Consider the following 112,986-nt stretch of genomic DNA (forward strand, 5'->3'; position numbering starts at 1 on the left):
CTCTGTCCTGCCGGACATCTCCCACACGAGGGGGGAGATTGGCAGTTTGGGCGCTCCGCTCACGAACTGCGATGTTGGAGATTGGCGAAAGCCGGCGTGACGTCCGATCTCCCCCCATGTGGGGGGAGATGTCCGGCAGGACAGAGAGGGGCGCTGTCCCGCCGACGTCAAAGTTTCTGCGATGCACCTACCCCGCCCCATACAGCATCTCGTCCTGCAGCCGGCGCAAGGCGAACAGCCTGGTCGTCGGGTCGGGCGCGGCATTGTCGGCGGTGAGCAATTCGCCTTTCCTCACCGGTTTCAGCACCTTGCCGCCTTCGAGCAGACCGACCGGCACGGCGCGATGCGCGCGGGTCTGTTCGACCGTCATGGTCCAGGAGCGGTAGCAGGTCTCGCCGATCGCGTCGAAGATCTCGCCTGCCGCCAGATCGCGCTTGGCCACGGCGCAGACCTCGGCCACCGGCCGCGGCAGCGGCACCATGTCGGGCTTGCCGTAGAGCGCGATGCGAGCGGCCGTCAGCGGCACTTCAAGCGAGGTCAGATGGTAGGGCCTGAAGAAGCTGTAATAGGGGCCATGACCGATATGCAGATCGTCCATGCGCTCGATGATGCGCGGATGCGTCGCCTCGACGATGACGAAGACGCCGGGCGCCACGCCCTTGCCGACGGTGTAGTCGACGACGCCCTTCTTCAACAGGATGCCGCCATGCTCGCGCGGGATGAGCACCTTGACCAGCTCGTCACGGTCGGCCTTGGGGCCGTGCATGCCGGGAACGTCCGGTACCAGCCCGGTGGCGTTTGCGATGGCGCACATCTCGACCATGGTCTTGGAGCCGTCGACGAACTCGACCAGCATGCGCGGATTCATGTTGCGGCGCAGCGCTTCCGAGCGGTAGTCGTCGGGAACGGCGTCGTGGTTGAGCGGGTTGTTCTTGCCCTTGCCGGCGGAGATGATGGTGTAGCCGAGCGCCGAGGCGAACTCGATCAGCTCCATGCAGCTCGACGGTTCGTCGCCGGCGCCGACCGAATAGACGACGCCGAGCCGGTCCGCCTGCTGCTTCAGATAGCAGCCGATGGTGACATCGGCCTCGACATTCATCATCACCAGATGCTTGCCGTGCTGCATCGCCATCAGGTCGAAATCGGCGGCGACGCCGGGCTTGCCGGTGGCGTCGATGACGACATCGATGAGCGGATTGGTGACCAGCATTTCGTTCGAGGTGATGGCGATCTTGCCACTTTCGATCGCCTGGCTGACCTTCGTAGCGCTGTCCGCTTCGGCTGCCATCGCCTCGTCGCCATAAGCAATGCGGATAGCGTCACGCGCCGTATGCGGGCGGCGGGTCGAGATCGCGCAAATCGAAATGCCCGGCATCAGCATGCCTTGCGTCACCAGGTCGGTGCCCATCTCGCCCGAACCGATAACGCCGATGCGCACCGGGCGGCCTTCCGCGGCACGCTTGGCAAGATCGCGGGCAAGCCCGGTCAATGCGACATTGGTCATACTGGAAACGTCCACTGCTTTTTGATTTGAAGCGGGAATAGCAGGGAACGGCAACCCATTGCCAATCGAAACCGGCCGCGGCGGTCTTTTCTTGCGCGTGACCCCGGAAACCAGAATTGTTCCTATGAAGACATGCACCCGGCCGAAGGACTAACGAGGGTCCTGTGGCGCCAAAGGCTCGCGTTGAAGCGGCGGAACGGACCGTTAAGCCCGGATGGACCGCAGCCAAGAAATGTACGGAAATTCTTAGTCATTCTTTTATGCAATCCTGCTTTAATAGGAAAATGGACTGGCGTGCCCGCATTTTTAGGTGTTTTTTCCGCGCTATGCGACCGATCGGCGAGAGCGGCAACGTTGCTACTATTTTTGCTCTGTCTTTGCCGATTGTCGTCGGCGGTGCGGGCCTCGGTATCGAGACTTCCTATTGGTATTACAGCAGCCTGAAGCTACAAGCGGTGGCGGATGCGGCGGCCTATGCTGGCGCTTTGGAAAAGGTTTCGGGATCCGACACGCCAAAGATTGTCTCCGCAGCGACAGCGTCAGCGACCACGAACGGCTGGGGACCGTCAGTAGGTACAATAGAGGTCTTCTCGCCTCCGTCAGCCGGTCCAAATGTCGGAAAAAAGGCGGTTGAGGTAGTCGTTCATCAGAACCTCGATCGGTTCTTTACGTCGATATTCACGCAAAACGCAGTTGGCGCACAAGCAAGGGCGGTGGCTCTTATTACGGATGCTTCAAAAGCCTGCATCTTGACGGTCGATCCTTCCGCTTCGAAAGCGGTGCTCTTTTCCGGCAGTTCGACCACAAAACTGACAGGCTGCTCTGTCATGTCGAATTCGATAGCTCCGGACGCCATCAAACTTCAGGGATCGGCAAGCCTTGATGTCGATTGCCTGATATCGGCAGGCGGTGTTTCGTTGAGCAACGTCGTGAAGACCGTTTGCGCCAGCCTGATAACTCAGGCGCTGCCCGCTGCTGATCCTTTTGCCGACCTGCCGGCGCCGCCGGCCATGAACCCTTGTCAAAACGGCAATCAGTCAACCTTGCAACCTGGAACATACTGCAAGGGGCTCAGCTTGAGCGGCAATGTAACCCTCTCGCCCGGCATATACGTCATTGAGGGAGGCGATTTCAAAGCGAGCTCGAATGCAAATATTTCCGGCGAGGATGTCGTCATTTATCTGGCCGGTACCTCCGGCGTTAGCATGAACGGCACGGCGACCGTCAAGCTCAGCGCACCGACGTCGGGCACCTATTCGGGTGTGCTGTTCTATGGCGACAGAGCCAACCTGGCGGGATCCAACACGTTTAATGGCACGGCGGATTCGCTATTGACCGGCGCTCTGTATTTTCCAACACAGGACGTCAATTATCTCGGCAATTTCTCGGGCAAAGGTGGTTGCACACAGGTCGTCGCCAATACCGTGCAATGGTCCGGCAACGCAAACATCATTCAGGATTGCACGAGCCTTGGAATGCGAGACATTCCGGCCACGCAAACCCTTCAGCTTGTCGAGTAGTTTTCATGGATCGGCTACAAGTCCGGATGTTCCGGAGTGATTCGGGTGTTGCCGCGGTAGAGTTTGCGCTGGTTCTGCCCATCCTTTGCCTGGTACTTCTTGGCATCATCGACGGCTGGTCTTTTGTCTCGAGCGCATTGTCGATGCGTGCAGGCGTCAAAACCGCGGCAAACCTCGTGATGCAAGGAGCAGTCGAGGATACGACTATCCAAGCTGTCGCTCTTTCGAGCTGGGAAAACCATCCTGATGGCGCGCAGGTGGCAGTGAGCCGGAAATACATGTGCGGGAACATCGTGGCCGATCCATCGATCCTGTGCGACACTTTGAAAGCCCCCTCGGTCTTCCTCGTAATACAGGCGACAGCCACCTGGTCACCGCCCTTCAGTTTTGGCGCGTTTTCCTTCTCGCGCGAACTCAGTCATCAACAGGTGATTCGTGTCCGCTAAGTCGAGAGCTTTCACGGGGGATGCATCAGGCGGAGCTGCGTTAGAGTTCGCGCTGATCGCGCCTTTTCTGATAATGCTTTTGATCGGCATCTTTGCATTCGGCTGGGCTCTGAATGCTATGTCGAGTGTTCGGTACACGCTGGAAACGTCGTCACGTGCGCTGCAAATGAAGAACTCGCTGACGCAGGCCCAGATCCAAGCCATTGCCACGGAAAAATTACTGGATTTGGGATTGAAAGACGTCGAGGTGACAATAGCAATCGACGCCCCCAGCGGCGGCTTTCGCATGGCACATCTGACCGCCCAATATGCGTTCGTAATCGAGTTCCCGTATTTCGACCGATATCCGATAAATTATCAGACAACCGTCACAGTTCCCCTGATTGCATCGTGAGCACGTCCTGGCCAGTCGAGCGGCACCTTTCGATGTTCGCTGCGCGTCGCCTTTATAGGCGATCGCCTTGTACAGCGTGCCGTTGCCGGCTTTGTTCCGGCCGAGCCCCCACCCCTCGCCCAGCGCTGCGCCGCCGCTACTTGTTAGTGACAGGCATGCGAGGCCCACATGTGGATTTTGGCAGCAGAGGGCTGGAGGCTTCTCAAGCAGAGCGTCCTCAGCTTCATCGAAGACAATGCGCTGAGCCATGGGGCGGCGATAGCGTTTTATGCCACGACCTCGCTTGCGCCGATCCTGCTCATCGTTGTCGCTATCGCCGGCATGGCCTTCGGGCACGAGGCGGCGCAACTCGCGCTTTCGGCACAGATCGCCGGCCTGATGGGGCCACAAAGTGCCGAGCTGCTGCAGGCGACGATCGAAAACGCTTCGCAGAAGGAAGCGGGAACCCTTGCCAGCATTCTGGGGCTGGTCACGCTGTTCGTTGCCGCATCCGGCGTGTTCGGCGAAATGCAGCTGGCGCTGAACGAAATCTGGAAAGTCAAACCGAGCGGGGCAACGATTTCACGGCTGGTGCGGGCACGCATTGCAAGCCTGGGCCTGGTCGCCGCCCTCGGCTTTCTGCTGTTGGTGTCGCTGGTTGTGAGCGCCGCGATTTCGGCGCTCGGAGACGTCATCAACGCCTATCTGCCGTTCGGCACCATCATCCTGAGCGCCATCAACGGGATCGTCTCGTTTGCCCTGATCGCGCTGCTGTTTGCCGCGATCTACAAGGTGCTGCCCGACCGCAGCCTGCAATGGCGCGATGTCGGCCTCGGTGCGGTGGTCACCGGGTTTCTGTTCACCATCGGCAAGTCGCTGATTGGCTGGTATATCGGAACCAGCGCCATCTCGTCGTCATACGGCGCGGCCGGCGCCCTGCTCGTCGTGCTGTTATGGGTCTATTATTCGGCCGAGATATTTCTGCTGGGCGCCGAATTCACGCGAGCCTATTCGGTTCGACACGGCAGCCGGCCCGATTTGAAGAACAAGGTGGAATTGCATGACAAATGAGTTCACGCCGAAATTCGACCTGGCCGGCGAGGTGGTGCTGGTCACCGGCGCCTCGCGCGGCAGCGGCGGCGCCTGCGCACTCGCCTGCATGTGCTGGCCACATCCCGCACGGCCGCATCGGCGACCCGATCGACGTCGCGGGCACCGTGGTGTTCCTCGCCTCGCCGGCGGCGTCACTAATCACTGGCGCGAGTATATTGGTGGATGGCGGTTGGTCGGTAGCGTGATAGGGCTCTTTGGCTGGCAGTGCGACACCACCTCGCGAGTGCCGTCTCCCCACACCGGGAAGAAGCGCGCGGACTTCGCAAGGTTAGTCCAAGAGGTCTTTTATGAGCGAAAAATCTCAATCGAACGGTGAATTCGACGAACCGCGGAATGAGCCACTCTTCACGGCTATCTCGCAGACAGACCCCGCCTTCCTAGCAGCTTACGATCGCGCGCTTGCGAGTGTGCCGACATTTGTCGAACATATCGAGGGAAATGCAGATGCCTTCTGTTCCGCGAAGCTTCGGTTTCGCGATCCCGACGAGTCCGAACGTCTTGGGGAGGACCACTTTGTTTTCCTTTGGCTTGCCGCAGTGCATTATCATGCTGAGGAGCGGCTATTTTCGGGTACGTTTTTCGAGGTGCCGCCCGAGCTTCAGAAATGGCATCAGGTTGGACAGCGGCTTGCATTTGAAGGCGACGATATTTTCGATTGGATGGTTCTCGACGCGGGGCACTTGCAGGGGGGATTCACATTGCGCGTAACCCGAGACAAGCTTCCTGAGAAAGATCGTGGCTCATACGATCGATACATCGGGGTTTCGGTCTATGAGCCACTGCCGTCCTGATTCAACGCATGCTTGATGGCCTGGTCTTTCCTTGGAGGATTGGGCAACCGCACTGGTCAAACCAGCTTTCTCATTCATTGCCGGCGAGCCAACGGACCATGTTCCCCATCAGTCTTCCGTAGAACGGCCATCCGAGGAAATCCTGCGAGAGCCAATGCGGGCCGATATCGGTTGCCCAGGCAATCGTGCGGCCACGGCCGTGGCTGCCGACGGCAAGGAGGGGCCAGTCGGTGCCGCGATGGTGGCAGGTCGCCAGAAGCCAAGACGGGCCGTCGTGCCTGAATTCCAGCTTGTTCATGCCGAGGATGGGCGGCAATGGCCCCTCCACCCCGGAAAAAATCGGATGTGACGACTGCAGGATGGAGGCCTGCAGGCCTTGCGGCACCTCCATGCCGTCGCAGTAGGGTAGGCAACGGACCGGCAGAACGTCCTCGACCGGAGTGTCGTGGAACCGCGCCGTCCCGAACATGCCCTGAAAGCCCATGTAACCGCCGGCCAGCATCAGCCCGCCGCCAGCTTCGACATAGGCCTTGAGCACATCGAGGCGGTTGACGCCGACACGCCCGGCGCGGGCATCCGGCGTCACCAGCAATGTCAGGGCGCCGACGTCGGAGATCACCACCGCCTGATATTGGGCGAGCGCATCGAGGTCATAGGGAAACTCCGCGCCGCAACGCTCGCCGCCGATCTGCGTGACCGCGATGCCCTCATCGGCCATCGCGGCGTTGAAGGCCGTCGCGCCATTTGTCGAGGTCGCACTTGTAAGCACATCGCTACCGATGGCGACCGAGGTCGTCGCCGCAAAGGTTTCGCCTGCAAGCAATATCTTCATTGCCGCCCCGCACTGTTTTAATTCGAGAGGTTTTAGGAAGGGCGCCGGATGGACGGCGCCCCCTAGAACTCAAGCTCTATAGGATCAGAATTTGAACTCGGCCAGATTTTCGGGGGTCACGATCTTGGCCGGACCAAGGATCAGTTCGCCGCCGGCGCCAATCGTGTATTCGCCGAGCCTGCCGGCCGTGAACTTCTCACCCTCCTTGCCGGTGATCTTGCACTGCGCAAGCGCCTGGGCCGTCTGGTAGGTAAGATAGCCAAGATCGGTGACGTTCCACCAGATATCCTGAGCCGCCCCGTCCTTGATGTATTTCGAGATCAGAGTGGCCGGCGCGAGGCCGGTCAGCTTGACCTTGCCGATCATGCCCGCCTCCTCGAGTGCACGCGCGGCCGCTGGAAGGCCGATGCCTGCCGGGACGATGATCACCTTGAGATCGGGAAAAGCCTGGACCAGCGCCAATGCCTGCTGCTGGTTGATCTGTTCGCTTTCTTCGCCATAAGCCACCTGCACCAGCTTCATCTTGGAGAACTTCGGCTCGGCCGCCATCTTCGCCTTCATGAAGTCGATCCAGGCGTTCTGGTTGGTCGCCGTCGGCGTCGACGACAGGATCGCGAATTCGCCTTCACCGCCGCTGAGGGCGAATGCACTTTCCAGCATCATTTCTGCCAGACTGTCGCCCTTGACCTGATTGACAAACACCGCGCGGGCATCGGCGGCCACATCGGAGTCATACGAAATCACCCTGACGCCCTGCTGAACGGCGCGCTTCAGCGCCGGCGCGACGGCATTGGCGTCGTTGCCGGCAATTGCGATGACCCCGACCTTCTGCGACACGAGGCTGTTGATGAATTCGATCTGCGCCTCGGCGGTCGCCTGCGATGGGGCGACCTGGGTAGCGGTGCCGCCAATTTCCTTGGCCGCCTCTTGTGCGCCTCCGAAGGCCACTTTGAAGTAGGGGTCTGTGTCGAGCTTGGGCAGGAAACCGACCGTTACGGGTTCCTTGGCGCACTCCTGGCTGAAGGCCAGCGACGTTGGCGCAAGCAGAACCGCGGATGCGAGCAGGGCTAATCTAAACGCTTTCATTGTGACTCCTCCGTCAAAATTCGGGCTTGAAGGAAGGGGCCCGAGATCACCCCTTTGTCTCGCGCATTGCGCGGGATCTGCTGAGCATCTCCAGTGTGGAGCGCCAGTAATTGCCGACCAGCAGCGAACCGATCAGAAGCAGGCCGATGATCATGCCCTGCGCGTCGCCACCGATCTGGCTCAGCGCCAGCACGTTGCGGATGATGGCGATCAGGACCAGCGCCAGCATGACGCCGGTCAGGCGGCCCTTGCCGCCAAAGACGCTGACGCCGCCGAGCAGCACGATGGTGATGACATCGAGCTCCATGCCGAGCGCATTGTTGGCGCGGGCATTGGAAAGGCGCGCGGTATAGACGATGCCGGCTATCGCCGCGACGACGCCCGAGACGACGAACAGGTTCAGCACCATCCGGCGCGTGTTTATGCCGGAATAGCGCGCCACTTCGGGGCTGCCGCCGAGCGCGTAGATGCGCTTGCCGGTCGGCGTCTTCTGCAGCACGATCGCAAACACCGGCGCCAGCACCAGGAAGGGGACGATGTCCACGGTATCTCGGTGCCAGGCAGGTTGTTGATGCCGAAATCCACGACCGCGGGCGGCAGGATGTTGACCGAGCCGGTGCCGAGCAGGATATAGCCAATACCTCGATAGAGCGCCATGGTGCCGAGCGTCACAACCAACGACTGCAGTCCAAGGCCCGAGACCAGATAGCCGTTGAAGGCGCCGAGCAGTCCGCCGACGACGAGCGTCAGCGGGATTGCGGCAAGCGTCGGCACACCGGCCTGGACCAGCAAGCCAAAGACGACCGAGGTCAGCGCCAGTAGCGAGGCGATCGACAGGTCGATCTCGCGGGTAATGATGAGCAGCGTCATCGGCAGGATCAGCAATGCCTTTTCCGAGGCGCTGGCGGCCAGTTGCGAGAGATTGAAGCCGGAAACGAAATTCGGCACGAAGATAGCCGCATAGAGGAAGATGGCCACGCAAGAGGCCGCCAGCAGCAGATCCCAGAAGTCGATCGAACGGAGGAACTTTTTCATCTCGCCCTCGCCTGTCTTGCCTGCTCGGCGCGCCGCACGATGAAGGTGTCGATGCCGATGGCGACCAGGATAACCAGTCCGTAGACGCCCTGCAGCCACAGCGGGTCGACGCGCACCAGCGTCAGCCCGTTCTTGATGACGAGCAGCGTGAGGGCTCCGAGGATGATACCGAGCAATGTGCCCGAACCACCGCGGATGGCGACGCCGCCGACCACCGCCGACGCGATCACGGTGAGTTCGAAGCCGAGCGCGACGCGGGCGTCGATGGTCGCATAGCGGGATGCCCACAGCGCGCCGCACAGGCCGCCGAGCAGGCCGGCCATGCCAAAGGCCAGCAGAATGCGCCGGTCGACGGGGATGCCGATCAGACGCGCGCCGTCCGGATTGGAGCCGGCGGCGAACAGTTCGCGCCCGATGGCCGTGCGATAGAGCAGCACGTAACCCAGGCACAGGGTGACGACCGCGATGACGACGATCAGCGGCACGCCGGCGATCTTCAGGCCGGTCATGTCGAGCCAGGCTTGCGTGACTTCGTCGGCGCTGATCTGGTCGCCGGCTGCCCAGATCGAGTTGAAGCCGCGGAAGATAGACATCGAGGCCAGCGTGACTACGATCGCCGGGATCTTTCCCCTGGTGACGACGAGGCCGTTGATCAGGCCGGCGACACCACCGACGGCGCATGCGGTCATCAGGCCGATGCCGATGTCGAGCCCCGGATAGGCTTGAACCATGCTGGCCGCCATGTAAGCCGACAGGCCGATCACCGCGGCGATCGAAAGGTCGATGTTGCGGGTGATCAGCACCAGCATCTGCGCGAGTGCTGCAACCACGAGCAGGGCGGCATCCATCGACACGGCGGTCAGGTTTGCGGCGCTCACCATGCGCGGGTTGATGATGGTGACCGGGATGGCGACCGCCAGCATCGCGGCGAGCAGGCCGAACTCCCGCCGCTTCAGTATGCCGAGCGGTCCTTTTCTTGTCACCTCGCCGGCGGCGCGTTCCGCCTGTGCTGCCCGGTCTGTGCTTTCGCCGGCCTTGGTCGCTGCTTCCAGCACCTTTTCCTGGGTGGCTTCGCCCCTGGCAAATTCGGCCGTCCGATGGCCTTCGCGCAGGACGATGATGCGGTCGCACATGCCGATGAGCTCGGGCATTTCGGAGGAGATCAGGATGATGGCCATGCCCTGCGCGGCAAGGTCGGCGATCATCGCATGCACTTCCGCCTTGGTGCCGACGTCGATGCCTTGCGTCGGCTCGTCGAGGATGAGGACGCGCGGTTCGGTGCGCAGCCATTTGGCCAACACCACCTTCTGCTGGTTACCGCCGGACAGTTCCTTCACCGGCTGCGCGTAGCCGGAAAAGCGAAGCTTCATGCGCTTCAGCCAGTCCGAAACCAGATTGATCGCGCGGTCCGTTCCGTAGAAGCCGGAGCGGGCTGCCTTGTCGAGGACTGGCAGCACCGCGTTGTCGAGGATGGAAAAATCCATCACCAGGCTCTGGCCCATGCGATCTTCAGAGACATAGGCGATGCGCGCATCCATGGCGTCGCGTGCCGATGCGAAGCGCACGGCTTCGCCGTCGATCAGGATTTCGCCGGCATCGGGCTGGTCGATTCCGAACAGCACGCGCGCGATCTCGGTCCGCCCGCTGCCGACCAGGCCGCCGAGCCCGAGCACCTCTCCGGCGTGGAGCTTGAGGTCGATATTGGAAAAGCCGCCGGCATGCGAAAGCCCCTTCGCCTCCAACACCAGCGCACCGGTGGCGTGGTTTCGTTGCGGATAGAGGTCGGTCACCTCGCGGCCGACCATCATGCCGATGGCGGCGGCGCGGCCAAGCTCGGCCTTCGGCTTGACGCCGATGAGGCGCCCGTCGCGCAGCACCGCGATGCGGTCGGCGATGCGGAAAATCTCGTCCATGCGGTGGCCGACGAACATCATCGCCACGCCGTGCAGCCGCAGGTCGGCGACGACGGTGAACAGCCGCTCGACCTCGCGCTGCGACAGGGCGGCCGTCGGCTCGTCCATGATCAGCACCCGCGCGTCGAGCGACAGGGCGCGGGCGATCTCGACCAGTTGCTGTTCGGAGGTGCGCAACGTTCCGAGCCGGGTTTCGGCCGGCACGTCGAGGCCAACTGTCGCCAGCACCCTGCGTGCGCCGGCAAGCATGGCGGCGTTGTCGATGCCGCCGAAGCGGTCGCGCGGCATATGGCCGAGATAGATGTTTTCCGCCACCGAAAGATCCGGGAAAAGACCGGGATGCTGGTGCATGACCGAGATGCCGGCAGCCTGGGCGTCGTGCGGCGAATGGAAGACCACAGGCTTGCCGTCGACTTCGACATGGCCGCCGGTCGGGAGATACACGCCGGCCAGCAGCTTTACGCAGGTGCTCTTGCCGGCGCCGTTTTCGCCAAGCAGAGCCAGCACCTCGCCTGAGCGCAATTCGAAGGAGGCGTCCTTGAGGGCAATCGTGCCGCCGAAGGCCTTTGTCGCCTGAACCAAGGCAACTGGGACAGCGGCGTCGCTCTTCACCACGGCATCGGCTTCGCCTAATGCGCCCAAGTGCAGCACCCTTCCTCCCTGGTCCTGTTTTTTCAATTTGCTATATTAAATGGTTTAGCGCCGCAACTGGAAAATTGACTTCCATGGCCCCGAAGGGCACTGTCGCGCCGCGCACGGGTTCGATTGGAGTGCTCGACCCCGTGGCAGCTGCAAGGCTGCAGGCGGCTGGAGTGGCTCTGCGGGAATGAATGGGGAGGCGCGGATTTTGTCCGGAAAAGGTAGCAATTCGGTCAAAGTGCGGCATTACAACGAGCGCTTCGTGCTTGATGCCATTCGCCGCCTGAAGGAGGCATCCAAGTCCGATCTGGCGCGCGCCGCAAATCTGACGCCGGCCGCGGTCGCCACCATTGTCGACGGGCTGGAATCGTCCGGATTCGTAAAGCAAGTGGGGAAAAGGTTCGGCCAACGCGGATCGCCATCCACTCTCTACCGACTTGCACCTGAGCGTATCTACAGCGTCGGCATCAAGATCGGCCGGCGCGCGCTGGACGCCGTGCTCGTCGATTTTGCCGGCGAGGTCCGCTCTCGCGAGTCGCACGAATATCGCTTTCCGGATCCCGACATGGTGCTCAAGGCCGGCAACATGTCGCTGGCCAATTTCGACAAGCTGGTCGAGAGGCTTGGCGATGCCAGCATCGTCGGCGTCGGCATCGCCTCGCCATATTTCCTCGGCGGCTGGAGCGAAGAGCTCGGCTTTCCCGACGACCTCGGCAGCCGCTGGGAGGCAATCGATCTGACGACTTTCTTCGCCACAAAGCCGAAGACCCCGGTCTTCGTGGAAAACGACGCGTCGTCGGCCGCACTCGCCGAACTCATCCAGGGGACCGGCGCGCGGTTCCGCGACTTCATGCATATCTCGATCGACACCTTTGTCGGCGGTGGACTGGTGCAAGGCGGCAAGGTCCATACCGGGCCGCACGGCAACAGCGCCGCGCTCGGTCCTTTGCCGGTCTCGCCTTCAAGCCTCGATTCGGTGGCGGCCAAGCCGGCGCGCTACCAGAGCCTGCTGCATCGCGCTTCGATCTATGTGCTGGTCAATCATCTCAAATCGCGCGGCATCGAGATCAACCGCGTGCGCGAACTCGACCCCTTGCCGCCGGGCGCGCGCGAGCCGCTGTCCGAATGGATCGACGATTGCGCCAATGCGCTGGTCGAGGCGATCATCGCCATCACCTCCGTCATCGACATCGAGGCGATCGTTCTCGACAGCATCCTGCCGCGGCCGATCCATCTCGAGCTGCTGGCAAAGGTGCAGACCCAGTTCAACAGGATCAGCGCCATCGGCATCGTGGCCCCGGAAATCGTATCGGGACAATTCGGCCCCGAGGCTTCGCCGATCGGCGCGGCGATGCTGCCGTTCTCGGCACTGTTGGCGCCCGACAGCGGCGTGCTGATGATCGGTAAGGACAGAACAATGCTGCCGGGCAGCCTTTCGAGGCTCGCCAGCCAAAGCCAGCCAGCAAGAAGCTCGGCGACTTCAACGGGATAGGATGGCGCTGCAAGAGAGCATCAAGCTCCGGGCATCATCAATGTCAGCTCGCAGTCCGGCACGGGCACGGCGGGCTTTTTGCGCCGGCACCGGAACTTTTAGCGGCTGCTAATCTTCATTCGTAACAACATTGAAATGCCGATCGGTCCGCGCTCCGCTTCAGTACGGGCCCAGGAAGCAAGGAGGAACATATGAACTGGGATCAAATCAAGGGAAAATCGACGCAGTTCAAAGGCAAGGCGAAAGAGCAGTGGGGTGACCTCACCGACGATGATCTTGATCGCATCGAGGGCAACCGAGACCAGCTCTTGGGACGTATCCAGGAGCGATATGGCATCGCCAAGGAAGAGGCAGAGCGCCAGGTTGATAACTGGTCCAGAAGCATCAGCTGAGCCTTGGACGCAACGCCGCCTGCTACCCCACCACCGGGGTGAAACTCTGCGTCGCCTGCCGTGCCGCTGGTGCGGCGGGCGCTTTCGACCAGCGAGGCCCGCCAGGAACCTTTAGCCGCATCTAATGTTCTACTTGCGTGGTGGGCTTCGCCTCGGCGTGTGCACAGCCCGGAGACGAAGGAGTGCAATCATGAACAACATTATCTGGCTGGTCGGCGCCATTGTATCGTAATCGCCATTTTGAGCTTTTTGGGTCTTCGATAGCCTCTTAACCCTCTCCTCGACCTCTTCGATTCGGCAACGGCTCCCCTCTCGGCGCGGCCTCACTGCCCGTTGCGCTCAAGCAGGTCAGACTTAGGTCCCAAGCAAAATACTCGAGGATTGGACCGAAGCCCCGGCTGAGGAACGTAGCCCGCCGGCGCACGTTGTGGTGAGCTTTGGCGCGACGAAGATGCGTCCGGGCGGAAGAGTTCAAGCCAGGGAGGAGAGGCCCGACGCTCCGAACGAGCGTCGGGCCTGGGCGTAAATGCAAACCATCAGCAGACTGTTCAATTCCCATGCCCAGGCAGCACGTGCCGTTGCCAGGCTTCAGGCTGCCGGGATTCGTCGCCGGCAAATTAGCGTCGTCGGATCTTACAATGACAACGACGAACCGATCAGCGTTGCTGGATATTACGACGATGAGGTGAGCGTCCTCTGGCGGGGTGCGATTGCTGGTGCCGCACTTGGCGCGACGGCTGGTCTGTTGGCCGGTTTTAGCGCTTTTGGAGCTCAAGGCGTTGATCCTGCGGGGATGACCGGCATGGCCCTGGTCGGTGCGGCGTGGGGCGGCTTTGCCGGCGTGCTTCTCGGAACTTTTGCCAATTTTGCCCAGAAGCCGCGCAAGCCGAAGATCGCAGAGGGTGTCGTGCTAGTGATGGCCCGCATCGATGAAAAGCAGGCCGGCGCCGCGCATACGGTGCTTCGGAATTCCGCGGAGATGCCTGCCGGGCCGATGAAGAGGAGCGCTTTGCCAAATTCAAGCCGGCTCCGCGTCCGATCTGGTGCCCGATGAAGTTTGTTTCGCGAAACGGGAATTCAAACCGGGGGCGCCCGACGAAAGCTTGGCAAACCAACACTTTGGAAGCATGCGGGCTGCTTGCCGTCGTGCTGTCCTTTATTCTTACCGTTCTGTTGGCTGGTCTCATCCTTGGCTGAACCCATGCCCTTGCAACCGGCGACACGATGCCCGGCAACTGGCGAAGGTGTGGCCAGTTCGAAGGATTAAACCATTCGTGCTAAGCGTTAATAGCTTGTAGCCATGGGAGAGGACGCCAACGTGGACAAACGGGCTGAAGGAGACGCGGAGAAATTCGCTCGAGGCGAGTTCGAGCTCAAAGCCGAACGATATGGCGTGAACGCCTTTCTTCTCGTTGTCGAACTTGTAAATCTGCTGGAAAAGCGCGGAACGATCAGCAGCGACGACGTCGCGAAAATAGCCGAGGCCGCAGCACTTGCCGTTGCCGCATCCAGTCAACCCGACATGAACAGCATCAATCTGTTGCAGGCCATCGCTGCCGCACGCCGGCCCAAATAGGCTTATATCAAATCCGCCAGCAATCGGCGCGAACCGATAAACGCTATGTTGAACTGATCTCGGTCGAGCGTACGGAGCCCTTTCATGTGCAATGACTACGAGCAGCACATCGCCTGGGCCGAATACTGCCGGATGATGGAATCGCTGGCGCTCAATATCCCCAGCCATCAAACCGAACCGGATCTGCCGCAGGCGGATGACATCCACATCAACGACCCCGCGCCGGTAATGCGGGCTGCCGGCGATACAATCGAACTGGCGTCGATGACGTTCGGCTTTCCTCCGGCCGGGCCAAAAGGCGGACCTGTATTCAACTTTCGCTCCGAGGGCCGGCAGTTCGGCAACAGCAAGCGCTGTCTCGTTCCGGCCTCGGCATTCTTCGAATTCACGGGAACGAAGTATCCAAAAACCAAGCACAGGTTCACGCTGGATGGCCATTCGTTCATGGCGATTGCTGGGCTGTGGCGCGAGGGTGTCGGCAACAAGCCGCCGACGTTCACGATGCTGACGACCGATCCAGGCCCGGATGTCGCGCCATATCACAACCGGCAAGTGGTTGTGCTCCCACCATCGAACTGGGCGGCCTGGATCCATCTGACGAAGTCCGAGGCTGAACTCTTGCGACCGCTGCCGGAGGGGTCGCTCAGTGTGGAAACAGCTCGGGCAGGTTCGGAGTAGGAACCATCGGATAATTGCGCGCTGCGGCCGCGCCGCATAGTCACGGCGACGCGTGCCATGCTCAGAACGAATGCCCGCACGATATAAGCGCTTCAGCCCCGCTTGACGTAGCCGGCGGTGACCTCGTCTTTGTGGGCGGCGAAAGCTTCCAAGACTTCGGTTTTCTCAGGCTTCGGAATTTTGAAATGATCCAAGGTCCGCCCGAGTTCCGCTGCGACCTCATCGAATTCTGCGGGGGAAATCCGCAGGTCGCGATGCGCCTCCTCGAGGCCGAGCGGCGTCGTGCCGGGCTTGGTGGCGACGAACTTGAAGGGCCCGCCAGAAACGTCGCAAACCCACAGCGTGCGCATGAACTTGAGGCCGGGCAACCTTTCAAGGTTCTTGGTGTGCCATTTGCGCAATTGTGGGTTCTTGGACTTCTTGCCGACGATGGGGTTCTTCACGACGGCGTCGCTGAAATGATCGATCACCGCCGCGATGGCGAACACACCCCCCAGCCGCTCATATAGAGTTTTCTCAGATGTGGTTTTCTTGGCCTGGGCGAGCGCGTTGTCGGCAGGCAACACCGCCGTCGATGCGGCGGCCAGCGCCAGCCCGGCGACAACACTTCGTCTTGTCAAAGAGGTCGAAATTTTCATCCCTGGTTCCCTTCGAGGTTAGGCCAGAGCAAGCCGCAGCCTGTCTGGCGGGCTTCATGAAATGACATTCGGACACTTTGCCATATTTTAGCATCGTCTAAGGAACTAACGAGCCCTTCGCCCGAATTATTCCGATGGACGGCATTGTCCTGGTCAACATGCGTAAAGGCCGCGCGGATGAGGAAGGCTTAAGCACGCGTCGCTGCACGCGGCAGAGGTCGCGAAGCCACTTCGGCCGCATCGGCGGCCCGATCGATGTTGCGGGCACCGTAGTGTTCCTGGCCTCGCTGGCGGCGGCCGCCTGCGGCCAATAGCCTGTGCTTTTCGAAGATCGCTAGCTTCTGTGGATAGGTGATCCGCACCTTCGCGTTGCACCCGTCGCATTTGAAGTGCGCGATCGTCCTTAGTGCAGAGCCCTTTCTTACCGCCGGATGCGAGCAATCCGGACATTCGAATGTGAGCGCGACATCCGATAGGTCTTCGGCTAAGGCCATTTTCATCCCCTTCGCAAGCTCGGTGGCTACACTCTGGCGAGTCTCAATGAGCAATTCAGATGCCAGACGGCTGTGCCAAAGCGGGACTAGACCAATTCGCCTCGGAACGCCGCCAAGCTAGTGCGCCTTCTCTGTGCCTTTTGAGCGACGAAGAGACCTAACTTCCTCCAGCAGTTCGCGCTCATTGGTAGTCAGGTTTCGGAAGATTGCGACAATCATCACCGCCAAGGCTTCGGCATCCAGGCTTAGAGGGTCAATGTGTTCATCTGTGCAAACCTGATCAAACACGCGTTCACAAATAGCCAAATCGTGAGGGCTGAGGCGAGTGCGATTGAAACGCTGGCGCGACATTTGCGAGCCTTCGAGGCCCGCTGCCGTGCACAAAAATGCGCGCCCTAACAAGAAACGCGAGTCGTTGAGTGATTGTTCCCGACTGCAGCTTTGTTAAGCCGCCTGCAGCAGGAGCAGACCAGAATGCTTTCCCCACGCGCATCATGGCGCATGCATCGATCGCTTCAGTGTGGTTCGAATGATGCTGGAGTCTGCCCGGGGTACTAGCGACCAGTTGGCGCTGACAGGTGCATGCTGAATTTGCTGGTGCTGCGAGAGAGGATTGAACTCTCGACCTCTCCCTTACCAAGGGAGTGCTCTACCACTGAGCTACCGCAGCCGCCGATGGCGGGGCTTCTGCCATATCGAACCGGCAAGCGCAAGGCCAAGACAAAGACGGGTTGAAAGGCCGCACCAGGCGATTGTTGCGGACATGGCCGTGCCACAATGTTGGCTATCCCTTGATCCGCACCGGCGGGTTGCCGGCCGGGGACGGAACGATGAACGACAAGACAGTTTCTCCGAACAAGGATGGGCCACCGAAGAAGGATGGTTCAGCGAAAAAGGCCGGAGCGGGCCGCAAGGACCGGCTGGCTGAGCAGCTGCGCGCCAATCTGCAGAAGCGCAAGGCGCAATCGCGGTCGCGACGGACCGGCGACGCCGACAAGCGGCCGGACGGGCTGCAGGCGGTGATGAAAGAAGATTAACGCGAATCGGCTATGTTGGTCGCCGGTATTTTGGCCAAGTCAGCGTGGGCCAAAGTGGGGAATAGCCTGTTTCTTGAACCAAGCCGGCCAATGGTCTAGATGGGCCGCAACAGACTCAACCGATTTAAACCGGCCTTTCGGCCGAGGGGACGCTCTTCATGGATCGCATCAGAATTGTCGGCGGCAACAAGCTTGCCGGAAGCATCCCGATCTCGGGCGCGAAAAACGCCGCGCTGCCGCTGATGATCGCCTCGTTGCTGACAGACGACACGCTGACGCTGGAAAACGTGCCGCATCTGGCCGATGTCGAGCAGCTGATCCGCATCCTCGGCAATCACGGCGTCGACTATTCGGTCAATGGCCGCCGCGAAAAGCAGCAGGAAGGCTATTCGCGCACCATCACTTTCTCCGCCCGCAACATTGTCGACACGACGGCGCCTTACGAGCTGGTGTCGAAGATGCGGGCCTCGTTCTGGGTGATCGGGCCGCTGCTGGCCCGCATGGGCGAGGCCAAGGTGTCGCTGCCCGGCGGCTGCGCCATTGGCACGCGCCCGGTCGACCTGTTCCTCGAAGGCCTGCAGGCGCTGGGCGCCGATATCGACGTCGACACCGGCTATGTCATCGCCAAGACCAGGAACGGCCGGCTTGTCGGCAACCGCTATATGTTCCCGAAAGTCTCGGTCGGCGCCACCCATGTGCTGATGATGGCGGCCTCGCTGGCCAAGGGCGAGACGGTGCTCGAAAACGCCGCGCGCGAGCCCGAGATCGTCAACCTCGCCGAATGCCTCAACGCTATGGGCGCGAAGATCTCCGGCGCCGGCACGGCGACCATCACCATCGACGGCGTCGAGGCGCTGTCAGGCGCCCGCGTCAGGGTGATTCCCGACCGTATCGAGACCGGCACCTATGCGATGGCGGTGGCGATGACCGGCGGCGACGTCGTGCTGGAAGGCGCGCGGCCCGACCTGTTGCAGACGGCGCTGGACATCATTTCGCAGACGGGCGCCGAGATCACGCAGACCAATTCCGGCATTCGCGTCAGGCGCAACGGCGCCGGCATTTCGCCGGTCGACGTGACGACGGCGCCCTTCCCGGCTTTCCCGACCGATCTGCAGGCGCAGTTCATGGGCCTGATGACGATGGCCAAGGGTAAGTCGCGCATCACCGAGACGATTTTCGAAAACCGCTTCATGCACGTCCAGGAGCTCGCCCGGCTCGGCGCCCACATCACGCTGTCCGGCCAGACGGCGATCGTCGACGGGGTGGCGAAGCTGAAGGGCGCGCCGGTCATGGCGACCGACCTTCGCGCCTCGGTGTCGCTGGTCATCGCCGGCCTTGCGGCCGAAGGCGAAACCACGGTCAACCGCGTCTACCATCTCGACCGCGGCTTCGAGCGGCTGGAGGAAAAGCTGTCCGGCTGCGGCGCGGAGATCGAGCGCATTTCGGGCTAGAGCCTTTCCGCAAGGCTTGCGGTCCGGTTGCGCGGATCGCCAAGACCGCCTAACAGAAGGCCAAATGTAAACCTTCGCAGGTGCGAATTCCGCATGAATGGCCTCAAGCTTGTCGCGCTCGACGATCAGGATCTGAGCATCATCTCGGCGCATGTCCAGGATGCCGCCATGAAGGTCAGCGATCTCGAATACCTGCCTTCGGTAAAGCGCTTCGTGCTGACCATGAACCGCTTCGTGTGGGAGGCGAAATCCGGCTTCTTGCGCCAGCACAATGAGCGGCGGCAGGCCGTGCTGCATTTCGACCGGGTGCTCGGCGCCAAGGCCAGCGGCATTGCCCGTGACAAGCCCGACGAAGTGCTGTCGCTGCTGGCGATCAGCTTTCTCGCGCTCGACAAGCCGGCCGGCATCGTCGAGCTGATCTTTTCGGGCGGCGGCGCGATCATGCTCGATGTCGAATGCATCGAGGCACGGCTTGCCGATGTCGGCGGCGCCTGGGAAGCGACGTCGCGCCCGGTCCACAGGGTTTGAGCCGATGGCCGTCATGCTTCGCCAGTCCGACGCCGATTTCGAGCAGCGCTTTGCCGCATTCCTGCTGACTAAGCGGGAAGTCTCGGCCGATGTCGACGCCGTGGTGCGCGAGATCATCGCCAAGGTGCGCGCCGAGGGCGACGCGGCGCTTATCGGGTACACGCAGAAATTCGGCGGCGGCGACCTGGCCGAGCTCGGCATCGCCGTCTCTAGGGACGACATTGCCAAGGCTTACGATGCAGCCGATCCGCAGACGGTCGAGGCGCTGAATTTCGCGCGCGAGCGCATCCGCGCCCATCACCAGCGGCAGCTGCCGCAGGACGACCGCTACACCGATGCCGCCGGCGTCGAGCTCGGCTCGCGCTGGACGGCGATCGAGGCCGTCGGGCTCTATGTGCCGGGCGGCACGGCGAGCTATCCAAGCTCGGTGCTGATGAATGCCGTGCCGGCTAAGGTCGCCGGCGTCGAGCGCATCGCCATGGTGGTGCCGGCCTCCGGCGGCGAGGTGCCGCCGCTGGTGCTGGTGGCAGCCGACCTTGCCGGTGTCTCCGAAATCTACCGCGTCGGCGGCGCCCAGGCGATCGCAGCCCTTGCCTATGGCACCGAGACGATAAAGCCGGTCGCCAAGATCGTCGGCCCCGGCAATGCCTATGTCGCGGCGGCCAAGCGCCAGGTGTTCGGCACGGTCGGCATCGACATGATCGCCGGGCCGTCGGAAGTGCTGGTCGTGGCCGACGGCAGCAACGATCCGGACTGGATCGCCGCCGACCTGCTCGCCCAGGCCGAACACGACGTGTCGGCGCAGTCGATCCTGATCACCGACGACCGCGCGTTTGGCGCGGCGGTCGAACAGGCGGTCGAACGCCAGTTGCAGAACCTGCCGCGCGGAGAAACGGCGGCGGCGAGCTGGCGCGATTTCGGCGCCGTGATCCTGGTGCCGACGATCGAGGCAGCACTGCCGCTGGTCGACCGCATCGCGGCCGAACATGTCGAGCTTGCAATCGACGACCCCGAGGCTTTCCTGGCGCGGATGCGCAATGCCGGTGCGGTGTTTCTCGGCCGCCACACGCCGGAGGCCATCGGCGACTATGTCGCCGGCTCCAACCACGTGCTGCCGACGGCGCGCTCGGCGCGTTTTTCGTCCGGGCTTTCGGTGCTCGATTTCGTCAAGCGCACCTCGGTCCTGAAGCTCGGGCCGGAGCAATTACGGGCGCTGGCGCCGGCGGCGATCACGCTGGCCAAGGCGGAAGGGCTCGATGCGCATGGTCGCTCCGTCGGCATCCGGCTGAACATGTAGAAATGTCCGACTACGACCAAACCCGCGCCAGGCTGATCGATGTCGAGCTCGACGAGACGATCGGCCGTTCGACGCCCGATGTCGAACATGAGCGGGCGGTGGCGATCTTCGACCTGATCGAGGAGAACCGTTTCCAGCCGGTCAATGACGACGGTGCCGGGCCGTACCGGCTGAAACTGTCGCTGGCCGAGTCCCGGCTGGTGTTTGCGGTGGCGCGCGAGGACGGCGCAGCCGTGGTCACCCACATCCTGTCGCTGACGCCGCTTAGGCGCATCGTCAAGGATTACTACATGATCTGCGAAAGCTATTACGATGCCATCCGCACCGCGACGCCCAGCCACATCGAGGCGATCGACATGGGCCGGCGCGGCCTGCACAATGAAGGCTCGCAGACGCTGATGGACCGGCTTGCCGGCAAGATCGAGATTGACTTCGACACGGCGCGCCGGCTGTTCACGCTGGTTTGCGTGCTGCACTGGCGAGGCTGAACTGGCCGCCCCGCTGCCCCGCCCGATCCTGCCCCGCTCGATCCTGTTTGTCTGCGGCATGAACGCAGTGCGCTCGCCGATGGCCGAATTGCTGGCGCGCAAGGTGCTTCCGCCCACCACCTTCGTCGCCTCGGCCGGGGTGCGCGGCGGCGAACGCGATCCGTTCGTCGATGCCGTGCTGGCCGAAGAAGGGCTGTCGCTGGGCGAACGGCACCCGAGAACGATGGACGACCTCGAGGACGATTATTTCGACCTGATCGTCACGCTGGCGCCGGAAGCCCACCACACCGCGCTCGAGCTCACCCGCTCGCTGGCCGTCGAGGTCGAGTATTGGCCGATGCCCGACCCGACCGGCGTTAGCGGCACGCGCGAGCAGATCATGGCCGCCTACCGCGACGTGCGCGAGCGGCTGAAGGCGCGGATCGGCCGCCGTTTTCTCGGCAACGGGGCTGAAAACGCCGCGGATTAAGCATGTTCACAAGCGGACGTTTATCATATAGGTTCCGCGCAACTTTCCGGCCGGGGCGCTGGAAGTACCCATCCAAGCAAAGGTATCGAATGCCGAAGGAAGAAGTCCTCGAGTTTCCGGGTGTCGTGACGGAACTGCTGCCCAACGCGATGTTCAGGGTCAAGCTCGAAAACGAACATGAAATCATCGCCCATACGGCCGGCCGCATGCGCAAGAACCGCATCCGCGTTTTAACCGGCGACAAGGTCCTGGTCGAGATGACGCCCTACGACCTGACCAAGGGCCGCATCACCTACCGCTTCAAGTAAGTTCAAGGACCCGGCCGGGATCGCGATGGGCATTTTGCAGAAGCTCGTGCTTGCCTCGGGTTCGCCGCGCCGGATCGAGCTGCTGCAGCAGGCCGGCATCGAGCCGGACCGCGTGCTGCCGGCCGATGTCGACGAGACGCCGCTGCGCGCCGAACACCCGCGCTCGCTGGCCAAGCGGCTGGCGACGCAGAAGGCCGAGAAAGCGCTGGCCTCGCTGAAAACCGAGACGGACTACCTGCCGAGCTTCGTGCTGGCCGCCGACACGGTGGTTGCCGTCGGGCGACGCATCCTGCCCAAGGCCGAGACGCTCGACGACGCCGCCAACTGTCTCGGGCTTTTGTCCGGCCGTTCGCACCGCGTCTATTCCAGCATCTGCCTGATCACGCCGGGCGGCAAGCAGCGCTTGCGGCTGGTCGAGACCAGGGTGCGGTTCAAGCGGCTGCCGCGCGAGGAGATCGAGGCCTACATCGCGTCGGGAGAATGGCGCGGCAAGGCCGGCGGCTATGCCGTCCAGGGCCTTGCCGGCGCCTTCGTCGTCAAGCTTGTCGGCTCCTACACCAACGTCGTCGGCCTGCCGCTCTACGAGACGGTGGCGCTTTTGAGCGGCGAAGGGTTCAAGGTGCACGCCAACTGGCTGTCGGGTACGCGGCTATGAGCCCGGACGACAAGGTCACGCCGCTGCGGCCCAAGCGGCCCTGCCCCGAATGCGGCAAGCCATCGGCGCGCGAAACCTACCCGTTCTGCTCGAAGCGCTGCAAGGACATCGACCTCAACCGCTGGCTGAAAGGGGTCTACGTCATCCCGGGTCGCGACGAGGACGACAGCGACGACCAGAAATAGAGCCGTCCGCCTGCGGTTTTCCACAAGCTTGGGGCGGCTTGCCCGCCCTGACCGCGGCCGGTGAACTGGCCCGCATTGAGGGCCAATCGTTTCTGCCTGAAATCAATGTCCAGCCTGTTCCACCCGGATAGAATCGGATGGAACAGGTTCTGGCTTTTTGTTTGAGCATTATCTTTTCCGAAAACCGGATTCCACTTTTCGGGATCATGCTCTAAGCGCTGGACAGGCCGAATTCCCGTGCTATAACCCACGCGCTTTCAAGGGGTGCCGACGGCGCTTTCATGAACCCGGTGTGCAGATTGCCGCGCGCCGGAGCAGGCCCAGATAGCTCAGTTGGTAGAGCAGCGGACTGAAAATCCGCGTGTCGGTGGTTCGAATCCGCCTCTGGGCACCATTTTTTCCCTGTACGGCCCGGAGACATGGGTAACAGTTTGTGACGATCTCGCGCCGAGCGAATTGTCGATGGCGTGCAAGAATTATCTGGCGTGGGACCATGGCGCCAGCGACTCCTGCTTGCCGGTCAAATGTCGATGAAGAACGTCTTCAGCGTCTTGGATCCCGCCCGGCCCATAACCGCTCTACAGACCGAGGGCGCAGCCGTCCTTGCGCGGCTCGGAACCGCCCAGCAGGGTCCCGTTTGCCCAATCGATGCGAATAGCCTGCGCACCGCCGATCGGGTCCGCGGCAGGAATGATTTCGAAACCGCGCCGGCTAAGTTCAGCTGCGGTTTCGCGAGCGAGCCCGTGTTCGGCCTGGACGTTCATCGTGCCGCTGACGGGGGCGACCCGCGGCAGATCAATCGCCTCCTGCAGATCCATCCCGAAGTCGAGCACCTTCGTCAGCAGGTGCGCGTGGCCCATCGCCTGGTAGTAGCCACCCATGACGCCGAAAGGCATTTCTGCCCGGCCGCCTTTCGCGAGCATCCCGGGTATGATGGTATGCAACGGTCGCTTGTTCGGCGCCACTGCATTAGGGTGCCCGGGGTCAAGCGAAAAGCTTTGCCCGCGATTGTGCAAGACGACACCGGAGCGTGGAGAGACCAGGCCCGAGCCAAAGCTGTCGAAGACCGAGTTGATGAAACTGACCGCATTGCGATCCTTGTCGACAACGGAAATGTAGACCGTGTCGCTGTGCAGCGGCATGTCGAACGCCGGCAGGTCCGCGCGTGCGCGCTTTAGGTCGATCATGCCGGCCAGATGATCGGCCCAAGCATTCGACAACATGTCGGCCACCGGGACGTCGGAGGTGTCGGGATCGGCGACGAGCAGGTCGCGCGCGGCGTAAGCGAGGCGTGTCGCTTCAATTTCCAGGTGAAGCCGGTCCGCGGATTGGGGATCGCCGTGCGCTTCGAAGCGCGAGAGGATATTTAGAATCAGCAAGGCGATCACACCTTGGCCATTCGGCGGACATTCGAACACATCGCAGCCTCGAAACGCCGTGCTGATCGGGGTCACGTACTCGCCTGTTGCCGAGGCGAAATCTTCGAGTGTGTGCAATCCGCCGAGCCCACGAAGATAGGCGACCATGTCTTCGGCCACGGGGCCAGTGTAGAAAGCCTCTCGTCCCTTCCTGGCGATCAGCCGCAGCGTTGCAGCCAACTCAGGCTGGCGGTGCACTTCGCCAAGGCGTGGTGCGCGACCGTTTGGCAGGAAAATCCGTTTCGCCGCAACATCGGAGGCCAGAAGTTCTTCCTCCAATGCCCAGTCACGATGGACCCGCGGTGAAATGGCGTAGCCTTCCTCGGCGAAACGTATTGCAGGGGCCAGGATTTGATCGAAAGGCATATGCCCATGATCAGCGTGCAATCTGGTCCAGGCATCGATCGCTCCCGGGATGGTGACAGAGCCAGGAGAATTGCGGGCCACCTCGGCCATGCCACGTTCGAGGAACCAGTCAATTGTGAGGGCGGCAGGTGTCCTGCCCGATCCGTTGTAGCCGATGACCTCACCGGATCCGTTTCGCGACAGAAGAGCGAAGCAATCGCCTCCAATGCCGGTCGAGGCTGGCTCGACGACACATTGCACCGCGCAGGCTGCGATGGCGGCATCCATGGCGTTGCCGCCGGCCGCCATGATCTCCACCGCCGTCAGGGTCGCCGACGGATGAGAGGTGGCGGCCATGGCCTTGCGTGAAACGACGACCGAGCGCGTTGGTTTCTCAAAATTTCGCATGCTATGCCCTTCTGATCGTGCTCAAGAGGCGGCGTCGCTCATCGTCGAGGGGCGGTGCCGCAGATGCCGCGACATCCAGTATTCGAGTGCCGCCAAGGCACGGATGATCGCGAAATTCAAAGTGAGATAAATGGCGCCCGCGCAGATGAAGACTTCAAAGGCGCGGTAGGTCTGGGAGATCAATCCCTGGGCAATTCCAGTCACCTCCATCAAGGTCACGATGGAGGCCAGAGACGTGCCCTTGATCATCAGGATGATTTCATTGCCGTAACTCGGCAGGGCCTGGCGAAAGGCCAACGGCAGGATAACATGCCGATAGGTCAGACAGGTGGACAGGCCGACAGACCGGGCCGCCTCGACAAGGCCGCGTGGCACCGATTGAATCGCGCCGCGGAGGATTTCGCTGCCATAGGCGGTGGTGTTGAGTGTCAGCGCGATGATTGCGCACCAGTAGGGTTCGCGGAAAACGGCCCATAGTCCAATTGCCGACAGTTGGTGCCGGAACTGACCAAGGCCATAATAGGTAAGAAAAATCTGCACCAGCAGGGGCGTGCCCCTGAAGACGGCAACGAAGCCACGGATCGGCATGACGACGAAGGGCGATTCCGATTGCTGGGCAAGCGCCAATGTGACGGCAAGAACGAAGCCGGCAATAATGGAAGTCAGGGCCAGTTCCATCGTAAGCGGCAGGCCAGCAAGGAGCTTCGGCAGGATTTCGAGGAAAAAACCGAAATCTATCATGCCGACCGGACGCGCCACGGCGCCTTTCGTTCCAGACGGTAAAAGGCGTGGCCGGTGACGGAAGCGATAACCAGATAGAGCAAGGCTGCAGCAATGTAGAAGATGAATGGTTCACGGGTCGAACCTGCAGCGATCTGTGCCTGGCGCATCAGTTCAACGAGGCCGATTACCGATATCAGCGACGAGTCCTTCAGAACCAACTGCCACACATTGCCGAGACCTGGCAGCGCGTATCTCAGGAGCTGGGGAAAAATAACCTGTCGCAGCCGCTGCAGCCGGTTGAGACCAAGCGCGCAAGCGGCATCGTGCTGTCCCTGGTCGATGGCGAGGTAAGCCCCTCGATAGACCTCGGCCTGATAGGCGCCCGAGATGATCGCGATAGCCAAGGTTCCAGTGGCAAAGGCCGGAACGCCGACGAATCCGGACCCGCCCAGGCTATGACCAAGCGACGTCAGGGCGACGCTTCCTCCATAGTAAAGCAGATAAATGGTCAGAAGGTCGGGCACGCCTCTGAAAACCGTGCAATAGCCAAGGGCCAAGAACCTCAATAGTTGGGAGTTGTGGAGACGCCCGGCCGCTGCCAGCCCGCCGAATACAGCGCCAAGCGCAAAGCCCAGCACAGACAGGAGCACTGTAACCGAGGCCGCCATGAGAAGAGCAGCCCCCCAACCTCCGTGCTGGAAACCAAGCAGCCGGAATGCGTCAACCATTGATACCCCCGGCAGGGCGAACGGCTCAACTCCGGAACGGGTCAGGAATGGCCGCTCGCCGACAAGCGCCTACTTGACTGGCGTGACGTCGCTCTTGAGCCATTTAAGCGACAGGGTTTTGATCGTGCCGTCGGCGGTAGCGGCGTCGATGGCGCCGTTGAGCATGTCTTTCAGCTTGATGTCCTCTTTGCGAATACCGGCCCCGGAGCCAAGACCGAAGAGACCCCCGACAAATCCTGGTCCTGCAAGCGTATAGTCGCTGAACTCCGGTTTGCTCAGCGTGGCGGCCAGCGCTGTCTGCTGTGCGAAGAGCGCGTCGATGCGACCCGCGGCGAGATCGAGATCGTGTTGCTCGGTGGTCTTGTATTCGCGAATCTCGGCGACGTCCGAGAAGTATTTTTTCACAAATTCCAGGTTCGCCGTTGCGGCCTGAACTCCAATGATCTTTCCCTTCAGCAATGGCTTGAGCTTGTCGATTGCCGCCTGCGCAGAGGCTTCATTCTCCAGCTTGAACCGCTCGTTGGAAATGCCGAGCTTGCCCAGTTCGCTATCCTTTGCGACCGCGAAACCTGAGGGATCCACCGCATATGGCTGGGTAAAGTCAATGATCTTCAGACGTTTTTCAGTGATGAACATGCTCGCCATGATCACGTCGAACTTGCCGACCGTCAGCGCGGGGATCATGCCGTCCCAGTCCTGTGCGACGATCTTGCACTCGATCTTCATTCGCCCGCACAGATCATTGGCGAGATCGACTTCGAAGCCGTCCAGTTTGCCGTCGGCCGTTGTGAAATTCCAGGGCGCATAGGCTCCTTCGGTGGCAATGGTAATTGCCTTCGGCGTTTCTTGTGCGACGGCGGCCTGGACCAGGCCGAACAGGACCGACGCAATGGCTGCGATGCGGCTAATTTTCATGTCATTCTCCTCTTTTTGCCGGTATGGCAGTTCCCTTTCGTCGTGCCGGATTATCTTCCGGCTTCAACGAGTTAGATGGTATTCTCTAGCGGCGGCCGGGACTTGCGAAGTTGGCCAGAAGGGGCGCCGTCTCGACGATATGATCCCGCATGACGATCTCTGCCTTGCCGGCATCACCTGACCGCAACACCTCAATCAGGATCTCGTGCTCGGCGCGCGCGCTGGCGGGCTTGTCGACATAGTCGAACCAGATGCGCAGGTAGGGCTCGATCACGACGTGCAGGCTGGCAATCTGCCGGACCAGCTTGGGTCTGTTGCTCAATTGGCAAATCTGCAGATGGAAGGCCTGATGGCGCACGACCCAGTCGCTGCTGCCGGTTTGGCTGGCGCGCTCCATCCGGTCGAGCTGGCGTTCCAGTTCTTCAAGCACTTCGAAATCGATATGCGGCATGGCAAGCCTTACCGCCAACCCTTCGAGCACCGAGCGGATTTCAAACGTTTCGTAGATCTCATCGAGGGTAAGCCCGGCGACGATGCAGCCACGGTTCGGGCGAATGACCACAAGACCTTCCGCGGCCAGCTGGCGGAATGCTTCGCGAACCGGCATGCGGCTCATGCCGATTTCCGTCGCGATCTCTTCCGGGATCAGCCGGTCCCCGGCCCGATAACGCCCCATCCTCAGGGCCCGCTGAATGTGGCGATAAGCCTCCTCCTCGGCGGTCGTGATGCCCAACGGCTCGATTGCGTCTGCTGCCATGTCCTGGGTCCGATCAGAGCGTATCCGTGTATCCACTTATCCAGTTGTCGCGACCTGTGTCAAGCACCGAAGCTTGGGCGCTTTAGAATTTCTGTTGTGAGAATAACCACTTGGAAGGGAAAATGGGGCAAGCACACCGTGATCAGCTAAGCCGCTGATCGGCCTATTTGGCGGCGTCCGGCAAAAAGGCCCGCCGCTCCATTTGCGAAGCGGCGAGGCCCCATATTCGGGGACATTGCCGGGATTCCCCGGCATTGCTTACAATGCAATTCAGGTGCCAGAATTGTTGACCCAAAACGGGTCACCGCACCGGAGGCGCGAGCGCGGACCTTCCGCGATCACGCTACTGCCGCGCATTGCCATTCCTGCTATGTTATTTTGCGGCGGACCTGATTTTTCCGCCTGGCCGGCGCCCCATCAGGCAACTTACCCCAACGCGCCCCCCAGTGGCGCCGGCCATTTTCACAACATTGGAGCGCGGGTGCGCCGGCGCTGTTAATGCATGTCGCGCAAAAGTGTGCAGCGGTTTGCGACAACGACATGCATGAAAACAAGAACCTAAAGCGTGTCGCGTGAGGCCGGTCGAACGCGACACGCTTTAGGCTCTCAGCACCTATGGCAATCCGCTGGCGAGCCGCTTTGTCCAGCCTGCAACCATCAGTCCGCACGCGATTCCCGCGCAGTCGGCCACCCAGTCGAATAGATCCGGGTCGCGCCCTATCAGTTGCACGGCCTGAAGACCCTCGATCGCCGCGCCCGTGAGAACGAGAAGTAGGATCAGCCTCGCCTTGTGTTCCGGCCAGCCGAGACTTCCGAGAGCCGCCAGGACGACGAAGGCGGCGGCGTGATTGAGCTTGTCGTGATCAAACGTGAAAGCCAGGCCAAGACCCTGCAGCAGCTGCTCCGGCAAAAGGGCGAACAGCAGAACGCCGGCAAACGCGGCGGGAAAGGCAATCCTCGCCACGATCTGATAAGAATCCAGGCGCAACAAGGATAGAATGGCCTTTCGTCCGAAAATCTGCAGGGGACACCACCGGCCGCTGAATCGAGAGCGAGCGCGGCGTCCAATTTCCGCCGTCCGGGCGTCCGGTGCATCGTCAGAATGAATGAATGCCTCGAGTCAGCCGCTGCACGGGCCGGGCTCGTGGCGAGTGCTCTGCAATGGTGTAGCTTCCGCGATCACGCAATTACCTGCCGCGCCAGCGCGGCTACTATCTGGCTGCGGCGGACCTGATTTCCGCTTGGCCGGCGCGGCGTCAGGGCACCTTACCCCATGCCACACGAAGCGGCGCCGGCCAGAATTCCACCGATTGCGCAAGGAGCGACCCGCGTCAAAAAGCCCGCCGCCCTGTCGGACGACGGGCTCCGTTGCCTGGGCGCCAGGGCGCCACGGTAGCGACTGATGCTACTGATGCTCCCGCAGGTTTCCAATATGCTGCTGCCGGACGGCGTTGCGCATCAGCTAAACAAACGAAGCCCGCGCCTCTGGCGGAGGGCGCGGGCCGACCGGATTGCACCCCGATCTGCAGCAGAAACCCGGGAGGTTCCCACTGCCTAAGATAACAATTAGAGACTTCTAATGTTCCACTCGGGGGGGAAGATGCCGGCTGAATCTCATGGTCGACGCGATGACGATCGAGGCGTCAGTTCGTGCGCAAGTCGATCTGGAAAATCCGCTCGTCGAAGTGCCGCGTTTCGACGGCAAAGGTCAAAGCCACTTCAAGGACCAGACCGCCACGGTCGTCCCGGACTTTGACTGCAATCCTGCGGTGAGGAAGGCCATCCCTGGCCATCTCGGCCAATGTGCGAAGAGCTTCTTTCCTGACCAGCGGGAAATCGACATATAGCGTTCCCTGATCGTCGGAATAGACGATTCCGTCTTCATCGGAATCGAAGAAGTAACGGGGCATTGCGCTTGGCCGAAGCGGCGGCATCCGGGCACGTTGTCGATAGCTGGCCGGATCTCGGCCGATCGTGATCAGTGCCTTTCCACCGCTGGGCTTCGCCGGCATCTCGCTTGCGCTCGCGCAATGCCTTCACCGCCTGCGAGAGGACCATCCGGTCGCCACCGGTCCTCTTGATCAGCTTGCTCACCTGGCTGGGCGAAACACCATTTTCGCGCGCGAAATATTCGACCTCATAATACTCATCCGCCGAAACGCGATTGCGGTCGCTGAAGTCTCGCTTGCTCTTGTCGTCGGCCATTTCTCTTCTCCTCGCCCCTTTCTCTTCGCTTCAGGGGGTCAACTTTGGTCAGAAGCACGCAGCAATTTGAGGGTTCGCCCGCCAGAAAGTGACGCGCGAACCCTATCGGTGCAGGAAGGGACAGGCTGCGCAGATGCCGGGTTCGATCGGAATGGAAACGGCCGAGATCGATACGAGCAACCGTCGACTTTTTCCATGGAATCCTCCCGGAACGTGCAGCCAGCAACGGCTACGCGCCGCGGCGGTTCCGGGTCACGCGATGAACCAACCCTTTGCGCGCAAGGATCAGACTTAGGTCCTGCGGCAACACGTCGGTTGGTCCCTGCCGGGCGGGACCGAAGCCCCGTCGACGGAACGTTTTCAACTGCCTTCCGTTCGAGTGAGCCTTGGCGCGAAGAGCGGACCGAGTTCGCAAAGGAGACGACCATGAGAATGCATTTTTCCACCGCAGCGGCGGGACTGTTGCTGCTGGCAGGCATCGGCGCCGCTGCGGCGCAAGACGTTGTCATCGAGCCGGAGCAGGAAACGGTCATCAAGGAGTATGTGAAGAAGCAGCCGCTCGCCTCGGTGAAAATCCCTGGGGTGGAGCTCAACATCGGCTCGACGCTCCCGGACACCGTCGAGCTTCATGAGGTCCCGAGCGTCAAATATCGTTATGTCGTGATTGACAACCGCACCGTTGTCGTCGACCCAGGCACGCGCAAGATCGTCAAGGTCATCGAGTGACGTGAAAGCTCGGGCAGCCATCGCCCGCCGCTCAGAAATGAGCGGCGGGCGACGTATGCGTCAGGGGTTCCTCGGCGTCGTCGCTCGGCAGGAACCCCGCCGTACCGTGGAGGGCCGGGGGGCCTCACAGGCAGTTTCAATGCGAACAATCAGCAGACTTTTCGATTCCCTTGACCAGGCGGCGCGTGCCGTCGAAACGCTTCAGGCGGCAGGAATTGCCCGCCACCAGATCAGTGTCATCGGACCCTACGATGACGAAATCGACGCCGTCTTGCGCGGTCCAGGCACCGGTGCCGCCCTTGGCGCGGCAGCCGGTTTGTTGGCCGGCCTCGGCGCCTTTGACATGCCCGGCATCGATCCCCTCGGCGCGGGATGGCTGGCATCGGCGCTCGTCGGTGCAGTCTTGGGCGGCGTTACCGGCAGACTTCTGGGGAAATTGTCCGAAATCGGCAAGCAGCCGGGCCAGCGGGATGCCGAACAAGGTGTGATCCTGGTGCTGGCGCATGTCGATGAAAGGCAGGCCGACACCGCACAGGCGGTGCTTGGGGCTTCCATTCAGGCGACGCAGTCTTTGGCCAGGGCGGCTTGAAGATTCAGCTCGGGCAAAGCGCTTGACCAGGCCGCGCAACGGGCCGATCAAAGCGCGCACCCAAAAATCTCTGGCAAGCCGCCGCCAGAAAGTGTTGAACACCGTGCCGATCACATTCGGCGAGCGGTTGCGCTCGGCGAGGCTTGATGATTTGCTGTCGGTTTGCGGAGAACGAATGATGCATGAGCCTGTCGGTCAAGACGAATATGGGTCGACCAGCCCGTTCGATCCGGACGATCTGTCGAGGTTGAACGCGATCGGCCCGAGCGCCGGCAGCAACGATTTCGAAAAATACGCAGTCGCCGTGATCATCGTGTTCGGCGCCCTGATCATCGGTGGCCTGATGGCTGCCGGCTTGAGCTTCGGGCGCCGCAGCACCTTCTTCTTCGCGCTTGGCGGCGCCACCGCGGCATGGATATCCGGCAATGCGCTTCTGCTCGACCGGCCGCGCATCTACGCGCTGTTCGTCGGCATCGCGGCGCTGATGCTGATCGCGTCGACCATCGCACTGGTCACTTGAAGCAAGGCGAAATCTTTCTATTGACCATATGATTTATCCGAAACCGGTTTCCACTTTTTGCCGCTGACCTTCGGTTCGGGATCATGATCTAATACCCGATAGCCTTGCCGGATGCGGCGCGGCTGTCGATGGCGCCGTTGTAGCGGGCGCCGCCACCCTTCTCGATGTCCGCCAGGCTCTTGCCGCCGACCAGGATGCCGGCCGCCTGGCCCCAGGTCGTGTCGGCAAGATCGAGGTGGTAGCCCATGCCGGTAAGCAGCTTTTCGGTATCGGGCGACAGGCCGAAAGGTTCGATATAGACCGTGTCGGGCAACCATTGGTGATGGACGCGCGGCGCGTCGATCGCCTCCTGGATGTTCATGCCGTGGTCGATGACGTTGACGATCGCCTCCAGCGTAATGGTGATGATGCGTGAACCGCCGGGGCTGCCGATGACCATGAACGGCTTGCCGTCTTTGGCGAGGATGGTCGGGCTCATCGACGACAGCGGCGTCTTTTTCGGCGCAATCGCATTCGCCTCGCCCTGGACCAGGCCATAGAGATTGGGCACTCCGGGTTTCTGGGTGAAATCGTCCATCTCGTTGTTGAGCAGGATGCCGGTGCCGGCGGCGACAACGCCGGCGCCGAAAGAGCCGTTCAGCGTGTAGGTTACCGCGACGGCGTTGCCATCATTGTCGATGATCGAATAATGCGTTGTCTCGCTGCTCTCGCCAAAGCCCTTCGGCATCAGTTCCTGCGACACGCCGGCCCGGAACGGATCGATCTTTTCGCGGATTTCCCTAGCGTAATTCTTGTCGAGCAGTTTTGCGACCGGATTGTCGACGAAGCCGGGGTCGCCGAGCGCCGAATTGCGGTCGACATAGGCGTGGCGCATCGCCTCGACCATGACGTGAACCGTCTCGGCCGAACCCGCGCCGAGATAGGACAGCGGATAGAACTCAAGCACGTTGAGGATCTCGCAGATGATGACGCCGCCGGAGCTCGGCGGCGGCGAGGAAATGATCTCGTAGCCGCGATAATTGCAGGTCGCCGGCTTGAGCTCGCGCACCGCGTAGTTTTCGAAATCAGCCTTGGCCAGAATGCCGCCCTTCTCGCCGCTCGCCTTGACGATGGCGTCGGCGATCGCGCCTTTGTAGAAGGCATCCGCCCCGCGTTCGGAAATGGCGGCAAGCGAAGCCGCGAGATCGGGCTGAACGAGGCGCTCGCCGAAGGCATAAGGCTTGCCGTCCGGCTTGAGGAAAATGGCTGCCGCCGATTGGTCCCTCGCCAACCGCTCCGCGCCGCCCTGGAGCGAGGCCGCATCGCCCTGCTCCAGCAGGAAGCCTTCCTTGGCAAAGCGGATGGCCGGCGCCAGCAAATCCTGCCGCGTCAGCGTGCCGTATTTCTCCCGCGCCAATTCGAAACCAGCGACCGAGCCCGGCACGCCGACCGCCAGATAGCCGTCGAGGCTGGCGCCCTTCACCGGCTTGCCGTCCTTGTCGAGATACATGGTTTTGGTCGCGGCGAGCGGCGCGCGCTCGCGGAAATCGAGGAAGGTCGAGCGGCCGTCCTTGAAGCGGATGGTCATGAAGCCGCCGCCGCCGATATTGCCGGCGTTCGGGTAGACGACAGCGAGCGCATAACCGACGGCGACCGCGGCATCGACGGCGTTGCCGCCTTTCTTCAGCACCTCGACGCCGACTTCCGAGGCCAGATGCTGGCCGGTCACCACCATGCCATGCTCGCCCTTCGCCGGCTGCGGTGAGGCGGCAAAGGCGAGCAGCGGGACAAAGGTCAAGGTGAGGGAAAGGCTGACGGCGATTAGGGTGCGGCGGTGCATGGCCGTTCTCCGAGGCTTGGGGTGGGCCTAGAAAACGCGCTTGGAGAGGCTGAGTCTACTGACAATGATGCGAAAAAGGCGTCGTATGCTTGTGCCGGTTCGCTGCGTAACCACCGTTGCGATCTTCGGCTGATGTCACGGCATGGATCCTAGGATCCATTCCGTGACCGCTGAGCGCCGGAGCGTTGGTAGCAAGGCGACGCTTCATTGCGGCTCTCAGAATTTTCACGTCTCAGCAACTTTGTTCTTGCTTTGTGCCGGCAGCTATGCTACTAATTTGGGTATGGTGCTGAATCGCACCGCGAGCCGCCTCAGGCGGGTTTTTTGTTCACCCCAACATCAGACAATCCCGCCGCCGACGCTCGCGACCGCCGGCCGTTCCGCCGCGACCTTCGCCCGATAGCCGGCGGCGCGGTAGGCAGCGACCGGATCGATGGCACCGCCGGTCTTCAGCCGCGCCATGGCGAGGATCGGCTCGACATCGGTGCGATAGGCGGTTTTCAGCGTCTGCGTCGCCATCAGTGCGTCATTGGCGTCCTGGAAGCCTTCGAGCGCCTTGCGGTCGACCAGCAACGCCTGGACATAAGCGCGCTGCACCTCAACTGCCGACAGCATCAGGCTTTCGATCGGATCGGTGACGTTGTGGCTCTGGTCGAGCATGTGGGCCGGATCGAAACCTTCGGCACCTGAAAGCTCGGCATCGACCAGCTCGTTGAAGACCAGGAACAGCCGGTAGGGATCGATCGAGCCGGCATCGAGGTCGTCGTCGCCATATTTGGAATCGTTGAAATGGAAGCCGCCGAGCTTCTTGAACTGGATCAGCCGCGAGACGATCATCTCGATATTGACGTTGGGGGCGTGATGGCCAAGGTCGACCAGACAGAACGCCTTGTCGCCGAGTTCGGTGGCGATGATGTAGTTGGTACCCCAATCCTGCACGACGGTCGAATAGAAGGCCGGCTCGTACATCTTGTGCTCGGTGAACAGCTTCCAGTCGTCCGGCAGCCCGGCATAGATCTCCTTCATCGCGTCGAGATAGCGCTCGAACGACTTGGCGAAATTGACCTGGCCGGGAAAATTCGAGCCGTCGCCGATCCACACCGTCAGCGCTTTCGAGCCCAGCGTCCTGCCGATCTCGATGCATTCGAGATTGTGCTCGACGGCCTGCCGGCGTGTTGCTGCATCGGCATGCGACAGCGAGCCGAATTTATAGGAAAGTTTTTGGTCCCTGGCGTCGGAGAAGGTGTTGGAGTTGATGGCGTCGAAGCCGAGGCCGAAGCGGGATGCCGCCTGCTTCAGCCGGTTCGGATCGGCCTTGTCCCACGGAATGTGCAGCGAGACGGTCGGCGTCGCCTGCGTCAGCTGCCGGATGACGGCGCAGTCCTCGATCTTGTCGAAAATGTCGCGCGGCTCGCCGGCGCCGGGAAAGCGGGCAAAGCGGGTGCCGCCGGTGCCGACGCCCCAGGACGGGATGGCGACGGCGAATTTCTCGACCTTGTCGCGGATGGCATCGATGGCAATGCCGCGGCGGTCGAGGCGCTCGCCGAGAGAGCCGTAGTCGCGTCTGAGGTCGGCATCGCGCGCGGCATTGTGCCTGTCGACGAGGTCGGCGGAGATGATGGTTTCGGACATGGTGGTTTCCTCCCAATTTGCGTTGGTCGGCGCTGCCCCTCACCGTTACCCTCTCCCCGTAAAGAACGGGGAGAGGGGGATCACCGGCGTTGGAGCGCTTCCCTTCTCCCCGTCACTATACGGGGAGAAGGTGCCGGTAGGCGGATGAGGGGCAGCGCAACCCTCAAAGACGGTCGCTTATCGCGTAAAACTCTGCGCGTTGCCGGCGTCGACGTTGATGATGTTGCCGGTCGATTTTGCCGACATGTCGGAGGCGAAGAAATAGATCGCCTCGGCGATGTCTTCGGGGAACACCGAGCGCTTCAGCATCGAACGCGAGCGGTAGTGCTCTTCGAGATCGTCGGTCGACATCTTGTAGGCGGCTGCGCGCTGTTCCTTCCACTCGCCGGTCCAGATCTTCGAGCCGCGCAGCACGGCGTCGGGATTGACGACATTGACCCTGACCTGCGCTTCCGCGCCTTCCAGCGCCAGGCAGCGTGCCAGATGGATTTCGGCGGCCTTGGCTGTGCAATAGGCGGCGGCGTTGGGCGATGCGGCAAGCCCGTTCTTGGAGGCGACGAAGACGACGTTGCCGCCGATCTTCTGCGCCCGAAACAGCCGGAACGCCTCCCGCGAAACCAGGAAATAGCCGGTCGACAGGATGTCCATGTTCTTGTTCCACAGCGCCAGCGTGGTGTCCTCGATCGGCGCCGAGGAGGCCAGGCCGGCATTGGAGACCAGAATATCGATGCCGCCGAATTCGACCGCCGTCTCGGCAAAACCGGAGACCACCTGATCCTCGGACGTGACGTTGATGACGACGGGCCGCACGAAATCCTTGCCGTAGGCTTTCGCCAGTTCGTCATTGGCGCTGGCAAGGGCTGCCTCGTCGATGTCGGCCAGCACGACGCAGGCGCCTTCGCGCAACAGCCGGTTGGCGGTCGCCCGGCCGATGCCGCCGGCGCCGCCGGTGACCAGCGCAATCTGGCCGGCAAGAGCCTTTGGTTTCGGCAGGCGCTGCAGCTTTGCCTCTTCGAGCAGCCAGTATTCGATGTCGAAGGCTTCCTGGTCGGGCAGGCCGACATAGGTCGAGACCGTCGAGGCACCGCGCATGACGTTGATGGCGTTGACGTAGAATTCGCCCGATATGCGCGCCGTCGCCTTGTCGCCGGCGAAGGTGAACATGCCGACGCCGGGCATCAGATAGACGACGGCGTTGGGATCGCGCACCGGTGGCGAATCCGCGTGCTTGCAGCGGTCATAATAGGCCTGATAGCCGACGCGATACTCCGCCACATCGTCGGCAAGACGGGCAATGACGGCATCGACGTCCGGATTGTTGGGATCGAACTCGATGACCAGCGGCCGGATCTTGGTGCGCAGGAAGTGGTCGGGGCAGGATGTGCCGAGTGCCGCCAGCGGCCGCAAATCCCTGGAATTGACGAATTCGAGCACCGCAGGAGAATCATCGAAATGACCGAGCTTGTGGCTTTTCTCCGAGATCAAGCCGCGGATCCTCGGCATCAGTTTTGCGGCCACGGCGCGACGCGCCGGCGCATCGAGCGATTTGACGACTTCGCCGCCGAAGATCGGCTTGCCCTGGCTCTTGCGCTCGAACCAGTCGATCGCCTGGTTGATCACCGAGATCGTCGTCTCGTAGCATTCCTTCGGCGTGTCGCCCCAGCTGAACAGGCCATGGCTGGCCAGCACGACACCCTTGGCATCAGGGTTTTCGCGGCAGAATTTCTCCAGCCACAGGCCGAGCTCGAAGCCCGGACGTTTCCATGGCAGCCAGCCGATCGTGTCGCCGAAGATCTCCTTGGTCAGCGCCTGCGAATCCTTGGCGGCCGCAATGGCGATGATGGCATCGGGGTGCATATGATCGACATAAGGCTTCGGCACGAAGGCATGCAGCGGCGTGTCGATCGAAGCCGCGCGCGGGTTGAGATTGAAGGTGCAATGAGGCAGATAGCCCACCATCTCGTCCTCATGTTCGAGGCCGCGATAGAGACCTTTCAGCGCCCGCAATTTGTCCATGTAGAGCGTGGCGAAGCCGTCGAGCTTGATCGAGGCGCTGTCGCCGCCCGAGCCCTTGACCCACAGCACTTCCACGCTCTCGCCGGTGAGCGGATCCTTTTGCCAGATCTTGGAGGAGGTGTTGCCGCCGCCATAATTGGTGACGCGCTTGTCGGAGCCAAGGACGTTCGAGCGATAGACCAGACGTTCGGGCTCGCTCATTGCTTGCGCTTTTGCGTCATCCCAAAGATTGGCGAGGCGCCTGCCGGAGCGCTTGTCGAGCATAGATATCCTCCCTTTGGGACACGCAAACGGCGCGGGTCCCTTTTGTGCGAATTTCTACGCAAGCGGCCGTCTTGTCAATCACAAACGATCAACATCAATCATATTGCAGTGCACAATGAAATTATCTGATCGGAAATGATTGACACTGCGCGCTTGGGGTGCCTAGATGCTCAGGCAGGGAGGAACCATGCACGAGAAAGAGCGCCACAGGATCATTCTGTCCGCCGTCCAGGAAAAGCCTGTGGTGACGGTGCAGGAGATGGTCGACCTGACGGAGTCGTCCGAGGCGACAATCCGGCGCGACATCGCGGCATTGCACGTGCAAAAGCGCCTGCGCCGCGTGCGCGGCGGCGCCGAGGCGCTCTCGCCGCCGCAATTCATCGGCCTTGCCGGCCGGCCCTTTTCCGTCAACGAGACCATCAACGCTTCGCAGAAGCGGGCAATCGCGCGGGAAGCCGTGGAGCTGTGCAAGGACGGCGAGCCGATCATCATCAATGGCGGCACCACCACCTTCCAGATGGTACATTTCCTGACCGGCCGCCGCATGCCGATCTTCACCAATTCCTTCCCGATCGCGGAGCACCTGCTCAGGCACTCCAAGAACACGGTGATGCTGTCGGGCGGCACCATCTACCGCGAGCAGAACATCATCCTGTCGCCGTTCGACAATGACGTGACGCGCAATTTCTACGCGCGCCGCATGTTCATGGGCGCGCAGGGGCTGGGGCCGCTGGGTCTTATGGAAGGCGACCCGCTGCTGATCCAGGCCGAGCAGAAACTGATCGACCAGGCGGACGAGTTGGTGGTGCTGGTCGATTCCTCGAAGTTCCGCAAGCGCTCCAGCCTGATCCTGTGCGGCCTGTCGCGCATCGCCACGGTGATCACCGACGACGGCATCGAGGATCGCGAGGCCAAGATGCTGGAGACCGCCGGCGTGACGCTGATCGTCGCCCGCACAACGCTGGGCAATAAGGAAGAATCTTCGCTGCAGGCCTGAGAAACCTCACGCCCGCAGCGGCGATGGAATGCAACGCTCAAGGGAGGATATTCGATGAGCTTTCTGAAGAAATTGATGGTTACGGCGGCGTTCTCCGCCGCCATGTTCGTGAATGCCGCCTACGCCGAAAACGTCAAGATCGCGCTGGTGGTGAAGTCGCTCGGCAACGGCTTCTTCGACGCCGCCAACAAGGGCGCCGAAGAGGCGGCCAAGGAACTCGGCGATGTCGACATCATCTACACCGGCCCGACCAAGGCGACCGCCGAAGCGCAGATCGAAGTGGTCAATTCGCTGATCGCACAGAAGGTCAACGCCATCGCCATTTCGGCGAACGACGCCGACGCGCTGGTGCCGGTGCTGAAGAAGGCAATGGAGCGTGGCATTACCGTCATCTCGTGGGATTCGGGCGTCGCGCCGGAAGGACGCCAGCTTCACCTCAACCCCTCCGACACCAACCTGATCGGCGAGACCATCATCAAGCTTGCCGCCGACTACCTGCCGGAAGGCGGCGACGTCGCCATCCTGTCGGCTTCGTCGACCGCGACCAACCAGAACGCCTGGATCGACGCGGCCAAGAAGGTGCTGCCGGAGAAGTTCCCCAAGATCAAGCTCGTCGCCACCGTCTATGGCGACGACGACTCGGCCAAGAGCACGGACGAGGCCAAGGGTCTTTTGAAGTCCTATCCGAACCTCAAGGCGATCATCGCACCGACCACGGTCGGCGTCGTTGCCGCCGCGCAGGTGGTGACCGATGAAGGCCTGATCGGCAAGGTCAACGTCACCGGCCTGGCGCTGCCGTCGGAGTTCAAGAAGTTCATCGACAATGGCGCTAGCCAGGCGGTTGCGCTGTGGAACCCGATCGACCTCGGCTACTCCGCCGTCTACCTCGCCCATGACCTGGCGGTGAAGAAGGAAGAGGCGAAGCCCGGTGCGACGCTGTCGATCGGCCGCGTCGGCAAGGTCACGCTCGACGACACCAACTCGGCTGCGATGGCTCCGCCCTTCCAGTTCGACAAGTCGAACATCGAAAAGTTCTCCAAGATCTATTGATCCTGGAGCCTTCGAACTGGTGCGGCGGGGCTCAGGTCCCGCCGCGCTTTCAAACGAACCTTGCTTCAGGGCTTGATACGATTATGGACACGACAGCCCAACACGAAGTGGCGAAGGAAGCGCCTTTGTCTTCCGGACCGCGCCTAACGCTGTCCGGCATCTCGAAAAGCTTTCCCGGCGTGCGCGCGCTGCACGATGTCGGCCTGTCGCTCTATCCCGGCCAGGTAACCGCGCTGATCGGCGAAAACGGCGCCGGCAAGTCGACGCTGGTCAAGATCATGACCGGCATCTACCAGCCTGATGCTGGCACGATCAGCATCGACGGCCAGCCGGTCACACTGCCCAGCGCCCACGCCGCATTCGGGCATGGCATCACCGCCATCCACCAGGAAACCGTGCTGTTCGACGACCTGACGGTGGCCGAAAACATCTTCCTCGGCCATGCGCCGCGCACGCGTTTCAAAACCATCGACTGGCGCACCATGCGCAAGAATGCCCGCGAGGTGCTCGACACGATGGGCGCCGGTCATATCGACGCCGACGCCAGGCTGAAGGATCTCGGCATCGCCAACAAGCACCTTGTCGCGGTTGCCCGCGCCATGTCGATCGACGCGCGGATCGTCATCATGGACGAGCCGACGGCAGCGCTCTCGATGAAGGAGATCGAAGAGCTTTTCCTGCTGATCGAATTCCTGAAGAGCGAAGGCAAGGCGATCCTGTTCATCAGCCACAAGTTCGACGAGATCTACCGCATCGCCGACCGCTATACGGTGTTCCGCGATGGCGAGATGGTCGGCGAAGGCCTGATCAAGGACGCCGGCCAGAGCCAGATCGTGCGCATGATGGTCGGCCGCTCGGTCGATCACATCTTTCCGCAGCGCAAGGCCGAGATCGGCGCGCCGGTGCTGGCCATCTCCGGCCTGTCGCATCCGACCGAGTTCGACGACATTGGCTTCGAGCTGCACAGGGGCGAAATCCTCGGCTTCTACGGCCTTGTCGGCGCCGGGCGCAGCGAGGTGATGCAGGCGATATCAGGCATCACCCGCACCAGCGGCGGCACGATCACGCTGGAGGGCAAGGCGATCGCGCCGAAATCGGCGGCGGATTCGATCAATGCCGGCATCGTCTATGTGCCGGAGGAGCGCGGCAAGCAAGGTGTGGTGATCGGCCTGCCGATCTTCCAGAATGTCTCGCTGCCCTCGCTCAATCGTACCTCCAAGTCCGGCATGTTGCGGCTGGCGGAAGAGTTCGCCCTGGCCCGCGCCTACACAGAGCGGCTCGACCTGCGCGCCTCCTCGCTCAGCCAGGATGTCGGCACGCTGTCGGGCGGCAACCAGCAGAAGATCGTCATCGCCAAATGGCTGGCGACCGCGCCCAAGGTGATCATCTTGGACGAGCCGACCAAGGGCATCGACATCGGCTCGAAGGCGGCCGTGCACGGCTTCATGGCCGAGCTCGTCGCGCAAGGCCTGTCGGTGATCATGGTGTCGTCCGAACTGCCGGAAATCCTCGGCATGTCGGACCGCGTCGTCGTCATGCGCGAGGGCCGCATTGCCGCGGTCTACGACAATAAAGGGCTCGACGCCGAAACCTTGGTCAGCACGGCAGCGGGGATCGCGGCATGAAGGCTTTTCTCAAATACCGCGAAATCTGGCTGCTGGCGGCAATCGTCGTGCTGATCGGGCTGATCTCAACGCGGTTTCCAGGTTTTGCCGATCCGGCCAATCTGCGCCAGGTGTTCAACGACACGTCGATCCTGATGATCCTGGCGCTCGGCCAGATGGTCGTCATCCTGACCCGCTCGATCGACCTGTCGATGGCTTCCAATCTCTGCTTCACCGGCATGGTGGTGGCGATGCTGAACGCCGCACATCCGGCAATCCCGATCCCGCTGCTGATCGTCATCGCACTTCTGGTCGGGCTCGTGCTCGGCGCCATCAACGGCCTGCTGGTGTGGCGGCTGAACATTCCCTCGATCGTGGTTACGCTCGGCACGCTCACCATCTACCGCGGCGCCACCTTTGTCATATCAGGCGGCGCCTGGGTCAACGCCGATCAGATGAGCGCTGATTTCATCGGCCTGCAGCGCGCGGCGTTCCTCGGTATTCCGGTGCTGTCGTGGATCGCCCTGCTGGTCATTGCATTGTTTTTCCTCGTGATGACGCGCACCGCGCTCGGCCGCTCGATCTACGCCATCGGCGTCAACCCGACCGCATCGGTCTATGCCGGCATCGATGTCGGCCGGACCAAGTTCATCGTCTTCTGCATTTCGGGGATGATCGGCGGCCTCTGCGGTTATCTCTGGATTTCGCGCTACGTCATCGCCTCGGTCGAGGTCGCCAATGGCTATGAGCTCAACATCATCGCCGCCTGCGTCATCGGCGGCATTTCGATTGCCGGCGGCATCGGCTCGGTCGGCGGCGCGGTGCTCGGTGCGCTGTTCCTTGGCATCATCTCCAACGCGCTGCCGGTCATCAACATCTCGCCCTTCTGGCAAATGGCGATTTCAGGCAGCGCCATCATCCTGGCCGTAGTGCTCAACGCACGCGGCGAACGCCGGCAAGGCCGCATCATTCTCAAGAAGGCGGAAGCGGCATGACCGACACCCCTGCCCCACGCCACATTCCCGACCGGCTCGACAAGCCTTTCACTGCGGCGATTTTCTCATGGGAGGCGCTGCTAATCGCGGTGGCCATCGCTATCTTTGCCGTGAACAGTTTTGCCTCGCCCTATTTCCTCGACGCGTGGTCGCTGTCGGACCTGACTTTCAACTTCACGGAAAAGGCGCTGATCGCGCTGGCCATGGCGCTGCTGATCATCTCCGGCGAAATCGACCTGTCGGTCGCCGCCATCATTGCGCTGGCGTCAACGATGATGGGCATGGCGGTGCAGGCCGGCGCCGGCACTCCGGTGCTGGTGGCAATCGGCCTCGTCGTCGGGCTCGGCTGCGGCGCATTCAACGGCCTGCTCGTCACCAGGCTCGGCTTGCCGTCGATCGTCGTCACAATCGGCACGATGAGCCTGTTTCGCGGCATTGCCTTCATCATCCTGGGCGACCGTGCCTATAAGGGCTACCCCGCGAGTTTCGCCTTCTTCGGCCAGGGCTATGTTTGGTGGGTCGTGTCGTTCGAACTGACGCTGTTCCTGATCGCGGCAGTTATCTACTGGTTCCTTCTACACCGCACGAGCTTCGGCCGCCGGGTCTTTGCCATCGGCAACAACCCGGTCGCGGCGCAGTTTTCCGGCGTACGCGTAGGCCGCATCAAATTCATCCTGTTTTGCCTGACCGGACTGATGGCGGGCATCGCGTCGGTGCTGATCACATCGCGGCTCGGCTCGACCCGGCCGTCTATCGCGCAGGGCTACGAGCTCGAAGTCATTACCATGGTGGTGCTCGGCGGCGTCAGCATCCTGGGCGGCGCCGGCAGCATTTTGGGCGTGGTGCTGGCGGCCTTTATCATGGGACTGGTGACCTTCGGCCTCGGCCTGCTCAATGTGCCCGGGATCGTCATGTCGATCTTCATCGGCCTGCTGCTGATCATCGTCATCGCGCTGCCGATCCTGTGGCGGCGCGTGCGGCGGGAGCGCTTTGCCTGATGCCGGAGAAATACGCGTTCAAGATGAAGCTCAATCCCGGCATGAAGGCCGAGTACAAGAGGCGCCACGACGACATCTGGCCGTCACTCGTCGCGTTGCTAAAACAGGCTGGTATCTCCGATTACTCGATCCATCTCGACGAGGAGACCAACATACTGTTCGGCGTGCTGTGGCGACGCGATGACCACGGTATGGACGAATTGCCGAAGCATCCGGTGATGCAGCGCTGGTGGGCCGAGATGGCCGACATCATGGAAACCAAGCCGAACAACGAGCCGGTGGCGGTGCCGCTGGAAACAATGTTCCATATGGAATGACCCGCTACGTCGCCGTTATCGATATCGGCAAGACCAACGCCAAGGTGGCGCTGGTCGATCTCGCCACATCGAGCGAAGTGGCCCTGCGCACGGTGGCGAACGAGCCGGTTCGGCAAGGCCAGTACCCGCACCATGACGTCGAGCGGTTATGGGCGTTTATCCTCGGCAGCCTGGCCGAGATCGATCGCGAGCAGCGCATCGATGCGATATCGATCACCACCCATGGCGCAACGGGCGTGCTGGTCGACGCATCAGGCGAGCTGGCGCTGCCGGTGCTCGACTACGAATTCGACGGGCCGGATGCCCTTGCCGGGGACTATGACACGATCCGTCCGGCATTCTTCGAGACCGGCACGCCACGCCTGCCGGCCGGCCTCAATCTCGGCGCGCAGCTGTTTTGGCAGCAGAAGCGCTTTCCGGCGGATTTCGCCAGAACCGCCGCGATGCTGATGTATCCGCAATACTGGGCCTTGCGCCTGACCGGCGTCGCCGCCAGCGAGGTGACTTCGCTCGGCTGCCACACCGATCTGTGGAACCCGTGGAAAGCGGATTTTTCCTCACTGGTCGACCGGCTGCAATGGCGCCGGCTAATGGCGCCGGTGCGGCAGGCCAAGGACCGCTTGGGCCCGATCCTGCCCGCTCTCGCGCGGCAAACCGGCCTCGATCCGCAAACGCCGGTGTATTGCGGCCTGCACGATTCCAACGCCTCGCTGCTGCCGCATCTCCTGTCCGACAAGCCGCCCTTCTCCGTTGTCTCGACCGGCACCTGGGTGGTCTCGATGGCGGTCGGCTGCAGCAAGGTCGCGCTCGATCCGGCCCGCGACACGCTGGTCAATGTCAACGCACTCGGCGATCCCGTGCCTTCGGCGCGCTTCATGGGTGGCCGCGAGTTTTCCCTGCTGACCGAAGGCCAATCGGAAGACTGGACGGAACACGATGTTGCCACGGTGCTCGCGCGCAAGACGTCCCTATTGCCTTCGACCCAACAGGGTTCGGGGCCGTTTCCGCATCATACTGCATCATGGCTTAACGCGGACGGCATCAACAATGGCCAGCGTTTTGTCGCCATCTCGTTCTATCTGGCGCTGATGACCGCGACCTGCCTCGACCTGATCGGCGGCGAGGGGTCAACCATCGTCGAAGGACCCTTCGCCCGCAACCGGCTGTTCACCCGCGTGCTGGCTGCCGCGACAGCACGCGCCGTCATTGCCTCCGAGGCTGCGACAGGCACCAGCATCGGCGCCGCCTTGCTGGCGTCGGACCAGGGGACGCCGCAAGGCAGAGGCGAAAGGACCGAACCGTCGGCCGATCCACTCTGGACAAGTTACGTGCGCTCCTGGCGTTCGGCGGTCGACGAACGAGCCTGACCGCCGAGCTCATGGCGCCCTGATGTCCGGAGATGCCTAGCCCGCGTAGACCAATCCTTGCGGATCGATCTCCGGCTTGCGGCCGGCAACTATGTCGGCAAGGAACTTTCCCGAGCCGCAGGCCATGGTCCAGCCGAGATGGCCGTGGCCGGTGTCGAGGTAGAGATTCTCGTACCGCGCCCGTCCGATGACCGGCACGGAGTTCGGCATCATCGGGCGAAGTCCAGCCCAGAGCTCGGCCTTGCTCTCGTCGAAGGCACCCGGGAACAGGTCCTTGCCGGTGTTCAGGATCGAGTTGAAATCGCGTGGCTTGAACGCGCGGTCGAAACCGGTGAACTCCGCCGTCGAGGACATCCGCAGCCGATTTCCCAGCCTGGAATAGCCGATCAGCCGGTCCTCGTCGGCGCCGCCCATGATCGGCCCCTTGCTTTCATCTTCCAGCGGAACAGTCACGGTATAGCCCTTCACGGGATAGACGGGCAGGTCGATGCCGTAGCGGCGGCCGAGCAGACCGCTCTCCGGTCCCATAGAGATGACCACCGCGTCGCCGGTTATCGGGCCGGCCGAGGTCATCACCGCGCGCACGCGGCCGCCGTCGATGTCGAGGCCTTCGACCGTCGTGCCGTAGAGGAACTGGACGCCGAGTTTCTCGGCGGCATAGGCAGCGAGGCGCTGCGTGAATTGGCTGGAGTCGCCGGTCTGGTCGATCGGCGAATAGACGCCGCCGGCAATCTTGTCCTTGGCGCCGGCGAGGCCCGGCTCGAGCTCGACCAGCCGATCGCGGCCGACGATCTCGATCGGCAGGCCGTGTTCGCCGAGATAGCGGTAATTGTCGGTGCCGGTATCAAAGCTCTGCTGCGAGCGGAAGAAATACAGAATGCCTTTCTTGCGCTCGTCATAGTGGATGCCGGTCTCGGCGGAGACGGCGTTGATGCAGTCGCGCGAATAGAGCGCCAGACGCAGCTTGACGTCGGTGTTGGCGCGCATGCGCTTATGCGTGCACTGGCGCAGGAAGCGCAGGCTCCAGGCGAAAAAATACGGATCGAAGCGCAGCCGCACCTTGATGCCGAGATCGTGGTTGTAGAGGCCGCGCAGGAACGTTTTAAGTGCGGCGGGCGAGGCCCAGGCGGTGGCATCGCCAGGCGACACCAGGCCAGCATTCGACCGGCTGGTGCCGCGCGCCGCCGCCGGATGGCGCTCGATCACCGTCACCTCATGGCCGTCGCTGGCCAGACAATAGGCCGCCGCCGTGCCGACGACGCCGGCTCCAAGCACCAGGATTTTCATTCCGCCCCCAGCGCGCTGAACGAGTCCTTGCGGAGAGGCCATATCACCCCAGAGCCGAATTCTTGCTGGTCAGGATGCGCTCCCAGGCAAGCGCATCGGCAACGATCTGGTCGAGGTTGTCGCGCTGCGGAACCCAGCCGAGTTCGCCGCGCGCCAGCTCCGAATTGGCGACCACCGCGGCGGCGTCGCCGGCGCGGCGATCGCCCATCCGTACCTCGAAATCATGGCCGAAGACGCGGCGTACGCTGTCGATGACCTCGAGCACCGAATAGCCGTGGCTGTAGCCGCAATTGGCGACCAGGCTCGATCCGCCGGCACGCAGCCGCTGCAGCGCCAGCCGATGCGCCGCCGCCAGGTCGCTGACATGGATATAGTCGCGCATGCAGGTGCCGTCCGGCGTCGGATAGTCGGTGCCGAACACCTGCATGAAGGGGCGCTTGCCGAGCGCCGTCTCGCAAGCGACCTTGATCAAATGCGTGGCACCGGGCGTCGACTGGCCGGTGCGGCCCTTCGGGTCGGCGCCGGCGACGTTGAAATAGCGCAGCGCCGTATAGCGCAACCCATGGGCAATTGCCGCGTCGCGCAGCATCCATTCGCTCATCAGCTTGGACAGGCCGTACGGCGATTCCGGCGCAAGCCGGGCATCCTCGCGCACCGGCTCCAGGCCCGCGCCGCCATAGACGGCGGCGGTCGAGGAAAAGATGAAATTGGGCACGCCTTCGCGCACCGCGGTCTCGATCAAGGTGCGTGTCTTGCAGGTGTTGTTCTCGTAATAGGCAAGCGGGTCGGCGACCGATTCGGGGACCACGATCGAGCCGGCGAAATGGATGATCGCGTCGACCTTATTGTCGCGAATGATCGAGGCGACCAGTTCCCTGTCGGCGACGTCGCCGACGACGAGCTTTGCTTCCGGAGCCACCGCCCATTCAAAGCCGGTCGAAAGCCGGTCGAGGACGACGACGCTGTCACCCGTGTCCAGCAATTCCCAGACCATATGGCTACCGATATAGCCGGCACCGCCTGTCACCAAAACCGTCATCCGCATCCTCGCTATTCATGATTTATCGGCACTGTCTCAATCGTCGCCTTACTGGAAAACCTGCCGCCAAGCCATTAGAACCTGCGGTAACCGGTCTCATCGGCGCGTGGCATTGTCCTGAAACAAGATTGATCCACATCAAGGGAATAGGCCACGTTCCGTGGTCGTTAGGAACAGGCTCGGGGCGTGGCATTTTGACCAAAAAGGCCAGGTGGACGACGAATGGGCCAATGACTATGATCCCGCGCAAAACTGGAAGGCGACATGAACTATCAGCGGTTTTTCGAGGAAGCGATCGACCAGCTCCATGCAGAGCGTCGCTACCGCGTCTTCGCCGACCTTGAGCGTATCGTAGGGAAATTCCCGCGCGCCATCTGGCGCGCCAATGGCCGCGCCGAGGAAATTACCGTCTGGTGCTCCAACGACTATCTCGGCATGGGCCAGCATCCGGACGTCATTGCCGCGTTCCAGAAGGCGGCAGGCAAGATGGGGTCGGGGGCTGGCGGCACCCGCAACATTTCCGGCACCAGCAACCCGCTGGTCGAGCTCGAACTGGAGCTGGCCGACCTGCACGACAAGGAAGCCGCACTGGTTTTCACCTCCGGCTTCGTTTCCAACGAGGCGTCGATCTCGACCATTGCAAAGCTGCTTCCCAATTGCCTGATCATCTCGGACGAGCTCAACCACGCTTCGATGATCGAAGGCGTGCGGCGCTCGGGCGCCGAGAAGAAGATTTTCCGCCATAACGACGTCGCGCATCTCGAAAGCCTGCTGCAGACGGCCGGCCGCGAGCGCGCCAAGCTGATCGTCTTCGAGAGCGTTTATTCGATGGACGGCGACATCGCGCCGATCAAGCAGATCGTCGATCTCGCCGAGCGCTACAACGCCATGACCTACATCGACGAGGTCCACGCCGTCGGCATGTACGGGCCGCGCGGCGGCGGCATCACCGAGCGCGAAGGGCTGGCCGACCGCATCGACATCATCGAGGGCACACTGGCCAAGGCGTTCGGCACGCTTGGCGGCTACATCGCCGGCAACACTGCGGTGATCGACGCGGTGCGCTCCTATGCGCCGGGCTTCATCTTCACCACGGCGTTGCCGCCGGCGATCGCTGCCGCGGCAACCACCTCGATCCGCCATCTCAAGCGCTCGCAGGCCGAGCGCGATGCGCAGCTGCGTCAGGCAACACGGACCAAGCAAGTGCTGGCCGCGGCCGGCCTGCCGGTGATGGAGTCGCCTACCCACATCGTGCCGCTTCTGGTCGGCGATCCCGAGCTCTGCAAGATGGCCAGCGACCGCCTGCTCGGTGTGCACGGCATCTACATCCAGCCGATCAACTACCCGACAGTGCCGCGCGGCACCGAGCGGCTGCGCATCACGCCGACACCGTTCCATTCGGACGCGCTGATCGCCTCTCTGCAGGACGCGCTGGTCGAGACATGGGACGCGTTGGGGATTTCCTACGGTTCGGCGGGCCGACCGTCGGTCGCCAAGAGCGACCGCGTCATTCCGTTGCTGGTGCCAAAGTCGGGCGGGTAACTCCGCCGCCACGGGCATCATTGCGGTAGCCGCCTATCGGTGCCGCCTCATTTTTCAGTGCTGCGATGCCTGGCGCGAACCTCAACACACCTCACACACTCTTCATCCATTTCGCCAGCCGGTGCGCGGCTTCCTCGAGCTGGTCGAGACGGCGGTGGAAGCACAGCCTGAGGAAGGCTTCACCGCCGGGGCCGAAGGCGGTGCCGGGAGCCAGGCCGACATTGGCGCGGTCGACCATGTCGAAGGCGGCAGCGCGGGAATCGGTGATGCCGTCGACGGCGAAGAACAGATAGAATGCGCCCTGCGGTACGGTGAACCGGGCCCTGCCGGTTTCGGCGAGAATGCCGCAGACCAAGTCGCGCGCCGCCCTCGCCCGCTCTACCTGTTCGACGATGAAGGCATCGCCCTCGTCGAGCGCGACGACGGCGCCGCGCTGCATAAACTGCGCAACGCCGGAGGTCGAATACTGGACCAGGTTCTCGAACACCTGCTGCAAGGCGGGATGGATCTTGATCCAGCCGATGCGCCAGCCGGTCATCGCCCAGTTCTTGGAAAAGGAATTGACGAACAGGATGCGGTCCTCATCAGCCATGATGTCGATGAAGGACGGCGCGCGGCCATGGCCGTAATGAAACAGCGCGTAGATCTCGTCGGCGATGATCCACAGGCCCCTCTCGCGGGCGAGATCGAGGATCGCCTGCAGCGTTTCCTTGTCGGCGGTCCAGCCGGTCGGGTTGGACGGCGTGTTGACGAACAGCGCCTTGGTTCGCGACGTGATCGCCGCTGCGATCTTGTCGACATCGCAGGACCAGCCATTGCCCGACTGGTCGAGCGTGACCGCGACGGGCACGGCGCCGGCCACCCCGGCGGCGGCGGCGAAGTTCGGCCATGCCGGCGACAGGTAGACGAGTTCGTCGCCCTTGCCGGCCACCGCATCGATGGCCAACTGGATAGCGTGCATGCCGGAGCCGGTGACGATAAATTCTTCGTTGGCGAAAGTCTTGCCGAAATGCCTGGTGTAGTAGCGGGCGAGCGCCTGCCTGAGTTCAGGAATGCCCCGCTGCCAGGTGTAGAAGGTCTCGCCGCCGGCGAGTGCCTTGGCGGCGGCATCGGTGATGAAGGCAGGCGTCGGCAGGTCGCCCTCGCCGGCCCAGAGCGGGATCATGCCGTCGCGGCCGCGGCCACGGTTCATGACGGCGACAATGCCGCTTTCAGGCGCCGCCCGCGCCTCGGCGCGCAGAGTATCGATCAGGGTCATGGATGGATCCGTTTTCGTTTGCTCGACTGCTAGCGTGTTTCAGGACGGACGAAAACAGAAAACCCCGGCCGCAAGCGACCGGGGTTTTGGTCCAGAAAGGTTCTCGCAGGCGCTATTTTCTGGCGAGGAGATCGCGAATTTCGGTGAGCAGCGCGACGTCGGCTGGCGGCGGAGCGGCCGGGGCGGCCGGTTTCTCGCGCTCCAGACGCTGGCGCAGATTGTTCACCGCCTTGACCATCAGGAAGATGATGAGGGCGAGGATAAGGAAATTCAGCGCCACGGTGATGAAGCTGCCATAGGCGAAGACCGCACCCTGTTTCTTTGCATCAGCCAGCGAGGTTGCATTCACCGCAGAAGACAGGGGTATGAAGTAGTTGTTGAAGTCCAGTCCTCCGAAGATCGCACCTACAATAGGCATGATGATGTCGTCGACCAGCGAGGTGACGATCTTGCCGAAGGCAGCGCCAATGATGACGGCGACGGCCAGGTCCACCACATTGCCCCTGGAAATGAATTCCTGAAACTCTTTCAGCATTCGACTCCTCCTTGTCCTGACCGGCCGTTCTGCCGTCCGCTCCTCCGGCATCGACCGGCAGGCAGAATAGCAAAAACCTGCGGTTGCAACAGGAACAAAAGCTGGTTTCAGCCGGTCACGATTGCCCGACGCAGTCGATATGATACGCCGAAAGCCGCGATGGACTCGATCGCCAAGCTGTGATTGCGTCTGCAAGGCCGGATGAAAAAGCCGGCGCAGGGAGGAAGTTCGAGGCGTGCAGGGCTGGTTCATCGTCATCATCGCGATCGCCTATGTGACGTTGCTGTTCGTCATCGCCAGCCTGGGCGACCGCCGCTCGACTTCATCCGGGCCCGGCCGCGCCCGGCCGTTCATCTATGCGCTCAGCCTCGCCATTTACTGCACCTCCTGGACCTTCTTCGGCTCGGTCGGGCTGTCCTCCGAGCGCGGCCTCGAGTTCCTCGGCATCTATATCGGACCGGTCCTGGTGTTCGTGTTCGGCTTTCCGCTGCTGCAGCGCATCGTCAGGCTGGCCAAGACCGAGAAGATCACCTCGATCGCCGACTTTCTCGGTGCCCGCTACGGCAAGAGCTTCGCTGTCGCGGCGATCGCCACGCTGATCGCGACCATCGGCGCCGTGCCCTATATCGCGCTGCAATTGAAGGCGATCTCCGGCTCGGTCAGCCTGATGGTCGAGCACTATACCGGCTCGCCCCCGTCGTTCGATCCGTTCGTCAGCGACATCTCGCTGGTCGTGGCCATGCTGCTGGCGCTGTTTGCGGTGCTGTTCGGCACGCGCCATGCGGATGCCACCGAGCACCAGGACGGACTGGTGCTGGCGGTGGCGGTCGAGACCGTGGTCAAGCTGGCCGCCTTCCTGGCGATCGGCCTGATGGTCATGTTTCTGATCTTCGGCGGGCCGGGCGATATGTTCGACCGGCTCGCCGAAAACACGCAGGTGCGCCAGGCGATGGGCTACAACACCTCACTCGCCACCTGGCTTGTGCTGACATGCCTGAGCGGCTTTGCCATTCTCATGCTGCCGCGCCAGTTCTACGTCACCATCGTCGAGAACCGCAGCGAGGCCGAGCTGCGCACCGCGACATGGGTGTTTCCGCTCTATCTGGTGGCGATCAACCTGTTCGTGCTGCCGATCGCGCTGGCCGGCCTGGAACTGGTCGGCACCAGGACCAGCAGCGACCTCTACGTGCTGTCGCTGCCGCTGTTCAGCGGCCACGACGTGCTGGCGATGGCGGCCTTCATCGGCGGCCTGTCGGCGGCGACGGCAATGGTGATCGTCGAAAGCGTCGCGCTGTCGATCATGATCTCCAACGACCTGATCATCCCGCTGTTCGTGCGCCGGCTGCTGCGGACCACGACCTCAGAGAGCGAGGACTGGTCGACGCTCATCCTCAATGTGCGGCGGGCGGCGATCTTCATCATGCTGTTCATCGCTTTTCTCTACTACCGCGAGAGCACCAACAGCGCGCGGCTGTCCTCGATCGGCCTGATGTCGTTCGCGGCGATCGCGCAGTTCGCGCCGGCAATGATCGGCGGCCTGGTCTGGCGCGGCGCCAACGGAAGGGGGGCGGCACTCGGCATGGTCGCCGGCATCGTCGTCTGGAGCTACACGCTGCTGCTTCCATCGCTCGCCGCGCCCGATACCGGCATCCTCGTCCACGGCCTGTTCGGCTTCGATGCATTGCGACCGCAATCCCTGTTCGGCACCGTCGCCGAGCCGCTGAACCACGGCGTGCTGTGGAGCCTGTCGATCAACACGCTGTTTTTTGTGTTCGGCTCGCTGTCGCGGGCGTCGGTGCCGCTGGAGCGCATCCAGGCGTCGATCTTCGTGCCGCGCGAGGCGGGGCCGCTGCCGAGCCTGCGCCGCTTCCGCACCACCATCACCGTCAACGACCTGAAGGACACGATTGCGCGCTATCTCGGTGTCGAACGCACCGAGCGCTCCTTCCAGTCGTTCGAGAAGAGCAGCGGCACTTCACTGCACGGCAACGAACAGGCCAGCATGGATGTTATCCGCTTCTCCGAGCAGCTTCTGGCCAGTGCCGTCGGCTCCTCTTCGGCGCGGCTGATCCTGTCGCTGCTGCTGCGCCGCAACGACCGCGAATCCAAGGACGCCTTCCGCCTGCTCGACGACGCCACCGAGGCGCTGCAGCACAATCGCGACCTGCTGCAGATCGCACTCGATCAGATGGAGCAGGGCATCACTGTCTTCGACCGCGATTTCCGGTTGATCTGCTGGAACCGCCAGTACCGGGCGCTGTTCGACCTGCCCGACGAGATGGGCCAGGTCGGCGTCTCGCTCGATCGTATCCTGCGCCACCTTGCCGAGCGCGGTGATATACCGGCAGACCAGCGCGTTACCATGCTCAACCGCCTGACCAGCTTCGTCAGCCCCTGGCAGATGGAGTTGAAGACCAGCGGACGCATTCTCGAATTGCGCTCCAATCCGATGCCGGACGGCGGCATCGTCGCCACCTATGCCGACATTTCCGGACGCGTCGAGCAGGATCTGGCGCTGAAGCGCGCCAACGAATCACTGGAACAGCGAGTGAAGAACCGCACCGCCGAGCTCACCCGCGTCAACGAGGAGCTGGCGCAGGCGCAGATGCTGGCCGAGGAGGCCAATCTCGGCAAGACCCGCTTCCTCGCCGCCGCCGGCCACGACATCCTGCAGCCGCTGAACGCCGCCCGCCTCTATTGCTCGTCGCTGATCGAGAAGACCGGCAAGGGACCTGCCGGCAAGGCGGCGATGAACATCGAATCGTCGCTGGAATCGGTCGAGACCATCCTCGGCGCGGTGCTCGACATTTCGCGCCTCGATGCCGGCGCGATGAAGCCGGACGATACGAGCTTCGGCCTCGACGGGCTGCTGCGCCAGATCGGCAACGACTTCCGGCCGCTTGCCGCCGAAAAGAAACTCGAACTCTCGATCATGCCGTCGTCGCTCAGCGTCATGACGGATCGAAATCTGCTGCGCCGGCTGATCCAGAACCTGGTCTCAAACGCCATCAAGTATACGCGCCGTGGCCGTATCCTGGTCGGCGTGCGGCGGCGCGGCGAACTGGCCGAGATCCAGGTTATCGACACTGGCATCGGCATTGCCGGCGACAAGCTCAACACCGTGTTTCGCGAATTCACCCGGCTCGACGAGGGCATGCGCGAGGCGGAAGGCCTCGGCTTGGGGCTCTCCATCGTCGACCGCATCGCCCGCGTCCTGCGCCTCGAAATCCGGATATTCTCCAATCCCGGCAAGGGCACGCGCTTTTCCGTGTTGCTGCCGGTGGTGGCCGTGCAGGCACCGCGGCGCGAGGCCGAGGCGAAGCCGCCTGCCCGTGCCGCGGCCTCGCTTGCCGGGCTGCATGTGCTCTGCATCGACAATGACGGCCGCATCCTCGACGGCATGCGGCTGTTGCTCGAGGGCTGGGGCTGCAGCGTCGACACGCTTTCCGGCGCGGAGGATCTCGACAGGTCCGGTATGCATCGGCCGGACATCGTGCTTGCCGACTATCATCTCGACGACAAGACCGGCCTCGAATTGATCGCCGAGTTGCGTGCGATCCATGGCGAGGACCTGCCGGCCGTGCTGGTCACTGCCGACCGCTCCAGCGAGGTTCGCGCCGCCGCCGGCAGGCTCGACGTGCCGGTGATCAGCAAACCACTGAAACCGGCGATGCTGCGCTCGATGATGGCCAGGGTCAGGCCGCTGGCGCCGGCGGCCGAATAGGAATCAGCCGGCCGTCTGCAACGGGTCGCTGCCGATTTTGGACAAAAGGATCACCGCCTGGGTGCGGCTGTCGACGCCGAGCTTCTGCAGGATGGCCGAGACATGCGCTTTGATCGTCGCTTCAGAGACCCCGAGCTCATAGGCGATCTGCTTGTTGAGCAGTCCCTCGGCCAGCATGCCGAGCACGCGCGTCTGCTGTGGGGTCAGCGCCTGCAGCCGCTTGATCAGGTCGGAAATCTCGGGATCGCGCTCGACGCCGAGATCGACCCCGGCGGGTGCCGCGATATCACCTGCGAGCACCGACTGCACCGCATTGCGGATCTCCTCCATGCTGGCCGATTTGGAGATGAAGCCGGAGGCGCCGAGATCGAGCGCGCGCCGGATCGTCACCGGATCGTCATGCGCCGAGACCACCATCATCGGCACCGCCGGATGGATGCCGCGCAACGAAATCAGGCCGGAAAGACCGCTTGCCCCCGGCATCGAGAGATCGAGCAGCACCAGATCGACATCCTCATTGGCCAGGACCAGCGCCTTGGCGCTTTCGAAATCGCCGGCCTCGTGAATGGCGGCAACATCCCCGATGCCCGCGAGTGCCTCCCTCAATGCACCGCGAAAAAGCGGGTGATCGTCGGCAATGACGAATGTGTAGCCCAACAGTGATATCCCTCCCCGACTCCCATTGGCGATTTTCCGCCTTGCAGGATCTGAACGATTATAACGCTTCGCCTGCTGTTCGGCGTGGCCGGCTTGCTATTCCCGCCCCAGGTCTTTTTGCGAATTGCCTAGGTCTTTTGCGAATTGGGCTTGGCGCCGTCTTCGTCCTTGTCCATGTCCTTGACGATATCCATGAAGCTGCGCAGGAAGCGCTCCATATAGCCCATCGTCTTGTTGAAATCCTCCTCGCTGGGCAAAGTCGATTCGAAACGCGCGGCAAGCGAATTTTCGAGCTTGGCGACGCGTTCGTCGAGCGCCTTCACCGAATTTTGCAGCCGGTCGACCTGATCCTGGAAGGCGGCACGTTCGTCGGCCGCCGTCTTGCAGACGAGCTGACCGGAGCGCTCCTCGCAGAGCGACATGGCGCCGGTTTGCGTATCCATGCGGACATAGCCATTGGCCGATTTTTCCAACCGGTAGCGATCGGCTTCCTCGGAAAAGGCCGACGCCGCGACAAGCGACACCAGTGCTGCGGGGATCAAGACGTGTTTCAGACGCATGTTTTCCTCCATGAGCCAGTTGGCTCAATGTATCACATGTTTGCGCCTGAAATGGGGAAGAGTTCGGAGCCTCCGAAACCCGCTTGCCCCTTCCCCGCATGATCTGTTCGGACTATAGCGCAACCATGTCCGAGATCATCTACAAGATAGTTCCCGAGGCGCTTTGGCGCGAGGCCGAAAGAGAAGGCCGCTTCACCGGCGCGCCGATCGACGTCACCGACGGCTTCATCCATTTTTCCACCGCCGGGCAGGTTCGGGAAACGGCGGCCAGACATTTCGCCGACCGGAGCGGGTTGCTGCTGGTCGCCGTCGACGGGGCGCGTCTCGGCGATGCGCTGAAATATGAGGTCTCGCGCGGCGGCGCCTTGTTCCCGCATCTCTACGGCGCGCTCGGCCTCGATGCGGTCGTTTCGGTGCAGGCATTGCCGCTCGGCGCCGACGGCCGGCATGAATTCCCGGCGCTGGAGGCCGAATGAGCGCGTTCGACCGGATCGGCCAGAAACTGCTGTTCACGCTCGATCCGGAAACCGCGCATGGGCTGTCGATCGCCGCGCTGAGATGCGGGCTGCCGGTCGCCGGTCGTCCGCCGCAGGACAACAGGCTAAAGGTCAGCCTTTGCGGGCTCGATTTCCCGAACCCGCTCGGCATGGCCGCGGGTTACGACAAGAATGCCGAAGTGCCGGACGCGCTGCTCGGCCTCGCTTTCGGCTTCGCCGAGGTCGGCACGATCACACCGCTGCCGCAGACGGGCAATCCGAAGCCGCGCATCTTCCGGCTGCCTTCGGACGGGGCAGTGATCAACCGGCTGGGCTTCAACAATGAGGGCCACGCCGCCGCGGAAAAGCGCCTTGCCACCCGTAAGGGCCGCGCCGGCATCGTCGGAATCAACATAGGGGCCAACAAGGACAGCGCCGACCGCGTCAGTGACTTTGAGAGCGGCGTGATCCGGTTCGCGCGATATGCCAGCTATCTGACAATCAATATCTCCTCGCCGAACACGCCGGGCCTGCGCAACATGCAGGCGCGCGAACAGCTTGGCGAGCTCCTGTCGCGGGTCATGGCCGCGCGTGCGGCGGCACCGGCAAGACCGCCCGTCTTCCTCAAGATCGCGCCGGATCTGGTCGAGGCCGAGCTGGAGGATATCGCCGCCGAGGTCACTGAGAAGCAAATACACGGCGTCATCGTCTCCAACACCACGATCGCGCGAGCCGGCCTGAGCAGCGCCGGCCTTGCCGGCGAGGCCGGCGGGCTTTCGGGGAAACCCTTGTTCGAACGCTCGACGATCGTGCTGGCTAAGATGCGAAAACTGCTTGGGCCGGATCGCGCCATCATCGGCGTCGGCGGCGTGGATTCCGCCGAGACGGCGCTGGAAAAGATTCGTGCCGGCGCCGATCTCGTGCAGCTCTATACCGGCATGATCTATGCCGGGCCTGCGCTGCCGGGACGCATTCTTTCCGGCATGGCCCGTTTCATGGACAGTCATGGGCTGAAGTCGCTGCGCGAGCTTCGCGACAGCCGCCTCGATCACTGGGCAGCGAAACCGCTTTAGCGATCAGCCAAAGGCCGTGCGCATCCGCAGCCGCAATATGGCGAGCAGGCTGAAGCCGCGTACAAGCAGGAACACATGCAAACCCGCCCATAGGCCGTGATTGCCGAAGGCCGGCGACAGGATCAGCAGCGCGGCGCTGAACGCCAGGAACGACACCAGCATCATGTTGCGCATGTCGCGCGACCACGTCGCGCCGATGAAAACCCCGTCCATCTCGAAAGCCAGCGCGCCGCTGAGCGCGGTGAACGCCGCCCAGGGCAAGTAGATGTCGGCAATGGCGCGGACGTCCGTCGAGGTCGTGATCAGGGCGACGAGATCGGTGCCCTCCAGCAGGAGGAAGAGCGTCGCCGTGCCCGCCAGCCCGAGCCCCCAAAGCAGCGTCAGCCGCACCGCCCGGTCGAACGCCGTGGCGGCACGAGCACCGATGGCGCGCCCGGCGAGCTGTTCAGCGGCGGTGGCGAAACCATCGAGGAAATAGCCGGCAATCAGGAAGAGGTTCATCAGCACGGCGTTGGCGGCCAGGGTCAGCGTGCCGAATTGCGCCCCTTGGCGCGTGAACAGCGCGAAGGCGGCGAGCAGCGAAAAGGAGCGGATCATGATATCGCCATTGAGCGACATCATGCGCAGGAATGCCGGCAGATCGAGGACGTGGTGGCGCGGCAACCTGGGCGCCGCCCAAAAGCGCCGGCCGACAATGGCGAGACCAAGCAGCATGGCGACGAATTCGCCGGTGACCGTTGCCCAGGCAACGCCGGCAACGCCCCAGCCGAGCTCCAGGCCAAGCAGGAAGCAGAGGGCGATGTTGATGCCGTTCAGTATCAATTGCAGCATCAGCCCGAGCCCGCCTTCGCCGCGCCCCAGCACGTAACCGAGGATGGCGTAATTGATCAGCGAGAACGGTGCTGCGAGCATCCTGATGTGGATATACACGTCCATCGCCGCGCTGACGCGCGGCTCGGCGCCGATGAACCATTGCCCGGCGGTGGAGACCAGCGGCGCAAGTGCGGCAAGCACAATGCCGGCGACGACCGCGATCAGCACGGCGCGCCAGAACACCGCCTGCTCCTCCAGCGCATCGCCGCGCCCGAAGGCCTGGGCGACCAAGCCGGTGGTGCCGGAGCGCAGGAAGTTGAAGGTGGTGAAGACGACATCGAAGATCAGGGCGCCGGCCGCCAGGCCGCCGAGAAGGGCGGCGTCGCCGAACTGTCCGACCACCGCCGTGTCGACAATTCCGAGCAACGGCGTCGTCAGATAGGCAAGCGTCATCGGCACGGCGATGGCGAGCACCGAGCGGTTGGTGACGACGAAGGCCCTGGCTTCGGGGGCGTGGGCTTCGGTGGGTAAAGCCTGCTCCAAACGCGTGTTGCTTCCTGTTGCCGCTTGATCGGCTAGCCGATGTGCCCCAGTTTGCGGACCTCGCGCAACCATCCACCCCGCTATGGTCAACCGAAACCCGCCTCTGGCGCACCGGCCGTCCCATGCCCTTGCAGATCGTTCATCATCCCGATTACGACGCCGGCTTCGCCGTCAACCACCGCTTCCCGATGAGCAAATATCCGCTGCTGATGGACGCCTTGCGGGCACGCGGCCTGGCGCGGCCCGAAGCGCTCAACATGCCAGCGGCGGCGCGGCCATCATGGCTGAAGCTTGCCCACGCGGCCGACTATGTCGATCAGGTGCTTGCCTGCGAAGTGCCGGTGGGGATCGAGCGCGAGATCGGCTTTCCCGTTGGACCGCGGGTTTCGCTGAGGGCGCAGCTCGCAACGGCCGGCACGGTGCTGGCGGCGCGGCTGGCTTTGCTGAACGGAATCGCCTGCAACACCGCCGGCGGTAGCCATCATGCGCGGCGCGCGCAAGGCGCCGGCTTCTGCACCTTTAACGATGTGGCCGTGGCTGCGCTGGTGCTGCTTGCCGAAGCTGCTGTCCAAAACATCCTGGTGGTCGATCTCGACGTGCATCAGGGCGACGGCACGGCGGATATCCTGAACGACGAGCCGCGCGTGTTTACCTTCTCCATGCATGGCGACCGCAACTACCCCGCGCGCAAGATCGCCTCCGATCTCGATGTCGCCCTGCCCGACGGCGCCGGCGATGCAGCCTATCTGGAGCGGCTGGACGCCACCCTGCCGGAGCTGTCGGCGCGAAGGCGCTGGGACCTCGTCTTCTACAATGCCGGGGTCGATGTCCATGCCGAGGACCGGCTCGGCAGGTTGTCGCTCACGGATGACGGGCTGCGCGCCCGCGACGATATGGTGATCCGCCATTTCCTTACGCTTGGCATACCGGTGTGCGGCGTCATCGGCGGCGGCTATTCAACGGATGTCGCAGCACTTGCCGCACGCCATGCCATCCTGTTCGAGGTGGCCGCTGCCTACGACTGAAAATTCACTTCCGGTAGTTAGCGATCCTGAGCAGGATGAACGCCGGCACGACGATCGCAGCACCGAGCAGGATGTAGCCGAGGAAGCGGTCGATGGCGTGGAAGCCCAAATTCCACAGGTCGATAAAGAATTTGCGGATGCCATAAAGCACGTCCATCGGCGACCAGCCGAAAGCGTTCATGACCAGGCCGACGAGGAACGACACCACAAGCAGCTTCAAGATCACCCGGAGCGGCGTATCGCCGAGAAAGCGGTTCAGTGCGGACAAGGCCTGTCTCCACAGTCGGGTGCCGCGATTCGGGCACATGCCCAGAAATACGCAGTCGACCGCGCTGCATCAAGGCGGCGCCTCAAATCGGATTGCGCATCGGCGCCGGGCCATGATATCGGAGGAACAGCGCGGGTATGATGTAATGGTAGCTTGTCAGCTTCCCAAGCTGAACGCGCGGGTTCGATTCCCGCTACCCGCTCCAGCTTCTGCCCCACTGCATTAAACTTGTTTTGGCCAGGCTGAAAACCAGCGAAATTCACAGGCAATTTTTTTATAGCCCGGCTGGCCGTCTTTCATCTGTTTGGCCGATGTGCCAGTTCGTGGAATATCTCACATTGAGGGTCGGCGGGGCCTCGAATGACCCCAACCGGAAAGTCTACCCTTGGCCCGCTGGCTTCTGCTGGCGGGCTTTTTTAAGCATCACGCAATAGGGGCGGACGTGCATCGGCGCCGCTGCTGGCGGGCCTGTCTGGTCGTCTGGCCGACCACGGGATGCGCCCGCTACCCGCTCCAACCCTCAGCCCACCTCTCGCAGAATAAAATCGTGCAGCATCTTGGCTGCCGGCGACAGCGCGCGGTTCTTTACCGTGATCAGGCTGTAGGGCCTGACCTCGATGTCGAATTCGGTCTGGACAACATCGATGGCGCCGGCCAGGCCTTCCGGGTTCTGGATGAACTTCGCGACCTGGATCGACACCGGCGCGATGGCGTCGGATTGCGCGACCATGACCAGAGTCAATAGCAGCGAGCTGGTGTTGAGGATGCGGTCCGGCAGGGCGATGTTTCGGTTCAGGAAGTTGCTCTCCATCGCCTGGCGCAGCGGCGAACCGCCCGACTGGAAGACCCAGTCATAGGCGGCGGTGTCTTCCAGCCGCACTGCCTTGCCCTTGGTCAGCGGATGGCCGCGGCGCACGATCAGGCAGGCCTTCTCGACGCCGATGACTCGCGCTTCGAACAGCCGCGGATTGAGATCGTCGGGGATGCGGGCGATGATGAAATCGTGGCGCGAGGCGATCAGCTCGCGCGCAAGCACGTTCGAGGTCTCGACCTGCATGGTGATTTCGATGCGCGGGTAGAGGCGCCGGATCTCGCGGATCGCCGGCACTGCCAGCTCGATCGCCGGTGCTGTCACCGCGCCCAGAAACACCGAGCCACCCTTGCCCGCCTTGAGCTCGAATATCTCACGGTCGACCTCGCGCATCTCGAGCAGGATCGATCGCGCGCGCCGTGCCAACGCCTTGCCATAAGGCGTCAGCGTGATGCCGCGCGGCAGCCTTTCGCAGAGCTTGACGTCGAGCACGGCCTCCATCTCGGCGATCATGCGCGAGGCGGCCGGCTGCGAGATGTTCATGACCTGGGCCGCGGCACTCACCCGGCCGTGCTCGTCGAGGGCCGCGATCATGCGCATGTGACGCAGGCTCAAGCCGCTGCGCAGCAAGGTTCCGCCATCACCCGGAATCTCATCGTAACCGGCTGATATTCCGCCAGGATTTCGCAGCGCCGCCATGATTTTTTCCCTACTCCTACGCCCGGCGCCCCGGCTGAATCCGGCAGCGTCGTCACTAGCCTAAGCCATATCAGTCTCGATATAGCAACCATCAAAGATCGCATTTGACAGTTATGGCAAAGCGACACACCCTTCGCGCGTCCTGAGACTTGACGATCGGTGACGAGGGAAAATTCGTATCGATTGAAACCAGAGTTTCGGGGCCGATTGGGAGGATACCGGAGATCGATTGACGGCAGCGGCGCGTTTGGCGCTCCTGCACGATTGCGCGGCCCACGAAACCCAAGGGTACGCGTCCATCAACCAGGGAGAGTTAATGTGAAGATTATCAAGACACTGGCCGCCGTCGCGGCCCTAGGCATCGCGGCCATGACGCTGCCCGCGCAGGCGGGCGAAGGCCTGATCGGCGTGCTGATGCCCACCAAGACCTCGCAGCGCTGGATCAACGACGGCGACGCCGTCAAGTCCCAGCTCGAGGCTCTGGGCTACACCGTCGACCTGCAATATGCGCAGGACGACATTCCGAACCAGCTCAGCCAGCTGGAAAACGAAATCACCAAGGGCCCGAAGGCGCTGATCATCGCTTCGATCGACGGCACCACGATGGGCGATGCGCTGCAGAAGGCGAATGACGCAGGCGTTGTCGTCGTCGCTTACGACCGCCTGATCAAGAAGACGCCAAATGTCGACTACTACACCACCTTCGACAATTTCGGCGTCGGCGTCATCCAGGCCAAATCGCTGCTCAAGGGCCTCGGCTATCCCGAGAAGAAGGGTCCGTTCAACATCGAGCTGTTCGGCGGTTCGCCGGACGACAACAATGCGTTCTTCTTCTATAACGGCGCCATGTCGGTTCTTCAGCCGCTGATCGACGATAAGACCCTCGTCGTGAAGTCCGGCCAGATGGGCATGGACAAGGTCGGCACGCTGCGCTGGCTGGCGGCAACCGCCCAGGCCCGCATGGACAATCTGCTCTCCGCCAACTACTCGGACGGCAGCCGCGTCGATGGCGTGCTCTCGCCCTATGACGGCCTGTCGCGCGGCATCATCGCTTCGCTGCGCGCCGTAGGCTACGGTACTGCCGATCAGCCATGGCCGATCGTCACCGGACAGGACGCCGAGACCGCTTCGGTCAAAGCGATCATCGCCGGCGAACAGTATTCGACCGTGTTTAAGGACACCCGCGAACTCGCCAAGGCGACGGTCGAACTCGTCGACAAGGTGCTCTCGGGCGGCAAGCCGGAAGGCCTCGACACCACGACCTACAACAACGATGTCAAGGTCGTTCCCTCGATCCTGTTGACGCCGCATGACGTCGACAAGTCGAACTACCAGGCGCTGGTGGTCGACTCCGGCTACATCAAGGCCGAAGAACTGAAGTAATCGCGGTTACAAAGCCTGGGGTCCTGCGCAGGCAGGGCCCCTTTTCGTTGGCGAGCCAGCCCGGTATTGTTTGCGGACCTCGCAGGAGTGGTATTCTCAATGGCATCGACGATTTTGGAGATGCGCGACATCACCAAGACGTTTCCCGGCGTCAAGGCGCTGTCGAACGTCAAGCTCATGGTCGAGGAAGGCGAGATCCATGCCGTGGTCGGCGAGAACGGCGCCGGCAAGTCGACGCTGATGAAGGTGCTGTCGGGCGTGTATCCGTCCGGCACCTATGACGGCCAGATCATCTATCGCGGCGATGAGTGCCATTTCAAAGGCATCCATGATAGCGAACGCAAGGGCATCGTCATCATCCATCAGGAGCTTGCGCTGGTGCCGATGTTGTCGATTGCCGAAAACATCTTTCTCGGCAACGAGCACGCCAGATACGGCGTCATCGACTGGAATGCCAACGAGACGCGCACCAGCGCCCTGCTCAAGAAGGTCGGCCTCAAGGAAGACCCCAACACGCTGATCACCAATATCGGCGTCGGCAAGCAGCAGCTGGTCGAGATCGCCAAGGCGCTCAGCAAGGAAGTGAAGTTGCTCATTCTCGACGAGCCGACCGCGAGCCTGTCCGAAAAGGACAGCCAGGCGCTGCTCGATCTGCTGCTCGAATTCAAGCGGCAAGGCATCACTTCGATCCTGATCTCGCACAAGCTCAACGAGGTGAACCGGGTCGCCGACAAGGTCACCATCATCCGTGACGGCCGGACCATCGAGACGCTGGCCAAGAAGGACATCTCGGAGGACCGCATCATTACCTCGATGGTCGGCCGTTCGCTCGACGACCGCTATCCGCCGCGCGAGCCGAAGATCGGCGAGACCGTTCTCGAAGTGAAAAACTGGTCGGTCTACCACCCCATCCATGCCGAGCGGCAGGTCATCAAGGGCATCAACCTCAACGCCCGCAAGGGCGAAGTGGTCGGCATTGCCGGGCTCATGGGCGCCGGCCGGACCGAGTTTGCCATGAGCCTGTTCGGCCGGTCCTATGGCCGTCGCATCACCGGCGAGGCGTTCCTTAACGGCAAGCCGATCGATGTCTCTTCGGTGAGCAAGGCGGTGGAGCACGGCATCGCCTACGTTACCGAGGACCGCAAGACCTACGGTCTCAACTTGATCGACCACATCAAGCACAACATCACGCTGGCCAACCTGCCCGGCGTGTCGCGCCACGGCGTGATCGACGATTTGCGCGAGCTCTCGGTCGCCAATGATTATCGCGGCAGGACCAATATCCGAGCCTCGAGCGTCTACCAGATGACCGGCAACCTTTCTGGCGGAAATCAACAGAAGGTGGTGCTGTCGAAATGGCTGTTCGCCAATCCGGAAGTGCTGATTCTCGACGAGCCGACACGCGGTATCGACGTCGGTGCCAAGTATGAAATCTATACGATCATCGCGCGTCTCGCCTCCGAGGGTAAGGCAATCATCGTCATCTCGTCGGAAATGCCCGAACTGCTCGGCATCACCGACCGCATCTACGTCATGAACGAAGGACGCATCGTCGGCGAAATGGCGGCGAGCGACGCCAGCCAGGAAAAGATAATGCGCGCCATCGTCCGCGGAGAAGGAAAAGCATCATGAGCACCGAAAGCGCTCCCGGGCCGCAGACCGGCGTTGCCCAGGACCTACAACAGGGACCTCGCATTGCCGTCTCGGCGCTGGTCACCAACCTGCGCGAATACGGGTTGGTGCTGGCGTTGATCGCAATCATGGTGTTCTTCCAGTTCACCACGTCCGGAACGCTGTTCAAGCCGGTGAACCTCAGCAATCTGGTTCAGCAGAACAGCTTCATCATCGTGATGGCGCTGGGCATGCTTCTGGTGATCGTTTCGGGCCACATCGATCTCAGCGTCGGCTCCGTCGCCGGCTTCATCGGCGCGCTGGCGGCGATGATGATGGTCATCTGGCCGCTTGGCCCGTTGAGCAATCCGCTGGTGGTGTCGATCATCTGCCTGATCGTCGGTGGCGCGATCGGCGCGGCACAAGGCTACTGGATTGCCTATCATCGAATACCGAGCTTCATCGTCACACTGGCGGGCATGCTGATCTTCCGCGGCATCTGCCAGGCGCTGCTGGGTGGCGGGTCTTCCGTGGGGCCGCTCCCCGTCGGCTTCAAGGCGCTCAGTTCCGGCTTCATTCCGGACCTGATCGGCCCATTGACGCTGATACCGCCAACCGTGAACGCCGCCGGCAAAACCATTGTCGGCAGCGGCCTGACGCTGCACCTGACGACGATCGTGATCGGCCTCGTCGCCGTGCTCGCCTATGCCTATTTCGGACTCAGGGCACGGCGCACCCGCGAGAAGCATGGCTACGAAGCCGAGCCCTTCTCGCTGTTCGTCGTCAAGACCCTGGTGATCAGCGCGCTGGCGCTGTTTCTCGTCTACCAATTCGCCACCTATAGGGGTCTCCCCATCGTTCTCATGGTGATGGGCGTGCTGATCGCGTTGTTCGTCTTCGTTACCAAACGCATGACGATCGGCCGTCGCATCTATGCGATGGGCGGCAATGCCAAGGCAGCCCAGCTATCGGGCATCAAGACCGAACGGCTGACGTTGATGGTGTTCATCAATATGGGCGTGCTGTCGGCACTCGGCGGCCTGATTATCGCTGCGCGCCTGGGCCAGGCTGTGCCGGCGGCGGGCCTCGGCAGCGAGCTTGACGTCATCGCCGCGGTGTTCATCGGTGGCGCTTCGGCGATGGGCGGTGTCGGCCAGGTCATCGGCGCGGTGGTCGGCGGCTTTATCATGGGCGTCATGAACAACGGCATGTCGATCATGGGCGTCAATGTCGACTGGCAGCAGGTGGTCAAAGGCCTGGTGCTGCTCGGCGCCGTCGTCTTCGACGTCTACAACAAGAACAAGGCTTGAGAGGCAACCAGGAGGCATACGGGTCATATCGCGGCGCTGCCGGGCGACGCGAAAAAGTCCCCCGAAGGACCTGATCCGCGAGCGCAATCCGGACGAAGAATTTCAACCGAGGCGAGGACAGGGTCCGGGCCGCGCAGGGTAGGGTTTGCCGAGAAAGGCAGGCCAGCCCGCAATTCAGAGAGGGTTACCATGCTGATCTCACAGATCCTCGACGACGCCGAGACGATCCGCGTCGTTGCCCGCAACGGCGGCAAGACCCGCGTCATCAACGGCGCCCGCAGCGTCTATTCGCTGGCGATGGAGGCCGCGCGCACCGGCAGCGGGCTTGTCGCCCTGATCGAGCGCAAGGGCTTTGGCGAAACCGTCGATCTCGACGCAGCCTACAAGAAGGGGCGGCTGCTGTCGCCGATCAACCATCCCGATCCGGCGCATCTCCATCTCACCGGCACCGGGCTGACGCATCTCGGCTCCGCCGCGACCCGCGATTCCATGCATAAGAAGCTCAGCACGGACGGCGAGGAACAGCTGACCGATTCCATGAAGATGTTCCGCATGGGGCTTGAGGGCGGCAAGCCGGCGAAGGGCCAGACTGGCGTGCAGCCGGAATGGTTCTACAAGGGCAATGGCACCATGGCAGTGGCGCCCGGGGCGCCGCTTATGTCGCCGGCCTTCGCCCAGGATGCCGGCGAGGAGCCGGAAATCGCCGGTATCTATGTGATCGGCGACGACGGCGCCCCGTTCCGCGTCGGCTTCACGCTGTCGAACGAGTTTTCCGACCACGTCACCGAGCGCGTGAACTATCTCTTCCTTGCCCATTCCAAGCTGCGCAACGCTTCGTTCGGGCCCGAAATCCTGATCGGCGATCTGCCGTCCGACATCCGCGGCGCCTCACGCATCCTGCGTGACGGCAAGCTGCTTTGGGAAAAGCCGTTCCTGTCGGGCGAGGCGAACATGTCGCACACCATTGGCAATCTCGAGCATCACCACTTCAAATACTCGGCCTTCCGCCAGCCGGGCGACGTGCATGTGCACATGTTCGGCACGGCGACGCTGTCCTTCGCCGACGGCATCAGGACCGAGGCCGGCGACGTGTTCGAAATCGAGGCCCAGGATTTCGGCCTGCCGCTGCGCAACCCGCTTGAAATCGAGCAGCCGGTGAAGGTGGCGGTGAAGGCGTTGTAAACTGGTGACAGAATTCAGGGGCGAAAGATGAACGGCCTGCGGATTGGCACTGTGTTCGTAAGTTTAGTCCTGTTCCTCGCCTATTTCTCCCCAGCGGCTTACAGCGCCGGACAATGCAGCGCAAAATCCTATCGCGAAGCCCGGATGTCGATGACTAACCGGCTTCTGGCCACCGGCTATTCGAAATCGCAAGTGAGCTTTCTGATGCGCAACGCGGATCGCATGACGTCCGCACTCCGCGCTGACAGAATGAACGACAATGGCAGAGCCTGCGATATCGACTCCGCCAGAGCCCATGTGCTGGGATGTCTCGGCAAGCAGTTGTTCCCCTTGCAGTCCAGCTCAAGCGCCTCACTTGACGAGAAGCAAACCAGAGGATTTTGGGGGAAGAAGCGATTGGCAGTGCGAGAACTGCTCTTTATCGGTCAGTTTCATGGCTGCCTTGGCGCCGCGAAAGAATATCTGTTTCGCGGCTGACAGCTTGTTCGCGGCTGACGGCTTGCGAACAAGCTCAGCGCGCGGCGCGGAAATGCTTGGACAGTTTCAGGCCCTGCGCCTGATAGTTCGAGCCGAGATCTGTGCCGTAGAGCGCTTGCGGCCGTTTCAGCATGTGCTCGTAGACTAGCCGCCCGACGATCTGGCCGTGGTCGAGGATGAACGGCACTTCATGGCTGCGTACCTCGAGCACCGCCCGGCTGCCGGTGCCGCCCGACGCCGAATGGCCGAAACCCGGGTCGAAGAAACCGGCATAATGGACGCGGAACTCGCCGACCAGCGGATCGAAGGGCGTCATTTCGGCGGCGTAGAGCGGCGGCACATGCACCGCCTCGCGCGACACCAGAATATAGAATTCGTCCGGATCGAGCACCAGCTCGCCGGCACCGCTCTTGTAGAGCGGCTCCCAGAAATCGACGACATCCTGCGCGGCGCGCTTGTCGACGTCGACCAGGCCGGTGTGGTGCTTGCCGCGATAGCCGACCAGCCCGTCCTTGTCGCCGTCGAGATCGATCGACAGCGCGATGCCACCGCCTGAGATATTGGGTGGTTCGGTGGCGACCAGCATTTCGGCGCGGTGCAACTCGTGCAGCTCGCTTTCCGACAAAAGCGCATTGCCGGTGCGGAACCTGATCTGCGACAGCCGCGAGCCGGTGCGCACGACGATCGGGAAGGTGCGCGGGCTGACTTCCAGATAAAGCGGGCCTTCATAGCCGGCGGCGATCTTGTCGAACTCGTGGCCACGGTCGGTCATAACCCGGGTAAAGATATCGAGCCGCCCGGTCGAGCTCTTCGGGTTGGCCGAAGCCGAAATATGCGCGGGCAGCGCCAGGCTTTCGAGAAGCGGCACGATGTAGACGCAGCCGGTTTCCAGCACGGCACCTTCGGCGAGGTTGATCTCGTGCAGCTTCAGCCGGTCGAGCTTGTCGGCAACCCTGTGGTCCGGGCCGGGCAAGAAGGAAGCACGCACCCGCCAGGCCTTGTCGCCGAGCCTGAGGTCAAGGCTGGCCGGCTGGATCTGATCGGCATCGAGCGTGCGCGGCGATTTCAGCGCGCCCGACTGGAACAGCGCGGAAATATCCTGATCGGGAAGAATGCCTGTCTGCCGCAAGGGTCTGGCTCCGTTCGAACGCCGGGCGAGGTCTTGTACTGTCGCAGGTCCGACCGTGGACGCCTTTGGCACCTGCTTGGTACAACCCTCTTAATCATGCCGGCAATTGACGCAAGCGTGGCGCGGGTCTAAAGGTCGTTATCCCGTGGTGATTTGGCCGGTCGGCTTGCAGCCACGTTAAACAAGTCGCTAAAGGACCGTCGGGCCGCAAGGCCATATGGACCGGTTGCGACTTTCGCGACCGGTTTTTTGTTGTTTGGACCATTTTTGGTGTTGGATAGAATGATGAACAAGAAGCGCGACTGGAAGCCTCAGACCGCACTCGTGCATGCCGGGACGCTGCGTTCCGGCTTCGGCGAGACCTCCGAGGCGATGTATCTCACCCAAGGCTATGTCTACGAGACGGCGCAAGCGGCGGAAGCCCGCTTCAAGGGCGAGGAGCCGGGCTTCATCTATTCGCGCTATGCCAACCCGACCGTCGACATGTTTGAAAAACGCATGTGCGCGCTGGAAGGCGCCGAGGACGCGCGCGCCACGGCATCCGGCATGGCGGCGGTGACGGCAGCACTGCTGTGCAGCGCCAAGGCGGGCGACCATATCGTCGCGGCGCGCGCGCTGTTCGGCTCCTGCCGCTGGGTGGTCGAGACGCTGGCGCCGAAATACGGCATCGAGGCAACACTGGTCGACGGCACAGACATCGCCAGTTGGGAAAAGGCGGTCAAGCCGAACACCAAACTGTTCTTCCTGGAAAGCCCGACCAATCCGACGCTGGAGGTGGTCGATATCGCCGCCGTCGCCGCACTTGCCAACTCGATTGGCGCCAGGCTGATCGTCGATAATGTCTTCGCCACGCCCTTGCAGCAGAAACCCCTGCAGCTCGGCGCTCACATCGTCGTCTACTCCGCGACCAAGCATATTGACGGCCAGGGGCGCTGTCTTGGCGGCATCGTTCTGTCGGACAAGAAGTGGATCGACGAAAACTTGCATGACTATTTCCGTCACACCGGCCCGAGCCTCTCGCCCTTCAATGCCTGGACGCTGCTGAAAGGGCTGGAGACGCTGCCGCTGCGCGTACGCCAGCAGACGGAAAGTGCCGGCCGCATCGCGGATTTCCTCGCCGAGCGCCCGCAAGTCGCCCGCGTCATCTATCCCGGCCGCGCCGACCACCCGCAAGCGGCCGTGGTCAAGAAGCAGATGTCGGGCGGCTCGACGCTGATCTGCCTGGATGTGAAGGGCGGCAAGCAGGCGGCCTTTGCCTTCCAGAACGCACTCGACATCGTGCTGATTTCCAACAATCTCGGCGATGCCAAGAGCCTGATCACCCATCCGGCGACGACTACGCACAAGAACTTGACCGATGAGGCTCGCGCCGAGCTCGGTATCGGACCGGGAACGCTCAGGCTTTCCGTCGGCCTGGAAGATGCCAACGATCTGCTCGAAGATATCGAGCAAGCGCTGAGAGCTGCCGGATAAGGACTGGCCGAACAGAGGCGAGCGGGGATGCGCCGATCAGGCGCCGGACGGGGTCTCTTCCAGCTCCGCGACGGCCTTGGTCTGGATGGTCATCACGTTGCCGCGCCAGTCGACGGCGCCGCTCAGCCATCCGCGCGCCCAAATGGCGGGAAGCATCAGGTCTCGCGCCATCATCGCCGGGATCGTGCGCGGCGACAGGTGCCATCCCTTGGCCGAGGCCAAGACGCATTCCGGCAGGTAGGCCGCGACCAGCACGGCGATGGCGGTTGCCGGCAGGCTGACGCCGGCGTCAGCCGCGGCGATCAGCGCAAGCACCAGCGGCGGCGCCGCGCCGATCAGGATTTCGGGGGCAAAGAACAGTGCAAAGGTGACGCGGCGCAGCCGCGCCCAGCGCGCCTGCCGCGACCAGATCTCGCCAAGCGTGCGCCGGCCGAGCGGCTGTTCGAAGGGCGAGGCGACAAGATTGACTCGCAGTCCTAACCGGTTGACCAGCTTGGTCGCGGCGGCGTCCTCGGCGATCTCGGCAGCAAGCGCGCGGATGCCGCCATTGGCATCGAGCATCGGCTTGTTCCACAACATGCTCTTGCCCTGGGCGAAGCCGAGGCCGAGCGCCTCTCCAGCGTACTGCCAGCGTGCCTGCAGCGTGTTGAGAAAGGCGCATTCGACCTCCCCCCAGAAGCCGTCCGGCCGCGAGCCGATCGGCGTCGAGCAGACGAGGGCGGTGTCGTGCCGCCACGCCGCCATCAGGTGCTGGACGTAGTCGCTCGGCATAAGCACGTTGGAATCGGCAAGGATGACCCAGCGATAATGCGCCGCCTCCCAACCCTTCACGCAATTATTGAGTTTTGGATTGCCGCTGATGCGGTCGTCACCGACTAGAAGGCGGGCGCGAATAGCTGGAAACCGCGCCATTGCGGCGGTGATCGGCTTGACCACCGGGTCATCGGCATGGGCGACGCAGAAGATGAGTTCGTAGCGCGGCCAGTCGAGGGAGAAGGCGCGCTCCAGCGTCTCTTCGGCAAACGGCTCGACGCCGCGCGCCGGGATGACGATCGATACCGGCGGCGCGTTGGCCGCGGGCGGTGCAATCCTGGCTGGTCGCTTCAGCTTCAGCGAGGCTAACAGGATGCTGGCGAGATTTGAAAGAAGGAGGGCTATGGAAAGGAGGGCGGCTGCGAATGTCGGTTCCATCGAGATCTGGTCACTCCAGAAATGCCGGCCGCATGACGGCCGTTTTCAACAATTCGACAAAACGCTGAGTCGCCCAGCACAAGCCTGCACACCATCATTGTCATGTGTCACTCAAATGACATTGTTTTTCGGCACCTGCGCTTGAGATCGGGCAAGAAGATGCCGCGCATCGTTGACCAAACTGCGCTGAGCATCGAAAGTTCCATCTACATTGCTTTGGAGCAGTTCATGTACAGCGCCGTCACCCGCAACATCGAAGTGCAGGTCAGGCCGTTCTATCTGGAGGATCACTCCGACCCGCCGCAAAACCGCTATGTCTGGGGCTACCAGGTGACCATCGACAATCAGTCGGATGAGTTCGTGCAGCTTCTATCACGCTACTGGCACATTACCGACGGCACCGGCAAGGTCGAGGAAGTGCGCGGTCCCGGGGTCGTCGGCGAGCAACCCGGACTCAACCCCGGCGACAGCTATCAGTATACGTCTGGATGCCCGCTCTCGACCCCGTCCGGCATCATGGTCGGGCACTACACAATGCGCAACAAACGGGGCGAGACGTTCGACGTTGCCATCCCCGCCTTCTCGCTCGATTTGCCAGGCACGCGGCGCACCGTCAATTGAGGCTCGTCATCCAGCCGCTGCAAACTCCGCCGGGTCGAAGTCATATTGCTTCGAGCAGAATTCGCAGGCGACGTGAATGCTGCCATCCTCGGTGCTGTCCCTGATCTCCTCGGCGGAAAAGCCTTCGAGGATGCCGCGGATCTTCTCCCTCGAGCATGAGCACTGGTCGGCGACCGGCACCCCGCCGAAGACGCGGACGCCATGCTCGTGGAAAAGCCGGTAAAGCAGCCGTTCGGCGCCGATCGTCGGATCGATCAGCTCGGTCGGTTCAATGGTACCAAGCAGCGCCAGCAGCTCCTGCCAGGAATTGTCGGTCGGGTCGTGGATTTCCTCACGCGGATCGCCGTCGCCACCGGGAAGGTCGGGTACGCGCATGCGCTCCGCCGACTGCGGCAGGAATTGTGCCAGCAAGCCACCAGCCCGCCATTGCTCGCGGGCACCGCCGACGCCGGGCGTCAGAAGCTTGGCAACCGAAAGCCGGAGGTCGGTCGGAATCTGCTCCGACTGGCGGAAATAGGTGCGTGCGGCATCTTCCAGTGTGACGCCGTCGAGCTGGACGATGCCCTGGTAGCGTTGCGTGTGAGCGCCCTGGTCGATGGTCAGCGCCAGGACGCCGCTGCCGAGCAGCGTCTGCGGTGACGTCTCGCCGGCAGAAGTCAAAGCCTGCAGCCGGTCGGCATCGAAGCGGGCATAAGCGCGCAGCGCGTGCGGCGTGGAGAAATCCGCGACCAGCATGTCGACCGGCCCGTCGGTGCGGGTCTGCAGAATGAACTTACCCTCGAACTTCAGCGAAGTTCCGAGCAATACCGTCAGCACACAGGCTTCGGCCAGGAGCCGGGCGACCGGCTCGGGATAGTCGTGGCGGCTGAGAATAGCGTCGAGCATCGACCCGAGCTGGACGGTGCGGCCGCGCACGTCGAGCGGGCCGACCTCGAACGGCACGACATGGTCGTCGCCGGCGTAGCCGAATTCGCCGAGCTTGGGTTTATGTTCAGCCAATTGATGAGTTTCCAACATGACAAAGCTCCGGGGCGCGGCGATGCCGCCCTCCGGGGCGCATGCGACGAGACGCGCTCGATTTGCGTGATGCGCCTGAGATAGGCACCACCCACTTCCGGATCAAGGCGGCCCGGATCAAGGCGGCGCAGATCAAGGCGGCGCGGATCAGGCCGGCCCGGATCACCGCGGCCCGTATCAAGCGCCCAGGCACCAGGCCAAGACCGCCTTCTGGGCATGGAGCCGGTTCTCGGCCTCATCGAACACCACCGAATGCGGCCCGTCGATGACCTCGTCGGTAACCTCCTCACCGCGATGCGCCGGCAGACAGTGCATGAACAGCGCGCCCGGCTTGGCTTTCGCCATCAGTGCCGCATTGACCTGATAGGGCAAGAAGACATTGTGGCCGCGGGCACGGTGCTCCTGGCCCATCGACACCCAGCAGTCGGTGACGATGCAGTCGGCCTCGTGAACGGCCTCCTCGGGCGAACGGGTGAATTTCAGCTTGCCGCCATTGGCTTTCGACCAGTCGACATGTTTCTGAGCCGGTTCGCTGCCCTCGGGCACGGCGACGTTCAGCTTGAAGCGGAACCGCGCAGAAGCCTCCAGCAGCGAATGCAGCACGTTGTTGCCGTCGCCGGTCCAGGCGATCGTCTTGCCGGCCACCGGACCGCGATGCTCTTCGAAGGTCATGATGTCGGCCATCAGCTGGCAGGGATGGGTCTCGTCGGTCAGCCCGTTGATGACGGGGACCGTAGCGTTTTCCGTCAGTTCCAGCAGCCGGTCATGCGAGGTGGTGCGGATCATGATGGCATCGACATAGCGCGACAGCACCTTGGCCGTGTCGGCAATGGTCTCGGAACGGCCAAGCTGCATCTCGGTGCCGGTCAGCATGATCGTCTCGCCACCCAACTGCCGCATACCGACGTCGAACGACACGCGCGTGCGCGTCGACGGCTTGTCGAAGATCATTGCCAGCACCTTTCCTTCGAGCGGCTTGGTGCGTTCGCCGGCCTTGAGCCTTGCCTTTCGCACAGCTGCGTCGTCGAGCATGAAGCGCAGATCGCCTTCGGAAACGGCGGAAAGATCGGTGAAATGGCGAAGGGACATCAGGAATTCCAGGATTACTTCGCGGCGGCAGCGACGATGGCATCCGCCAGGCTTTTGGCGCCGGCACGAATGCGCTCGAGCGCTTCGTGGATCTCGGCGTCGGTGACGGTGAGAGGCGGCAGCAGGCGGATAACGTTGTCGCCGGCCGGAACCGTCAAGAGATGCTGGTCACGCAGTGCCACCGTGACCTTGGTGTTGGGCATCGCGCATTTAAGCCCGAGCATCAGGCCGGTGCCCCTGATGCTTTCGATAACATCCGGAAATTCGTCGGCGACACCGGCAAGCCCCTGCTTCAACAGCAGCGCCTTGCGCCGGACGTCCTCGAGAAAGCCGTCTTCCAGCACCACGTCGAGCACGGCGTTGCCGACCGCCATCGCCAGCGGATTGCCACCGAAGGTGGTGCCGTGCACGCCGGCGGTCATGCCGACCGCTGCCTCGTCGGTGGCGAGGCAGGCACCCATCGGAAAGCCGCCGCCGATGCCCTTGGCCACCGCCATGAGGTCGGGTGTGACACCCGCCCACTCATGCGCGAACAGCTTTCCGGTGCGGCCGACGCCGCATTGGACCTCGTCGAAAATCAGGAGCAGTCCGTGCTGATCGCAGAGCTGCCGGAGGCGCTTCAGCGATTGCGTCGGCACTTGCCTGATGCCGCCCTCGCCTTGCACCGGCTCGATCAGGATCGCCGCGGTTTCAGGCGTGATCGCCTTTTCGGCGGCGTCGATATCGTCGAAACCGACCTGGTCGAAGCCGTCGACCTTGGGGCCGAAACCTTCCAGGTATTTGTACTGGCCGCCGGCGGCGATGGTCGCCAGGGTGCGGCCGTGGAACGCGCCTTCGAAGGTGATTGTGCGGTAGCGCTCGGGATGGCCCTTGACGAAGTGGTAGCGCCGCGCCGTCTTGATGGCGCATTCGAGTGCCTCTGCGCCGGAATTGGTGAAGAACACCTTGTCGGCGAAGCTGGCGTCGGCCAGCCGCTCGCCGAGCCGGCTCTGTCCCGGAATCTCGTACAGATTGGAGACGTGCCAGAGCTTGGCGGCCTGCTCGGTGAGGGCCGCGACCAGATGCGGATGGCTGTAGCCCAACGAATTCACGGCGATGCCGCCGGCGAAGTCGAGATATCGCTCGCCCTTATCGGTGACCAGCCAGGTGCCTTCACCGTGGTCGAAAGCCAGGGGTGCGCGAACAAAGGTCTCGAAAAGCGCCGAACCGCTCATTATATGCGTCTCCGGAACCGGAAAAATCAAAAAGCCGCCAAAGCGGCGGCCCTTGTGGCTTATCGTGTTTTTCGGCCGTGAAGTCAACGAAAAGGTCGCGTAAGGACGTGCGGCAAGCCCTCCAGCACAACGCCGGCTCGTAAGCGACCGGGCAAGTTGGGGAAAACCGAAAAAACCGATTCGTGTTGGCCTTGGGACTCTTGTCACCGAGTCAGCGCATAAGGTAATTGTAGTAGAGAAATAACTAGATTTCGTGCGGCGGACCTAATCACCCGATATATGTGGTGTCTGCCCGGCAGAAGCCGGGTCGGGAATGGATTCCGATTGCCGCACGTTTCAGCAGGAGCGCGGTCTCATGAACTGGACTGACGAGCGAGTCGAACTTCTCAGAAAATTGTGGTCGGAGGGCCTCAGCGCCAGCCAGATCGCCGCGCAGCTTGGCGGGGTCAGCCGCAATGCGGTCATCGGCAAAGTGCACCGGCTGAAACTGTCCGGTCGCGGACGCACGACCGCCTCACCGGCACGCCAGAAGAAGACGGTACAGGGATCGACGATCCAGAAATCGGTGTCGCGGGCAGCAAGCGCCACGCGCCATGCCACCACGTCGATGTCGATCGGTGCGACCGCGCTCAAGGCGCAGTTCGATGCCGAACCGGTGGCGCGCCACTATATCCGCCCGGTCGAGAACGTCGTCGTGCCGATCTCGCGGCATCTGCAACTCGTCGAGCTGAACGAGCGCACCTGCAAATGGCCGAATGGCGATCCGCTTTCGGAAGACTTCCATTTCTGCGGCAACGACGCCGCCGAAACCGGGCCCTACTGCAAGTATCATGCCCGCGTGGCGTTTCAGCCGGCATCCGAGCGGCGGCGGAGCAGGTGAATGGTGAATGGTGAATGGTGAATGGTAGCGGGTTGAGCTTGGAGTAAGAAGCAAGGCTCTTGTCTAGCCCTATTCACTATTCACCATTCACCCCACTTCATAGCCACCCATTCTTGCGAAACCGCCAGTAAAGAAACGTGCAGATCAGGGCAATTGCCGCCAGGACGGCCGGGTAGCCATACTCCATCCTCAGTTCCGGCATGTCGCTGAAATTCATGCCGTAAATGCCGGCGAATGCCGTCGGCACGGCCAAGATGGCGGCCCATGAGGCAAGCTTCTTGGAGATCGCCGTCTCCTGGCTTTGACCGACCAGAAGGCTCGCCTCGAAGGCGAAGGCGAGAACCTCACGCAGGCTGTCGATCTTTTCCTGGACAGTGCGGATGTGGTCGGTGACGTCGCGAAACAGCGGGTGCATGGCTGTGTGGATTTGCGGCAGATCGGCGCTGGTGAGCCGCCGGCAGACCTCCACCAGCGGCAGGGCCGCATTACGCAGGCGCAAGAGATCGCGGCGCAGCATATAAAGCCGTTCGATATCGGAGCCGGTCATCGGTTTCAGCAGAACCTTGTCCTCGATCGCCTCGACCTCGTTTTCGATCTGCTCGAGCACCGGCATGTAGTTGTCGACGATGAAATCGAGAATGGCGTAGAGGACGAAATCCTCGCCCTTGGCAAGGGAATGCGGGCAGCTTTCCCAATGCTGGCGAACGGCGGCGTAGGAGGTCGACGGGCCATGCCTGACGCTGACGATATAGCCGGCGCCGACGAACAGATGCGTCTCGCCGAAAGTGACACGGCTGTCGATCAACTGCGCCGTGCGGGCAACGATGAACAGGGCATCACCATATTGCTCGATCTTCGGCCGCTGGTGCGGATGCTCGGCGTCCTCGATCGCCAGCTCATGCAGATGGAATTGCGCCTGGACGCGCAGCAACAAATTGCGGTCGGGCTCCAGCAGTCCGATCCAGACCACGTGGCCCGGCTTCCCGGCCCATTCACCGGCTTCCTCGATCGGTATGTCGGCGATGCGCCGCCCAGCCGTATAGACACCGCAGGCGATTATGCCCGACAGCGGCGGCGCAGGAGCAAACTCGCGGACATATTCCATCGCAGCCTCCTGAAGGCGGGGCCTTCATCGCGGAACTGAGAAGTCGGCGCGTCGAAAGCTTAGCGCAATTTTCTGTCAGGTGGCGAATCCGAAATTCGCATCGGTGTCGGGAGAACTCACTTCGCCGGTGGCGTTGCAGGAAGAATAATCTTGTCCGTCTTGTCGCCCTTTGGACGATCGGCCGGCATCTGATCGCCGGTGACGATATAGTAGATCGTCTCGGCGATGTTGGTGGCGTGGTCGCCGATGCGCTCGATGTTCTTGGCGCAAAACAGGAGATGTGTGCAGGGGGTGATGTTGCGTGGGTCTTCCATCATGTAGGTCAGCAATTCGCGAAACAGCGACGTGTACATGGCATCGATCTGGTCGTCGCGGTCGCGCACGAAACCGATTTTCTCCACCGACCGCGACGCATAGACGTCGAGCACTTCCTTGAGCTGGGTCAGTGCCAGATTGGCCAAAGCCTCGAGGCCGCGGAACAGACTGTTCGGCTGGCGCCCGTCTGCGACCGCAACCACCCGCTTGGCGACGTTCTTGCCGAGGTCGCCTACCCGTTCGAGGTCCGCCGAGATGCGGATCGCGCCTACGATCTCGCGCAGATCCGTCGCCATCGGCTGGCGCTTGGCGATGATGATGATCGCCTTGTCGTCGATCTCGCGCTGTCCCTCATCCAGAACCAGGTCGTCTCGAATGACTTTCTGGGCAAGCCCCGGATCCGCATTAACCAACGCCGCGACGGCCTGCTCGACCATGCGCTCGGCATGCCCGCCCATCGCCGCGATGCGCTTCGACAGATATTTCAGCTCCTCGTCATAGGCGCTGACGATATGCACGGACTGCATGGACGAAATGCCTTCCCGGGATCTCGTGGTTGAGTCGTTCCCTCGAATCGCCGCTGATACGCTAGCCGGATGACAGAAAAAAGAAACGGCCCATTATGTGCTAGAGATAGTACCGCGTCAGCGAGCCGGCAAATGGACCGTGAACGCAGCGCCCTTGCCGACCTCCGACCTGATGGAGAGCCTGGCGTTGTGGCGGGTCAGGATATGCTTGACGATGGACAGGCCAAGGCCGGTGCCCTTCTGGGTCCGGCTGTTCTCTACGTCGACGCGGTAGAAGCGCTCGGTGATGCGCGGGATGTGTTCTTCGGGGATGCCGGGGCCGAAATCCCTGATGGTGACGTCGATGCCCGGTTCGGGATCGCTATCGCTGCGCGTGATCGACACCACGACGCGTCCGCCCGACTGACCGTATTTGCAGGCGTTTTCCAGCAGATTTTCGAAGACCTGGAAAAGCTCGTCCCGATCGCCGGGCACGTCGAGCGGCCCTTCCGCGAAATCACGCTCGATGACGACGCCGTTTTCCTTTGCGAGCGGCCCAAGCGAATCGATGACGCTGTCGATGGCCTGGCGCAGGTCGACCTCGGTTCCCGGCTTGAGATAGGGCTTCATCTCCAGGCGCGACAGCGACAGAAGGTCGTCGATGAGGCGCGCCATGCGGCTGGTCTGGTTCTGCATGATCTGCAGGAACTGCTCGCGCGCCGCGGGGTCGTTGCGGGCCGGCCCGCGCAGCGTCTCGATGAAGCCGGCGACCGAGGCGAGAGGCGTGCGCAGCTCGTGGCTGGCATTGGCAATGAAATCGGCGCGCATTCTGTCGATCCGGCGCGCCTCACTCTGGTCCTTGAACACCAGCACGTAGAGATCCGTGGCATGGCCGACAGAAGACGCGCTCACCCGATAGGCTCGTTCGACCGGCAGCTTTTCTATGTAGTCGACGCTGTCCGAAGCGACGTTGCCCGCCAAGATACTATCCAGCAAGGCCTGCATTTCCGGCGCGCGGAATTTCAGCGACAGCGACATGCCGGGGGCAATTCCGCCAAAGGCGGCAAAGGCGGCGGCGTTGGCGTGGACGATGGCGGCGGAGCGATCGAAAATGATCAGCGGATCGGCAACCGCCGCCGCGAGATATTCGCCGGAAAGCCGTTGCAGACCGCTCGCCTCGATGGCCGCGGCATTTTCGGTCGATTGACGCGCGACGCCGGCCGGCAGCATCGCAGCGGCAACCAGCACGACGCCTGCCAGAAGCACCACATAGCCGGACATGCCGGCAAAACCATACACCATCAGCACCGCAACGAAGCCAGCCGCCAGCAGCCAGCGGCTGTTCCACAGCCGCATGGCGACGGCTTGCGCCCTGCCTTTCCGCTCTGTGCCGATGTCGGCCATTTGCGCTCCGTCTGCGGCCACTTCAAGAACTTCCTGCTGGACCGGCGCTAGAGCACAGTGCGTCCAATTGGACGCACAAAGGACGCTCTACCACTTTATATGCTGCATCGTTCTTTCCGAAAATCGATTCCGATTTTCGGGCCGATGCAGTAAGGCTCCCAATAGCATGAGTCCGGAAGCTGGAAAGGTTCGTCTCGATGAAAAACGCCAGGGAAATCCCCGCCGCACCCTCATCGGGGCCGCTGAAGATCATGATCGACGGCAAGGAGCGGGAGTTCGACATCGAGGCCCCGACGCTTCCCGACTGGGTCGAGGACCGCAAGCTGACCGCCGGCGGCTATCCCTACGACAAGAAGATGAAGAGCGAGGAGTATGACGAGAGGCTAGAGAAGCTGCAGATCGAGCTGGTCAAGGCGCAGGCGTGGCTGCAGTCGACAGGCAAGCGGGTAATGTCGCTGTTCGAGGGGCGCGACGCTGCCGGCAAGGGCGGCACGATCTTCGTTTTGCGCCAGTATCTGAACCCTCGCACGGCGCGCAACGTGGCGCTGACCAAGCCGACGCCCACCGAGCTTGGACAATGGTACTTCCAGCGCTACGTCGACCACTTCCCGACGTCGGGCGAATTCGTCACCTTCGACCGCTCCTGGTATAACCGCGCCGGCGTTGAACCGGTGATGGGATTCTGCACGCCCGAGCAGCACGAGCAATTTCTGGACGAGGTTCCGCATTTCGAGCGGATGATCCGCAACGAGGGCATACATTTCTTCAAATTCTGGCTGAACATCGGCCGGGAAACGCAGCTCGAGCGATTCCATGACCGCCGCTGGAGCCCGCTGAAGAGCTGGAAGTTTTCGCCAATCGACATCGCCGGCATCACCAAATGGGACGACTACACCAAAGCGCGCGACCTGATGGTCGAGCGCACGCACAAGGAGTTCGCGCCCTGGATCATTGTGCGGGCGAACGACAAACGGCGCGCGCGGCTGGCCGTCATGCAGCGCATTCTCCTTTCGCTTCCCTATGACGGCCGCGACCTCGACGTCATCGGTAAGGAGGACAAGAAGATCATCGGCGAAGGGCCGACTTTCCTCGAAAAATAAGCTCACCTCATCAATACGCGGCTTTCATGCCGCCAGCCGGGCTATCCGCTGCAGTCGCTTCAGCGTGGTGTCGTCCTGCAGCGCCTGCTGGAAAAGCGAGATTTCCTGGTCGATGCGGTCGCAGAGCGCGCCGGTGTCCCCCCTGAGCAGGTCGCGCGTCTGCAGCAGCGCCGCGACAGGCTTCTTGGCGAGCTGCCTGGCTCTTGCCAGCGTGGCTTCCTCGACGCTGCCGTCCGTCACGATCTCGCCGACAAGGCCGAGTGCCCTGGCATCTTCGGCGGCGAGCGTGTCGCCCAGGCAGAAGAAGCGGAACGCCCCGGCATAGCCGAGCTTCTGCGGCGCCAAGATGCTGGTCGCCGCGTCCGGCACCAGGCCGAAATCGACGAACGGCACCCGAAACGTGCTCTTGCTCGAGGCGATCACCATGTCGCAGTGGAACAGAATGGTGCAGCCGACGCCGACGGCGTCGCCGTCGACACAGGCAAGGACCGGTTTCGGGAACGTCGCCAGCGTGCGGAACATATCGGTGACGGCGGCGATCAGTCGCCGATGTTTGGTGGCGTCGAGAAATTCGGAAAAGTCGGCACCGAGGCAGAAGCACCCGGCCAGGCCGCGCAGGACCACGACGCGGACGTCGTCGTCAACGGCGGCTTCGTGGAATGTCCTGGCCAGGCTTTCATAGGCCCGCCTGTCCAGCACCGGGCGGCCGTCACCCGACGACACCGTGACGATCAGCGTGTGATTGCGGAATTCTGCTTTTGAGTGAACGTTCATGGCCTCTCTCCAATCTCACGAGGCGCGTCTCTGTCCGAGCATGTCCGGGTACCCTCTGGCCAGCACCGGCGCAAAGTGGTTGCGGCGCGAACGCACCACGTCGAGCGTGTGCTCGTTGAAGGTGAGCAGGGTGGCAACCACCTGCTGGTTGCCATAGGTACGCTGGTAACCGAGCGGCGTTGCCAGGAAATGCAGCTGCAGCGCGCGAAGCACCCACATCGGCTCGAATTCGATGATCACCTGGTTGACGTTGCGCTTCAGACCCCACTCGACGAAGCCGGCGATCAGCTCGGTGCCGACCGTCGACACGCCGCGCCGACCGTCGCGGAATCCCGGCGCAACCGCATAGCGGGTCAGTTCATAGACATTCGGGCCCGACGGTGGGATTCCCTCATAAAGGTCCGCCAGCACATCGGTTAGAAGATGTGCCCGGGTCGTCGGCAACATCCGCTGATAACCGGCGAGCTCGCCATTGCGGATGACGATCTGGTGCACTGCCTCGTCGTGGTCGAATTGATCGATCTCGAGGCCATCGGGGTGCTGCAGATCGGTCCATCCCATCTCTTCGACGAAAACTCTGTAACGCAAACGATGAACTGCCTCCCAGAGGTCGGGCCGTTCCATCAATTCCTGGGTCGTGAGGGAAAAAAGCATTTGCCGTCTCCTAGTTTCAATAGGAAGATACGGCCGTGCTTTCCCAAAAAAATTACGCGATCACGCAAGCAAGAATTTCTAGGCCGGCGCGGCCGACCTAGTTAATATAGCCGCGCCTTATCGCTTCCGCGACGGCCTGGACCCGGTTGACGGCACCGAGTTTGCTTTTGGCGTTAAGAAGGTGTTTCTCTGACGTGTGTTCCGAAATGCCGAGAATTTGTGAAATCTCCCATTCGGACTTGCCAACGGCGGCCCATTGCAGGCATTCGCGCTCACGCGGCGTCAATTCGACATGGTCGATGGTTTTGCCCGCCATGGTGTGTAGCTGCATGGCGCGGCCAATCGCATAAGTCGAGACCAGCGACACCAGCCCGAACTCGGCGCCCGACAATTCGACAGCCTCGCCGCCTAGCGACACCATGACGATCTGGCCATCGAGCGTGATTAGCGGGAAGGCCAACCCGTCGCGCAGCTTGAATTCGCCGGCGTCGCCCATCACCTCGCCGCCGCCCTTGCCGATACGGATGCCCTGAGACGCTTCCCGCCACTGGAATGGCGCTTGAAGCTGCTTCATGTGACTGACGACGGGGTCGTGATCGACGTAATTACGCGCGACGTAGCGCTCAAGCCATTCAGCCGGCCAGTCGCAAAGCAGCACATGGTCCTTTTGCTGGTTTCTCGGCGTGCCGGGTTGCGGCACGGTCCCGGCCATAAGCGCCGTCAGCCCGAACCCGCTTGTTACCCCCAGCAGCTTTTCGCAGACGGCGGCGGCTGTGCCGGCGTGCTGCAACTGATCTATCAACTCCAGGGTACGATCGAAATGGCCCATCGCAACATCTACCCCATGTTGCCTTCCGCTCTTGAGGCCAATGGCAGTGATCAACCCGCACCACGCCATCAACCCCGGACTGCAAAGCTGCTTCCCCTGTGCGTCCTACTGCTCCTCTTCAGCCGGCATCACGCAGTCACTTGCAAACTCACTAAACAATATCCCTAAATTGCAATGATGAAACCAAAAACCGTTGTACCTGTGTTTTTTTCGTACAAAAATCTGTGTTATTTCGTACGAAAGCCGGGGCAAGACCGGACGGAGTCGTCGCGTGGCATTTCGGCGCATATCCATTTCATTGATCTCGATATTGATCGGAGCGCAATCGCTTGCGGCTGCTGCGCTCGCCGCGGAGCCGCAGGTGCCGGTGTTTTGGGACGCCAAGGAGCGGCTGCCAAAGCCGGACCTTTCTATGCTGCCGCGGCTGCGATTCCTGACCACCACGGATTTCCCGCCGTTCAATTTCCTCGATGGGGCAGGCCGGCTGTCGGGCTTCCATGTCGACCTGGCGCGCGCCATCTGCGCCGAGCTCGGCATTGCCGAAAAATGCCAGATCCAGGCGCTGCCCTGGGCCGAGCTCGAAGGTGCGCTCGGGAAAGGCGAGGGCGAAGCGATCATTGCCGGCATCGCCGCGACGCCGGAGTCGCGGTCGAAATACGCATTTTCACGCTCCTACCTGCAATTTCCGGCACGCTTCATCATGCTGAAGACACAGGCGCTGACCGAACCAATGTTCGACAAGCTGCGCAGCAAGCGTGTCGGCGTGATCGCCGGCTCCGCGCACGAGCGGATGCTGCGCGATTATTTCGGCGACGTCCAAATCGTCGCCTTCGCAAAGCCGGAGGAGCTTTATGGCGAGCTGAAAGCCGGCAAGATCGACGCCGCCTTCGGCGACGGCATGCGTTTCGCCTTCTGGCTCGGCGGTTCGGATGCAGCGGGCTGCTGCCGCTTTGCCGGCGGCCCCTATCTGGCGCCCGAATATCTCGGCTCAGGCATGGCAATCGCCACCAGGGCCGACGATCCGGCACTGGCCGCCGCTTTCGACTACGCGCTGCAGGAAATCTCGGTGAAAGGCACGTTCGCCGAGTTCTATCTGCGCTATTTTCCCGTCAGTTTTTTCTGAGCTTGGCCGCCGGCTCAGGTCAGCGTGCGAAGGCGGGCCTTGGCGGCTCGCGCAATGGCGGCGACCGTCAGCGCATCGAGGTCGAGTTCCCGGCGGACGAGCTGCAGGACGCGCACCTCCTCCAGGCGCATCTCGAGATCGACGGCTGCGACCTCGAAGGCGGCCGCATAGGCGGTGTCACGCAGGCGTTCGGGCAGCGCCTCGGCGACGCGCGCCAGGACGCCCTCCAGCCCGTCCTTTTCCTGCAGCATTTTCTGGCAGGCCTGGGCGACCTCGACCAGCCGCTCCTGGTTGAAATCCTCAAACACCGGCCAGGATCGAACGACGTCGCCGATCCGCGCCAGTTCGACGTCGGTCATGTCGCGGTCTGACGCCGAGGTGATGACCATCAGGTAGATCATGGCTTCGTGTGGCGACAATGGCATTTACAACTCCTTGAGATGGTCCCGAAGTTAGGAACGAGGGACCGGCGCCGCAAGGAAAAACAGCCGCGATCGTTGGCGCTCCGGTCACGCGTTGGAACTTGATCCATCCTGACTATCGGGACGGGGGCTCTTAATCTTCTTGCCTGATCACGGTCCTGCCCGAAAACCGGGTTCCACTTTTCGGGATCATGGTCTAGAGCATGCGGCTGCCGGCATGGATGCTGGCAAAGTTGCAGGAATAGCATCATGGCCGAACAACAGCCGATCGATCTCAGCCCGGAAGTCCTCGCCGCCGCCGCCGAAAGCAAGGCGTGGCCATTCGAGGAAGCGAAAAAGATCGTCGCCCGCTACGCGAGCAGCGGCTACCCGGAAACGGTGCTGTTCGAGACCGGCTACGGCCCGTCCGGCCTGCCGCACATCGGCACGTTCGGCGAGGTGGCGCGCACATCTATGGTGCGCCACGCCTTCCGCGTGCTGACCGAAGACAAGGTCAAGACGCGGCTGCTGTGCTTCTCCGACGACATGGACGGATTGCGCAAGGTGCCGGACAATGTGCCTAACAAGGACATGCTGCGCGCCTATCTCGGCAAGCCGCTGACCAGGATACCGGACCCGTTCTCCAATGAGTATCCGTCCTTCGGCGCCGCCAATAACGCACGGCTGCGCGCTTTCCTCGACCGTTTCGGCTTCGATTACGAATTCGCTTCCTCGACCGACTATTATACTTCCGGCCGCTTCGACGCGACGCTGCTCAAGATGCTCGAGCGCTTCGATAAGGTGATGGCAATTATGCTGCCGTCGCTGCGCGAGGAGCGGGCGCTGAGCTATTCGCCCTTCCTGCCGATCCATCCCAAGACCGGCATCGTCATGCAAGTCGCGATCGACGAGCGCAAGCTCGACGCCGGCACCATCGTGTGGCGCGACCCGGACACCGGCGAGCGCTTCGAGACGCCGGTGACCGGCGGCCATGCCAAGCTGCAATGGAAGCCTGATTGGGCGATGCGCTGGGCAGCACTCGGCGTCGACTACGAGATGTCCGGCAAGGATCTGATCGATTCCGTCAAGCTCGCCGGTCAGATTTGCCGCGCGCTTGATGCTCCGGCGCCGGAGGGCTTCAATTATGAGCTGTTCCTCGACGAGCACGGCCAGAAGATCTCGAAGTCGAAGGGCAATGGGCTGACCATCGACGAGTGGCTGACTTACGCGCCAACCGAGAGCCTTAGCCTTTATATGTTCCAGCGCCCGCGAACCGCGAAGAAGCTTTATTTCGACGTCATCCCGAAGGCGGTAGACGAATATTACACGTTCCTCTCTGCCTATCAGCGGCAGGACTGGAAGGAGCGGCTGGGCAATCCGGTCTGGCACATGCATGACGGCAATCCCCCGGCAGTCGACCTGCCGGTTCCGTTCTCGCTGCTGCTCAACCTGGTCAGCGCTTCGAATGCCCAAAACAGGAGCGTGCTGTGGGGTTTCATTTCGCGCCACGCGCCGGGTGTGACGCCGACGACCCATCCCGAGCTCGACCGGCTGGCCGAATATGCCATCCGCTATTTCGACGATTTCGTGAAGCCGGCCAAAGTGTACCGTGCTGCCGACGCGGTCGAGCGCGAGGCGCTGACCAAGCTTTCGGAAGCGCTCGCCGCGCTGCCGGCCGATGCCGACAGCGAGGCGATCCAGAACGCTGCCCTCAATGTTGCGCGCAAGATCGAGCGGTACCAGGATCATTCCAAGCAGAGCCCGGAGGGCGGACCCGGAGTCTCCGTCGCCTTCTTCCAGATGATCTATCAGGTGCTGATAGGTCAGGAACGCGGGCCGCGCTTCGGCTCCTTCGCCGCGCTCTACGGCATCGCCGAAACGCGCGAGCTCATTCAGCGGGCGCTGGCTGGTCAGCTGGCGGCATGAGGACGCCGTCTTGCTCCTGCAGGATCGAGCTAGGCGCTACAGGCGCGGATCGCGACGCAGCCGGGAGCGGCGGCAGGCCTGAAACGCTCGGCGCCGGCCCGAAGACGCCTTTTTTTGCTGCACGCGCCTTCTCGCCGGCTTCCACGTAAGGGCCGCCCTTGGCGGCGCGCGCCCAGCCATTTTCGACCAGCCATTGGCCGATATCCTGATTGCCGATCCGGCACTCGGCGGCGATCAGATCACGACCGCCTTCGGGCGGCACGGCACAGACCACCGCACGACTGCGGAGAAAGGCGCGGAAGGCCGTTCGGGCCCGGATGCCGCAATTCCAGGACTCGCCGCCGTCGGTGCAAGTCTCCTCCTGCTTGACGATGTCGATACCGGAAACCGCAATCGAATAGCCCTTTGCTTCGATGACCCCGGCGGCCGACGCGACGGGCTGGAACAGTTTCGTGCCTTTCCAGTCGTCGGGCATTTTCGTTTTTGGCGGCTTGGGCGGTCCGGCCAATGCCAGATCGCTCAACGGGGCGCGCGGCTCTATCCGTTCAAGCTCGTTGGAACCGAGCTGCGGCGGCACCACGATTTCTGGATCGATTGCCCTCGAATGCGCCGCCTGCTTGGCCGGCACTGGTTTCGGGATGGCCGACGTAGCCGGCGCGGCGGGGTGCGGTTCAGGGCCGACCTGGATTTGCTCCCAAGGGCCGCCGCTTTCGCTCTGGACGGCGCGGCCGCCGGCGACAATTGCCGTGGCCATCGCCGGGATCGCCAGAACAGCCAAGGCAAGGTGAGGCAGACGCACCGGCCCCGCGCCTACTGGCTTGCCCAGACAATCCGCGCCACCCATTCGACATCGCGCATGGGGATGTCGCGGTCAGGGTGATCGGGATTGAGGGAGACCAGCGCGATCGACCTCGGTGTCTGGCGGTCGAGCACCTTGGCCATCACCTCGCCGGCATTGGTCTTGACGACGACGCGATCACCCTTTCGTATGGTAGCCCCCGGTTCGACGATCAGGACATCGCCATTGCGGTAGAGCGGCAGCATGGAATCGCCCTGGACCTTCAAGGCATAGGAGGTTTCGGTTGCCCGTGCCGGAAGCTCGATCAGGTCCCATCCCTGCCCCGCCGGAAACCCGGCGTCGTCGAAGAAGCCACCGGCGCCCGCCTGGGCGAAGCCGAGCAGCGGCACCGACGATCTCTGCACGGGCAGTGCGCCGGAATTACCCCGACCCTCGACCAGCCCCGCAAATTCATCCAGCGAGGCGCCGGTCGCCTCGATGATCTTGGCCAGCGATTCGGTCGACGGCCATCGCGGCCGTCCATCTGAGGACAGCCGCTTCGATTTGTTGAAGGCGGTCGAGTCGAGGCCAGCGCGCCTGGCCAGTCCGGAGGCCGAAAGCGAATAACGCTCGGCAAGAGCGTCGATGGCGGCCCAAACGCGGTCGTGCGAGAGCACCTTGCTCTTCCTTCGAAACAGGAAAAAATACCTTCCCTGTTCTACCCCTTGGCCGCCATCTTGTCCACCGCCGAAGACGGCGTCACGCTGCCTCCTTGGCCTCGTCCCTGGTATAGGGATCGAAGCGCTCGTAGAAGGTCTCGCCCTTCTCCGCCATATCGAGCAGCAGCTTCGGCGCCTTGAACTCGGTGCCGTATTTCTTCTGCAGGCGCTTGGCGAGTTTGACGAATTTCTTCGCGCCGATGCCGTCGATGTAGGATAGTGCACCGCCTGTATAAGGCGCGAAGCCGAAGGCCAGGATCGAGCCGACATCGGCCTCGCGTGGGTCGGTAACGATGCCCTCTTCCATCACCCGTACCGCCTCAAGCGCGATGGTGACCAGCAGCCGCTGCTTCAGTTCCTCATAGTCGACCTGCTCCGGCGCCAGCTGCGGGTAGAGATCCCTGAGGCCTGGCCACAGCTTCTTTTTGGCCGGTTTTGCCGGATAGTCATAGAAGCCCTTGCTGTTCTTACGGCCCAAGCGACCATGCGTGTCGACCATCGTGTTGATCAGCGCCATCTGCTTCGGATCGACCGCCTTGTCGCCGAGGTCGCGCATGGTCTGCTTCATGATCTTCTGGGCAAGGTCGATCGCCGTCTCGTCGGTCAACGCCAAAGGACCGACCGGCATGCCGGCGGCCTTGGCCGCGTTCTCGATCATTGGCGCCGGAACACCTTCGATCAGCATCTTGTAGGCCTCCGACATGTAGCGCAGCACGCAGCGATTAACATAGAAACCGCGCGTATCGTTGACGACAATCGGCGTTTTCTTGATGGCACGGACAAAGTCGATAGCGGTTGCCAGCGCCTTGTCGCCGGTCTTCTTGCCGAGGATGATCTCGACCAGCATCATCTTGTCGACCGGCGAGAAGAAATGGATGCCGATGAAATTCTTCGGCCGCGCCGAATTCCTGGCCAGCGATGTAATCGGTATGGTCGACGTATTCGAGGCGAAGATCGCCGACGGCTTGAGTACAGCCTCGGCCTGTTCGGTGGCAGCCTTCTTTACGGCCGAATCCTCGAATACCGCCTCGACCACAAGATCGCAGCCGGCGAGATCCGCATAGTCGGCCGTCGGCGTGATCAGCGATAGCAACTGGTCCTTGTCCTGTGGCTTGGCACGGCCCTTCTTTACCTGATCCGAGATCAGGTTGTCGGAATGCGCCTTGCCCTTGGCCGCGGATTCCATGTCGCGGTCGAGCAGCACCACCGGAATGCCGGCCTTGGCCGTCACATAGGCGATACCGGCGCCCATGAAGCCGGCGCCGAGTACGCCGATCTTCTTGAACTTCGTTTCCGGCACTCCGGCCGGGCGGCGCGCGCCCTTGTTCAGTTCCTGCAGCGACACGAACAATGAGCGGATCATCGCTGCCGCTTCCCTGGTCTGCATGATCTCGGTGAAATAGCGTTGCTCGATCCGCAAGGCGGTGTCGAACGGCACCAGCAGGCCCTCGTAGACGCATTTCAGGATGGCGGCAGCGGCGGGATAGTTGCCATAGGTCTCGCGGCGCAGGATGGCGATGGCCGGCGGCCACAGATTGGCACCGGCCATCGAATAGATCGGAGCGCCGGGCAGCTTGAAGCCTTTTTCGTCCCAGGGCGCCACGGGTTTCAAGCCGTTCTTGATCATCGCCTTGGCGGTTTCGACCAGCTTGTCCGGCTCGGCAATCTCATGGATCAGGCCCATCGACTTGGCCTTTTGCGGCGACAGCGTCTGGCCGGAGGTCAACATTTGCAGCGCCTGCTGCTGGTCGGTCAGCCGTGGCACGCGCTGGGTGCCGCCGGCGCCCGGAAAAATGCCGATCTTCACTTCGGGAAGCGCCATCCTCACCTGGTCGGAATCGGCCGCGACACGGCCATGGCAGGCGAGCGACAATTCGAACGCGCCGCCCATGCAGGTGCCGTTGATCGCCGAAACCCACGGCTTGCCCGAGGTTTCCAGCTTACGGAACAGGCCATTCATAGTGCCCGCATTGTCGAACAGCGCCTTGGTCGCCTTCTCCGGGTCCTTCGCCTTGTCGGCGGCGAAGGTCGCCAGCATCTTCTGCAGCATGGTGATGTCGGCGCCGCCCGAGAACGTATCCTTGCCGGAGGTGATCACCGCGCCCTTTATCGCTGCATCGCTCGCCACTTTGTCGACGATGGCATTCAGTTCGAGCATCACCTCCTCGGTGAAGACGTTCATCGAACGGTCCGGCATGTTCCAGGTGACCAGCGCAATGCCGTCGGCGTCGATGTCGAGGGTGAAATTGGTGTAGCTCATCATCTCTCTCCGTCAGACGCGTTCGATGATCGTTGCGGTGCCCATGCCGGCGCCGATGCAAAGCGTCACCAGTGCAGTGTTGAGGTCGCGGCGTTCCAGTTCGTCCAGCACCGTACCGAAGATCATCGCACCGGTGGCGCCGAGCGGATGGCCCATGGCGATGGCACCGCCATTGACGTTGATCCGGTCATGCGGAATGTCGAAAGCCTGCATGTAGCGCAGCACCACCGAAGCGAACGCCTCGTTGAGCTCGAACAGGTCGATATCCGACAGCTTCATCTTCGCCCGCTTCAACAGCTTCTCGGTGACGTCGACGGGGCCGGTCAGCATCAGCACCGGTTCGGAGCCGATGTTGGCGAACGCACGGATGCGTGCGCGCGGTTTGAGGCCGAGCGTCTTTCCGGCCTTTTTCGAGCCAAGCAGCACGGCCGCCGCGCCATCGACGATGCCAGACGAATTGCCGGCATGGTGGACGTGGTTGACCTCTTCCACCTCGGGATGCTTCTGCACGGCGACGGCGTCGAAGCCGCCCATTTCGCCCGGCATGACAAAGGACGGATTGAGCGCGGCCAGCGACTGCATGTCGGTCGAAGGCCGCATGTGCTCGTCGTGATCGAGAATGGTCAGGCCGTTCTGGTCCTTGACCGAGATCACCGAATTCTTGAAGCGGCCCTCGCCCCACGCCTTGGCGGCACGCTTCTGGCTTTCGACCGCGTAGGCATCGACATCGTCGCGCGAAAAGCCGTATTTGGTGGCGATCAGGTCGGCAGATATGCCTTGCGGCACGAACCAGCCGGGCAGGCCGACCGACGGGTCCATGAACCAGGCGCCGCCGGAGGCGCCCATGCCGACGCGCGACATCGATTCGACGCCACCGGCAATGACGATCTCGTCGGCGCCCTGCGCGATCTTGGCGGCGCCGAAATTGATGGCGTCCAGTCCCGAGGCGCAGAAGCGCGATATCTGCATGCCAGGCGCCTTGGTGTCGTAGCCGGCCTCGAAAGCAGCGGCACGTGGAATGACCGCACCCGCCTCGCCAACCGGATCGACACAACCGAAGATGATGTCGTCAACAGCGGCGGTGTCCAGCCCGTTGCGGTCGCGGATGGCCTCGAGCACCTTGGCGCCGAGCCGCACCGCCGGCACTTCGTGCAGCGAGCCATCCTTCTTGCCCCTGCCACGCGGCGTGCGCACGGCATCATAGACATAAGCTTCGGCCATTTTCCTGCTCCTTGGGTTTGCTGAAACTCGCTCAGAGCGAGCGCCCGATCAGCAATTTCATGATCTCGTTGGTGCCGCCGTAGATGCGCTGGACGCGGGCGTCGCGGAACATGCGCGCTATCGGATATTCATTCATGTAGCCATAGCCGCCATGCAATTGAAGGCATTCGTCGACGACTTTTCCTTGCAGGTCTGACAGCCAGTATTTGGCCATCGAAGCCGTCACCGGGTCGAGGCCACCGTTAATGTGGCGGGCAACGCAGTCATTATAGAAGACGCGGCCGATGGTCGCCTCGGTCTTCAATTCGGCAAGCTTGAACTGGGTGTTCTGGAATTCGATGATGGCCTTGCCGAAGGCCTTGCGCTCCTTGACGTAGTCGATGGTAAGCGCCAGGGCCCGCTCGACCATGGCGATAGCAGTGGTGCCGATCTGCAGCCGCTCCTGCGGCAATTGTTGCATCAACTGGACGAAGCCCTGGCCTTCGTCGTTGCCGAGCAGGTTCGAGGTCGGCACACGCACGTCGTTGAAGAACAGTTCCGACGTGTCGTTGGCCTTGAGGCCGATCTTGTCGAGGTTGCGGCCGCGCTCGAAACCCTCCACCTCGTCAGTCTCGACGACGATCAGCGAGATGCCCTTGGCGCCCTTCTCAGGATCGGTCTTGGTAACGACGATGATGAAATTGGCGAGCTGGCCGTTGGTGATAAAGGTCTTCGAGCCGTTGAGCTTGTACCGGTTGCCGTCCTTTTCGGCGCGCGTCTTGACGCCTTGAAGGTCGGAGCCCGCACCCGGCTCGGTCATGGCGATGGCGCCGATCAGCTCGCCGCTCGCCAGCCTCGGCAGCCACTTCTTCTTCTGCTCCTCCGAGCCGTAGTGGAGGATATAGGGGGCAACGATCGAATTGTGCAGGCCAATGCCGAACCCGTCGACGCCGACATGGCCGATCGCCTCGATGATGGCGCTCTCATGCGCGAAGGTGCCGCCCGATCCGCCATATTCCTCCGGCATCGAGGCGCAGAGCAGGCCGGCAGCACCCGCCTTCAGCCAGCTTTCGCGGTCGACCATCTCGTTCTTCTCGAACTCGTCGTAACGCGGCGCGATCTCTTCAGACATGAAGCGGTGCGCCATGTCGTAAAGCATGCCGACCTCGTCCGCCGCCCAGGCGGGCTTGGGAAGGCCAAGGATTTCGGCGGGGTTGGTCATGCTTTCTCCCTCGCGCCGACGTTCCCCTCCCCCTCGAGGGGAGGGTGGCCGCGAAGCGGCCGGGTGGGGTCGCCGATGACGTGCTCGACCTTATCTTTTACAACCTGCGCTACGTGCCACGGCATTGCGATCGTTCTCCTCCCAAGGCATGCACCAGAATGGAGGTCGGCGCACTGCACGCAGGACCCCTCCCGGTCCTTCGGGCCACCCTCCCCTCGAGGGGGAGGGGAACGCCGAACCTAGAACGCTTCCGCCGGCAGTGCCATCAATGTGTCGGCACCGCTGGAGATGCGGGCAAGATGCGCCGACGTCTCCGGCATGATCCGCTCTATGAAGAAGCGCGCCGTCACCAGCTTGTTGTCGTAGAAAGACGAAGCGCCGTCGGCGCCATTCGTCAATTTCGCTGCGGCCACCTTGGCCATCTGGGCCCACATATAGCCCAGCGCCACCAGGCCGAAGAGATGCATGTAGTCGGTCGAGGCGGCACCGGCATTGTCGGGCTTGGCCATGCCGTTCTGCACCAGCCACATCGTCGCCGCCTGCAGATCGTTGAGGCCCTTCTTCAGCGCCTTGGTGAAGGGCGCAATCTTTTCGTCGGTGCGGTTTTCCTCGCAGAACTCGCCGACTTCCTTAAAGAAAGCCTGGATCGCGCGACCGCCATTCAAGGCCAACTTGCGGCCGACGAGGTCGAGCGCCTGGATGCCGTTGGCACCCTCATAGATCATGGCGATGCGAGCATCGCGGACGAACTGGCTCATGCCGTGCTCTTCTATATAGCCGTGGCCGCCGAACACCTGCTGCGCCATTACCGCATGATCGAAACCCTTGTCGGTGAGCACGCCCTTGACCACCGGCGTCATCAGGCCGGTGTAGTCGTCGGCCGCCTGGCGATCCTTGTCGTCACTGGAGCGGTGAGCGATGTCGGACTTGATCGCCGTCCACAGCGCCAGCGCGCGGCCGGCCTCGTTGAAAGCCTTCATGGTCATCAGGCTGCGGCGGATGTCCGGATGGACGATGATCGGATCGGCCTTCCTGTCCGGCGCCATCGGCCCTGACAGCGAGCGGCCCTGCAGACGATCCTTGGCGTAGGAAACCGCATTCTGGTAGGCAACCTCCGACAGTGAGAGCCCCTGCAGGCCGACGCCAAGCCGCGCCTCATTCATCATGGTGAACATTGCTTTCAGGCCGCCATTGGCCTCGCCGAGCAGCGTGCCTTCAGCGTCGTCGTAATTCATGACGCAGGTCGAATTGCCATGGATACCCATCTTCTCCTCGATCGAGCCACAGGAGACGGTGTTCTTCTCGCCCGGATTGCCTGAGGCATCGAGCTTGAGCTTCGGCACGATGAACAGCGAGATGCCCTTCACGCCATCCGGCGCGCCCTCGATACGGGCCAGCACGAGGTGGACGATATTGTCCGACATGTCATGCTCGCCGGCCGAGATGAATATCTTCTGGCCGGAGATCCTGTAGGTGCCGTCGCCATTTGGGACGGCCTTGGTGCGCAGCAGGCCAAGATCGGTTCCGCAGTGCGGCTCGGTCAGGTTCATGGTGCCGGTCCAGGCGCCCTCGACCAGCTTCGGCAACCATGTTGCCTTCTGCTCTTTGGTGCCATGGGTGATGATCGCAGCGATCGCGCCCTGCGTCAGGCCGGCATACATCATCAGCGACATATTGGCCGACACCATATATTCGGCAACCGCAGTGTGCACCGCGTAGGGCAAGCCTTGCCCGCCAAACTCGACAGGTGCCGCGAGCCCCATCCAGCCGCCCTCGCGATACTGGTCGAAGGCTTCCTTGAAGCCTTTCGGCGTCGTTACCGAACCGTCGTCATTGTGCACGCAGCCTTCCACGTCGCCGACACGGTTCAGCGGCTGCATCACGTTTTCGGCGAGCTTCGCGCCCTCGGCAAGGATGGCCTCGAGCACATCCGACGTCGCGTCGGAAAATCCGGGAAGATTGGAATAACGCTGATATCCCAGCACTTCGTTCAGCACGAACAGCGTGTCCCGGACCGGCGCTCTGTAGATCGGCATGCGTTTCCTCCACCATGCGGTCTTGGCCCCGAAATCAGCCCCAGCATATGAGGATGGCAGGCGGACCAACGTTACGGTCGAGATAACAAATATTGACGTTTGCGTAAACGTCAATTCTGCGGTGCGGCAAATTTTCTGCCGCGCGCCAAGACGGCAAACGACGAAAGACGGCAAACGACGAAAGACGGCAAACGACGAAGAACCGCGCAGCGAAAGCCACGCGGTTCTCATTCGTCGGAAATCGACAGGTTAGTTTAGCTCGCCACGCTGGCCTGCGGCGCCGAGCGCTCGATCAGCATTTGCCGGACGGTCGACATCGAAGCACTCAGTTCGCTGATGGCGTCGTCGATCAGCGCCCGCTGCTTCTGCAGACGGGCAAGCTGCTTCTCCGACTTGTCGAGCGCCAGCCGCAACTGCTTGGTGTTGGAGCCGTTCGGATCGTAGAGGTCCATCATCTGCTTGACGTCGCGCAGCGAGAACCCGACCTTGCGGCCAAGCAGGATCAGCTTCAGCCGGGCCCTGTCGCGGCGCGTATAGAGACGGGTCGATCCGTCACGCTGCGGGTTGAGTAGACCCTTGTCCTCATAGAAACGCAGCGTACGCAGCGTCACTCCGTATTTCTTGGCCATTTCGCCGATGCGGACAAGCTCTTCACCGGCTTCGCTCGACATATCGTTGGTGTTGGCCGCGGCTTGGCCGGGCGAAATAAGTTTCATGGTCACTGGCTTTCCCCGTCTGGTGGCGTCGCGGTCGCGGACCTTGCGTCGCCTGAGTGAAAGCGGGGGCGTGCTTCCACTCGTGGTTTCAACAAACAAATCGCAAACGGCGTAATGCGCTCATTTACGTTTACGTCAATTCTATATCGATAGCCGCCTCACCACGCAAGAGCGTTCTGGGCTTGGAACTTTATGCCGCAGCGCCGGCGGATGACCCAAAGGCCGCGGCCGATTTCGGAAGCGATCATGCGGCAGATCAAAATTCTACAGCGTCCTTTGTGCGTCCAAAAAGACAGGTGGCGCGGTCGGCGGCCAGTCGACAAAGTTGCAACTTCTTAAGCTTGGTTAACGCGTTGTTTACCACGTTGGGGCGAAATGTGCGCATGTCGGTTACCCGTGTCTATCCTGTATTGAATTTTTCACGGTTTTTCGGAGCGCGGATGAGACCCGGGAAGCTCGTCTTCCACTGCAACAAGCCAAGCAGTCGCCTTCGTCCCGGCAGGACTTTGGGAACCTGGTGAAAGCCAGCAATTCTGAAACGGGCGCATTGATGAACAGCAAGCGGTCCTACCTCGATACACTCAACGCCGGCAGGCAACGCAGGCCGCACACGACGCTTGAAGAGCTCAACCGCTCCCTGGAAACTCTGGAGCAGCGACTGGAGCGGACGCGCGAGGAGACGGCAAGCCACCCCGATCCGCGCCGACCAGCGGCAGAACCGCGCTATCCCAGCGCCCAACCCTATGGCCAGCAGCGCCGGTATGAGGATCCACGCGTGCAACGGCCGAAAGGTCCAGCAGCGGCTTTCGACCAGAATTACCAGGCGATCGCCCGCGATATCGACCGGGTGCGCGGTCAGGAGGACGGCGTCGCCCTAGCCGGCAAGATCGCCGGGGAATTGCGCGGCCTGCGCGAAGAGCTGCGGCAGCAGATGACCTCCGGCCTGCAACGCGAGTTCGATGTGCTGCGCAAGAATATTGAGCGAGCCTTCCAGTCAAATGGCGGCGACAAAGGCAGCGCCGAACTCGGCGTCGAATTCGAGCGGCTTTCCGGCGCCATCCAGACACTGGCCGAAAAAAGCGACGACAGAAGCGTCAATATGCTGCGGCTCGAGCTTGAGCAGGTCAAGGCCGCGCTCGATACGCTGGCGCGCGAGGAGAGCGTGCAGGCGGTCGGCCGCCGCTGGGACGAATTCGACCGCCGCTGGAACGCCTTCGAGGACCGCGTCGACGCCGATCAGCGCAAGCGCTCCGATGCACCCGGCCTGTCGGCGTTGACGGAGCGGCTCGAACAGATCAGCAATGCCGTCAGCAATCTGCCGGAATCGCTGTCGCTGCGCTCGCTCGAGGAAAAGGTCCGCACGCTTGCCGGAGCGGTCGACCATTTCGCCCGCCAGCAGGACAATCGCGGGAGCGACACATTCAGTCAGATCGACGAGCGGCTCGACGAGATTTCCCGCGCGATCGTCGCCTCGACGGTTGCCGCGCAAGCCAATTCGTTCGACCCCGAGCCCTTCGAACGCATCGAGAAGCGGATCGATTCACTGGCCCAGCAAATCGAAGAAGTGTCGCAGGATCGTCCGGGTCGGGAGGTCATCGACCGTCTCAACACATTGTCGAGCCGTGTGGATGAGCTGGCCGGCCGAGCCAATCTGCCGGAACAGGCGATGGAGCGGCTTGCCAGGCAAGTCGCGCTTATTGCCGACAAGATCGACCATGCACCTGCCATGCCCGACGCGGACTACATCTTCCAGGGGCTCGAGCAGCGCTTCGACGTGCTGTCCAGCATGATGGAACGTCGCCAGGGCGACGCCATCGAACAAGGCAACATGCTGTTTCGCGACCTTGAGCGCCGGTTGGACGAGGTCGCCGACAGGCTCGACCAGCGCATGCCGCAGGTCGACAGCGCCGGCATCATGGATGCCATCGACGCCCGCTTCACCGCGCTGGCCAAGCGGATGGAGACGCGCGTTCCGGATCCTGCCAACGAGGCGGCGATCCGTGGCCTGGAGAGCCGGCTCGAAGACATCTCAAGCCGGCTGGATTCGTCCGCGGCACAGGTCGCCAGCATCGACCCGGCGTTGATCCGCAGCCTTGAAGCGCAGGTCGCCGGCCTGACGGCGCATCTTTCCAAGCCCGGCACGCCGCTGCCGGAATTCGACGACATCAGCCCGCGCCTCAACGAAATCGAGAAGTCGCTGGCCGGAACCCGCGATTCCATCCTCGGCGCGGCGCGCGAGGCGGCTGAGAGCGCCGTCCGCTCGCTGGCCGGATCAAGCGCGAACACGGCGGCCGTTACCGGCCTCGCCCACGACCTGAAGACGCTTGAGGCACTGACGCGCCGTTCGGACGAGCGCAATTCGAGGACGTTCGAGGCTATCCACGATACGCTGCTCAAGATCGTTGACAGGCTTGGTTCACTGGAGACCGGCGAACCGGCAAGCGCGGAGTTGAGCAAGCGCTTCGGCCGGGCATCCAAGATCTCGGTGCAGGACGCACCGTCGATGGACCTCGACCAGCCGCTGCCGTTGACGGGCAGCATGGCCGATCTCGACGGCCGCGCCGCGGCGCTCGTGCGCGACGAACCAGGTCCGCGTACGCCGGCTGAGGCCGCCGCCGCAGCCGCCCTGGCGGCTCTCGGTTCAGACACGACGCGTGAAAAAACCGAGCAAGGCGGCGGCAGGAAATCGATGTTAGGCGGGCTGGCGCGCGCCTTGAAGGGCAAGAAGGACGCCGAGATGCCGCCGCTTGCAGGCTCGGCGCCGAGCGCCGAGATACCGAGCGTCGATCTCGACGAGCCCCTCGACCCCAAGCTCGCCAACCGGCCACTGGAACCCGGCTCCGGCGCACCCGACCTCAGCGCCATCATGAAGCGCGTGCGCGACGAGCGCGGGCAGCCGTCCCGGGAAGGCGGCGCTGAGGCGGCGAAATCGGACTTCATCGCGGCAGCCAGACGGGCTGCGCAAGCGGCGGCCGCCGAGGCGGACGCCCTCAAGCGCCAGTCGACGATGAAAGGCCCGGTCAAGGCACTCAGGATCGGCGACCTGCTCAAGGCGCGGCGCAAGCCGATCCTGATGGGGGCAATCGCCATCATGCTGGCGCTTGCCGGCCTGCAACTGGGCAAAGCCTTCTTCTCCGACCCGGTCGAAGTCGCCAACAATGAGGCGGCACCGGCCGTGGCCGTACAGCCGGTGGAAACTGCATTGGCCAGCGTTGCCAGCGAGCCGAAGGCGGACGCGCAGACGACAGCACAGGAGAGCGCGCCGTCGCCCACCGTCAGGCAGGCAATGACCAAGGACGACACGGCGGCGCAAACTGGCCCCGCCACAGCGGCAACCGAGGCATCGACGGCGCCCTCGGCTGCCGCGGCATCCGCTGACCTAGCGGCGCCAGACACCACGGCCGCAGTGCCCGCGCCTGCAGCGGCGACGGTCAGCTACGCCGAGCCAATGGCTGCCGCGCCTGCTATCACCACCGCTGCGACGCAGGACACGACGGGCACGGTGCCGCCAGCGGATGCTGCCGCGGCAGCAGGCGCCGAGATCGACGTTCCGGCCGATGCCGGTCCGGTCGCCCTGCGCGATGCAGCGGCCGGCGGCGACGCCAAGGCGCTGTTCGAGATCGGCTCGCGCTACGCCGAGTCGCGCGGTGTCAAGGAAGACATGGCGGCGGCGGCCAAATGGTATGAGAAAGCTGCCGACCTCGGTTTCGCACCGGCAGAATACCGCATCGGCAATTTCTACGAGAAGGGCATCGGCGTCGCACGCGACATCAAGAAAGCGAAGACCTGGTACCAGCTTGCCGCAGAGCAGGGCAATGCCAGCGCCATGCACAATCTGGCCGTGCTGTTTGCGATGGCGGCGGATGGCGTGACCGACAATGAATCGGCAGCGCGCTGGTTCCAGGCGGCGGCGGATCTCGGTGTCAAGGACAGCCAGTTCAATCTCGGCATCCTCGCGGCGAAGGGCGTCGGCATGAAGCAGAACCTCGAGGAGAGCTACAAATGGTTCGCGCTCGTCGCCAAGACCGGCGACAAGGATGCGGCGGCCAAGCGCGACGAGATCGCCAAGGCGCTGAGGCCCGAGCAGCTGGAGCGTGCGCGGGCCGCGGCTGACCTGTGGAAGGCCAAGCCGCTCGATCCAGCCGCCAATTCGGCCGACATTCCTGAATCGTGGCAGGATGGCACACCGCAGACGACGGCCGGCATCGACATGAAGAAAGCGGTCCAGAACATCCAGCGCATTCTCAACAAGAACGGCTACGAAGCCGGCAATCCCGACGGCATGATGGGCCAGAAAACCAAGAACGCGATCATGGCCTTCCAGGCCGACAACGACATGAAGGCAACCGGCGCGATCGACGAAAAACTGGTCAAGGCGCTGCTCGCGCGCAAATAACGGCGGATGCGTCGTTTCCGCGACGTCCCTGCCACAGATTTGCCTGTTAACTGATTGAGTTGTTTTTTGTTTCGGCAGCGCGACGAAGTTTGACTTCACCGCCCGGCCGGCGCAAGAACGAGATAACCTTCTGACGCAAAATGCCCGCAACGGTTGCATTCGCCAGGAGGCAAACTGATCGAGACTGACGGGTGGGCATCTATCTCCCGATCGCGGAAATTTCCGTCAACGTCTTCGTGCTGCTGGCAATGGGCGCAGCGGTGGGTTTCCTGTCGGGCATGTTCGGCGTGGGCGGCGGCTTTCTCATCACGCCGCTGCTGATCTTCTACAACATACCGCCGGCAATCGCGGTCGCCACCGGCGCCAACCAGGTCATCGCTTCCTCCTTTTCCGGCGCCCTGTCGCACATGAAGCGCGGCACGCTCGACTTCAAGCTCGGCGGCGTGCTTTTGGCCGGCGGCATCGTCGGTTCGACCGGCGGCATCTATGTCTTTGCACTCCTGCGCCGGCTCGGCCAGCTCGACCTGTTCATATCGCTGCTCTACGTCGTGCTGCTCGGCACTGTCGGCGGGCTGATGCTGGTCGAGAGTGTCAATGCACTGCGCGCAACCCGCAGCGGCGCCGCACCGGTGTTGAAGAAATCCGGCCAGCACAACTGGATCCACCGCCTGCCGCTGAAGATGCGGTTCAGGGCCTCGAAGCTCTTTGTCAGCGTTATTCCGGTGCTTGGGCTGGGCGCGGCGATTGGCTTCCTGTCGTCGATCATGGGAGTCGGCGGCGGCTTCATCATGGTGCCCGCCCTGATCTACCTTTTGAAAGTGCCGACCAACGTCGTCATCGGCACCTCGCTGTTCCAGATCATCTTCACCTCGGCCTACACCACGCTGGTCCACGCCACCACCAACCAGACGGTCGACGTCATGCTCGCCTTCCTGTTGATGGCAGGCGGCGTCGCCGGCGCACAATATGGCGCCAAGGCCGGTCAGAGGCTGCGGGGCGAACAACTCAGGGCACTGCTGGCGCTGCTTGTGCTGGCGGTCGCCATCCGGCTCGCCATCGATCTTTTCGTCACGCCTCCCAATCTCTATTCGCTGTCCGGCGTGGGCCTGAGCTGATGGCTGGCTTGAGGACGCTCGCGGCCGCCGCCTTGCTGTCGCTGCTGGCCGCGGCGTCACCGGCGAAGGCACAGACGCCACTAACCGAAAACATCCAGATCGGCCTTTCCACCGACAATGTCTCGATTACCGCCGGCTTTTCCGGCGCCGACCTGACCATCTTCGGATCGCTGGAAAATGCCGATCCGCTTGTCGCACGGCAAGGGCGCTACGACGTGATCGTTGTGCTGGAAGGCCCGGCCCGACCGGTCGTCGTGCGCCGCAAGGACCGGGTGCTCGGCGTCTGGGTCAATCTGGAGTCGGAGACCTTCGAAAACGTACCTGTCTCCTATTCGGTGGCGACGACGCGGCCGCTGCAGGACGTCACCGATCCGAACAGCTACAGGCAGCTGTCGCTTGGCGCCTCCAACCTCTATTTGCAGCCGGCCGACGCCGAGGACAGCCCGGCGACAATCGAGGAGTTCACCGCCGCGCTGCGCGAGCGCAAGGCGGCAACAGGCCTCTACAGCGAGAATGTCGGCGGTGTGCAGTTCCTGTCGCAGAACCTGTTCCGCGCCACCGTCAGGCTCGCTCCCAACGTTCCGGTCGGCACCCACAAGGCCCGCGCCTTCCTGTTCAAGAGCGGCCTGTTCATCAAGGAAAGCTCCGCCCAGCTCGAAATCCGCAAGTCCGGTTTCGAACAGTCGATCTTCCGCGTCGCGCACGACTACTCCTTCCTCTACGGTGTCTTTGCCGTATCGCTGGCCATGCTGACAGGCTGGCTCGGAAGACTGGTCTTCAGGAAAGACTGAACTCTCGTAAAAGTGGTTTCCCTTTCCGAGGGTATGGGCTAGACCGCGACCCCCGGCCCGACCGGACACGAGCTGCTGCTCCCCAAATCAGAAATACAGGAACGCACGATGCGACCAGCATTTGCCGGGATCGACTTCGGCACTTCAAATTCCACCGTGAGCGTGGTCAGGAACGGGCAGCCGCGGCTGGTGCCGTTGGAAGACGGCCAGGTCACGCTGCCCAGTGCGGTGTTTTTCAATTTCGAGGACAACCGCACCTATTTCGGGCGACGCGCCATCGCCAACTATACGGACAGTATCGAAGGCCGCCTGATGCGCTCGCTGAAGAGCGTGCTCGGCAGCTCGCTCGCTCATGAAAAGACGCGCATCAAGGCGCGCTCGATCGGCTTCATGGAAATTGTCGGCCTATTTGTCGGCCACCTGAAAAAGAAGCTCGAAGAAAACGCCCTCGACACCGTCGAAAGCGTCGTGCTCGGACGGCCGGTACAGTTCGTAGACGACGACGCCGGGGCCGACGCCGGGGCCGAGCACGAACTCGAAAATGCCGCTCGCGCCCAAGGCTTTAAGCATATCGCCTTCCAATTCGAGCCGATCGCGGCGGCACTCGATTACGAGCAGAAAGTGACGCGCGAGGAACTGGCGCTGATCGTCGACATGGGCGGCGGCACGTCCGATTTCTCTATCGTGCGGGTCTCGCCCGAGCGCGCCCGCTCGCTCGACCGCAAGGACGATATCCTGGCCAGCCGCGGCATCCACATCGGCGGCACCGACTTCGACCGGCTGCTGAGCATCGCCCATGTAATGCCGCAGCTCGGCTATCTGACGTCAACCAAGGACGGCAAGCGCAATCTGCCGGCGAGCTACTTCATCGACCTGGCTACATGGCAGCGCATCAACCTGGTCTACACCGCAAGGGCGATGACGCATCTGCGCCAGATCCGCTACGAGGCGGAGCGCGCAGACCTGGTCGAACGCTTCATCCACATCGTCGAGCATCGTTACGGCCACGCTCTGGCGGCGCTGGTCGAAAGGGCCAAGATCGAGCTGACGCACCGATCGTCGGCCGGTATCGAGGTCGCGCTACCGGAGGTGAGGTTCACGGCAGAGATCACGCGCGAAGGTCTCGAAGCCACTATCGCTCGGGATATTGAGCGCGTTGCAGGTACCGTCGAGCAGACCGTCCGCGACGCGCAGGTGAAGCCCTCCGATATCACGGCGGTGTTCCTGACCGGCGGATCGACCGCGATCCCGCTGGCCAGGCAGCAGATCCTGGCTCTGGTGCCGCAGGCGTCGGTAATCGAAGGCGACGTGTTCGGCTCGGTCGGGCTTGGGCTGGCGCTCGACGCGCAGCGGAAGTTCGGCTGATCGGCTTAAAGCGGCGTGGCTCTCTCAGCTTTGCCGCCGAGATGCGCCTTGAGCGCCATCTGGGCCAGGCTTGGCTGCCGGTCGCGATGCGTGATCATGGCAAATTCGCGCTTCGGCAGATCGATCGGCACGGAACGCAGGCTGCCTTCGGCGACCGCGCGCGCGACGACGAGTTCCGAAATGATGGTGGCGCCGGCGCCGGCCTCGACTGCCTGGCGAATAGCCTCATTGCTCGGCAACACCAGGAATATCTGCAGGTCCGCAAACGAAATCCCGTCGCGTCGGGCAAGGTCCTCCAGCGCCTCGCGCGTGCCCGACCCGCCTTCGCGAATGATCCAGCGAAGCCCCCCAAGGTCCGGATGCCCAGGCGAAACTTCGGCGATCTCGGAATGCGAGCGCGCCACGACCAGTATCATGCGATCGATATCGACCTTGGCACGCCGCAATATGTCGGATTCGGTGCGCCCCTCGACCAGGCCAAAATCCGCTGCGCCATCAAGCACATTGGTCTCGACCTGCCTGGTGTTGCCAATGCTCACGCTCAGCCTGACGGCAGGATAGGCTTCGTGGAAAGAGGCGAGCCGGCGCGGCAGCCAATAGCTGGCGATGGTCTGGCTGGCAGCGATCGAGAGACTGCCTGATATCGTCTGCGAGACATGCTCCAGCACGTTGTGGGCGGCCGCCGCCCGCTCGAGAACCGCCTTGGCCTCCGGCAGGAACCGGCGCCCGGTCTCGGCGAGCTCTATGTTGCGGCCAACGCGATTGAACAACTGGACGCCATGCTGCTGCTCGAGCGAGCGGATCGCGGCGGATGCCGCCGACTGTGAGATGCCCACCAACTCGGCCGCTTTGGTCATGTGCGCCCGTTCGGCGACGGCGACGAAGATCCGCAATTGGTCCAGAGTCATGCCGGCATTAAGAAGCAAATCCGATTGGAATTACAAGAGCAAGTTGTTAGACAGATTGATTGCTTTGTTCTAGATTTTGGCCCGAAATTGGAAAAAAGTCGCGCCAGAACAGTCGAGGCTAGAAATTGGTGAGGCTGTTCAAATCCGTGTTTGCGCACTGGACCCGCAGCCTGCCATGGCGGCTCGTCGGTGAACGCTATCGGCCGGAACAGCATTACATGCGCGGCCCAGGCCCGAAGACGAGAGCCAAGGCCGCGGAACGCAAAAACATCGCCGGATCATGACCAACGAACCGCTGCGCGGCGCCAACTCAGCACCATCCCAACGGCCGCTTGCCGATACGCGCGCGCCCGCTGAAGGCGACGGCGTCGATACTTCGCCCGATGTCTCCGACAGTGTCGCCAAGACCACTTGCTATATGTGCGCCTGCCGCTGCGGCATCGACGTCCATATCAAGGACGGCAAGGTCCGCTACATCAACGGCAACAAGGACCACCCGGTCAACCGCGGCGTGCTGTGCGGCAAGGGCAGCGCCGGCATCATGCAGCATTACAGCCCGGCCCGGCTGAAGAAGCCGCTGCTACGCACCGGCCCGCGCGGCTCGGGTGAGTTCCGCGAGATCGAGTGGGAGGAAGCTTTGTCGATCGCGACGAAGCGGCTTTCGAATATCCGCCGAACCGATCCGAAGAAACTCGCCTTCTTCACCGGGCGCGACCAGTCGCAATCGCTGACCGGCTGGTGGGCGAGCCAGTTCGGCACGCCGAACTTTGCCGCCCATGGCGGCTTCTGCTCGGTCAATATGGCGGCCGGCGGCCTCTACACGATTGGCGGCTCGTTTTGGGAGTTCGGCGAACCCGATTGGGACAACACCAAATATTTCATGCTGTTCGGGGTTGCCGAAGACCATGATTCCAATCCGATCAAGATCGGCCTCGGCAAGCTCAAGGCGCGCGGCGCCAAGGTGGTCTCGATCAATCCCTGCCGCACCGGCTATAATGCAATTGCCGACGACTGGATCGGCATCCGGCCTGGCACCGACGGCCTGTTCGTATTTGCCCTCATCCACGAATTGCTGAAGGCAGGGCGCGTCGATCTCGACTACCTCTTGCGCTACACCAACGCCCATCTTCTCGTCATTCAGGAGCCTGGTGCGGCCGACGACGGGCTGTTCATGCGCGATGATGGCGGCAATCCACTGGCTTGGGACAGGGTGGCGAAGATGCCTGTCGATGCCAGCAATGCCGATGCGAAACCGGCATTGACCGGCAGCGTTCTAGTTGACGGCCGCCGCGGCGTGCCGGTCTTCCAACTCGTCGCCGACCGCTATCTGGACGAGAGCTATTCACCCGACGCCGTCGCTGACCGGTGCGGCATCTCCGCCGACACGATCCGACGCATTGCTGCAGAACTCGCTCATGTCGCCTTCGAACAGCAAATCGAATTGCCGGTGGCCTGGACGGACTGGGCCGGCCGCCGGCACGAGACCATCAAGGGCCGGCCGGTGTCGATGCATGCGATGCGCGGCATCTCGGCCCATTCGAACGGTTTTCACTCCTGCCGCGCCATTCATCTGCTTCAGGTGCTTCTCGGCACGGTGGACGTGCCGGGCGGCTTCCGCTTCAAACCGCCTTATCCACGGTGTGCACCGCCGGGTCCGAAGCCAGCCGGCAAGAATGTGAAGCCGATGACGCCGCTGGACGGCATGCCGCTCGGTTTCGTCTGCGGACCGGGGGACCTGCTGATCGATGAAGCCGGCAAGCCCATTCGTATCGACAAGGCCTACTCCTGGGATGCGCCGCTTGCAGCACACGGCCTCATGCACACGGTCATCCGCAACGCCTGGGCCGGCGATCCCTACACGATCGACACGCTATTCATGTACATGTCGAACATGGCCTGGAACTCGTCGATGAACACGGTCGAGACGATGGCGATGCTGACCGACATGGATGCGTCGGGCGAGTACAAGATCCCGTTCATCATCTATTCCGACGCTTATTATTCCGAGACCGTGCCGTTCGCCGATCTGGTGCTGCCGGATACGACCTATCTCGAGCGTCATGACTGTATCAGTCTGCTCGACCGGCCGATCAGCCACGCCGACGGGCCGGGCGACGCCATCCGCCATCCCGTCGTCGAGCCGGACCGCGAGGTCAGGCCGTTCCAGACGGTGCTGATCGAACTCGGCGCGCGGCTCAGCCTGCCCGGCTTCGTCGACGACGATGGTTCCGCCAAATACCGCGACTATGCCGACTACATCGTCAATCACGAGCGCACACCAGGTGTCGGTCCGCTCGCCGGCTGGCGCGGAAAGGACGGGGCCTCGGTTGGCAAGGGCGAGGTCAATCCCGACCAGTTGCAGCGCTACATCGATAATGGCGGCTTCTGGCACCAGGATTTCGCCGTCGATCAGCGCTACTATAAGATGGCCAACCGCTCGTATCTCGAATTCGCCGAGAGCATGGGCTTCATCCCGAAGGCCGAGCCGATCGCCTTCCAACTCTATTCCGAGCCGATGCAGCGCTTTCGCCTTGCGGCGCGCGGCCATGGCGGGGTGCTGCCGCCGAAGGCAGAGTGCAGCCGTATCGAGACCTATATGGATCCGCTGCCGTTCTGGTACGCGCCCTTCGAAGAGGCTGCGGTCGATAGCCAAGTCTATCCGCTCCACGCGCTGACGCAGCGGCCGATGCATATGTACCATTCATGGGGTTCTCAGAACGCGTGGTTGCGGCAGATCACCAGCCAGAACCGGCTGTTCGTGCATCACCGGACCGCAGCCAGCCTCGGGCTTGTCGATGACGACTGGGTGTGGATCGAGAGCATCAACGGCAAGGTAAAAGGACAGATCAAGCTGGTCGACGGCGTCAACGCAGATACGGTGTGGACCTGGAACGCCATCGGCAAACGGCGCGGCAGCTGGGGGCTCAAGGATGACGCGGCCGAATCCAATCGCGGCTTCCTGCTCAACCACATCATCGGCGACCAGACCTCCGCCGATGCCAGCGGCAAACGCTATTCGAATTCCGATCCGGTGACCGGTCAGGCGGCGTGGTTCGACCTGCGCGTGCGCATCGTCAAATGCGCGCCCGAGGAAGCTGGCTTCACCGAACCGCAGTTCGAGCGGTTCCGGCAGCCGCCGGAGTCTGAGCCCTCGCCCGACAAACTGAGTTTCGGCGCCGAGTTCCGCATGAAAAGAGAAGCCGCCGAATGACTTGCCTTCCCGCCCATACCGACAAGAAGCTCGGCCTTGTCATCGATCTCGACACCTGCGTCGGCTGCCAGGCCTGCGTTACCGCCTGCAAAGAATGGAACACCGGCGGCCATATGGCGCCGCTAACCGACATCGACCCCTATGGCGGCAATGTTGACGGTGTCTGGTTCAACCGCGTGCACAGTTATGAGCACATGACCGAGATGGGTGGGCGCACGGTCAATTTCCCACGCTCCTGCCTGCACTGCGAGACACCGGCGTGCGTCACGGTCTGCCCGACCGGCGCCTCCTACAAACGGGCGTCGGATGGCATCGTGCTGGTCGACGAGGACAAGTGCATCGGCTGCAAACTGTGCAGCTGGGCCTGTCCCTACGGTGCGCGCGAATTCGACACCGATGTTGGCGTGATGAAGAAATGCACGTTGTGCGTCGACCGCATCTACAACGACAATCTGGCGGAAGAAGATCGCGTGCCTGCCTGCGTTGCCGCCTGTCCGACCAGCGCGCGGCATTTCGGCGATCTGGGCGATCCGGCATCGGCTATCTCGCAACTGGTGGCCGAGCGCGGCGGTGTCGATCTGATGCCGGAAATGGGCTATAAGCCGACCAACAAATATCTGCCGCCACGTGCCCACACCACCCGCGCCGCATCGGTACCGGCGCCGGCGCTTGAAGCGGTGCGGGCCGAAGGCGGCTTCCTCGGCTGGGTCGACCGCATGCTTTCGAACTGACCCGTGCCTTCATGCATCCAGCATTCTCCGTCGTCTTTTTCACCACCGCCACGGGCGCCGGTTACGGCCTGCTCGCGCTGCTTGGCGTGCTGGCCGGACAGGGCTTTATCCCGCCCGATTTCTGGCTTGGCCTTACCGGCATGGGGCTGGCGCTTGGCCTGATCTCGGCAGGCCTGCTGTCGTCGGCCGGCCATCTCGGTCGGCCCGAACGCGCCTGGCGTGCCTTCTCGCAATGGCGAAGCTCATGGCTGTCGCGCGAAGGCATTGCCTCGGTCGCCACCTTCGTGCCGGCGGGACTGTTCGGTATTGGCTGGGTGGTCCTCGGCCGAACGAGCGGCTGGGTGGCTGTCGCCGGGCTGCTCGCTGCCATCGGCGCGGTCGCCACCGTTTGCACTACCGGCATGATCTACGCGTCGTTGAAGCCGATCGCCCAATGGCACAGCCGCTTCACCCTGCCCGCCTACCTGATCTTCGCGACGATGACCGGCAGTGTGCTGCTTAACGCGTTGCTGCAGGGATTCGGCGTCGGCTCGGCGGCTGTGCTGGCGTGTGCGCTGCTTGCAACGTTTGCCGGCTGGGGCTGGAAGCTGGTGACCTGGCGGTACAACGACCGGCTGGAGATCCCGACCACGGCCAACACGGCAACGGGCTTGGCCGGCGGCACGGTGCGGTCGATCGAGTGGCCGCATACGGAAGAAAACTATCTGCTCAAGGAAATGGGTTTTCGGATCGCGCGCAAGCATAGTGCTAAACTCCGTCAGATCACACAAGCGCTGGCCTTTGCTTTGCCGGCCCTGCTGCTGATTGCCGCGTTCGCCTTGCCGTGGCCCTATGCGGCGGCTTCGTCGATACTCGCCGCAATCGTGCAACTCGCCGGAATGCTGGTCGAGCGCTGGCTGTTCTTCGCCGAGGCGAAACACACGGTCACGTTGTACTACGGCAGGTAGGTTCAGCCCGGCCTGAGCATCGCGTGGGAAATCGCGAAGATGCGTTCCTTGCCAAGCATATAGGCCATCAGCGTTTCGCGCTTGAACAGTCCCAGATAGGCGCGATCGAGCACGTTGAGCGAGCCGGTATAGGCGCCGAAAGCCGGCATGATCATGCGGCCGCCATCGCCGGCAAAGCAACGACGCCGCACCGAACGGCCTTGCTGCACGATGCGGGCGCACGGATGCAGATGGCCTGATATCTCGCCTTCCACTCTCACCGCCGAAGGCTCGTGCCGGAAGAGTAGCGAGCCTATGGCCAGCTCGCGCACGGTCTCGCCGGGCAGGTCGGCCGGTGCTTCAGGATCATGGTTCCCGGCGACCCAGAACCAGTCGCGCCCGACCATCAGCCCTTCCAGCCTTTCGCGAAAGCTCGCGTGCATACGCGCTGCGCCGCCGCCATCATGAAAACTGTCGCCCAGGCTGATGACGATCGCAGGCTGATAATCGGCGATCACCGCCTGCAGCCGGAGCAACGTCGCGCCGGTGTCGTAAGGTGGGACCAGCGTGCCGCGCCTGGCCAGTGAGGAGCCTTTTTCCAGATGCAGATCGGACACGGCCAGAAGCCGGAATTCGGGAAAATAGAGCACGCCGCGACGGTCGCAGATCGCGCGTTCGCCGGCGATACGGACAGCGCCCGCATCCGCTAGAGGCGCAGCCATGGCCAGCGCGACAGTCATTTCGTCCCCATGGCCTCCTCGACCAGCGTGGCTGCATCCATCAGCAGCGTGTCATCGGCCTCGCCGTGCACCGGCATCTTGCCAATCTCGAGCATGATCGGCACGGCGAGCGGCGAGATCTGCTCGAGGTTCTTATGCATGATTCGACCCTGGACGCGCGAGAGCATCTCGGCAAGTCTGCTGACATCCAGCAGACCGGTCGCGGCATCGGCACGCGTCGCCTGCAAAAGGATATGGTCGGGCTCGTGGCTGCGCAGTACGTCGTAGATGAGATCCGTCGACACGGTTACCTGGCGGCCGCTCTTCTCCTGGCCCGGGTGGCGTTTCTCGATCAATCCCGAGATCAGCGCGCAATTGCGAAAGGTGCGCTTCAACAGCCAGCTGCCGGCGAGCCAGGCTTCGAGGTCGTCGCCCAGCATGTCCTGATCGAAGAGCGCAGCCAGCGACGGTTTCTTCGCCCTGAACATGTGGCCCATATCGGCCAGCGACCATATGGCAAGCGCATAGTCGGTGGCGACGAAGCCGAGCGGCTTGGCTCCCGCCCTGTCGAGGCGGCGGGTGAGCAGCATGCCGAGCGTCTGGTGCGCCAGCCTGCCCTCGAACGGATAGGCCACCAGGTAGTAGCGGTTGCCGCGCGGAAAGGTCTCGATCAGCAGATCGTCGCGTTTCGGCAGCACCGACTTGTCGGCCTGGAAACGCAGCCAGTCGGCGACCTGCTCCGGCAGCTTCTTCCAGCGCTGCGGGTCGTCCAGCATGGCGCGGACCTGTTCGGCTAGGTACGTCGAAAGCGGGAATTTGCCACCGCCATAGTAAGGTACCTTGGCGTCGCTGCCGGGTGCGTTCGAGACGAAGCACTCATTCTCGCGGATGCCTTCGAAGCGCAGCACCTTGCCGGCGAACATGAAGGTATCGCCGTGCGTCAGCGTCTCGAGGAAGGCCTCCTCGATCTTGCCCAGAACCCGGCCGCCACGCGAGGCCGCGCCTCTGCTGCCGGCCTGCACGTAGCGGACGTTGAGCGCCGGCACTTCGATGATGGTGCCGACATTGAGCCGGTATTGCTGGGCGACGCGAGGATTTGAGACCCGCCACAGCCCGTCCCTGTTGAGACGAATACGGGCGTAGCGTTCGTAGTTCTTCAGCGCATAGCCGCCGGTGGCGACGAAATCGACGACGCGATCGAATGTCGGCCGATCGAGATCGGCATAGGGTGCAGCCGTCCGCACTTCCTCGAACAGCGCATCGGCATGGAACGGCGCACCGCAGGCACAGCCCAGTACGTGCTGCGCCAACACGTCGAGACCGCCATTGACCAACGGCGGGGTGTCCTGGGCGCCGAGATAATTGGCGTCGAGCGCCGCCCTGCATTCCAGCACCTCGAAGCGGTTGGCCGGGATCAGGATCGCCTTCGACGGCTCGTCCATACGGTGGTTGGCGCGGCCGATGCGCTGTGCCAGCCGGCTGGCACCTTTCGGCGCGCCGACATGGACGACCAGGTCGACGTCGCCCCAGTCGATGCCGAGGTCGAGCGTCGATGTGGCGACGATGGCGCGCAGGGCGTTTTCGCCCATCGCTTTCTCCACGCGCCGGCGCTGGGCGACATCGAGCGAGCCGTGATGCAGCGCGATCGGCAGGGTGTCCTCGTTGACCCGCCACAACTCCTGGAACAGCAGTTCCGCCTGGCTGCGCGTGTTGACGAACAGCAGGGTTGTCTTGTGGCGCTTGATCTCGTCGTAGATCTCCGGCGTTGCGTAGCGGGCCGAATGTCCCGCCCACGGCACGCGCTCCTCCGAATCGAGAATGGAGATCTCGGGCTTGGCGCCGCCAGTGACGACGATCAGTTCGGCCATCGGCCCCGGTGGATTCTGGTTGACCAGCCAGCGCCGCAATTCGTCGGGCTCGGCGACCGTCGCCGACAGGCCTATCGTCTGCAGGGCGGGCACAAACGAGCGCAGCCGGGCCAGCCCGAGCGACAGGAGATGCCCGCGCTTCGAGGTCACCAGCGAATGCAATTCGTCGAGCACGACATAGCGCAGGTCCTCGAAGAAGCGCCTGGCATCGGGCGCGGCAATCAGCAGCGCCAATTGCTCGGGCGTGGTCAGGAGAATGTCGGGCGGCGCCAGCTTCTGCCGCTGGCGCTTGTGTGCGGGCGTGTCGCCAGTGCGCGTCTCGACGGTGACGGGCAGCCCGATTTCTGCGACGGGTTTGCCGAGATTGCGCTCGATGTCGACGGCCAGCGCCTTCAGCGGCGAGATGTAGAGTGTGTGGATGCCTCGATGCGCCTGCCCCGGCCTTCTCCTCGGTCGGCCAGCCAGTTCGGTCAGCGATGGCAAGAACCCGGCCAGCGTCTTGCCGGCGCCGGTCGGCGCGATCAGCAATGCCGACTGGCCGCCCTGGGCTTTGGCCAGCAAATCGATCTGGTGGGCGCGCGGCGACCAGCCCTTTTCCGCAAACCATTTGACAAATGGCTCGGGCAGGACGACGGCGGCATTCTGTTCGGCAAGGCGCGGCTGCTCTGTCACGCGCCAGAGGTAGCGCGGCGACGCGCAATCGCCAAGCAGAATCGGAACAAAAGGTGATCGATTCGCGTTACGGCCGGCGAAACCCGGTCGGGCCGCCATAGAGATAGCCGATACGGGCGATCGCTTCCTTCAACCCCTCACGCGATACCAGCATGGTGTGCCCGTTGGCGTGGATCATCGCCTCTGCGTCGGTCATAACAGCGACGTGACCTTTCCAGAAGACCAGGTCGCCGCGCCGCAACCCGGCAAAATCCGGCCCGGGGTCGAGCGGCTCGCCGATGGTCGCCGCCTGCATGTCGGTGTCGCGCAGCACTTGCCTGCCAGCCATGTGCATCGCAAGCTGCACCAGGCCGGAACAGTCGATGCCGAAGCCCGAGGCGCCGCCCCACAAATAGGGCGTGCCGAGAAAGCTCTCGGCAACAGCAACGTAGTCGGCGGCTGCCTCGGCGACAGGCCTGAGATGACCCGAGATGACCGCCTGGCCGGACGGCAACAGCGCATAATGCGTGCCGCGCGTTTCGGCTGAGCCCGTCACCGTCACCAACGATCCCATCGAGAGCTGTCCGCTCACCGGGAAGCGCAAGTCGGGTCCTGGATAGAGAAAGGTGCGCGGCACCGAAACGACATGGGTCGGCGCATGGTCCCGCGCGCCCAGTGCCGTGTCGGCGACATAGCCGACATAACCGTCGCGTTCGGCCTGGATCCAGGCCCAGCCTTCGGCGTCCTCGAAGACGAGAATATCGTCGCCGAACAGAAGCTGTGTGTTGACGCCGGCATCCGGCCGCGGCGCCTTGCGGATGTCTGCGACGGAAGCGGTGATGCGAGCCGGCCGGCCGGCGACGAAACGGTCGGCGGAAATCTCGCCTCTCAGCCTGGCGTCGGCGAGATCGGAGCGGAAGGCATGGAGGCGGGCATCCCTGGCGGTCAAATCGGCAACTCGTTCAAATGGACAATTTGGTCAAATGGGCAACTCTTGGGCTCTGGCAATGATAACAT

The 112,986-nt window shown here is 62.6% G+C and carries 106 protein-coding genes, 3 tRNA genes and 1 riboswitch (1 of these 110 cut by a window edge); of the genes, 55 read left to right on the forward strand and 54 right to left on the reverse strand.

Annotated elements, in window-relative coordinates; all coding sequences use genetic code 11:
* Window positions 1-187: 187 nt before the first annotated feature.
* Entirely contained in the window at window positions 188-1,504 is a 1,317-nt protein-coding gene (locus NKI95_RS07705; protein ID WP_352715535.1) for an NAD(P)H-dependent oxidoreductase, read from the reverse strand.
* A 284-nt stretch (window positions 1,505-1,788) separates the two neighbouring features.
* Here NKI95_RS07705 and NKI95_RS07710 point away from each other — a divergent pair, with 284 nt between their 5' ends.
* The 6 genes from NKI95_RS07710 to NKI95_RS07735 all read left to right on the forward strand — a co-directional run bounded on the left by NKI95_RS07710 (window position 1,789) and on the right by NKI95_RS07735 (window position 5,747).
* The gene (locus tag NKI95_RS07710) at window positions 1,789-3,024 is read left to right on the forward strand and encodes a pilus assembly protein TadG-related protein (RefSeq protein WP_352715537.1); all 1,236 of its coding nucleotides are present in this window, start codon (window positions 1,789-1,791) and stop codon (window positions 3,022-3,024) included.
* Window positions 3,025-3,029: 5 nt separating this feature from the next.
* Window positions 3,030-3,470, forward strand: a complete 441-nt coding sequence (locus tag NKI95_RS07715; RefSeq protein ID WP_352715540.1) for a TadE/TadG family type IV pilus assembly protein — start codon at window positions 3,030-3,032, stop codon at window positions 3,468-3,470.
* Window positions 3,460-3,864 (forward strand): TadE/TadG family type IV pilus assembly protein, encoded by a 405-nt coding sequence (locus NKI95_RS07720; protein ID WP_352464943.1) that lies wholly within the window; start codon window positions 3,460-3,462, stop codon window positions 3,862-3,864. Before NKI95_RS07715 ends, NKI95_RS07720 begins: the two co-directional genes overlap by 11 nt.
* 168 nt (window positions 3,865-4,032) lie before the next feature.
* Window positions 4,033-4,914 carry a YihY/virulence factor BrkB family protein gene (locus tag NKI95_RS07725; protein WP_352715541.1) on the forward strand — a complete coding sequence of 294 codons (882 nt, stop codon included), beginning with the start codon at window positions 4,033-4,035 and terminating at the stop codon, window positions 4,912-4,914.
* Entirely contained in the window at window positions 4,911-5,141 is a 231-nt protein-coding gene (locus NKI95_RS07730) for an SDR family oxidoreductase (RefSeq protein WP_352715544.1), read from the forward strand. Before NKI95_RS07725 ends, NKI95_RS07730 begins: the two co-directional genes overlap by 4 nt.
* Before the next feature lie 102 nt (window positions 5,142-5,243).
* Window positions 5,244-5,747 carry a DUF2314 domain-containing protein gene (locus NKI95_RS07735; RefSeq protein WP_352715546.1) on the forward strand — a complete coding sequence of 168 codons (504 nt, stop codon included), beginning with the start codon at window positions 5,244-5,246 and terminating at the stop codon, window positions 5,745-5,747.
* 70 nt (window positions 5,748-5,817) lie between these two features.
* Here the strand turns inward: NKI95_RS07735 and NKI95_RS07740 are convergent, their stop codons facing one another.
* The 5 genes from NKI95_RS07740 to NKI95_RS07760 form a co-directional block, all read right to left on the reverse strand.
* On the reverse strand, window positions 5,818-6,579 hold the full coding sequence (locus NKI95_RS07740; RefSeq protein WP_352715548.1) for a glutamine amidotransferase: 762 nt from the start codon (window positions 6,577-6,579) through the stop codon (window positions 5,818-5,820).
* An 84-nt stretch (window positions 6,580-6,663) separates the two neighbouring features.
* Window positions 6,664-7,665, reverse strand: a complete 1,002-nt coding sequence (locus NKI95_RS07745) for a rhamnose ABC transporter substrate-binding protein (RefSeq protein ID WP_352508640.1) — start codon at window positions 7,663-7,665, stop codon at window positions 6,664-6,666.
* Between the two features lie 46 nt (window positions 7,666-7,711).
* Window positions 7,712-8,164: an ABC transporter permease gene (locus tag NKI95_RS07750; RefSeq protein WP_352715843.1), complete on the reverse strand. Its 453-nt coding sequence runs from the start codon at window positions 8,162-8,164 to the stop codon at window positions 7,712-7,714.
* Window positions 8,086-8,700 (reverse strand): ABC transporter permease, encoded by a 615-nt coding sequence (locus NKI95_RS07755; RefSeq protein WP_352715551.1) that lies wholly within the window; start codon window positions 8,698-8,700, stop codon window positions 8,086-8,088. The genes NKI95_RS07750 and NKI95_RS07755 overlap by 79 nt, the downstream gene beginning before the upstream one ends.
* Window positions 8,697-11,264, reverse strand: a complete 2,568-nt coding sequence (locus NKI95_RS07760) for an ATP-binding cassette domain-containing protein (protein WP_352715554.1) — start codon at window positions 11,262-11,264, stop codon at window positions 8,697-8,699. Before NKI95_RS07760 ends, NKI95_RS07755 begins: the two co-directional genes overlap by 4 nt.
* 196 nt (window positions 11,265-11,460) lie before the next feature.
* On the opposite strand from NKI95_RS07760, the gene NKI95_RS07765 reads away from it, so the two are divergent.
* The 5 genes from NKI95_RS07765 to NKI95_RS07785 all read left to right on the forward strand — a co-directional run bounded on the left by NKI95_RS07765 (window position 11,461) and on the right by NKI95_RS07785 (window position 15,390).
* Window positions 11,461-12,744, forward strand: coding sequence for an ROK family transcriptional regulator (locus NKI95_RS07765; protein ID WP_352715556.1), 1,284 nt, complete (start codon window positions 11,461-11,463; stop codon window positions 12,742-12,744).
* A gap of 191 nt (window positions 12,745-12,935) precedes the next feature.
* Window positions 12,936-13,136: a CsbD family protein gene (locus tag NKI95_RS07770; RefSeq protein WP_352715558.1), complete on the forward strand. Its 201-nt coding sequence runs from the start codon at window positions 12,936-12,938 to the stop codon at window positions 13,134-13,136.
* 526 nt (window positions 13,137-13,662) lie between these two features.
* The gene (locus tag NKI95_RS07775) at window positions 13,663-14,190 is read left to right on the forward strand and encodes a hypothetical protein (protein WP_352715561.1); all 528 of its coding nucleotides are present in this window, start codon (window positions 13,663-13,665) and stop codon (window positions 14,188-14,190) included.
* A gap of 246 nt (window positions 14,191-14,436) precedes the next feature.
* Window positions 14,437-14,712, forward strand: a complete 276-nt coding sequence (locus NKI95_RS07780) for a hypothetical protein (protein WP_352715562.1) — start codon at window positions 14,437-14,439, stop codon at window positions 14,710-14,712.
* Window positions 14,713-14,796: 84 nt separating this feature from the next.
* The gene (locus NKI95_RS07785; RefSeq protein WP_352715563.1) at window positions 14,797-15,390 is read left to right on the forward strand and encodes an SOS response-associated peptidase; all 594 of its coding nucleotides are present in this window, start codon (window positions 14,797-14,799) and stop codon (window positions 15,388-15,390) included.
* Between the two features lie 92 nt (window positions 15,391-15,482).
* On the opposite strand, the gene NKI95_RS07790 is transcribed toward NKI95_RS07785, so the two are convergent.
* Window positions 15,483-16,028, reverse strand: coding sequence for a group I truncated hemoglobin (locus NKI95_RS07790; protein WP_352715566.1), 546 nt, complete (start codon window positions 16,026-16,028; stop codon window positions 15,483-15,485).
* A gap of 134 nt (window positions 16,029-16,162) precedes the next feature.
* Between NKI95_RS07790 and NKI95_RS07795 the strand changes: the two genes are divergently transcribed.
* Entirely contained in the window at window positions 16,163-16,342 is a 180-nt protein-coding gene (locus tag NKI95_RS07795) for a hypothetical protein (RefSeq protein WP_352715568.1), read from the forward strand.
* 297 nt (window positions 16,343-16,639) lie between these two features.
* Here the strand turns inward: NKI95_RS07795 and NKI95_RS07800 are convergent, their stop codons facing one another.
* Window positions 16,640-16,873, reverse strand: a complete 234-nt coding sequence (locus NKI95_RS07800; protein WP_352715571.1) for a hypothetical protein — start codon at window positions 16,871-16,873, stop codon at window positions 16,640-16,642.
* A gap of 244 nt (window positions 16,874-17,117) precedes the next feature.
* Window positions 17,118-17,192 (reverse strand) — tRNA-Thr (locus NKI95_RS07805).
* A gap of 160 nt (window positions 17,193-17,352) precedes the next feature.
* Here NKI95_RS07805 and NKI95_RS07810 point away from each other — a divergent pair.
* The 10 genes from NKI95_RS07810 (at window position 17,353) to NKI95_RS07855 (ending at window position 23,334) form a co-directional block, all read left to right on the forward strand.
* Window positions 17,353-17,559, forward strand: a complete 207-nt coding sequence (locus NKI95_RS07810) for a hypothetical protein (protein ID WP_352715574.1) — start codon at window positions 17,353-17,355, stop codon at window positions 17,557-17,559.
* 158 nt (window positions 17,560-17,717) lie between these two features.
* Window positions 17,718-19,010 (forward strand): UDP-N-acetylglucosamine 1-carboxyvinyltransferase, encoded by a 1,293-nt coding sequence (gene murA, locus NKI95_RS07815; RefSeq protein ID WP_352715577.1) that lies wholly within the window; start codon window positions 17,718-17,720, stop codon window positions 19,008-19,010.
* 93 nt (window positions 19,011-19,103) lie between these two features.
* Window positions 19,104-19,538, forward strand: coding sequence for a DUF2948 family protein (locus NKI95_RS07820; protein WP_352715580.1), 435 nt, complete (start codon window positions 19,104-19,106; stop codon window positions 19,536-19,538).
* A 4-nt stretch (window positions 19,539-19,542) separates the two neighbouring features.
* Window positions 19,543-20,835, forward strand: a complete 1,293-nt coding sequence (hisD, locus tag NKI95_RS07825; protein WP_352715583.1) for a histidinol dehydrogenase — start codon at window positions 19,543-19,545, stop codon at window positions 20,833-20,835.
* Window positions 20,836-20,837: 2 nt separating this feature from the next.
* Complete coding sequence (locus NKI95_RS07830) at window positions 20,838-21,323, forward strand: UPF0262 family protein (protein WP_292663977.1); 486 nt, start codon at window positions 20,838-20,840, stop codon at window positions 21,321-21,323.
* A 1-nt stretch (window position 21,324) separates the two neighbouring features.
* Complete coding sequence (locus NKI95_RS07835) at window positions 21,325-21,792, forward strand: arsenate-mycothiol transferase ArsC (RefSeq protein ID WP_292663983.1); 468 nt, start codon at window positions 21,325-21,327, stop codon at window positions 21,790-21,792.
* An 89-nt stretch (window positions 21,793-21,881) separates the two neighbouring features.
* Window positions 21,882-22,100 (forward strand): translation initiation factor IF-1, encoded by a 219-nt coding sequence (gene infA / locus NKI95_RS07840; RefSeq protein ID WP_006200926.1) that lies wholly within the window; start codon window positions 21,882-21,884, stop codon window positions 22,098-22,100.
* 25 nt (window positions 22,101-22,125) lie between these two features.
* Complete coding sequence (locus tag NKI95_RS07845) at window positions 22,126-22,755, forward strand: Maf-like protein (protein ID WP_352715586.1); 630 nt, start codon at window positions 22,126-22,128, stop codon at window positions 22,753-22,755.
* Window positions 22,752-22,940, forward strand: a complete 189-nt coding sequence (yacG, locus tag NKI95_RS07850) for a DNA gyrase inhibitor YacG (RefSeq protein WP_352715589.1) — start codon at window positions 22,752-22,754, stop codon at window positions 22,938-22,940. The genes NKI95_RS07845 and yacG overlap by 4 nt, the downstream gene beginning before the upstream one ends.
* Before the next feature lie 318 nt (window positions 22,941-23,258).
* Window positions 23,259-23,334, forward strand: a tRNA-Phe gene (locus tag NKI95_RS07855).
* A gap of 184 nt (window positions 23,335-23,518) precedes the next feature.
* Here the strand turns inward: NKI95_RS07855 and ggt (NKI95_RS07860) are convergent.
* From ggt (NKI95_RS07860) to NKI95_RS07895, 8 genes are all read right to left on the reverse strand, one after another.
* On the reverse strand, window positions 23,519-25,111 hold the full coding sequence (gene ggt, locus NKI95_RS07860) for a gamma-glutamyltransferase (RefSeq protein ID WP_352715592.1): 1,593 nt from the start codon (window positions 25,109-25,111) through the stop codon (window positions 23,519-23,521).
* 21 nt (window positions 25,112-25,132) lie between these two features.
* Window positions 25,133-25,852, reverse strand: a complete 720-nt coding sequence (locus NKI95_RS07865; RefSeq protein WP_352715845.1) for an ABC transporter permease — start codon at window positions 25,850-25,852, stop codon at window positions 25,133-25,135.
* Window positions 25,849-26,562: an ABC transporter permease gene (locus NKI95_RS07870; RefSeq protein ID WP_352715595.1), complete on the reverse strand. Its 714-nt coding sequence runs from the start codon at window positions 26,560-26,562 to the stop codon at window positions 25,849-25,851. The genes NKI95_RS07865 and NKI95_RS07870 overlap by 4 nt, the downstream gene beginning before the upstream one ends.
* A 69-nt stretch (window positions 26,563-26,631) precedes the next feature.
* Window positions 26,632-27,477 carry a transporter substrate-binding domain-containing protein gene (locus NKI95_RS07875; RefSeq protein ID WP_352715598.1) on the reverse strand — a complete coding sequence of 282 codons (846 nt, stop codon included), beginning with the start codon at window positions 27,475-27,477 and terminating at the stop codon, window positions 26,632-26,634.
* Window positions 27,478-27,562: 85 nt separating this feature from the next.
* Window positions 27,563-28,210, reverse strand: a complete 648-nt coding sequence (locus NKI95_RS07880; RefSeq protein ID WP_352715601.1) for a GntR family transcriptional regulator — start codon at window positions 28,208-28,210, stop codon at window positions 27,563-27,565.
* A gap of 637 nt (window positions 28,211-28,847) precedes the next feature.
* Complete coding sequence (locus NKI95_RS07885) at window positions 28,848-29,225, reverse strand: VanZ family protein (protein ID WP_352715604.1); 378 nt, start codon at window positions 29,223-29,225, stop codon at window positions 28,848-28,850.
* A gap of 652 nt (window positions 29,226-29,877) precedes the next feature.
* Window positions 29,878-30,168: a DUF6894 family protein gene (locus NKI95_RS34420; RefSeq protein ID WP_502909126.1), complete on the reverse strand. Its 291-nt coding sequence runs from the start codon at window positions 30,166-30,168 to the stop codon at window positions 29,878-29,880.
* Window positions 30,116-30,439: a DUF3606 domain-containing protein gene (locus NKI95_RS07895; RefSeq protein ID WP_352715610.1), complete on the reverse strand. Its 324-nt coding sequence runs from the start codon at window positions 30,437-30,439 to the stop codon at window positions 30,116-30,118. The genes NKI95_RS34420 and NKI95_RS07895 overlap by 53 nt, the downstream gene beginning before the upstream one ends.
* A 426-nt stretch (window positions 30,440-30,865) precedes the next feature.
* Between NKI95_RS07895 and NKI95_RS07900 the strand changes: the two genes are divergently transcribed.
* Complete coding sequence (locus NKI95_RS07900; RefSeq protein ID WP_352715613.1) at window positions 30,866-31,165, forward strand: DUF1236 domain-containing protein; 300 nt, start codon at window positions 30,866-30,868, stop codon at window positions 31,163-31,165.
* Window positions 31,166-31,301: 136 nt separating this feature from the next.
* On the opposite strand, the gene NKI95_RS07905 is transcribed toward NKI95_RS07900, so the two are convergent.
* A complete protein-coding gene (locus NKI95_RS07905; RefSeq protein ID WP_352715616.1) occupies window positions 31,302-31,868 on the reverse strand; it encodes a hypothetical protein in 567 nt (188 codons plus the stop codon).
* A 61-nt stretch (window positions 31,869-31,929) separates the two neighbouring features.
* On the opposite strand from NKI95_RS07905, the gene NKI95_RS07910 reads away from it, so the two are divergent.
* Window positions 31,930-32,274, forward strand: a complete 345-nt coding sequence (locus tag NKI95_RS07910) for a hypothetical protein (RefSeq protein WP_254820014.1) — start codon at window positions 31,930-31,932, stop codon at window positions 32,272-32,274.
* A gap of 88 nt (window positions 32,275-32,362) precedes the next feature.
* Here NKI95_RS07910 and ggt (NKI95_RS07915) read toward each other — a convergent pair whose 3' ends face one another.
* From ggt (NKI95_RS07915) to NKI95_RS07925, 3 genes are all read right to left on the reverse strand, one after another.
* A complete protein-coding gene (ggt, locus tag NKI95_RS07915; protein ID WP_352715619.1) occupies window positions 32,363-34,093 on the reverse strand; it encodes a gamma-glutamyltransferase in 1,731 nt (576 codons plus the stop codon).
* A 339-nt stretch (window positions 34,094-34,432) separates the two neighbouring features.
* Window positions 34,433-35,725 (reverse strand): L-rhamnose catabolism isomerase, encoded by a 1,293-nt coding sequence (gene rhaI / locus NKI95_RS07920; protein ID WP_352715622.1) that lies wholly within the window; start codon window positions 35,723-35,725, stop codon window positions 34,433-34,435.
* 177 nt (window positions 35,726-35,902) lie between these two features.
* A complete protein-coding gene (locus NKI95_RS07925; RefSeq protein WP_352715625.1) occupies window positions 35,903-38,005 on the reverse strand; it encodes a bifunctional rhamnulose-1-phosphate aldolase/short-chain dehydrogenase in 2,103 nt (700 codons plus the stop codon).
* Between the two features lie 187 nt (window positions 38,006-38,192).
* Between NKI95_RS07925 and NKI95_RS07930 the strand changes: the two genes are divergently transcribed.
* From NKI95_RS07930 to NKI95_RS07960, 7 genes are all read left to right on the forward strand, one after another.
* Window positions 38,193-39,002 (forward strand): DeoR/GlpR family DNA-binding transcription regulator, encoded by an 810-nt coding sequence (locus NKI95_RS07930; RefSeq protein ID WP_292660987.1) that lies wholly within the window; start codon window positions 38,193-38,195, stop codon window positions 39,000-39,002.
* Between the two features lie 54 nt (window positions 39,003-39,056).
* Window positions 39,057-40,052, forward strand: a complete 996-nt coding sequence (gene rhaS, locus NKI95_RS07935; RefSeq protein ID WP_292660985.1) for a rhamnose ABC transporter substrate-binding protein — start codon at window positions 39,057-39,059, stop codon at window positions 40,050-40,052.
* Between the two features lie 83 nt (window positions 40,053-40,135).
* A complete protein-coding gene (locus tag NKI95_RS07940) occupies window positions 40,136-41,677 on the forward strand; it encodes a sugar ABC transporter ATP-binding protein (protein ID WP_352715629.1) in 1,542 nt (513 codons plus the stop codon).
* On the forward strand, window positions 41,674-42,651 hold the full coding sequence (locus tag NKI95_RS07945) for an ABC transporter permease (protein WP_352715632.1): 978 nt from the start codon (window positions 41,674-41,676) through the stop codon (window positions 42,649-42,651). Before NKI95_RS07940 ends, NKI95_RS07945 begins: the two co-directional genes overlap by 4 nt.
* Window positions 42,648-43,649, forward strand: coding sequence for an ABC transporter permease (locus NKI95_RS07950; RefSeq protein ID WP_352715635.1), 1,002 nt, complete (start codon window positions 42,648-42,650; stop codon window positions 43,647-43,649). Before NKI95_RS07945 ends, NKI95_RS07950 begins: the two co-directional genes overlap by 4 nt.
* Window positions 43,649-43,966 carry an L-rhamnose mutarotase gene (gene rhaM, locus NKI95_RS07955; RefSeq protein WP_352715637.1) on the forward strand — a complete coding sequence of 106 codons (318 nt, stop codon included), beginning with the start codon at window positions 43,649-43,651 and terminating at the stop codon, window positions 43,964-43,966. The genes NKI95_RS07950 and rhaM overlap by 1 nt, the downstream gene beginning before the upstream one ends.
* On the forward strand, window positions 43,963-45,333 hold the full coding sequence (locus NKI95_RS07960) for an FGGY-family carbohydrate kinase (protein WP_352715640.1): 1,371 nt from the start codon (window positions 43,963-43,965) through the stop codon (window positions 45,331-45,333). Before rhaM ends, NKI95_RS07960 begins: the two co-directional genes overlap by 4 nt.
* 36 nt (window positions 45,334-45,369) lie before the next feature.
* Here the strand turns inward: NKI95_RS07960 and NKI95_RS07965 are convergent, their stop codons facing one another.
* Both NKI95_RS07965 and galE read right to left on the reverse strand, forming a co-directional pair.
* Window positions 45,370-46,620, reverse strand: coding sequence for a D-amino acid dehydrogenase (locus tag NKI95_RS07965; RefSeq protein ID WP_352715642.1), 1,251 nt, complete (start codon window positions 46,618-46,620; stop codon window positions 45,370-45,372).
* A 43-nt stretch (window positions 46,621-46,663) separates the two neighbouring features.
* The gene (gene galE, locus NKI95_RS07970; protein WP_352715644.1) at window positions 46,664-47,659 is read right to left on the reverse strand and encodes a UDP-glucose 4-epimerase GalE; all 996 of its coding nucleotides are present in this window, start codon (window positions 47,657-47,659) and stop codon (window positions 46,664-46,666) included.
* Between the two features lie 264 nt (window positions 47,660-47,923).
* Between galE and hemA the strand changes: the two genes are divergently transcribed.
* Window positions 47,924-49,201: a 5-aminolevulinate synthase gene (gene hemA / locus NKI95_RS07975; protein ID WP_352715646.1), complete on the forward strand. Its 1,278-nt coding sequence runs from the start codon at window positions 47,924-47,926 to the stop codon at window positions 49,199-49,201.
* 91 nt (window positions 49,202-49,292) lie between these two features.
* Here the strand turns inward: hemA and NKI95_RS07980 are convergent, their stop codons facing one another.
* Window positions 49,293-50,459 carry a pyridoxal phosphate-dependent aminotransferase gene (locus tag NKI95_RS07980; RefSeq protein WP_352715649.1) on the reverse strand — a complete coding sequence of 389 codons (1,167 nt, stop codon included), beginning with the start codon at window positions 50,457-50,459 and terminating at the stop codon, window positions 49,293-49,295.
* A gap of 112 nt (window positions 50,460-50,571) precedes the next feature.
* Window positions 50,572-50,994 carry a large conductance mechanosensitive channel protein MscL gene (gene mscL / locus NKI95_RS07985; protein ID WP_352715847.1) on the reverse strand — a complete coding sequence of 141 codons (423 nt, stop codon included), beginning with the start codon at window positions 50,992-50,994 and terminating at the stop codon, window positions 50,572-50,574.
* A 235-nt stretch (window positions 50,995-51,229) separates the two neighbouring features.
* On the opposite strand from mscL, the gene NKI95_RS07990 reads away from it, so the two are divergent.
* The gene (locus NKI95_RS07990) at window positions 51,230-54,718 is read left to right on the forward strand and encodes a hybrid sensor histidine kinase/response regulator (RefSeq protein WP_352715652.1); all 3,489 of its coding nucleotides are present in this window, start codon (window positions 51,230-51,232) and stop codon (window positions 54,716-54,718) included.
* A 3-nt stretch (window positions 54,719-54,721) separates the two neighbouring features.
* On the opposite strand, the gene NKI95_RS07995 is transcribed toward NKI95_RS07990, so the two are convergent.
* Window positions 54,722-55,375: a response regulator gene (locus NKI95_RS07995; protein WP_254816346.1), complete on the reverse strand. Its 654-nt coding sequence runs from the start codon at window positions 55,373-55,375 to the stop codon at window positions 54,722-54,724.
* 128 nt (window positions 55,376-55,503) lie between these two features.
* Window positions 55,504-55,935, reverse strand: coding sequence for a hypothetical protein (locus tag NKI95_RS08000; protein WP_352715654.1), 432 nt, complete (start codon window positions 55,933-55,935; stop codon window positions 55,504-55,506).
* Window positions 55,936-56,060: 125 nt separating this feature from the next.
* Between NKI95_RS08000 and NKI95_RS08005 the strand changes: the two genes are divergently transcribed.
* Together NKI95_RS08005 and NKI95_RS08010 are read left to right on the forward strand one after the other, a co-directional pair.
* The gene (locus NKI95_RS08005; protein WP_352715656.1) at window positions 56,061-56,411 is read left to right on the forward strand and encodes a DUF952 domain-containing protein; all 351 of its coding nucleotides are present in this window, start codon (window positions 56,061-56,063) and stop codon (window positions 56,409-56,411) included.
* Entirely contained in the window at window positions 56,408-57,484 is a 1,077-nt protein-coding gene (locus NKI95_RS08010; RefSeq protein ID WP_352715658.1) for a quinone-dependent dihydroorotate dehydrogenase, read from the forward strand. The genes NKI95_RS08005 and NKI95_RS08010 overlap by 4 nt, the downstream gene beginning before the upstream one ends.
* A gap of 3 nt (window positions 57,485-57,487) precedes the next feature.
* Here NKI95_RS08010 and NKI95_RS08015 read toward each other — a convergent pair whose 3' ends face one another.
* Window positions 57,488-58,912, reverse strand: coding sequence for an MATE family efflux transporter (locus tag NKI95_RS08015; RefSeq protein WP_352715850.1), 1,425 nt, complete (start codon window positions 58,910-58,912; stop codon window positions 57,488-57,490).
* A gap of 50 nt (window positions 58,913-58,962) precedes the next feature.
* Here NKI95_RS08015 and NKI95_RS08020 point away from each other — a divergent pair, with 50 nt between their 5' ends.
* Window positions 58,963-59,865 (forward strand): histone deacetylase family protein, encoded by a 903-nt coding sequence (locus tag NKI95_RS08020; protein ID WP_352715661.1) that lies wholly within the window; start codon window positions 58,963-58,965, stop codon window positions 59,863-59,865.
* 4 nt (window positions 59,866-59,869) lie between these two features.
* On the opposite strand, the gene NKI95_RS08025 is transcribed toward NKI95_RS08020, so the two are convergent.
* Window positions 59,870-60,133 carry a DUF6460 domain-containing protein gene (locus tag NKI95_RS08025; protein ID WP_023677362.1) on the reverse strand — a complete coding sequence of 88 codons (264 nt, stop codon included), beginning with the start codon at window positions 60,131-60,133 and terminating at the stop codon, window positions 59,870-59,872.
* Between the two features lie 131 nt (window positions 60,134-60,264).
* Between NKI95_RS08025 and NKI95_RS08030 the strand changes: the two genes are divergently transcribed.
* Window positions 60,265-60,338 (forward strand) — tRNA-Gly (locus NKI95_RS08030).
* A 315-nt stretch (window positions 60,339-60,653) separates the two neighbouring features.
* Here the strand turns inward: NKI95_RS08030 and NKI95_RS08035 are convergent.
* Entirely contained in the window at window positions 60,654-61,643 is a 990-nt protein-coding gene (locus tag NKI95_RS08035) for a LysR family transcriptional regulator (RefSeq protein ID WP_352464898.1), read from the reverse strand.
* A gap of 318 nt (window positions 61,644-61,961) precedes the next feature.
* Between NKI95_RS08035 and chvE the strand changes: the two genes are divergently transcribed.
* The 5 genes from chvE (at window position 61,962) to NKI95_RS08060 (ending at window position 67,606) form a co-directional block, all read left to right on the forward strand.
* Complete coding sequence (chvE, locus tag NKI95_RS08040; RefSeq protein ID WP_254816339.1) at window positions 61,962-63,026, forward strand: multiple monosaccharide ABC transporter substrate-binding protein; 1,065 nt, start codon at window positions 61,962-61,964, stop codon at window positions 63,024-63,026.
* A 99-nt stretch (window positions 63,027-63,125) separates the two neighbouring features.
* Window positions 63,126-64,658 (forward strand): multiple monosaccharide ABC transporter ATP-binding protein, encoded by a 1,533-nt coding sequence (gene mmsA, locus NKI95_RS08045; RefSeq protein WP_292659527.1) that lies wholly within the window; start codon window positions 63,126-63,128, stop codon window positions 64,656-64,658.
* Window positions 64,655-65,947: a multiple monosaccharide ABC transporter permease gene (mmsB, locus tag NKI95_RS08050; protein WP_292659525.1), complete on the forward strand. Its 1,293-nt coding sequence runs from the start codon at window positions 64,655-64,657 to the stop codon at window positions 65,945-65,947. The genes mmsA and mmsB overlap by 4 nt, the downstream gene beginning before the upstream one ends.
* A 189-nt stretch (window positions 65,948-66,136) precedes the next feature.
* On the forward strand, window positions 66,137-67,129 hold the full coding sequence (gene araD1 / locus NKI95_RS08055; RefSeq protein WP_352715665.1) for an AraD1 family protein: 993 nt from the start codon (window positions 66,137-66,139) through the stop codon (window positions 67,127-67,129).
* A gap of 27 nt (window positions 67,130-67,156) precedes the next feature.
* Entirely contained in the window at window positions 67,157-67,606 is a 450-nt protein-coding gene (locus tag NKI95_RS08060; RefSeq protein WP_352715668.1) for a hypothetical protein, read from the forward strand.
* A 34-nt stretch (window positions 67,607-67,640) separates the two neighbouring features.
* Here NKI95_RS08060 and NKI95_RS08065 read toward each other — a convergent pair whose 3' ends face one another.
* Window positions 67,641-68,735: a 2'-deoxycytidine 5'-triphosphate deaminase gene (locus NKI95_RS08065; protein ID WP_352715671.1), complete on the reverse strand. Its 1,095-nt coding sequence runs from the start codon at window positions 68,733-68,735 to the stop codon at window positions 67,641-67,643.
* 135 nt (window positions 68,736-68,870) lie between these two features.
* A riboswitch (SAM riboswitch) is annotated at window positions 68,871-68,948 on the forward strand.
* A gap of 69 nt (window positions 68,949-69,017) precedes the next feature.
* Between NKI95_RS08065 and NKI95_RS08070 the strand changes: the two genes are divergently transcribed.
* Entirely contained in the window at window positions 69,018-70,208 is a 1,191-nt protein-coding gene (locus NKI95_RS08070) for an O-succinylhomoserine sulfhydrylase (protein WP_352715674.1), read from the forward strand.
* 36 nt (window positions 70,209-70,244) lie between these two features.
* On the opposite strand, the gene NKI95_RS08075 is transcribed toward NKI95_RS08070, so the two are convergent.
* On the reverse strand, window positions 70,245-71,399 hold the full coding sequence (locus NKI95_RS08075) for a glycosyltransferase (RefSeq protein ID WP_352715677.1): 1,155 nt from the start codon (window positions 71,397-71,399) through the stop codon (window positions 70,245-70,247).
* A 228-nt stretch (window positions 71,400-71,627) separates the two neighbouring features.
* Between NKI95_RS08075 and apaG the strand changes: the two genes are divergently transcribed.
* Window positions 71,628-72,020 carry a Co2+/Mg2+ efflux facilitator ApaG/CorD gene (apaG, locus tag NKI95_RS08080; RefSeq protein WP_254816331.1) on the forward strand — a complete coding sequence of 131 codons (393 nt, stop codon included), beginning with the start codon at window positions 71,628-71,630 and terminating at the stop codon, window positions 72,018-72,020.
* Between the two features lie 6 nt (window positions 72,021-72,026).
* Here the strand turns inward: apaG and NKI95_RS08085 are convergent, their stop codons facing one another.
* The 3 genes from NKI95_RS08085 to NKI95_RS08095 all read right to left on the reverse strand — a co-directional run bounded on the left by NKI95_RS08085 (window position 72,027) and on the right by NKI95_RS08095 (window position 75,340).
* A complete protein-coding gene (locus NKI95_RS08085) occupies window positions 72,027-73,037 on the reverse strand; it encodes an Hsp33 family molecular chaperone (protein ID WP_352715680.1) in 1,011 nt (336 codons plus the stop codon).
* 177 nt (window positions 73,038-73,214) lie between these two features.
* Window positions 73,215-74,126: an ornithine carbamoyltransferase gene (gene argF / locus NKI95_RS08090; protein WP_352715683.1), complete on the reverse strand. Its 912-nt coding sequence runs from the start codon at window positions 74,124-74,126 to the stop codon at window positions 73,215-73,217.
* A gap of 14 nt (window positions 74,127-74,140) precedes the next feature.
* Complete coding sequence (locus tag NKI95_RS08095) at window positions 74,141-75,340, reverse strand: aspartate aminotransferase family protein (protein WP_352715686.1); 1,200 nt, start codon at window positions 75,338-75,340, stop codon at window positions 74,141-74,143.
* Window positions 75,341-75,695: 355 nt separating this feature from the next.
* Between NKI95_RS08095 and NKI95_RS08100 the strand changes: the two genes are divergently transcribed.
* On the forward strand, window positions 75,696-76,220 hold the full coding sequence (locus NKI95_RS08100; RefSeq protein ID WP_023677348.1) for a GcrA family cell cycle regulator: 525 nt from the start codon (window positions 75,696-75,698) through the stop codon (window positions 76,218-76,220).
* Window positions 76,221-76,317: 97 nt separating this feature from the next.
* Here the strand turns inward: NKI95_RS08100 and NKI95_RS08105 are convergent, their stop codons facing one another.
* The 3 genes from NKI95_RS08105 to NKI95_RS08115 all read right to left on the reverse strand — a co-directional run bounded on the left by NKI95_RS08105 (window position 76,318) and on the right by NKI95_RS08115 (window position 79,550).
* The gene (locus NKI95_RS08105) at window positions 76,318-77,325 is read right to left on the reverse strand and encodes a magnesium and cobalt transport protein CorA (protein ID WP_352715689.1); all 1,008 of its coding nucleotides are present in this window, start codon (window positions 77,323-77,325) and stop codon (window positions 76,318-76,320) included.
* 116 nt (window positions 77,326-77,441) lie between these two features.
* Window positions 77,442-78,167, reverse strand: coding sequence for a phosphate signaling complex protein PhoU (gene phoU, locus NKI95_RS08110; protein WP_352488223.1), 726 nt, complete (start codon window positions 78,165-78,167; stop codon window positions 77,442-77,444).
* 117 nt (window positions 78,168-78,284) lie between these two features.
* Entirely contained in the window at window positions 78,285-79,550 is a 1,266-nt protein-coding gene (locus NKI95_RS08115; RefSeq protein ID WP_352715691.1) for a sensor histidine kinase, read from the reverse strand.
* 197 nt (window positions 79,551-79,747) lie between these two features.
* On the opposite strand from NKI95_RS08115, the gene ppk2 reads away from it, so the two are divergent.
* A complete protein-coding gene (ppk2, locus tag NKI95_RS08120; protein ID WP_352715694.1) occupies window positions 79,748-80,650 on the forward strand; it encodes a polyphosphate kinase 2 in 903 nt (300 codons plus the stop codon).
* Between the two features lie 24 nt (window positions 80,651-80,674).
* Here the strand turns inward: ppk2 and NKI95_RS08125 are convergent, their stop codons facing one another.
* The 3 genes from NKI95_RS08125 to NKI95_RS08135 form a co-directional block, all read right to left on the reverse strand.
* Window positions 80,675-81,424 (reverse strand): enoyl-CoA hydratase-related protein, encoded by a 750-nt coding sequence (locus NKI95_RS08125; protein ID WP_023677343.1) that lies wholly within the window; start codon window positions 81,422-81,424, stop codon window positions 80,675-80,677.
* 15 nt (window positions 81,425-81,439) lie between these two features.
* The gene (locus tag NKI95_RS08130) at window positions 81,440-82,078 is read right to left on the reverse strand and encodes an acyl-homoserine-lactone synthase (protein ID WP_352715697.1); all 639 of its coding nucleotides are present in this window, start codon (window positions 82,076-82,078) and stop codon (window positions 81,440-81,442) included.
* Between the two features lie 97 nt (window positions 82,079-82,175).
* Window positions 82,176-82,907 carry a helix-turn-helix transcriptional regulator gene (locus tag NKI95_RS08135; RefSeq protein WP_352715700.1) on the reverse strand — a complete coding sequence of 244 codons (732 nt, stop codon included), beginning with the start codon at window positions 82,905-82,907 and terminating at the stop codon, window positions 82,176-82,178.
* 271 nt (window positions 82,908-83,178) lie between these two features.
* Between NKI95_RS08135 and NKI95_RS08140 the strand changes: the two genes are divergently transcribed.
* Window positions 83,179-84,030, forward strand: a complete 852-nt coding sequence (locus tag NKI95_RS08140) for an ABC transporter substrate-binding protein (protein WP_352715703.1) — start codon at window positions 83,179-83,181, stop codon at window positions 84,028-84,030.
* Between the two features lie 14 nt (window positions 84,031-84,044).
* On the opposite strand, the gene NKI95_RS08145 is transcribed toward NKI95_RS08140, so the two are convergent.
* Entirely contained in the window at window positions 84,045-84,455 is a 411-nt protein-coding gene (locus NKI95_RS08145) for a tellurite resistance TerB family protein (protein ID WP_292659499.1), read from the reverse strand.
* 246 nt (window positions 84,456-84,701) lie between these two features.
* Here NKI95_RS08145 and NKI95_RS08150 point away from each other — a divergent pair, with 246 nt between their 5' ends.
* Window positions 84,702-86,357 (forward strand): lysine--tRNA ligase, encoded by a 1,656-nt coding sequence (locus tag NKI95_RS08150; protein ID WP_352715706.1) that lies wholly within the window; start codon window positions 84,702-84,704, stop codon window positions 86,355-86,357.
* On the opposite strand, the gene NKI95_RS08155 is transcribed toward NKI95_RS08150, so the two are convergent.
* The 7 genes from NKI95_RS08155 to NKI95_RS08185 all read right to left on the reverse strand — a co-directional run bounded on the left by NKI95_RS08155 (window position 86,320) and on the right by NKI95_RS08185 (window position 95,288).
* Window positions 86,320-87,156: a thermonuclease family protein gene (locus tag NKI95_RS08155; protein ID WP_352715707.1), complete on the reverse strand. Its 837-nt coding sequence runs from the start codon at window positions 87,154-87,156 to the stop codon at window positions 86,320-86,322. The genes NKI95_RS08150 and NKI95_RS08155 overlap by 38 nt on opposite strands.
* 11 nt (window positions 87,157-87,167) lie before the next feature.
* Window positions 87,168-87,812 carry a S24 family peptidase gene (locus NKI95_RS08160; protein WP_023677336.1) on the reverse strand — a complete coding sequence of 215 codons (645 nt, stop codon included), beginning with the start codon at window positions 87,810-87,812 and terminating at the stop codon, window positions 87,168-87,170.
* Between the two features lie 82 nt (window positions 87,813-87,894).
* Entirely contained in the window at window positions 87,895-90,114 is a 2,220-nt protein-coding gene (locus tag NKI95_RS08165) for a 3-hydroxyacyl-CoA dehydrogenase NAD-binding domain-containing protein (protein WP_352715709.1), read from the reverse strand.
* 12 nt (window positions 90,115-90,126) lie between these two features.
* On the reverse strand, window positions 90,127-91,335 hold the full coding sequence (locus NKI95_RS08170) for an acetyl-CoA C-acetyltransferase (RefSeq protein ID WP_352715712.1): 1,209 nt from the start codon (window positions 91,333-91,335) through the stop codon (window positions 90,127-90,129).
* 31 nt (window positions 91,336-91,366) lie between these two features.
* On the reverse strand, window positions 91,367-92,536 hold the full coding sequence (locus NKI95_RS08175) for an acyl-CoA dehydrogenase family protein (protein WP_352715714.1): 1,170 nt from the start codon (window positions 92,534-92,536) through the stop codon (window positions 91,367-91,369).
* Window positions 92,537-92,775: 239 nt separating this feature from the next.
* Entirely contained in the window at window positions 92,776-94,572 is a 1,797-nt protein-coding gene (locus tag NKI95_RS08180; RefSeq protein WP_352715717.1) for an acyl-CoA dehydrogenase, read from the reverse strand.
* Window positions 94,573-94,826: 254 nt separating this feature from the next.
* Window positions 94,827-95,288 (reverse strand): MerR family transcriptional regulator, encoded by a 462-nt coding sequence (locus NKI95_RS08185; protein WP_023719513.1) that lies wholly within the window; start codon window positions 95,286-95,288, stop codon window positions 94,827-94,829.
* A gap of 550 nt (window positions 95,289-95,838) precedes the next feature.
* Between NKI95_RS08185 and NKI95_RS08190 the strand changes: the two genes are divergently transcribed.
* The 4 genes from NKI95_RS08190 (at window position 95,839) to NKI95_RS08205 (ending at window position 102,955) form a co-directional block, all read left to right on the forward strand.
* The gene (locus NKI95_RS08190; protein ID WP_352715720.1) at window positions 95,839-99,684 is read left to right on the forward strand and encodes a peptidoglycan-binding protein; all 3,846 of its coding nucleotides are present in this window, start codon (window positions 95,839-95,841) and stop codon (window positions 99,682-99,684) included.
* A gap of 191 nt (window positions 99,685-99,875) precedes the next feature.
* Window positions 99,876-100,799 carry a sulfite exporter TauE/SafE family protein gene (locus NKI95_RS08195; protein ID WP_352715723.1) on the forward strand — a complete coding sequence of 308 codons (924 nt, stop codon included), beginning with the start codon at window positions 99,876-99,878 and terminating at the stop codon, window positions 100,797-100,799.
* The gene (locus tag NKI95_RS08200; protein WP_352715726.1) at window positions 100,799-101,590 is read left to right on the forward strand and encodes a TIGR02186 family protein; all 792 of its coding nucleotides are present in this window, start codon (window positions 100,799-100,801) and stop codon (window positions 101,588-101,590) included. The genes NKI95_RS08195 and NKI95_RS08200 overlap by 1 nt, the downstream gene beginning before the upstream one ends.
* A gap of 108 nt (window positions 101,591-101,698) precedes the next feature.
* Entirely contained in the window at window positions 101,699-102,955 is a 1,257-nt protein-coding gene (locus NKI95_RS08205) for an Hsp70 family protein (protein WP_352715728.1), read from the forward strand.
* A 5-nt stretch (window positions 102,956-102,960) separates the two neighbouring features.
* Here the strand turns inward: NKI95_RS08205 and NKI95_RS08210 are convergent, their stop codons facing one another.
* On the reverse strand, window positions 102,961-103,863 hold the full coding sequence (locus tag NKI95_RS08210; RefSeq protein ID WP_352715731.1) for a LysR substrate-binding domain-containing protein: 903 nt from the start codon (window positions 103,861-103,863) through the stop codon (window positions 102,961-102,963).
* 280 nt (window positions 103,864-104,143) lie between these two features.
* Here NKI95_RS08210 and NKI95_RS08215 point away from each other — a divergent pair, with 280 nt between their 5' ends.
* Genes NKI95_RS08215 through NKI95_RS08225 form a run of 3 tightly spaced genes read left to right on the forward strand, consistent with a single transcriptional unit; the run spans window position 104,144 to window position 108,752 of the window.
* Window positions 104,144-107,074 carry a molybdopterin oxidoreductase family protein gene (locus NKI95_RS08215; RefSeq protein WP_352715734.1) on the forward strand — a complete coding sequence of 977 codons (2,931 nt, stop codon included), beginning with the start codon at window positions 104,144-104,146 and terminating at the stop codon, window positions 107,072-107,074.
* Window positions 107,071-107,805 (forward strand): 4Fe-4S dicluster domain-containing protein, encoded by a 735-nt coding sequence (locus tag NKI95_RS08220; RefSeq protein WP_352470094.1) that lies wholly within the window; start codon window positions 107,071-107,073, stop codon window positions 107,803-107,805. The genes NKI95_RS08215 and NKI95_RS08220 overlap by 4 nt, the downstream gene beginning before the upstream one ends.
* 11 nt (window positions 107,806-107,816) lie before the next feature.
* Window positions 107,817-108,752 carry a dimethyl sulfoxide reductase anchor subunit family protein gene (locus tag NKI95_RS08225; protein ID WP_352715737.1) on the forward strand — a complete coding sequence of 312 codons (936 nt, stop codon included), beginning with the start codon at window positions 107,817-107,819 and terminating at the stop codon, window positions 108,750-108,752.
* Window positions 108,753-108,754: 2 nt separating this feature from the next.
* On the opposite strand, the gene pdeM is transcribed toward NKI95_RS08225, so the two are convergent.
* The 4 genes from pdeM to NKI95_RS08245 all read right to left on the reverse strand — a co-directional run.
* Window positions 108,755-109,471: a ligase-associated DNA damage response endonuclease PdeM gene (pdeM, locus tag NKI95_RS08230; protein WP_352715740.1), complete on the reverse strand. Its 717-nt coding sequence runs from the start codon at window positions 109,469-109,471 to the stop codon at window positions 108,755-108,757.
* Entirely contained in the window at window positions 109,468-111,990 is a 2,523-nt protein-coding gene (locus tag NKI95_RS08235; protein ID WP_352715741.1) for a ligase-associated DNA damage response DEXH box helicase, read from the reverse strand. Before NKI95_RS08235 ends, pdeM begins: the two co-directional genes overlap by 4 nt.
* A gap of 67 nt (window positions 111,991-112,057) precedes the next feature.
* Entirely contained in the window at window positions 112,058-112,918 is an 861-nt protein-coding gene (locus NKI95_RS08240; RefSeq protein ID WP_352715744.1) for a C40 family peptidase, read from the reverse strand.
* Between the two features lie 30 nt (window positions 112,919-112,948).
* Window positions 112,949-112,986: the 3' end of a MarR family winged helix-turn-helix transcriptional regulator gene (locus NKI95_RS08245; RefSeq protein WP_023676939.1), read on the reverse strand. The gene runs 313 nt beyond the window's last position; the window shows 38 of its 351 coding nt (coding positions 314-351); the start codon falls outside the window, past its right edge — the gene reads right to left on this strand; the stop codon is at window positions 112,949-112,951.

This window comes from Mesorhizobium sp. M0306, assembly GCF_040321655.1.
Classification (GTDB): Bacteria; Pseudomonadota; Alphaproteobacteria; order Rhizobiales; family Rhizobiaceae; genus Mesorhizobium.

What these genes read in the sequence shown, in the direction of transcription:
- NKI95_RS08130 (WP_352715697.1), bottom strand. Translation starts at nt 82,078, where the DNA reads ATGCTTTTTTCCCTCACGACCCAGGAATTGATGGAACGGCCCGACCTC.
- NKI95_RS07705 (WP_352715535.1), bottom strand. Translation starts at nt 1,504, where the DNA reads ATGACCAATGTCGCATTGACCGGGCTTGCCCGCGATCTTGCCAAGCGT.
- yacG (WP_352715589.1), top strand. Translation starts at nt 22,752, where the DNA reads ATGAGCCCGGACGACAAGGTCACGCCGCTGCGGCCCAAGCGGCCCTGC.
- ppk2 (WP_352715694.1), top strand. Translation starts at nt 79,748, where the DNA reads ATGAAAAACGCCAGGGAAATCCCCGCCGCACCCTCATCGGGGCCGCTG.
- NKI95_RS07735 (WP_352715546.1), top strand. Translation starts at nt 5,244, where the DNA reads ATGAGCGAAAAATCTCAATCGAACGGTGAATTCGACGAACCGCGGAAT.
- mscL (WP_352715847.1), bottom strand. Translation starts at nt 50,994, where the DNA reads ATGCTGAAAGAGTTTCAGGAATTCATTTCCAGGGGCAATGTGGTGGAC.
- NKI95_RS34420 (WP_502909126.1), bottom strand. Translation starts at nt 30,168, where the DNA reads ATGCCGCCGCTTCGGCCAAGCGCAATGCCCCGTTACTTCTTCGATTCC.
- hemA (WP_352715646.1), top strand. Translation starts at nt 47,924, where the DNA reads ATGAACTATCAGCGGTTTTTCGAGGAAGCGATCGACCAGCTCCATGCA.
- NKI95_RS08135 (WP_352715700.1), bottom strand. Translation starts at nt 82,907, where the DNA reads ATGGGCCATTTCGATCGTACCCTGGAGTTGATAGATCAGTTGCAGCAC.
- NKI95_RS07930 (WP_292660987.1), top strand. Translation starts at nt 38,193, where the DNA reads ATGCACGAGAAAGAGCGCCACAGGATCATTCTGTCCGCCGTCCAGGAA.
- NKI95_RS08005 (WP_352715656.1), top strand. Translation starts at nt 56,061, where the DNA reads ATGTCCGAGATCATCTACAAGATAGTTCCCGAGGCGCTTTGGCGCGAG.
- phoU (WP_352488223.1), bottom strand. Translation starts at nt 78,167, where the DNA reads ATGCAGTCCGTGCATATCGTCAGCGCCTATGACGAGGAGCTGAAATAT.
- NKI95_RS08085 (WP_352715680.1), bottom strand. Translation starts at nt 73,037, where the DNA reads ATGTTGGAAACTCATCAATTGGCTGAACATAAACCCAAGCTCGGCGAA.
- rhaM (WP_352715637.1), top strand. Translation starts at nt 43,649, where the DNA reads ATGCCGGAGAAATACGCGTTCAAGATGAAGCTCAATCCCGGCATGAAG.
- NKI95_RS08105 (WP_352715689.1), bottom strand. Translation starts at nt 77,325, where the DNA reads ATGGAATATGTCCGCGAGTTTGCTCCTGCGCCGCCGCTGTCGGGCATA.
- NKI95_RS07925 (WP_352715625.1), bottom strand. Translation starts at nt 38,005, where the DNA reads ATGCTCGACAAGCGCTCCGGCAGGCGCCTCGCCAATCTTTGGGATGAC.
- NKI95_RS07875 (WP_352715598.1), bottom strand. Translation starts at nt 27,477, where the DNA reads ATGAAAATTAGCCGCATCGCAGCCATTGCGTCGGTCCTGTTCGGCCTG.
- argF (WP_352715683.1), bottom strand. Translation starts at nt 74,126, where the DNA reads ATGTCCCTTCGCCATTTCACCGATCTTTCCGCCGTTTCCGAAGGCGAT.
- rhaS (WP_292660985.1), top strand. Translation starts at nt 39,057, where the DNA reads ATGAGCTTTCTGAAGAAATTGATGGTTACGGCGGCGTTCTCCGCCGCC.
- ggt (WP_352715619.1), bottom strand. Translation starts at nt 34,093, where the DNA reads ATGCACCGCCGCACCCTAATCGCCGTCAGCCTTTCCCTCACCTTGACC.
- NKI95_RS08115 (WP_352715691.1), bottom strand. Translation starts at nt 79,550, where the DNA reads ATGGCCGACATCGGCACAGAGCGGAAAGGCAGGGCGCAAGCCGTCGCC.
- galE (WP_352715644.1), bottom strand. Translation starts at nt 47,659, where the DNA reads ATGACGGTTTTGGTGACAGGCGGTGCCGGCTATATCGGTAGCCATATG.
- mmsB (WP_292659525.1), top strand. Translation starts at nt 64,655, where the DNA reads ATGAGCACCGAAAGCGCTCCCGGGCCGCAGACCGGCGTTGCCCAGGAC.
- NKI95_RS07710 (WP_352715537.1), top strand. Translation starts at nt 1,789, where the DNA reads ATGGACTGGCGTGCCCGCATTTTTAGGTGTTTTTTCCGCGCTATGCGA.
- NKI95_RS08180 (WP_352715717.1), bottom strand. Translation starts at nt 94,572, where the DNA reads ATGCCGATCTACAGAGCGCCGGTCCGGGACACGCTGTTCGTGCTGAAC.
- NKI95_RS08015 (WP_352715850.1), bottom strand. Translation starts at nt 58,912, where the DNA reads ATGGTTGCGCGAGGTCCGCAAACTGGGGCACATCGGCTAGCCGATCAA.
- NKI95_RS07715 (WP_352715540.1), top strand. Translation starts at nt 3,030, where the DNA reads ATGGATCGGCTACAAGTCCGGATGTTCCGGAGTGATTCGGGTGTTGCC.
- NKI95_RS07895 (WP_352715610.1), bottom strand. Translation starts at nt 30,439, where the DNA reads ATGGCCGACGACAAGAGCAAGCGAGACTTCAGCGACCGCAATCGCGTT.
- NKI95_RS07770 (WP_352715558.1), top strand. Translation starts at nt 12,936, where the DNA reads ATGAACTGGGATCAAATCAAGGGAAAATCGACGCAGTTCAAAGGCAAG.
- NKI95_RS07960 (WP_352715640.1), top strand. Translation starts at nt 43,963, where the DNA reads ATGACCCGCTACGTCGCCGTTATCGATATCGGCAAGACCAACGCCAAG.
- NKI95_RS07945 (WP_352715632.1), top strand. Translation starts at nt 41,674, where the DNA reads ATGAAGGCTTTTCTCAAATACCGCGAAATCTGGCTGCTGGCGGCAATC.
- ggt (WP_352715592.1), bottom strand. Translation starts at nt 25,111, where the DNA reads ATGCGAAATTTTGAGAAACCAACGCGCTCGGTCGTCGTTTCACGCAAG.
- NKI95_RS08220 (WP_352470094.1), top strand. Translation starts at nt 107,071, where the DNA reads ATGACTTGCCTTCCCGCCCATACCGACAAGAAGCTCGGCCTTGTCATC.
- NKI95_RS07820 (WP_352715580.1), top strand. Translation starts at nt 19,104, where the DNA reads ATGAATGGCCTCAAGCTTGTCGCGCTCGACGATCAGGATCTGAGCATC.
- araD1 (WP_352715665.1), top strand. Translation starts at nt 66,137, where the DNA reads ATGCTGATCTCACAGATCCTCGACGACGCCGAGACGATCCGCGTCGTT.
- NKI95_RS07810 (WP_352715574.1), top strand. Translation starts at nt 17,353, where the DNA reads ATGAACGACAAGACAGTTTCTCCGAACAAGGATGGGCCACCGAAGAAG.
- NKI95_RS07800 (WP_352715571.1), bottom strand. Translation starts at nt 16,873, where the DNA reads ATGTCGCGCCAGCGTTTCAATCGCACTCGCCTCAGCCCTCACGATTTG.
- NKI95_RS07740 (WP_352715548.1), bottom strand. Translation starts at nt 6,579, where the DNA reads ATGAAGATATTGCTTGCAGGCGAAACCTTTGCGGCGACGACCTCGGTC.
- apaG (WP_254816331.1), top strand. Translation starts at nt 71,628, where the DNA reads ATGTACAGCGCCGTCACCCGCAACATCGAAGTGCAGGTCAGGCCGTTC.
- NKI95_RS08070 (WP_352715674.1), top strand. Translation starts at nt 69,018, where the DNA reads ATGATGAACAAGAAGCGCGACTGGAAGCCTCAGACCGCACTCGTGCAT.
- NKI95_RS08150 (WP_352715706.1), top strand. Translation starts at nt 84,702, where the DNA reads ATGGCCGAACAACAGCCGATCGATCTCAGCCCGGAAGTCCTCGCCGCC.
- NKI95_RS08100 (WP_023677348.1), top strand. Translation starts at nt 75,696, where the DNA reads ATGAACTGGACTGACGAGCGAGTCGAACTTCTCAGAAAATTGTGGTCG.
- NKI95_RS07980 (WP_352715649.1), bottom strand. Translation starts at nt 50,459, where the DNA reads ATGACCCTGATCGATACTCTGCGCGCCGAGGCGCGGGCGGCGCCTGAA.
- hisD (WP_352715583.1), top strand. Translation starts at nt 19,543, where the DNA reads ATGGCCGTCATGCTTCGCCAGTCCGACGCCGATTTCGAGCAGCGCTTT.
- NKI95_RS07940 (WP_352715629.1), top strand. Translation starts at nt 40,136, where the DNA reads ATGGACACGACAGCCCAACACGAAGTGGCGAAGGAAGCGCCTTTGTCT.
- NKI95_RS07870 (WP_352715595.1), bottom strand. Translation starts at nt 26,562, where the DNA reads ATGGTTGACGCATTCCGGCTGCTTGGTTTCCAGCACGGAGGTTGGGGG.
- NKI95_RS08060 (WP_352715668.1), top strand. Translation starts at nt 67,157, where the DNA reads ATGAACGGCCTGCGGATTGGCACTGTGTTCGTAAGTTTAGTCCTGTTC.
- NKI95_RS08205 (WP_352715728.1), top strand. Translation starts at nt 101,699, where the DNA reads ATGCGACCAGCATTTGCCGGGATCGACTTCGGCACTTCAAATTCCACC.
- NKI95_RS07745 (WP_352508640.1), bottom strand. Translation starts at nt 7,665, where the DNA reads ATGAAAGCGTTTAGATTAGCCCTGCTCGCATCCGCGGTTCTGCTTGCG.
- NKI95_RS08165 (WP_352715709.1), bottom strand. Translation starts at nt 90,114, where the DNA reads ATGAGCTACACCAATTTCACCCTCGACATCGACGCCGACGGCATTGCG.
- NKI95_RS08175 (WP_352715714.1), bottom strand. Translation starts at nt 92,536, where the DNA reads ATGACCAACCCCGCCGAAATCCTTGGCCTTCCCAAGCCCGCCTGGGCG.
- NKI95_RS07830 (WP_292663977.1), top strand. Translation starts at nt 20,838, where the DNA reads ATGTCCGACTACGACCAAACCCGCGCCAGGCTGATCGATGTCGAGCTC.
- NKI95_RS08170 (WP_352715712.1), bottom strand. Translation starts at nt 91,335, where the DNA reads ATGGCCGAAGCTTATGTCTATGATGCCGTGCGCACGCCGCGTGGCAGG.
- NKI95_RS08095 (WP_352715686.1), bottom strand. Translation starts at nt 75,340, where the DNA reads ATGAGCGGTTCGGCGCTTTTCGAGACCTTTGTTCGCGCACCCCTGGCT.
- NKI95_RS07865 (WP_352715845.1), bottom strand. Translation starts at nt 25,852, where the DNA reads ATGATAGATTTCGGTTTTTTCCTCGAAATCCTGCCGAAGCTCCTTGCT.
- NKI95_RS08020 (WP_352715661.1), top strand. Translation starts at nt 58,963, where the DNA reads ATGCCCTTGCAGATCGTTCATCATCCCGATTACGACGCCGGCTTCGCC.
- NKI95_RS07790 (WP_352715566.1), bottom strand. Translation starts at nt 16,028, where the DNA reads ATGAAAATTTCGACCTCTTTGACAAGACGAAGTGTTGTCGCCGGGCTG.
- NKI95_RS08185 (WP_023719513.1), bottom strand. Translation starts at nt 95,288, where the DNA reads ATGAAACTTATTTCGCCCGGCCAAGCCGCGGCCAACACCAACGATATG.
- NKI95_RS07725 (WP_352715541.1), top strand. Translation starts at nt 4,033, where the DNA reads ATGTGGATTTTGGCAGCAGAGGGCTGGAGGCTTCTCAAGCAGAGCGTC.
- NKI95_RS07845 (WP_352715586.1), top strand. Translation starts at nt 22,126, where the DNA reads ATGGGCATTTTGCAGAAGCTCGTGCTTGCCTCGGGTTCGCCGCGCCGG.
- NKI95_RS07900 (WP_352715613.1), top strand. Translation starts at nt 30,866, where the DNA reads ATGAGAATGCATTTTTCCACCGCAGCGGCGGGACTGTTGCTGCTGGCA.
- NKI95_RS07795 (WP_352715568.1), top strand. Translation starts at nt 16,163, where the DNA reads ATGGACGGCATTGTCCTGGTCAACATGCGTAAAGGCCGCGCGGATGAG.
- NKI95_RS08145 (WP_292659499.1), bottom strand. Translation starts at nt 84,455, where the DNA reads ATGCCATTGTCGCCACACGAAGCCATGATCTACCTGATGGTCATCACC.
- NKI95_RS07730 (WP_352715544.1), top strand. Translation starts at nt 4,911, where the DNA reads ATGAGTTCACGCCGAAATTCGACCTGGCCGGCGAGGTGGTGCTGGTCA.
- NKI95_RS08200 (WP_352715726.1), top strand. Translation starts at nt 100,799, where the DNA reads ATGGCTGGCTTGAGGACGCTCGCGGCCGCCGCCTTGCTGTCGCTGCTG.
- NKI95_RS07910 (WP_254820014.1), top strand. Translation starts at nt 31,930, where the DNA reads ATGATGCATGAGCCTGTCGGTCAAGACGAATATGGGTCGACCAGCCCG.
- NKI95_RS07950 (WP_352715635.1), top strand. Translation starts at nt 42,648, where the DNA reads ATGACCGACACCCCTGCCCCACGCCACATTCCCGACCGGCTCGACAAG.
- murA (WP_352715577.1), top strand. Translation starts at nt 17,718, where the DNA reads ATGGATCGCATCAGAATTGTCGGCGGCAACAAGCTTGCCGGAAGCATC.
- NKI95_RS07775 (WP_352715561.1), top strand. Translation starts at nt 13,663, where the DNA reads ATGCAAACCATCAGCAGACTGTTCAATTCCCATGCCCAGGCAGCACGT.
- mmsA (WP_292659527.1), top strand. Translation starts at nt 63,126, where the DNA reads ATGGCATCGACGATTTTGGAGATGCGCGACATCACCAAGACGTTTCCC.
- NKI95_RS08215 (WP_352715734.1), top strand. Translation starts at nt 104,144, where the DNA reads ATGACCAACGAACCGCTGCGCGGCGCCAACTCAGCACCATCCCAACGG.
- NKI95_RS08190 (WP_352715720.1), top strand. Translation starts at nt 95,839, where the DNA reads ATGAACAGCAAGCGGTCCTACCTCGATACACTCAACGCCGGCAGGCAA.
- NKI95_RS07780 (WP_352715562.1), top strand. Translation starts at nt 14,437, where the DNA reads ATGGGAGAGGACGCCAACGTGGACAAACGGGCTGAAGGAGACGCGGAG.
- NKI95_RS08035 (WP_352464898.1), bottom strand. Translation starts at nt 61,643, where the DNA reads ATGGCGGCGCTGCGAAATCCTGGCGGAATATCAGCCGGTTACGATGAG.
- NKI95_RS08125 (WP_023677343.1), bottom strand. Translation starts at nt 81,424, where the DNA reads ATGAACGTTCACTCAAAAGCAGAATTCCGCAATCACACGCTGATCGTC.
- NKI95_RS08000 (WP_352715654.1), bottom strand. Translation starts at nt 55,935, where the DNA reads ATGCGTCTGAAACACGTCTTGATCCCCGCAGCACTGGTGTCGCTTGTC.
- NKI95_RS08210 (WP_352715731.1), bottom strand. Translation starts at nt 103,863, where the DNA reads ATGACTCTGGACCAATTGCGGATCTTCGTCGCCGTCGCCGAACGGGCG.
- NKI95_RS08225 (WP_352715737.1), top strand. Translation starts at nt 107,817, where the DNA reads ATGCATCCAGCATTCTCCGTCGTCTTTTTCACCACCGCCACGGGCGCC.
- pdeM (WP_352715740.1), bottom strand. Translation starts at nt 109,471, where the DNA reads ATGACTGTCGCGCTGGCCATGGCTGCGCCTCTAGCGGATGCGGGCGCT.
- rhaI (WP_352715622.1), bottom strand. Translation starts at nt 35,725, where the DNA reads ATGTCCGAAACCATCATCTCCGCCGACCTCGTCGACAGGCACAATGCC.
- NKI95_RS07965 (WP_352715642.1), bottom strand. Translation starts at nt 46,620, where the DNA reads ATGAAAATCCTGGTGCTTGGAGCCGGCGTCGTCGGCACGGCGGCGGCC.
- infA (WP_006200926.1), top strand. Translation starts at nt 21,882, where the DNA reads ATGCCGAAGGAAGAAGTCCTCGAGTTTCCGGGTGTCGTGACGGAACTG.
- NKI95_RS08010 (WP_352715658.1), top strand. Translation starts at nt 56,408, where the DNA reads ATGAGCGCGTTCGACCGGATCGGCCAGAAACTGCTGTTCACGCTCGAT.
- NKI95_RS07785 (WP_352715563.1), top strand. Translation starts at nt 14,797, where the DNA reads ATGTGCAATGACTACGAGCAGCACATCGCCTGGGCCGAATACTGCCGG.
- NKI95_RS08075 (WP_352715677.1), bottom strand. Translation starts at nt 71,399, where the DNA reads ATGGAACCGACATTCGCAGCCGCCCTCCTTTCCATAGCCCTCCTTCTT.
- NKI95_RS07755 (WP_352715551.1), bottom strand. Translation starts at nt 8,700, where the DNA reads ATGAAAAAGTTCCTCCGTTCGATCGACTTCTGGGATCTGCTGCTGGCG.